Origin of the sequence: Photorhabdus akhurstii (assembly GCF_018448925.1) — a bacterium.
GTDB lineage: Bacteria > Pseudomonadota > Gammaproteobacteria > Enterobacterales > Enterobacteriaceae > Photorhabdus > Photorhabdus akhurstii.
The window spans coordinates 1-115,343 of the sequence record NZ_RCWE01000008.1 but is presented as its reverse complement, the minus strand read 5'-3'; the positions used below and the strand labels follow the sequence as shown (position 1 = coordinate 115,343).

Below are 115,343 nucleotides of genomic sequence, written 5' to 3'. Positions count from 1 at the left end.
GGCCTCCTGAACCTTCACGGCTGGCAATGGTTATTCCTGTTGGAAGGTTTTCCTTCAGTGCTATTGGGAATTGTCGTTTGGTTCTATCTTGATGATTCGCCAAAGCGTGCTAAGTGGCTGACAGATGAAGACAAAAAATGCTTACAAGAGATGATGGATAACGACCAGCTCGCTCAGATTCAACCGGCAAGTTCATCAACTCATCAGGCCATGCAAAAACGCGGCATATGGCGTGAGATTTTCGCGCCGATCATGCTGATGTATACCTTAGCCTACTTCTGCCTAACCAATACCCTGAGTGCGATTAATATCTGGACGCCACAGATTGTGCAAAGCTTCAATCAAGGCAGCAGTAACATCATGATCGGCATTCTGACCGCTATTCCTCAGTTTTGTACCATCATCGGAATGGTTTACTGGAGTCGCCGTTCAGACCGGCTACAAGAACGTAAAATGCATACGGCTCTACCCTATCTGTTCGCCGCTGTGGGCTGGATATTGACCTCATTGACCCACCACAGCGTCATTCAGCTCATTGGGATTATTATGGCTTCAACCGGCTCATTCACCGCGATGGCGGTCTTCTGGACCACGCCGGATCAAGCTATCAGCTTACGCGCAAGAGCGATCGGCATTGCGGTTATTAGCGCCACAGGTAACATAGGTTCAGCACTCAGCCCATTATTAATCGGCTGGCTGAAAGATCAGACCGGGAGCTTTAATACAGGTCTCTATTTCGTTGCCGGGTTACTGGTCATTGGCGCAGCCATTATCTGTCTGATCCCGATAAAACACGCCAGACAGAGAACAGCGCAGCAATTTCAATAAAAATAAAAAGGAAAAACCATCATGACTGAGCCTATCATTGCCAATATTGATATCAGCAAGGATTATGATGAAACCCAAGGCACTGATGATGTGCATTATCAGACCTTTGGCCGAATGGCGGCATTTTTTGGTCGTAATATGCAGGCTCATCGTCACGATGGTTTCTTCCAACTTCATTTTTTGATCACCGGCCATATTGAATTACAGTTGGATGCTCAACACTATTCTGTACAAGCACCGCTGTTTATTCTGACTCCGCCCTCCGTTCCTCACGCTTTCTTCACTCAAGATGACAGCGACGGATATGTCCTTACTGTACGGCAAGATCTGATATTACCGTTATTGGAATCACTCTATCCGGCCAATAAAGATATTCTTGATATTCCGGCTATTTGCTTATCTGTCGCCGATAAACCGGAAGAGCTGGCCGCTTTTAATCACTATTGGGCGTTAATCGCCCGCGAATCATCTAATAACTTTATCGGTCGAGAGCAATCGCTGACATTCCTGGCACAAGCTATATTCACACTGTTATTACGCAATATTCCTCTTGATGACCACCCGATTAATGGCGTGCGAGGAGAAATTAAATTGTTTCAGCGCTTTAACCAATTAATAGATAATTATTATCATCATCATCTTTCCGTACCGGAATATGCCCATAAGTTAGATATTACAGAATCGCGATTAAAAGATATGTGCCGTCGGTTTACCAACCGCCCACCGAAACGACTCATCTTCGACCGTCAACTACGTGAAGCCAAACGGCTATTATTATTCAGTGATTGCCCGGTATTTGAGGTTGCTTATCAGCTCGGATTTAAAGATCCAGCCTATTTTGCCCGCTTCTTTAATCGATTAGTTGGCTGCTCTCCTAGTCATTGGCGAGAAAGAAATATTCACGAACAATAAATATCCATGCTAATTATACCAATCCCGGCATTTTATTCTGCTTGTTCAGCAAATCTCGTGCTATTAATTCGTGCTAAACTTACTCATTTTTATTACAAAATCTCTTCCAAGAATTAAAATTCTGAATATACTGAGACTCTGTAACCCACTGGAGCTTTGTGAAGGATAAATGATGGCAACCGGAGTGCCGGTATAAATAAATTAATTTAAGAAAAGGAAACACAACATATGCAAAATCCTTACTATATGACAGGCGAATTCGGATTCCCACCTTTTGATGTCATAGACTTCATATAATCATGAGAATTCGAGAATGAGCAAATCAGCAGTTTTAAATATCACTTATGCTATCTTTTGTGCATTATTTATATATATGATGTCATACTTAGAAGAAGAGCATTATATCGGTGGTCAGGATATAGATAATCTCTGTACTGTTTACAGAGAGCTGGTAGATGATAACCGTGATGTATTTGCTCCAACATGTTTACTGATTATGTCCCCCTTAATTTATGCAACTGTAAAAAAAAGATTCAAATCACTCTCTCTTAATATCATTACATTCGCCTTGCTAGGATACTGGATATGGCGTTTTTTCATCAGATTAATAGTATGTACTTAAAATAATCTCAGATATTCAGGTAGCGGCTACTGAGTAGCTACCTGAATGTCAGCTTACGCTATTCGATTATTACAAACATGCCATCTGGATACCGGCTTTTTAATCCCCCTCTTAAATACTTTGATGCCATGTTTATAAGTATTCTGATTTTATTATTCTATTCCCCTTACAAATGTAAATTATTCCAAATTTATAAATTTTTGGTTGACTTTTATACACACCCTACAATAGAGTCGAAAAAATTTCATTTAGGAGCAACTAACATGGCAAATATTATTTATCTAACATTGAAAGGCAAAAAACAGGGGCTGATCTCCGCTGGCTGCGGCTCCTTAAACTCTATAGGAAATAATTACCAGCACGGCCATGAGAATGAGATTTTTATTTACTCGCTTCAACATTTAATGACAAAGGAACAACACGTATCCCATCATCCGGTTATGGTAGTAAAACCCATCGATAAATCTTCGCCTTTATTGGCGCGAAGCTTCGATGATAATGAAGAACTGGAATGTTTATTTGAAAACTATCGCACATCACTAACCGGAGGATTAGAAAAAAACTATTCTATCAGGCTAGGCCACGCCTTGATATCCAGCATAAAAAGCAATTATCCGCATTCCAGAGACAGTAATGCCAGCGTACCACAGGAAATCATCTGTTTTACTTACAAAGATATCACGTGGAACAATCTTGCTTGTTCAACCGGTTCTTATAGCTTCTGGGATGACAGGATTTATTGACGATGAATAATGCCGCTTATTTAACTGATACTCCTGTTGATTCAGAATCTGAGAATGGATTACGCATTGTTTTATCTCCGGTCCAGCTAGCGGCAATTTTGTCAGATAATACTATTACCGAGGAAGAGACCTGGAGTAATAGAATATTAGGTGGCGCGGGTTTAGCGGCAGGAGTCGTTGAACTCATTGGTGCCGGCGCTCTTTGTCTAGCGCCCGATCCTTCAACCCTAACCAAAGCTGCCTGCGTTATTATCGGCGCACACAGTCTTGACGTAATGAATGCTTCTGCCAGTCAAGTAATTACTGGCAGAGAAACCATGACGGAAACTTATCGTGAGGCGGTAAGATTAGCAAAAGAATTTGGTGCTGATGATTATACCGCTTCTGAAATAGGACTCACCGTTGATATTGCTGTACCGTTGTCATTTGCTTCAATGGTGGGGGCCGTTAGAGTTGCCTCTGTACGAGTAGGCCGAATTAAGTTAATTGAACATGAATCACCTACAGGCTTAAAACCCGGTGGACATACTTTGGCTAAACATGTTGGGTTATCGGAGCAGGAGTTGAGGGAGAGGCTAGAAAATAACAAGACGATATCTAGAGCAAGTACTTTTTACAATCAAGAGGTGGCAGAGCAAGTGATTTCGGAAGCTCTAAAAGCAAATAGAATACACTTAGAGAATTGGGCTAAATATGTCCCTCCAACAGTATCGGCACCTATTGAATACATTTCAAGTACCTCTATTGGTTTTGGTGTTACGAAAGGGTCGAAATATGTAGAAAAGTTATATAAAGTCAGGGTTGTTCTAAAGTATTCTGAATACAATGGTAAACCATTCTATATATTAACAGCATTTCCAAAGGCTTAATTTAATGAACGGACGATATCCATTTCTAGATATTTTAATGCATGCTTATTTTAATCAGGACTTCGATATAATATCAGGTCCTGAGCTTGATGATGTTATAAATGACTTTCTTAACGATGCATCTCAGGGAATGATAAAAGGGTTAATAGAAGAAATCAATGATCTTATTGACACATCTCAAGATGTAGAAAAAGAATTTGACTCTCTCTATTATGATGCTGACGTTCTCCCCGAAGGGTGGAATATGACAGCACTTGAGTTTTTAACGCATGTGTCAAATAAGTCACAAGATTACTTAAACGAGCATACTGAACAAGATGAATAATTAAGGCATTATGAGTTTAACGACAAATAATATTATATATTAACTAACAGCATACCCCAAATTCAATTAAAGTTGATGGAAATAAAAATGGACAGACAATATCCACTGCTAGATAATTTAATATACGCCTATTTCAATCAAGATTATGAAATAATATCTGGCCCTGAGCTTGATGATGTCATAGATGATTTTTTTAGTAACACAAACAATAGAATGAAAAGAGAAGTAATAAAAGAAATCAACACATTCATATGTAATTCCGAAGATATAGAGAAAGAATTTTACTTTATCTATTCTGATGCTGACGTTTTCCCTGACATATGGGGCCTCACAGCGTTTAAATTTTTAGAGCACGTGTCAAAAAAAGCACAAGATTACATAGATAAAGACGAGTAACTAAAAATTTTTTCACATAGCAACAAACAAGGAAGTTTAATCAATAAGAATAGTTTATATATTTCAAGCAATTCTATTGGTTTCGATTACTAGGAGATCGCAATAATATGAAAGGCCACAATTAAAATGACCGGACAATATCCATTCTTAGACATCTTAGTAGGCGCTTATTTTTGCCAAGATTATGACTTATTGTATGGAAAAACGATGGATGAAGTCATAAATTGCTTTCTTAATGTTGCAACTCAGGAAATGATAAAAGAATTAATAGAAGAGATTGATTCTTTTATTAACACTTCAGAAGATATAGAGAAAGACTTTGACGCTCTCTACTATAGTGACTTTGACCCAGATTTTTGGGACACTGCCACAGCACTTGGCTTTTTAAACTATGTATCCAAAAGAGCACAAGAATATTTGGATAAAGATGACTAATCATAGTAATTTTTAATGTGACAGTAAATAAAGAGGTTAAATATAATGGACATGAGAGAAAAATGGCTGTACATAGATAAGATGAAAAATGCTGTTGAGAAGAATGATTATGAATCATTTCAAAGAATATTCAATGAGCTACAAGGGAATTATCTTAATATTGCACCACTAATGTTATTAAAAAATATTAATAATCTTATCCTTAGTGCTAAAAATATAAGAGGATGTTTTAGAACTCATTATTATGGCTCAGCTAATCCACAGTTATGGGAAACTATTTCCGCCGTATTAGAACATCTGAATGAATCATCTAAAATAATGCAAAATTATATGAATAAACACCATGAAAAGGATAAATAAATCAACCTTGAATCCATAAGATATTCAAATAAAAAACGCTTTTGAAGGTGATTAATTATATATTATACTTCAAAGGCGTCATTTATTAACCAGATCTTAAAAACGTTAATTACAAACAAATTCATTTTATCGTCAATAAAAACAAAAATATATAATATTGTTTTCTCATGACTTCCACTATTATAAAAATTCAACTTCTATCTTTATAAATATATTCCCACAATACCCATAACATAGCAATTAGATTATTTCATTCTTAACTAAAAAATTATATAAATAATAATAAAGACATTGGAAATATCCCCATGCCATATGCAATAATTTGATTTTTATTCAGTTTTACTTTACTAATACTGGTTCGTTTGATATTTAATTTCTTAATATAAAATTGTAAATGTGAACATTATGCAAAAAATTACATTAATTACCGGTGGATCGCGTGGTATTGGTCGAGCAACCGCTTTTTATCTGGCAGAGAAAGGGCATCACATTGGTATTGGCTACCACACCAATCAAGATCAAGCGCTGGAAGTCATCGAAATTATCCGTCGGATAGGTGGTAAAGCTATCGCCATTCAGGTCGATGTCGCTGATGAAAAACAAGTTGTAGAACTCTTCCAGAGAACCGATGCCGAACTCGGATGCATCACCGGTTTGGTAAATAACGCCGGGATATTAAAACCACAAACATCGATTGAACAATTAACCGCTCATCGCTTGCATGATATTTTTGCCACCAATGTCATAGGCAGTTTTCTCTGTGCACGGGAAGCAGTTAAAAGAATGTCTTTCCGACATGGTGGTCACGGTGGATCAATTGTCAATGTTTCATCCGCAGCATCCCGACTGGGATCACCGCACGAATATATAGATTATGCCGCATCGAAAGGGGCGATCGATACTTTGACTATTGGCCTGTCTCTGGAAGTGGCAGATCAGGGAATTCGAGTTAATGCCGTTCGCCCCGGATTTATTTATACCAATATGCATAGCGATGGCGGCGAGCCAAATCGAGTTGATCGGGTGAAGAATTCCTTACCAATGAAACGCGGCGGACAACCGAAAGAAGTGGCACAGGCTATCTCCTGGTTGCTGTCGGATGAAGCTTCATATGTAACAGGAAATTTTATCGATCTGGCCGGAGGGAAATAACGTTTAAAACAAGTATAAATTAAGCTGAATTTACCAATACATAAAGTAAAGAGATCAGAAAATAAAAGGCGTTCCATATTTTCAGTCATTTTAAATCACTATTTAGCATCTATCATTAATTAGGTGAATTAGCATATCCATAGCAGTGATGATCACTGTTATCGATGTCAAAACACCTATTCAGCTTAATGCAGATAAAGCTGTGATGACAGAAATTCTTAAATATAACAAAGAGGTAAATCATGAAAAACATTGACCCAAAACTTTATCAACATACGCCCACCGTTAACGTCTACGATAACCGTGGCCTGACCATTCGTAACATCGACTTTCACCGTGACGTCGCGGGAGGCGATACAGATACTCGTATTACCCGCCACCAATATGATACCCGAGGACACTTGAGCCAAAGCATTGATCCACGGCTGTATGACGCCAAACAAACCAATAACTCGACAAACCCCAACTTCCTCTGGCAATACAATCTCACCGGCGACACTTTGCGGACAGAAAGTGTCGATGCCGGCCGTACCGTAGCCCTCAATGATATTGAAGGCCGTCAAGTGTTGATTGTAACCGCAACCGGCGCCATTCAGACCCGACAATATGAAGCCAATACCCTGCCCGGTCGTCTATTATCCGTAAGTGAACAAGCCCCCGGAGAACAGACTCCCCGCGTTACTGAGCATTTTATTTGGGCTGGTAATACACAGGCGGAGAAAGATCATAATCTTGCCGGCCAGTATGTGCGCCACTACGACACAGCAGGAGTGACGCAACTGGAAAGCCTGTCATTGACAGAAAACATCTTATCTCAATCCCGTCAGTTATTAGCCGACGGTCAGGAAGCAGACTGGACAGGTAACGATGAAACCCTCTGGCAGACCAAACTCAATAGCGAAACTTACACGACACAAAGCACCTTTGATGCTACCGGCGCTTTGCTGACCCAAACCGATGCAAAAGGCAACATGCAACGTCTGGCTTACAACGTGGCAGGACAATTACAAGGTAGCTGGCTGACATTGAAAAACCAAAGTGAGCAAGTCATTGTCAAATCCCTGACCTATTCCGCCGCAGGCCAGAAATTGCGTGAAGAACACGGTAATGGCGTTATCACTGAATACAGCTATGAACCGGAAACTCTACGATTGATCGGTACCACTACTCGCCGTCAATCAGATAGCAAGGTGTTACAAGATCTACGCTATGAACATGATCCTGTAGGGAATATTATTAGTGTCCGTAATGATGCAGAAGCCACCCGCTTCTGGCGCAATCAGAAAATAGTCCCTGAAAATACCTACACCTACGATTCCCTGTATCAGCTTATCAGTGCAACAGGACGTGAGATGGCTAACATCGGCCAGCAAAGCAACCAACTTCCTTCGCCAATCATCCCTCTTCCTACTGATGAAAACTCATATACCAACTATACTCGCAGCTATAATTACGATCGCGGCGGCAATTTGGTTCAAATCCGGCACAGTTCCCCCGCCGCCCAAAATAACTACACCACAGATATCACCGTTTCGAATCGCAGTAACCGGGCAGTGCTGAGTTCGCTAACCTCAGACCCAACACAGGTGGAGGCACTGTTTGATGCCGGCGGACATCAAACAAAATTGTTACCGGGGCAAGAGCTGAGTTGGAATACACGAGGTGAACTAAAACAGGTAACGCCAGTCAGTCGCGAGAGCGCCAGCGATCGGGAATGGTATCGTTACGGCAACGACGGCATGCGACGGTTAAAAGTCAGTGAGCAACAGACTGGCAACAGCACGCAGCAGCAACGAGTAACTTATCTTCCCGATCTGGAGCTACGTACAACACAAAATGGGACTACTACATCAGAAGACCTGCATGCTATTACCGTGGGAGCAGCAGGCCACGCACAAGTGCGAGTTCTACACTGGGAAACTACGCCACCAGCCGGTATCAATAACAATCAGCTTCGCTATAGCTATGATAATTTGATTGGTTCCAGTCAACTTGAACTGGATAACGCAGGACAAATTATCAGTCAGGAAGAGTATTATCCATTTGGCGGCACAGCATTATGGGCAGCAAGAAACCAAATAGAAGCCAGCTACAAAATCCTCCGTTACTCAGGTAAAGAACGCGATGCTACCGGGCTCTATTATTACGGCTACCGCTATTATCAGCCGTGGGTTGGTAGGTGGTTAAGCGCCGATCCGGCTGGAACAATCGATGGACTGAATCTATACCGGATGGTGAGAAATAATCCGTCAACACTGGTTGATATTTCTGGGCTTGCACCTACGAAATACAATATTCCCGGATTTGACTTTGATGTAGAAATAGATGAGCAAAAAAGATCTAAATTAAAACCAACGTTGATAAGAATCAAAGATGAATTTTTACATTATGGTCCTGTAGATAAGCTGTTAGAAGAAAAAAAACCCGGCCTCAATGTACCAGAGGAGCTATTTGATAGAGGTCCATCCGAGAATGGAGTGTCAACATTAACTTTCAAAAAAGACCTACCGATAAGTTGTATTAGCAACACAGAATATACCCTTGATATCTTATACAACAAACATGAGACTAAACCATTCCCTTACGAAAACGAAGCAACAGTTGGCGCAGATCTGGGAGTAATAATGTCCGTGGAGTTTGGAAATAAATCAATAGGTAATGCCTCTGACGAAGATTTAAAAGAAGAACATCTCCCATTAGGAAAATCCACAATGGATAAAACAGACCTGCCAGATTTAAAACAAGGGCTAATGATCGCGGAGAAGATAAAAAGTGGAAAAGGGGCATATCCTTTTCATTTTGGTGCTGCAATAGCTGTTGTATATGGTGAGGATAAAAAAGTAGCCGCTTCAATTCTGACAGATTTATCTGAACCTAAAAGAGACGAAGGCGAGTATTTGCAAAGTACGAGAAAGGTAAGCGCAATGTTTATCACAAACGTCAATGAATTTCGCGGCCATGATTACCCAAAAAGTAAATATAGTATCGGATTAGTTACAGCTGAAAAACGTCAGCCAGTAATAAGCAAAAAACGTGCAAACCCGGAAGAGGCCCCTTCATCATCCAGAAATAAAAAATTGCATGTACATTAATCTCTGTGCCTTAATCAAGGCTCCGGTACATAAACTCATATATACCCTATGGATTTCAAGATGCATCGCGACGGCAAGGGAATGAATCCCCGGGAGCATAGCAAACTATGTGACCGGGGTGAGCGAGTGCAACCAACAAAGAGGCAACTTGAAAGATAACGGGTATAACTATATATCCCACTAAAGGTGACCGTATAAACGGTCACCAAAATATCGCCCAGATCACACTTTAAATAACAAATCGTTCTTTCCAACGAAAAGTACCAGCGAACCTTCCAAAAATCTATTCAAGAAACGCCGTTCTAAAGCTTCAATTAAGAAACACAAAACAAACATTAAATTAACATTTCCGTGCCAATATTGATTATCTTATATCAAGACCGGCGCCTTTTATGACGACTGTGAGGTAGACATGAAACCAGAAGATTTTCGCGCCGACAAAAAACGTCCTTTCACCGGTGAAGAGTACCTGAAAAGCCTTCAAGATGGCCGCGAAATTTATATTTATGGCGAACGCGTAAAAGATGTCACCACACATCCCGCATTCCGTAATTCTGCTGCTTCAATCGGTCAGTTGTACGATGCCCTGCACGCCCCGGAGACTCATGATGTCCTGTGCTGGAATACCGATACCGGCAATGGCGGGTACACCCACAAGTTCTTCCGCTTTGCTACCAGTGCGGATGAGCTGCGCCAACAACGTGATGCTATAGCGGAATGGTCACGCCAAACCTATGGCTGGATGGGTCGCTCACCTGACTATAAAGCGGCTTTCGGTAACGTGCTCGGCGCATTTCCTGAATATTATGGTCAATTCGCTGATAATGCCCGTACCTGGTACAAACGTATTCAGGAAACAGGCGTTTACTTTAACCATGCTATTGTTAATCCACCAATCGATCGTCATAAACCCGCTGATGAGACACGTGATGTCTATATTAAGCTAGAAAAAGAGACTGATGCCGGTATCATTGTCAGCGGCGCAAAAGTGGTAGCAACTAACTCAGCCCTGACCCACTATAACTTTATCGGTTTTGGCTCCGCACAAGTCATGGGGGATAACCCTGATTTCGCCCTGATGTTTGTCGCGCCAATGGATGCGGAAGGCGTGAAACTGATCTCCCGCGGTTCCTATGAATTGGTAGCAGGAGCAACAGGTTCCCCATTCGATTATCCTTTATCCAGCCGTTTTGATGAAAACGATGCAATTCTGGTGATGGATAAGGTACTTATCCCTTGGGAAAATGTCCTGATTTACCGTGATTTCGACCGTGCGCGCAACTGGGCGATTCAAGCGGGTTTCACCAGTCTATTCCCATTACAGGCTTGTATACGGCTGGCGGTGAAGCTGGATTTTATTACTGCTCTGCTACAAAGGAGCCTGGAATGTACCGGCGTGATCGAATTCCGGGGAGTTCAAGCTAACCTGGGCGAAGTGGTTGCCTGGCGTAACCTGTTTTGGTCACTGAGCGACGCGATGTGGGCAGAAGCCAAACCGTGGAAAAGCGGCGCTTATATGCCGGATACTCAGGCAATACAAACTTATCGCGTTATGGCGCCAATGGCCTACACTAAGATTAAGAATATTATTGAAAGTAACGTCACCAGTGGCCTAATTTATCTACCATCTAGTGTACGTGATATGAACAACCCTGAAATTGATAAATATCTGGCCCGGTATGTTCGGGGTTCCAACGGTATCGATCACGTTGAACGTATCAAGATTTTAAAACTGATGTGGGACGCCATTGGCAGTGAATTTGGCGGCCGTCACGAGTTGTACGAAATCAACTATGCCGGTAGTCAGGATGAAATTCGGATGCAATGTCTGCGCCATGCTCATGGCTCCGGCAATATGAAAAAAATGATGGATATGGTTGATCGTTGCCTTGCTGATTATGATCAGCATGGTTGGCGTAGACCACACTTATACAATAATAGCGATATCAACCAGTTAGATAAGCTGCTGAAATAATCGGTAGCAGGAGGCCAATATGTCTGTAGAAAATGAACATCGCCTGCGTTTCAGGGATGCGATGGCGAGTCTGTCAGCAGCGGTGAATATCGTCACCACCGATGGCCGCGCGGGATGCTGTGGTATCACTGCCACAGCGGTATGCTCGATCACCGATACGCCACCCACGTTGATGGTATGCATTAACCGAAACAGTGCTATGAATACCGTTTTTCAGGAAAATGGCCGCCTGTGTGTAAATATTTTAAACCACGAACAAGAATTGATGGCACGCCACTTTGCCGGTATGACCGGAGTCAGCATGGAAGAGCGTTTTCGCTGGAATATCTGGCAGACAGGGGTGTTGGGTCAACCAGTGTTAACCGGCACCCTCGCGAGTCTTGAAGGTGAAATTGAACAGGTTCAAGAAGTGGGGACGCATAACGTGTATCTGGTTCAGATTAGACATATCACGGTAAGCGAACAAGGCCACGGCCTCATCTATTTCAAGCGTAATTTCCGTCCAGTTATGTTGGAAATTGAAGCTGCCGCAGTTTAACTGCCTCTCCTCCTGGCAGTCATCGTTCTTCCACTATTCAGGCCCTGAACGGCCTGAATAGCATTCCTTTGTCAATGCCTCTATTCAGCTCTTTTCCTGATCATTTTTAGCATTCACTTGATGAATATACTATTAAATTCAATATAAATATCTTTATGTTAGTGTGATCGGCCACCGGGAACATATTTTAACCATATAATAATCTACTGTCCTCCGACCACTTGAATAAAGTACATAAGAAAACCACTTTAGCGACAAATCATGTCACTGAACGTCACTGTACATTTACCGAGTGTATTTCAACCAATCAGAGGCAATTAACTATGAATAAACCCGTATCCATCGGTTTATTACAACAACCCAAGCCGTTCTTTATGATTTTCTTCGTCGAGCTTTGGGAACGATTCGGCTACTACGGCGTACAAGGTGTTCTCACTGTCTATTTTGTACAAAAATTGGGATTTTCCCAGGAACAAGCGTTTATTACCTTCGGTGCATTTGCCGCGTTGGTTTTTGGTTTGATCTCTATTGGCGGCTATGTAGGGGACCACTTACTGGGAACTAAACGAACCATTGTGTTGGGTGCCATTGTGCTGGCAATTGGCTACTTTATGACTGGCCTTTCTATCCTGCACCCTAATTTAATTTTCTACGCATTGGGAACGATCGCCGTTGGTAACGGCCTGTTCAAAGCCAACCCAGCCAGCCTGTTGTCTAAATGCTATCCCCCCAAAGATCCTCGTCTGGACGGGGCTTTTACGCTATTTTACATGTCAATCAACCTCGGCTCGCTGTTCTCACTCGCTCTCGCTCCCGTTATTGCGGAAAAATTTAGTTATGCCGTTACCTACAATATCTGTGGTATTGGTCTGATTATCGCGTTGTTGGTCTATATTTTCTGTCGCAATACCGTGCGTAATATTGGTTCCGAACCCGACCATCAACGAATCAACTACACAAACCTATTTCTGGTCGTGGCAGGAAGTGTTGTGATGGTTTACGTCTGTGCATGGCTGATGCACAACGTGAAAATAGCCAATATTATGCTGATTACCCTATCTGTCATCGTAGTGTTTATCTTTTTCCGGGAAGCACTCAAACAGGATAAAATTGGCCGTAACAAAATGTTTGTTGCTTTCATTTTGATGCTTCAAGCTATTGTGTTCTTTATCCTATATGCTCAGATGCCGACTTCTCTCAACTTCTTCGCCATCCACAACGTTCACCATCAGTTGCTTGGTTTTAATATCAATCCGGTCAGTTTCCAGGCCCTTAACCCATTCTGGATCGTTGTCGCCAGCCCGATACTCGCCGTGCTATACACTCACTGGGGCGCTAAAGGTAAGGACCTGACGATGCCAGCCAAATTTGCGGTTGGTATGTTCCTATGCTCTTTAGGTTTCCTGACCGCCGCTGCTGCCGGTTTGTGGTTTGCAGATGAACAAGGTTTAACTTCCGCCTGGTTTATTGTTCTGGTTTATCTCTTCCAGGGCGTCGGTGAATTGATGATCAGTGCGTTGGGCCTGGCAATGATTGCGGCTCTCGTTCCTCAGTACCTGATGGGTTTTATTCTGGGGATGTGGTATTTAACTCAAGCAACTTCCTCCTTACTCGGCGGCTATGTCGCAGCCCTTACCGCCGCACCGAAAGGTATTACGGACCCATTGCAAACATTGCCAGTCTATACCAGCGTATTCGGCAAAATCGGTATTGCCACCTTTATCGTCGCAATCATTATGGCGGCCACCGTGCCGTTGCTGAACCGTATGATGCAGGAAAAATAAAAAATATGATTTGATCTAAAATAAAAAACCTCGCCAAAGGAGGAAATACCGCTCGTTTAAACACTTTTATTCGAGCGGAGTAGACTTTTATTCCTCCGTAATTGTTTAATATTCTGACGGAGGAAATTACCGAAGAAAATGCCAAGGATCTTTACAAGAAAAACTTTAGTAATATCGAACCTGCTTCACTGGCAATGCCCGCATATCTTATAAGTTATTATAATTTAAGCAAGGGAAAACCCGTACCGACTGGTTTTATGGCTTTTTTTCCTCATTAAAAGGGCAAGAAACAGTAAATGAATGAAAAAGAGGCGCAGGAAGAAAAGGATTTACTGGAATGCCAATTTTTCAGTGAAACTCTCTCAGATCTACTTACTTTTCATCTTCGAAACTAGTCATGTGGAATCCCTCACCGGCATTTTTGTAATAAGCAAGGAATTCCATCGGTCAGATATGAAGCATCTAGTATTTAGTGGCTTTGAACATAGCGAAAGGTGGGTAACATCGTAGACCGTCAGTATCTTTTAAAACATCCTCGTCACTGTGTTCAAAAAGCTCAATAGTGTTAAACCCAGCCTCGTTCAAGATTTTGTAATATGTATCTTTATGCCAATGCGTATCTGAAATCTTAAAAATAGTTCCATTCGGCAGCTCTAAATACACTGGCTTGATTTCTCCATCATTGTATTTTTTATTTAGATCACCGCTCATAAAAGAACTGAACTTAATCCCAGCAGAATCCGGATTGGTATCCAATACGTAAAAAATGCCGCCAGGTTTTAATGTCCTATGAATTTCCTTAGCGATTTTTAAAAGATCAGACTTTTTACCAGTACTGATGAACACATAACAGCATATAGCTGCGTCGAAAGTATTATCATTGAAGTCAAGGACATCGGTTTTGATTTGATGATAAGAACTATTGCCACGATTGATGTTGCTGGAAGCTTTGTCCACCATAGTTTGTGAGATATCTACTCCCGTTACCGTCTTTATGCCTCCAGCAATTAGCCGACGTGACACTTTCCCACCACCACAACCGTAATCAAGAACCGATATGTTTTGCCCCAAACTCTCCTTAAGGTTCTCAATCAACGGCGTGTACCCAAGTCTCTCCTCCAAATAATCATCATATTGATCGAATAAGTTTGAAACCTCTTCATTCATCCAGTCAGTATTCATTTGTCATCTCATATTCATGTGTGTGTAGTAATAACCCAAAAAGGACTAGAGCCGTTATCTTTCAAGTTGCCTCTTTGTTAGCGGCACTCGCTCGCCTCAGCCACATTGCAATCAATTTTAAAGATACAAGGGCTTACGGCGATTTTTGCTAAGAAAAAACATAACTGAGTTAAATAAACCAGTCTAACAGGACTTAAAATAATAAATTGATTTTTGCAATGCCTAAATCATATTTAGCAATATTGTTTTTTCTTTAAATTGATCACACTCCTCCAAAATCCCATTATGAAAAAAATTCAACATCAACATGACACAAATACAACTATGTGTATATGAGTATTATCTATATATTGAGTCCAGTCACAATATTCTTTTTTTACAGGAAATTTATTGTATATACTTGAATCCTGCATTTTCAAATTAATTTGGTATATTATCATTCTAAAAATAATTTTAAAAAATAATAACCACATTCATTGAAAATCACTACTTTATACAGACTAATATATAGTCGAAATAATGTCTTTTCTAATTATCCTCTTCGCTCATCACAAAATATTAATCACTTTACTTTCCATAAAACACCATTCAAAACAATAGCAATTATTTCATAAACTTATCATTAATCAAATTAACTATTATTTATGTTATTATAAATTTTATTATTGCATTACTACAGACATTTAGAGAAACAATAGATAATAACGTTATGAAATAGTTAATGGCCGAATGATACCGCTTTATCTACCCGTTACTTTCAGCCTATTTCAACCCGTTATCAGACGCCATATTTGCTGCCTTATTTTAATGAATATCAATAACTTTTTTATTGTATCCATGACACGCAGGGCAGCATAACTACCTTATTTATTTAACATTTAAAAGGAATAAACATGAGCACAATCACGCCAGAACACCCTGAAATGGCACAACAGGCACAAAAAGCAAACCGACTGCATGAGGCGAGTATCCTCAAACGTGCTAACCCCCAATTACAAAATGCGGTACATCTTGCTTTAACCACACCCCATGCTGACCAGCAAGGTTATAACAGTAAATTTGGTGGCCGCGCCAGCCAGTATGTCGCTCCCGGCGCAGTTGCTTCCATGTTCTCTCCCGCCGCTTATCTGACCGAACTTTATCGTCAGGCACAGGATTTACATAAAAAAGAGTCCATTTATCATCTGGATAAACGCCGCCCTGATTTAAAATCACTGACACTCAGCCAGCAAAATATGGATGATGAAGTTTCTACACTTTCTCTATCTAATAAGGTGTTGCTGGAAGGGATCAAGACGCTGACCGGGCTGGAAGGCCATACTAACGTGATGAAAGCGCTATCAACCTTTCGCTCTTCTGGCTCTCTGCCATATCACGATGCTTACGAAAGTGTACGTAAGGTTATTCAATTACAAGCTCCGATATTCGACCAAGTTGGTCCATCCCCAGAAACAGATATCGCCAATCTGACATATCAAGCTTCCCTGCTGGGAATTAATGCTTCTGTCTTGCCTGAATTGTTTAAGACTCTGACAGAAGAGATCACCGAAGTTAATGCAAATGAGAAGTTTAAGAAAAACTTTGGGGATAGAGAGCCATCAGAACTTCTCACTCTGGATGCCTTGAAACACTATTACAATTTAACCAATGAAGAATTAGAACAGTTTTTAAATCACGTATTAATAGAAAGTAACTCTACTTACACAAATAACCAACTTATTAATATAAGCATTGATACATCAGGTAAGATACAATTGAGCCGCATAACACGAACACCTGACTTAAATTATAACAACCTCAATTACATGAATTTATATCCTATTCAAAACAGACGTTTTTATGTTGATATTAGCTATAAGAAAAAAGCTGGGCAAGTTAGTATTAGACTCAGCAAGCCCCAGTCTAAATATCTCAAAGGTATATATAAAGCGACCATAGAAAACACGAACTATTCTTCCCCAACATTTGAATTAACCGACAAAGATATTCAAAAAGAATTTACTCTTCTAAGTTATCGTTATAAAGAAAATAGTGATTCGAATATATCTGACTCATCTTATGCCAAGTTCAAAATTCAGGATTATTCACCTGCAATTTTTCTGTTAAAACTTAATAAAACCATTCGTTTGTCCCACGCAACAAAACTTCTGCCAACAGTACTGGAAAAAATTGTCTTCAATATCAATCAGAAACTAGATATCAATGCAGAAATATTAAAGAAAATATTTCGCGTTAAATACTATATGCAACGTTACGGTATTGATGCTGAGACTGCATTGGTACTGTGCAAAGTATCAACTAATATAATTAATCCTTCTAGTTCCGATCTAATCAAATTACTAGCAAATATTCATCAGTTAACTGTTAATGAGCTGAATTTACTGCTGGTTGCCATAGGTGAAGGATCAACCAATCTATCTGAGCTCAGTGATAACAATCTATCTGTTCTGATTGATAAACTTTATAGCATTACCCAGTGGTTGCGTACACGGAAATGGAATATGTACCTGCTGTTTATGATGACTACCACCGACTATAACCAAACCCTGACGCCGGAAATTCAGAACCTGCTAGATGCTGTTTACAATGGTTTGCAAAACTTTAACAGTAAAAACGAAGCAAATCTTCTGTTGAAGATCTCGCCTTACATCGCCGCCGCTCTGCAATTGCCGTCTGAAAATACCGCTTATTATATACTCAACTGGGCAGATCAACTAAAACCTGGCTCTGGTGCAATGACAGCAACAAAATTCTGGGAATGGTTGCAAGCTTCACATAATCCAGAGCAATCAACCGCTATAACAGAAGAACAAGCAGTCCAATATTGCCAATGCCTGGCACAATTGGCACTGATTTATCGTTCCACCGGCCTTAGCGAAAGCACTTTACGTCTGTTTGTCACAAAACCACAACTCTTTGGCTTTACCGAAGGAACAGCGTCAACACACAATGCATTATCACTGATAAAGCTGACACGTTTTACTGACTGGGTTAACTCTCTGGGTGAAAAAGCCTCTTCTGTACTGACCGAATTTGAGAAGGGAACATTAACAGCAGAACTATTGGCTAACGCCCTGAGTCTTGATAAAAATCTACTGGAGCAAGCCAGTAATCAAGCACAAGTTAATTTCACCGACTGGCCGTCTATCGATACCATCCAGCAATGGATTAACATTGCGCGTCAATTGAATATCTCTCCACAAGACGTTTCTGCACTAGCGCAAGTACTCACCACAGAATCCTCCGATAACTATGCCGAATGGGAAAACGTCGCGGCGACATTAACCGCCGGACTGGACACCCAAAAAGCCAACGCCCTGCACACCTTTCTGGATGAATCTCGTAGTGCTGCATTAAGCGAGTACTATATCCGTAAAGTCGCTAACGCAGGTGCAAAAGTTAAAAACCATGATGATCTGTACCAGTATTTATTGATTGATAACCAAGTTTCCGCCGCCATCAAAACCACCCCGATTGCAGAAGCTATCGCCAGCATCCAACTGTATATTAACCGGGCACTGAAAAATATGGAGGAAAACGCGGTTTCGCAGGTCGTCACTCGACCATTCTTTACCGATTGGGACAAATACAATAAACGCTACAGCACCTGGGCCAGCATTGCTAAACTCATTTACTACCCTGAGAATTACATCGATCCGACAATACGCATCGGGCGAACAAAAATGATGGATACATTGCTGCAATCCATCAGCCAGAGTCAATTAAATACCGATACGGTAGAAGACGCCTTTATGTCTTATCTGACGTCGTTCGAACAGATAGCTAATCTGGAAGTCGTCAGCGCCTATCATGACAATGCCAAAGATGATCAAAGATTAACCTATTTTATCGGGCACAGTAAAACCGAAGTTAATCAATATTACTGGCGTAACGTGGATCACAATAAATTCAGCGACGATAAATTCCCTGCCAATGCCTGGAGTGAGTGGCACAAAATTGATTGTCCAATAAATCCCTATCAGGGCACTATCCATCCGGTAATTTTCCAATCCCGACTGTATCTGATCTGGTTGGAGCAGAAGAAAATTGCTAAACAGGCAGATAATAATCAAACCGTTGAAGATTATTATTATGAACTAAAACTAGCACATATCCGTTATGACGGTACTTGGAATACACCAGTAGCCTTTAATATCAATGACAAAGTATCTGCTGTTTTAAAAATGTCAAATCCACCAGCAACTTCGGAATTATTAGAGTCACCAGAGTCATTAAAACTAGGATTCTATTGTACAAATCATCAAGACAATAAATTGCTGGTAATGTTTTATCGCAAACGAGATGAACTGGATGAATATAAGAGAACATTAAAAGAGTTAGCAGAAGCAGAAAAAAAGGTAAAAGAAATAGCAAAAAAAATTGATCGCGAAGATGGAATATCAGTATCTGATCATCAAGAAAAACAAACAGCAGAAAAGAAATTAAAAGAATTAATACAAGAGTTAATGCAAGGAGTGTATATCTCCTCCAATATGTTATTGGAAAATATAGAATCTGAACAGTACAAAAATATTTATGAACTCACCTATAGTAAATTTGATATTAACAATATCATAAAGGTGAATAGCTGGAATCCTGTTACCGATGAGGTTAACGACGATAATATCCTGACTGTTCACAATGATACAAACGGGGCGCAATATATGCAGTCGGGAGGTTATCGTACTCGCCTTAATACGCTGTTTGCCCGTAAATTAATTAGTCGCGCCACGGCCGGAATAGATACTATTTTAAATATAGAGACGCAGAAACTGCCAGAACCTCAGTTAGGGAAAGGATTTTTTACTAATCTCATTCTTCCTAAATATGACCAAAATGTACATGGCAGCGAACGTTGGTTTAAAATTCATATAAGAAATGATAATAAAATGATGAACTTATACCACAAAGGAACACTAACTGATACTGAAACTAGCGTCACTCTTTTTATCCCTTGGTCTAATACACAAGAACGCGTCGAAATAGCAGTAGAATATAATAAGAAGTTCTATAAGGATCAACAAAACTGGGAAACTGCTTTATTTCATTTTAATGAAACTAATCAGAAATTTATGTTGGTTAATGATGCTGATAATAAGCAAGTAGTAATAAACGATACTGATGCAATCGTCAATAAATATAAAGGCTTTCTTGATGTTTCCATTCTTATCGATCAGCACACGGAACCAATGGATTTCAGCGGTGCTAACAGCCTCTATTTTTGGGAACTATTCTACTATGCCCCAATGCTGATTGCTCAGCGCCTGCTACACGAACAACACTTCGATGAAGCCAACCGTTGGTTGAAATATATCTGGAATCCATCTGGTTATATTGAGCATGGTCAGATTCAGCACTACCGCTGGAATGTCCGCCCATTATTGGAAGATATCAGTTGGAACGATGATCCACTGAATTCAGTCGATCCCGATGCCATAGCACAATATGATCCAATGCACTATAAAGTCGTTACTTTTATGCGCACCCTTGATCTGTTGCTGGACCGTGGAGATTACGCCTATCGTCAGTTAGAACGGGACACGCTTAATGAAGCTAAGATGTGGTATATGCAAGCACTGCATCTGTTAGGCGATAAACCTCATCTATCTTTCAGTTCAACGTGGCGTAAACCGAGTTTAGGTGACGCTGCCAGAACGGAAAAACAGGAGGAACAAGCCCATGCAATGACTGCCCTGCGACAAGGTGATATTAGTCGGCACAACCACCCGACAGATCTTTTCTTGCCACAGGTCAATGAAGTGATGCAAAACTACTGGCAGAAACTGGAGCAACGGCTGTACAACCTGCGCCATAATCTCTCTATCGACGGCCAACTGCTACATCTGCCTATTTACGCTACACCGGCAGATCCAAAAGCGTTACTCAGTGCCGCTGTTGCCAACTCACAAGGCGGAAGCAAGTTACCAATGTCATTTATGTCACTGTGGCGTTTCCCACAGATGTTGGAAAACGCGCGCGGTATGGTAAGCCAGTTAACACAGTTCGGCTCCACGTTACAAAATATTATCGAACGTCAGGATGCGGAAGCCTTAAACACGCTATTGCAGAATCAAGCGGCAGAACTGATATTGACTAATCTCAGCATACAGGACAAAACCCTGGAAGAGCTGGATGCGGAAAAAATCGTACTGGAGAAATCCAAAGCTGGAGCGCAATCACGCTTTAACAGCTACAAAAAGCTATACGATGAAAATATCAATGCGGGTGAAAACCGGGTAATAGCATTGCATTCCTCCGTTGCTGGCCTTAGCACTGCCCTGCAAGCATCGCGTCTGGCAGGCGCCGCCCTTGATCTGGCGCCCAACATTTTCGGCTTCGCTGATGGCGGCAGCCGTTGGGGGGCAATTGCCGAAGCGACAGGTAATGTCATGGAATTCTCCGCAAATGTTATGAACACCGAAGCGGATAAAATCAGCCAGTCTGAAACCTATCGCCGTCGCCGTCAGGAGTGGGAAATCCAACGTAACAATGCCGAAGCAGAGATAAAACAAATCGATGCCCAACTTCAATCGTTGGCAGTACGCCGTGAAGCTGCGGTGTTGCAGAAAACCAGCCTGAAAACCCAACAGGAACAGACTCAGGCGCAATTGACTTTCCTACAACGTAAATTCAGTAATCAAGCGTTGTACCACTGGCTACGTGGTCGGCTAGCTGCTATCTACTTCCAATTTTACGATTTGGCCGTAACCCGTTGTCTGATGGCAGAAATGGCTTATCGTTGGGAGACTCATAATACCACAGCAAGCTTTATCAAACCCGGCGCCTGGCAGGGGACGCACGCTGGTCTGCTCGCCGGTGAAACCTTGATGCTGAATCTGGCACAAATGGAGGATGCTTATTTGAGATGGGATCAACGCGCTCTGGAAGTGGAACGTACTATTTCACTGGCGCAACTCTATGGAACACTACCAGAAAAATCATTTAATTTGGCAACACGTATTTCTGCCCTACTAACAGGTAGTACAACTGAACCCGTTGAGGAGCATCCCGTTACATTAGAAAACGGTCAACTAAGCGCCAAAATCTCTCTGTCAGGTCTGTCACTACATAATGACTACCCAGAAGGCAATGGCGTAGGCAACATTCGGCGCATTAAACAGATCAGTGTCACCCTGCCAGCTCTGTTAGGGCCATACCAAAATGTACAAGCCATTTTGGCCTACGAGGGAAGTGAAATCGGATTAGCTGAGAGCTGTAAATCACTGGCAATTTCTCATGGGGTTAATGACAGTGGTCAATTCCAGTTGGATTTCAACAATGGTAAATTCCTGCCGTTTGAAGGGATAGCGATTAACGATACCGGCACATTAACACTCAATTTCCCGAATGCGACCGGCAAACAGCAAGCCATGTTACAAGCATTGAGCGATATTATTCTGCATATTCGCTACACCATCCGCCAATAACTATCTCAATCACATAGTAAAAACAGGCTCCTAAACGGGGCCTGAACCTTTCATGAATATACAAGTCTGCCCTCTTAACCTGTCCAGCACTCGTTATAACAGAGATATTTCCTTTTCTCGTGCGTCCGATTGCCTACTATAAAACATCAACCCTCTTCTTTTTCATAGTATGCCATATGTAACAAAGGCAATTATTTCATTTGGTTATTGTCAATCAATTATATTACTTATGATGTAATTATAATTTTTGTTATTGCATTACAACAACCATTTAAATAAATAATAACGTTGTGAAATAGTTGATAGTTAAATGGTGTTTTTCATTTGACTGTTATTTTCAACCTAATTTCAAACCGCTATCAGACGTTACCTGTGTTGCCTTTATTTTGGTGGAGATAAATAACCTTATTTATCTCCACGATACTCAGGCCAGCGTAAATGTTTTATTGACTCAACATTTAAAGGGAATAAACATGAACACACTCAAATCCGAATATCAACAAGCGTTAGGAGCAGGTTTTAATAATCTAACCGATATCTGCCATCTCTCTTTTGACGAACTGCGCAAAAAAGTGAAGGATAAACTCTCATGGTCACAGACCCAGAGCTTATATCTTGAAGCACAGCAGGTGCAAAAGGATAACCTTCTGCATGAAGCCCGTATTCTGAAACGCGCAAACCCTCATTTACAAAGTGCGGTCCATCTTGCCCTGACAGCACCTCATGCAGACCAGCAAGGTTATAATAGCCGATTTGGCAATCGCGCCAGCAAATATGCAGCCCCTGGCGCAATTTCCTCCATGTTTTCTCTTGCGGCTTATCTGACTGAACTTTATCGTCAGGCACGAAATTTACATGCAGAAGGTTCCATTTATCATCTGGATACGCGTCGCCCAGATCTAAAATCATTGGTGCTCAGCCAGAAAAATATGAATACGGAGATTTCCACGCTTTCTCTGTCTAATAACATGTTGCTAAACAGTATTAAGACTCAGCCTAATCTGAACAGCCACGCTAAAGTGATGGAAAAGTTATCAACTTTCCGCACTTCTGGCTCAATGCCATATCACGATGCTTATGAAAGTGTACGTAAGATTATTCAATTACAAGCTCCTGTGTTTGAACAATCCAGTACATTAACAGATACGCCAATCACCAAACTGATGTATCAAATCTCCTTGCTGGGGATTAATGCCTCTGTCTCACCGGAGCTGTTTACTATTCTGACGCAAAAGATAAAACCAGCAACCAATGCTGATAACACTAATGAACTAAAAAAACTTTATAAGAAGAATTTTGGTGAAATTAAATCTATTCAAATGGCAAGGGCAGAATACCTGAAAAGTTATTATAATCTGACAGACAAAGAACTTAACCAGTTTAGTAAAAAGATTAAACAAATAGATAGCCTGTGGAATATAGGAGACGAGATTACCCAATACCATCTATTGAAATTCAATAAAGCTATTAATCTATCTCGATCAACCGAGCTATCACCAATAATCCTTAACAGCATTGCCATCGATATCCTTAAAAAAACACCTCCAGAGGATGACTCTGACAACCCTTTTAGGGACGACCCTGATTACCTTGAAAGCTTTCAAGACCTTGACCTTAGTGACGAACCAGATATAGACGAAGATGTATTAAGAGAAGCTTTACGTGTTAAAGACTATATGCAACGTTATGGTATTGATGCTGAGACTGCATTAATACTGTGCAAAGCACCCATTTCAGAAAATCCTTCTCATCCCGATCTATCCAAATTACTAGCAGACATCCATCAATTAACTATTGATGAATTAGGGGTACTACTGGTTGCCATAGATGAAGGAAAAACCGATTTATCTCAGATTACTCATGACAATTTAGCGGTTCTAATTAGCAAACTCTATTCCGTTACCAATTGGCTGCGTACACGGAAATGGAGTGTATATCAGTTATTTGTAATGACGACCGATAAATATAACAAAACCTTAACCCCGGAAATAAACAACCTTCTGGATACCGTCTACAATGGCTTGCAGAACTTTTACAAGGATAATTTGCTAAAAATAAAAGATAATCTATTGAAAGCCAAAGAAAGTTTACCAGAAGACAAAGATAATTTGCCGAAAGCCGAGCAATATCTGTTGGAAGCCGAGAAATATCTGCTAGCAGCCGAGAAATATCTGCTAGCAGCCGAGAAATATCTATTGGAAGCCAATAAAAATCCGCTAGAAGCCAAAAAGGCTCTGAAAGAATACGAGAAAAATCAGGAGGCATACGAGAAAAATCTGAAAGAACACGAGAAATATCTGTTGAAAGCCGGAGAAAATCTGCCAGCAATCAAAGAGAATTTGCTAAAAATCAAGGAAAATCTGCCAAAAGCCATATCTCCTTATATCGCCGCCGCTCTGCAATTGCCATCTGAGAATGTTGCTCTCTCCGTGCTGGCTTGGGCAGATAAACTAAACTCTGGCAAAGAAAACAAAATGACGGCAGATTCATTCTGGAACTGGTTACGGAAAAAACCCATTGAAACTCAATCGAAAACAACTGAAGCAACTGAAGCAACTGAAGCAACTGAAGCAACTGAAGCAACTGAAGCAACTGAAAAAACTACACTAATTCAACAAGCTGTCCAATATTGCCAGTGCCTAGCACAACTGGCGCTGATTTATCGCTCTACCGGTCTTAGCGAAAGCACTTTACGTCTGTTTGTGACAAATCCACAAATCTTTGGTCTTACCGCGAAAACAACGTCAACACACAATGTATTATCACTGATTATGCTGACGCGTTTTACTGACTGGGTTAACTCACTAGGTGAAAACGCCTCTTCTGTACTGACCGAGTTTGAAAAAGGAACATTAACGGCAGAACTATTGGCTAACGCCATGAATCTTGATAAAAATCTACTAGAGCAAGCCAGTACTCAAGCACAAGCTGATTTCTCCAATTGGCCATCTATCGACAACCTATTGCAGTGGATTAACATCTCGCGTCAATTGAACATCTCGCCACAAGGCGTTTCTGAACTGGCGAAAATATTAGACATAGAATCTTCTACTAATTATGCCCAATGGGAAAATGTCGCTTCAATATTAACCGCCGGACTAGATACCCAAAAAGCCAATACCCTACATGCATTTCTGGGTGAGTCTCGCAGTACTGCGTTAAGTACATACTATATTTATTCTCATAACCAAAAAGATCGAGAAGAAAGAAAACATACGGTAATTAAAGACCGTGATGATCTATATCAATACCTGTTGATCGATAACCAAGTCTCCGCCGCCATCAAAACCACGGAGATTGCTGAAGCTATCGCTAGTATCCAACTGTATATTAACCGCGCATTGAAAAATATGGAGGGAGATACCGACACAAGTGTCACTAGCCGTTTATTCTTCACTAACTGGGATAAATACAACAAACGCTACAGCACCTGGGCTGGTATTACTAAGCTCCTTTACTACCCTGAAAACTATATCGATCCGACACTGCGGATCGGCCAGACAAAAATGATGGATACGCTACTGCAATCCATCAGCCAAAGTCAATTGAATACCGATACCGTAGAAGATGCCTTTAAATCTTATCTAACGTCATTCGAACAAGTGGCTAATCTGGAAGTCATCAGCGCCTATCATGACAATATTAATAATGACCAAGGATTGACCTATTTTATCGGACGCAGTAAAACAGAAGTGAATCAATATTATTGGCGCAGTGTAGATCACAATAAATTCAGCGAAGGTAAATTCCCCGCTAATGCCTGGAGCGAGTGGCACAAAATTGACTGCCCAATTAATCCCTACGAAGATACTATCCGCCCGGTAGTCTACCAATCCCGCCTGTATATTATCTGGCTGGAACAGAAGAAGGTAACTAATCGAGCAGAAGGAGAAGCTATCAAACAAGGAAGCAAAACGACCACAAGCTATCATTATGAACTGAAATTGGCACATATTCGTTATGACGGCACCTGGAATACACCAATTACCTTTGATGTAGATGAAAAAATATCTGGTCTAAATTTAGAACTGAATAAAGCGTTAGGGCTCTATTGTGCAAGTTATCAAGGCAAAGATAAATTGCTGGTTATGTTTTATAAAAAACAGGAGCAATTAAATAATTACACAGAAAAAACAGGAAACACATACACAGCACCAATAAAAGGGCTATATATCACTTCCAATATGTCTCCTGAGGAAATGACACCCGAAAGTTACAGACTTAATGCTCATAAACAGTTTGATACCAACAATGTCGTAAGAGTCAATAACCGCTATGCAGAAAGCTACGAAATCCCTTCATCAGTAAACAGTAATAATGGTTATGATTGGGGAGAGGGCTATCTGAGTATGGTATACGGCGGGAGCATTCTGATTACCCGTGACCCAAGCGATAACTCAAAAATCCAAATCTCACCAAAGTTAAGAATTATTCATAATGGATATGAAGGTCGACAACGTAATCAATGCAATTTGATGAAGAAATACGGCAAGCTCGGTGATAAATTCATTATTTATACTACGCTAGGTATTAACCCCAATAATTTATCAAATAAAAAACTTATCTACCCTGTTTATCAATATGAAGGAAATGAAAGTAAGCTTAGTCAAGGAAGACTTCTGTTTTATCGGGATAGCACCACTAACTTTACAAGAGCCTGGTTCCCTAACCTTTCTTCTGACTCAAAAGAAATGTCCATAACCACTGGCGGTAACATTAGTGGTAATTATGGTTATATTGATAACAAACATAGTGACAACAAACCATTCGAAGAATATTTCTATATGGACGACCACGGCGGTATTGACACTGACGTTTCGGAGCCAATATTTATTAATACAAAAATTCAGCCTTCAAATGTTAAAATCATAGTGAAAACAGTGAAGGATGATGGAAAATTAGACAGTAAACCATATATAGCAGAAGACAAAGTTTCAGTTAAACCGACACCAAACTTTGAAGAAATGTGTTATCAGTTTAATAATCTCGATCAAATAGATGTCTCCACTCTAGTATTTAAAAATAATGAAGCAAGTATTGATATCACCTTTACAGCATCTGCTGACGCATTTGAAAGTGGTAAAGAACAACGTAATCTAGGTGAAGAACATTTCAGTATTCGTATTATCAAAAAAGCGAATGTTAATGATGTCCTGACCCTTCACCACGATCCAAGTGGGGCACAATATATGCAATGGGGAGCCTATCGTACTCGCCTTAATACCCTGTTTGCCCGTAAATTAATTAGCCGCGCCAATGCGGGGATCGACACTATTTTGAGTATGGAAACTCAGAATATTCAAGAGCCACAATTAGGCAAAGGCTTTTATGTTAATTTCACTCTTCCTAAATATGATCAAAACACACATGGTAATGAACGCCAGTTTAAAATTCATATAGGGAATATTGCTGGTGATAATACAATGCGGCCATATTACCAAGGAATATTGGCTGACACCGAAACCAGTGTCGTTCTTTTTGTCCCTTATGAGAAACAATCTTATACCAATGAAGGTGTTAGATTAGGAGTTGAATACAAAAAAGTATCTTACCTAGGCGTCTGGGAACCCGCTTTCTTCTATTTCAATGAAATTCAACAGAAGTTTATTCTGATTAATGATGCCGATCATAACTCAGCAATGACTCAATCTGGTGAAAAAACAGGAATTAAAAAATACAAAGGCTTTCTTGACGTTTCTATTCTTATCGATCATCAGCACACAGAACCAATGGACTTCAACGGCGCCAACAGCCTCTACTTCTGGGAACTGTTCTACTATACCCCGATGCTGATCGCTCAACGTTTGCTACACGAGCAAAATTTCGATGAAGCTAACCGTTGGCTGAAATATGTCTGGAATCCATCTGGTCATATTGCCAATGGTCAAAAACAGCACCCCCACAACTGGAATGTCCGCCCATTACAAGAGGACACCAGTTGGAACGATGATCCATTGGATACATTTGATCCCGATGCCATCGCTCAACATGATCCGATGCACTACAAAGTCGCCACCTTTATGTGCGCCCTTGATCTATTGATCGAACAGGGAGATTACGCCTATCGCCAGTTGGAACGGGACACACTCGCCGAAGCCAAAATGTGGTATATGCAGGCACTGCATCTATTAGGCGATAAACCTCATTTATTACTCAGTTCAACATGGAGTGATCCAGAGCTAAAAGAAGCCGCAGATCTTGAAAAACAACAGGCACATGCCAAAGCAATAGCAGATTTACGACAAGGCCAGCCTAAAGATGGAAGCAACACAGATCTTTTCCTGCCACAGGTCAACGAAGTGATGTTGAGCTATTGGCAGAAACTGGAACAACGGTTATATAACCTGCGCCATAACCTCTCTATTGATGGTCAACCTTTACATTTGCCTATTTTCGCGACACCGGCAGATCCAAAAGCGCTGCTCAGCGCCGCTGTCGCCAGTTCACAAGGTGGAAGCAATCTTCCGTCAGAGTTTATATCAGTTTGGCGTTTCCCACATATGCTGGAAAACGCCCGCAGTATGGTCAGTCAACTCACCCAATTCGGCTCCACATTACAAAATATTATCGAACGTCAGGATGCGGAAGCATTAAACACGCTGTTACAGAATCAAGCGGCGGAACTGATATTGACCAATCTCAGCATACAGGACAAAACCATTGAAGAGCTGGATGTTGAAAAAACTGTGCTAGAAAAAACCCGCGCCGGAGCTAAATCGCGTTTTGATAGCTACAGCAAATTCTACGATGAAGATATCAACGCAGGTGAAAAACAGGCGATGGCGTTGCGAGCCTCCGTCGCAGGCATCTCTACTGCACTTCAAGCATCACATCTGGCAGGCGCAGCGCTTGATTTGGCTCCCAACATCTTTGGCTTCGCTGATGGCGGTAGCCATTGGGGAGCAATTGCCCAAGCCACAAGTAATGTCATGGAATTCTCCGCCAGTGTCATGAGCACCGAAGCGGATAAAATCAGCCAGTCTGAAGCCTACCGTCGGCGTCGACAGGAGTGGAAAATCCAGCGTAACAACGCTGATGCAGAGTTGAAACAAATCGATGCTCAACTTCAATCATTAGTCGTACGCCGTGAAGCCGCCGTGTTGCAGAAAACCAGCCTGAAAACCCAACAAGAGCAGACGCACGCACAACTGACCTTCCTGCAACATAAGTTCAGCAATCAGGCATTATACAACTGGCTGCGTGGTCGGCTGTCCGCCATTTACTTCCAGTTCTATGATTTAGCGGTAGCCCGTTGCCTGATGGCTGAAATGGCCTATCGTTGGGAGACTAACGATGCCGCAGCACGCTTTATCAAGCCCGGCGCCTGGCAGGGAACCCATGCCGGTCTGCTGGCGGGTGAAACCTTAATGCTGAATCTAGCACAGATGGAAGATGCCCACCTGAAACAGGAGCAACGCGTACTGGAGGTAGAACGTACCGTTTCACTAGCAGAAGTTTATAAAGAGAAAGGTCAATTTTCTCTGACCAAGAAAATTGCAGAACTGGTGAATAAGAAACCAGACACTACCAGTAGCAGAAATAACACACTGAATTTTGGTGAAGGAAATGCCAAAACTTCTCTACAAGCGTCTATTTCGTTAGCTGACTTACAAATTCGTCACGATTACCCAGAAAACAGTGGAGCCGGTAACGTCCGCCGGATTAAACAGATCAGTGTCACCCTGCCGGCACTGTTAGGACCTTATCAGGATGTGCAAGCGATTCTGTCTTATGGCGGAGATGCCACCGGGTTAGCCAAAGGTTGTAAAGCGCTGGCAGTTTCTCACGGAATGAATGACAGCGGTCAGTTCCAATTGGATTTCAACGATGGCAAATTCCTGCCATTTGAAGGAATCGAAATCGATAAAGGTACGCTGACATTAAGCTTCCCGAATGCAACCGAAAAACAAAAAACCATGCTGGAGAGTCTAAGCGACATCATTCTGCATATTCGCTACACCATTCGCCAATAACGATTTCAACTAAGTGCTAAAACAGGCCCCTAAGCGGGGCCTGCAAGGAGTCTTTCATGCAAAATTCACAAGATTTTAGTATTACGGAACTGTCACTGCCCAAAGGGGGGGGCGCTATCACGGGAATGGGTGAAGCATTAACCCCCACTGGACCGGATGGTATGGCCGCGCTATCTCTACCATTGCCTATTTCTGCCGGGCGCGGTTATGCTCCCGCATTCACTCTGAATTACAACAGCGGCGCCGGTAACAGTCCATTTGGTCTGGGTTGGGATTGCAACGTTATGACTATCCGCCGCCGCACCCATTTTGGCGTCCCCCATTATGACGAAACCGATACCTTTTTGGGGCCAGAAGGCGAAGTGCTGGTGGTAGCGGATCAACCTCGCGACGAATCCACATTACAGGGTATCAATTTAGGCGCCACCTTTACCGTTACCGGCTACCGTTCCCGTCTGGAAAGCCATTTCAGCCGATTGGAATATTGGCAACCCAAAACAACAGGTAAAACAGATTTTTGGTTGATATATAGCCCAGATGGGCAGGTGCATCTACTGGGTAAATCACCGCAAGCGCGGATCAGCAACCCATCCCAAACGACACAAACAGCACAATGGCTGCTGGAAGCCTCTGTATCATCACGTGGCGAACAAATTTATTATCAATATCGCGCCGAAGATGACACAGGTTGCGAAGCAGATGAAATTACGCACCATTTACAGGCTACAGCGCAACGTTATTTACACATCGTGTATTACGGCAACCGTACAGCCAGCGAAACATTACCCGGTCTGGATGGCAGCGCCCCATCACAAGCAGACTGGTTGTTCTATCTGGTATTTGATTACGGCGAACGCAGTAACAACCTGAAAACGCCACCAGCATTTTCGACTACAGGTAGCTGGCTTTGCCGTCAGGACCGTTTTTCCCGTTATGAATATGGCTTTGAGATTCGTACCCGCCGCTTATGCCGTCAGGTATTGATGTACCATCACCTGCAAGCACTGGATAGTAAGATAACAGAACACAACGGACCAACGCTGGTTTCACGCCTGATACTCAATTACGACGAAAGCGCGATAGCCAGCACGCTAGTATTCGTTCGCCGAGTGGGACACGAGCAAGATGGTAATGTCGTCACCCTGCCGCCATTAGAATTGGCATATCAGGATTTTTCACCGCGACATCACGCTCACTGGCAACCAATGGATGTACTGGCAAACTTCAATGCCATTCAGCGCTGGCAGCTAGTCGATCTAAAAGGCGAAGGATTACCCGGCCTGTTATATCAGGATAAAGGCGCTTGGTGGTACCGCTCCGCACAGCGTCTGGGCGAAATTGGCTCAGATGCCGTCACTTGGGAAAAGATGCAACCTTTATCGGTTATTCCTTCTTTGCAAAGTAATGCCTCGTTGGTGGATATCAATGGAGACGGCCAACTTGACTGGGTTATCACCGGACCGGGATTACGGGGATATCATAGTCAACGCCCGGATGGCAGTTGGACACGTTTTACCCCACTCAACGCTCTGCCGGTGGAATACACCCATCCACGCGCGCAACTCGCAGATTTAATGGGAGCCGGGCTATCCGATTTGGTGCTGATCGGCCCTAAGAGCGTGCGTTTATATGCCAATACCCGCGACGGCTTTGCCAAAGGAAAAGATGTGGTGCAATCCGGTGATATCACACTGCCGGTGCCGGGCGCCGATCCACGTAAGTTGGTGGCGTTTAGTGATGTATTGGGTTCAGGTCAAGCCCATCTGGTTGAAGTAAGCGCGACTAAAGTCACCTGCTGGCCTAATCTGGGGCGCGGACGTTTTGGTCAACCCATTACCTTACCGGGATTCAGCCAGCCAGCAACCGAGTTTAACCCGGCTCAAGTTTATCTGGCCGATCTGGATGGCAGCGGTCCAACGGATCTGATTTATGTTCATACAAACCGTCTGGATATCTTCCTGAACAAAAGTGGCAATGGCTTTGCTGAACCAGTGACATTACGCTTCCCGGAAGGTCTGCGTTTTGATCATACCTGTCAGTTACAAATGGCCGATGTACAAGGATTAGGCGTCGCCAGCCTGATACTGAGCGTGCCGCATATGTCTCCCCATCACTGGCGCTGCGATCTGACCAACATGAAGCCGTGGTTACTCAATGAAATGAACAACAATATGGGGGTCCATCACACCTTGCGTTACCGCAGTTCCTCCCAATTCTGGCTGGATGAAAAAGCCGCGGCGCTGACTACCGGACAAACACCGGTTTGCTATCTCCCCTTCCCGATCCACACCCTATGGCAAACGGAAACAGAAGATGAAATCAGCGGCAACAAATTAGTCACAACACTTCGTTATGCTCGTGGCGCATGGGACGGACGCGAGCGGGAATTTCGCGGATTTGGTTATGTAGAGCAGACAGACAGCCATCAACTGGCTCAAGGCAACGCGCCAGAACGTACGCCACCGGCGCTGACCAAAAACTGGTATGCCACCGGACTGCCGGTGATAGATAACGCATTATCAACCGAGTATTGGCGTGATGATCAGGCTTTTGCCGGTTTCTCACCGCGCTTTACGACTTGGCAAGATAACAAAGATGTCCCGTTAACACCGGAAGATGATAACAGTCGTTACTGGTTCAACCGCGCGTTGAAAGGTCAACTGCTACGTAGTGAACTGTACGGATTGGACGATAGTACAAATAAACACGTTCCCTATACTGTCACTGAATTTCGTTCACAGGTACGTCGATTACAGCATACCGACAGCCGATACCCTGTACTTTGGTCATCTGTAGTTGAAAGCCGCAACTATCACTACGAACGTATCGCCAGCGACCCGCAATGCAGTCAAAATATTACGCTATCCAGTGATCGATTTGGTCAGCCGCTAAAACAGCTTTCGGTACAGTACCCGCGCCGCCAGCAGCCAGCAATCAATCTGTATCCTGATACATTGCCTGATAAGTTGTTAGCCAACAGCTATGATGACCAACAACGCCAATTACGGCTCACCTATCAACAATCCAGTTGGCATCACCTGACCAACAATACCGTTCGAGTATTGGGATTACCGGATAGTACCCGCAGTGATATCTTTACTTATGGCGCTGAAAATGTGCCTGCTGGTGGTTTAAATCTGGAACTTCTGAGTGATAAAAATAGCCTGATCGCGGACGATAAACCACGTGAATACCTCGGTCAGCAAAAAACCGCTTATACCGATGGACAAAATACAACGCCGTTGCAAACACCAACACGGCAAGCCCTGATTGCCTTTACCGAAACAACGGTATTCAACCAGTCCACATTATCAGCGTTTAACGGAAGCATCCCGTCCGATAAATTATCAACGACGCTGGAGCAAGCTGGATATCAGCAAACAAATTATCTATTCCCTCGCACTGGAGAAGATAAAGTTTGGGTAGCCCATCACGGCTATACCGATTATGGTACAGCGGCACAGTTCTGGCGCCCGCAAAAACAGAGCAACACCCAACTCACCGGTAAAATCACCCTCATCTGGGATGCAAACTATTGCGTTGTGGTACAAACCCGGGATGCTGCTGGACTGACAACCTCAGCCAAATATGACTGGCGTTTTCTGACCCCGGTGCAACTCACCGATATCAATGACAATCAGCACCTTATCACACTGGATGCATTGGGCCGACCAATCACATTGCGCTTTTGGGGAACTGAAAACGGCAAGATGACAGGTTATTCCTCACCGGAAAAAGCATCATTTTCTCCACCATCCGATGTTAATGCCGCTATTGAGTTAAAAAAACCGCTCCCTGTAGCACAGTGTCAGGTCTACGCACCAGAAAGCTGGATGCCAGTATTAAGTCAGAAAACCTTCAATCGACTGGCAGAACAAGATTGGCAAAAGTTATATAACGCCCGAATCATCACCGAAGATGGACGTATCTGCACACTGGCTTATCGCCGCTGGGTACAAAGCCAAAAGGCAATCCCTCAACTCATTAGCCTGTTAAACAACGGACCCCGTTTACCTCCTCACAGCCTGACATTGACGACGGATCGTTATGATCACGATCCTGAGCAACAGATCCGTCAACAGGTGGTATTCAGTGATGGCTTTGGCCGCTTGCTGCAAGCCGCTGCCCGACATGAGGCAGGCATGGCCCGGCAACGCAATGAAGACGGCTCTTTGATTATAAATGTCCAGCATACTGAGAACCGTTGGGCAGTGACTGGACGAACGGAATATGACAATAAGGGGCAACCGATACGTACCTATCAGCCCTATTTCCTCAATGACTGGCGATACGTCAGCAATGATAGTGCCCGGCAGGAAAAAGAAGCTTATGCAGATACCCATGTCTATGATCCCATAGGTCGAGAAATCAAGGTTATCACCGCAAAAGGTTGGTTCCGTCGAACCTTGTTCACTCCCTGGTTTACTGTCAATGAAGATGAAAATGACACAGCCGCTGAGGTGAAGAAGGTAAAGATGTAACGTGATCAATCCCGCCTGGCTGACAGGCGGGAAACATAGATAGAGGTGAAAGGTGTTGCTCATAATACCGTCAGACACTCAACTTATTATCTGGTTGATCATTGGTTTTATTGCGGCCTGGGGCGGACTCGTAAGGTACCTCATTGATATGCAAAACAAACAATATAAATGGAGTTGGATCAACGTATTCTGTCAACTCATCATCTCCTGTTTTACCGGTGTACTGGGAGGATTGCTGAGTTTTGAAAGTGGCGGCAGCATCTATATGACTTTTGCGATTGCAGGTCTATTCGGCACAACAGGCAGTACCGGATTGAACTGGCTTTGGCGCCGCCTCATTACGCATCATCAAGATCATGGAGGAAAGCAATAAAGCATTCCCATTGCTACAACAAACCATCTGTCTCCAGTTAAACTGGGAAATTATCCACTACACTATCGTAAGAAAACTAATATGCAGACAAAAATTGTGATTGCAGAAAGGATTACACACAACAACCCAACAACGAGGTAACTCATGAAAAACATTGATCCCAAACTTTATCAAAAAACCCCTACTGTCAGCGTTTACGATAACCGTGGTCTGATAATCCGTAACATCGATTTTCATCGTACTACCGCAAATGGTGATCCCGATACCCGTATTACCCGCCATCAATACGATATTCACGGACACCTAAATCAAAGCATCGATCCGCGCCTATATGAAGCCAAGCAAACCAACAATACGATCAAACCCAATTTTCTTTGGCAGTATGATTTGACCGGTAATCCCCTATGTACAGAGAGCATTGATGCAGGTCGCACTGTCACCTTGAATGATATTGAAGGCCGTCCGCTACTAACGGTGACTGCAACAGGGGTTATACAAACTCGACAATATGAAACTTCTTCCCTGCCCGGTCGTCTGTTATCTGTTGCCGAACAAACACCCGAGGAAAAAACATCCCGTATCACCGAACGCCTGATTTGGGCTGGCAATACCGAAGCAGAGAAAGACCATAACCTTGCCGGCCAGTGCGTGCGTCACTATGACACGGCGGGAGTTACCCGGTTAGAGAGTTTATCACTGACCGGTACTGTTTTATCTCAATCCAGCCAACTATTGATCGACACTCAAGAGGCAAACTGGACAGGTGATAACGAAACCGTCTGGCAAAACATGCTGGCTGATGACATCTACACAACCCTGAGCACCTTCGATGCCACCGGTGCTTTACTGACTCAGACCGATGCGAAAGGGAACATTCAGAGACTGGCTTATGATGTGGCCGGGCAGCTAAACGGGAGCTGGCTAACACTCAAAGGCCAGACGGAACAAGTGATTATCAAATCCCTGACCTACTCCGCCGCCGGACAAAAATTACGTGAGGAACACGGCAATGATGTTATCACCGAATACAGTTATGAACCGGAAACCCAACGGCTGATCGGTATCAAAACCCGCCGTCCGTCAGACACTAAAGTGCTACAAGACCTGCGCTATGAATATGACCCGGTAGGCAATGTCATCAGCATCCGTAATGACGCGGAAGCCACCCGCTTTTGGCACAATCAGAAAGTGATGCCGGAAAACACTTATACCTACGATTCCCTGTATCAGCTTATCAGCGCCACCGGGCGCGAAATGGCGAATATAGGTCAACAAAGTCACCAATTTCCCTCACCCGCTCTACCTTCTGATAACAACACCTATACCAACTATACCCGTACTTATACTTATGACCGTGGCGGCAATCTGACCAAAATCCAGCACAGTTCACCGGCGACGCAAAACAACTACACCACCAATATCACGGTTTCAAATCGCAGCAACCGCGCAGTACTCAGCACATTGACCGAAGATCCGGCGCAAGTAGATGCTTTGTTTGATGCAGGCGGACATCAGAACACCTTGATATCAGGACAAAACCTGAACTGGAATACTCGTGGTGAACTGCAACAAGTAACACTGGTTAAACGGGACAAGGGCGCCAATGATGATCGGGAATGGTATCGTTATAGCGGTGACGGAAGAAGGATGTTAAAAATCAATGAACAGCAGGCCAGCAACAACGCTCAAACACAACGTGTGACTTATTTGCCGAACTTAGAACTTCGTCTAACACAAAACAGCACGGCCACAACCGAAGATTTGCAAGTTATCACCGTAGGCGAAGCGGGCCGGGCACAGGTACGAGTATTACATTGGGAGAGCGGTAAACCGGAAGATATCGACAATAATCAGTTGCGTTATAGTTACGATAATCTTATCGGTTCCAGTCAACTTGAATTAGATAGCGAAGGACAAATTATCAGTGAAGAAGAATATTATCCCTATGGTGGAACAGCATTATGGGCCGCCAGGAATCAGACAGAAGCCAGTTATAAAACTATCCGTTATTCAGGCAAAGAGCGGGATGCCACCGGGCTATATTACTACGGCTATCGGTATTACCAACCGTGGATAGGACGGTGGTTAAGCTCCGATCCGGCAGGAACAATCGATGGGCTGAATTTATATCGGATGGTGAGGAATAATCCAGTTACCCTCCTTGATCCTGATGGATTAATGCCAACAATTGCAGAACGCATAGCAGCACTAAAAAAAAATAAAGTAACAGACTCAGCGCCTTCGCCAGCAAATGCCACAAACGTAGCGATAAACATCCGCCCGCCTGTAGCACCAAAACCTAGCTTACCGAAAGCATCAACGAGTAGCCAACCAACCACACACCCTATCGGAGCTGCAAACATAAAACCAACGACGTCTGGGTCATCTATTGTTGCTCCATTGAGTCCAGTAGGAAATAAATCTACTTCTGAAATCTCTCTGCCAGAAAGCGCTCAAAGCAGTTCTTCAAGCACTACCTCGACAAATCTACAGAAAAAATCATTTACTTTATATAGAGCAGATAACAGATCCTTTGAAGAAATGCAAAGTAAATTCCCTGAAGGATTTAAAGCCTGGACTCCTCTAGACACTAAGATGGCAAGGCAATTTGCTAGTATCTTTATTGGTCAGAAAGATACATCTAATTTACCTAAAGAAACAGTCAAGAACATAAGCACATGGGGAGCAAAGCCAAAACTAAAAGATCTCTCAAATTACATAAAATATACCAAGGACAAATCTACAGTATGGGTTTCTACTGCAATTAATACTGAAGCAGGTGGACAAAGCTCAGGGGCTCCACTCCATAAAATTGATATGGATCTCTACGAGTTTGCCATTGATGGACAAAAACTAAATCCACTACCGGAGGGTAGAACTAAAAACATGGTACCTTCCCTTTTACTCGACACCCCACAAATAGAGACATCATCCATCATTGCACTTAATCATGGACCGGTAAATGATGCAGAAATTTCATTTCTGACAACAATTCCGCTTAAAAATGTAAAACCTCATAAGAGATAACGAAAATTTAATATTCTTTATCTATTTTTAATCTCCCCCCTTGAATTTACATTCAAGGGGGAAAACTAATAAGAAACCATCTTTAATAATAAGCCATAAGAAAATATTTATCTCATGGCTTATTTATTTTTTATATCACATTTGAAAATATTAAGACATTTTAATTTTAGTGTTAATGTAAAACAATCAAGATCATATTTTATCAAAAACATATAACCCATTAATTTACATCCAACTCTAAAATATCAAATCAGAAATTAATGAATTTAATGGCTCTTTATATTTATTTCTGAGCGCATAAGCACAATACCTTACCGATGGTGCTGGACGTGATTCAAAATTCAGAAACGCTATACTTTTATCAATATGGGTAGAATAGCGCATTTCATTAGGAGTCATTAAACTTATCGCGACACCCGCTTTTACCAGATCTAATCTATTAGTAAAATCAGGCACCGTCAATAACGCTAGATTCTGGTATTCAGGCAGATAATTCAATGGCATGAAATTATCGCACTGTTTTAAAAAGGCACTATTATGCTGAACCAAAGGAAAACTATATATTACTTCATCCGCATGACTTTCTGCTTCCAAAATATCATTGGATACGGCAAGAGACAGCTTTTGATAAGCACCATCTATCCTGATAATATCATCATTATCTGGATAACATTCCGTAGTCACATAAACCGTTATATCCCCTTTTATTAAGGAAGAAAATACCGCGTCTTGCCTTATTAAATCATCAATGAGAAAATTGTTGATTATACAAATATCGCGGTAATGATAGCGTTGCACCGCTCTTTTTACGACTGTAGATATCTTATTAACATATTCTCCACTTGTGCCAATAACCAGTTTGTCTCTGTTTGATAATTTATAATTTCGACGACAATTCCAGTTATCTTCAACTTTCTGAATCCTTTCATAACATGGCAACAACTCCTGATATAATGCCTTACCCTCTTCTGTGAGCTTGGTTTTTCCCGGTAATCGCTCAAATAATTGGCAACCTACACGCTGTTCCAGTTGATATACAAGCCTGCTAAGTGGAGAGGGGGTAATGCAAAGCGTATCCGCTGCTAACGTGAATGACTCTTTCTTAGCTGATTCCATAAAATACTTTAGTTGCTTTGAACAAAATATCATCACATACCCTCTTGTTTTCATTCCAGAAATAGAATATTAACCATAGAACATGACAACTATGTTTCTACTTTGCATTCTTTTACATTATGGTATGCATTAATTGACATTGGATTTCACCACTTTAATTCTTAATATTTATTTAATAATTACATTATATTTATAAAATAAATATAATTTACCACTATGTTGGAATAATGATTTTAATGAAAACCCAGATCATTTCATTGAATATAAATATATCTCATTATCATTCATATTTTATATTTCAATTTATTACAAAAACATTTACATTAAATCAACCTCAATATAACATTAAATAAATTATATAATTTACATCAACCACAATTGATTAATATTTCACAAGAAGAAACTAACCGCATTTCTTCTTGTTTAAAATCGCCATAATGATAGGTTTATAAATTCGTAAAATATTGACTATTACTCGCTAATTAATGCCCGTATATTGTTCATCGAGCGTCTGTAAATAATCCGCACTGGTCAGGTGACTAATATTACATCCACTTTCTAAACGCGATTTCAGCCAATCAATAATCCGCTCCTGTAATTTCCCTGCTGGCTCATCCAGCTTATCAGCCAATTCACCGTGGTTTTCCCATAAATCGCTAATAAGTGCGAATACCTGACCTTGAAAAGCATAATCAGAATGTAACCAAGCCTCAATTAAATGGTCGCCCAAGACAAAGGTTTGTTCACTCCCACCGTGACCACAATTTTCAGGCCGATAATAAATCTGCGGCTCGGGCATATCGATCATGAGTTCACTTACCGGTGTCAAAAATGCCGACCAATCGCTGACGATCATTGCCGGTAATAACTGACCGAGGATACGCGCATCCATACTGCGTAAGAGCACCTGTTTCTCCTGTAATATCACCTGCTGACGTGAACGCCAATGATTAAGCTGTCGCGCCCATAAATCCTCACTGCGATAAGCCCAACCCCAACTGTTATCGCTCAGGGTATGGCTATCAAGCAGATGACCGATTACTGACAGACAGCCTGACTTAGGCTGAACCAGCCAAGGGCTTTGCGCCAGCAGGTGATCCATTGGTGTATTGCTGTATAGCGGAAAAGCCTGCTCTACCCAGTCATTACGATAAAAGAGCGCCACCGGGTTAGGTTCCGCCAGTGAATTGAGCATAAAGAAAACAGGTGGCTTATTAGGCGTAGTCAGCCATTGTTTCCAGTTCATAGAAGTGTTCATACATCCTCCAGGTTATCGATAATCAAGTTAGCTTCCAATTGAACCTGCACAGCACAAAGCGGTCTGGCAGGATACTTAAGGCGCGACGCCTTACCGTGATCAACTATTTCTCCTCGTCAGGTGAAAAAGGAAAAAGCCAGTTAAAAAAAGTGTCACCAAACGCCCAGTAAATAAAATAGAGAAATAATAAGGACAGCGTTATTTTCAATATTTTCATACGGACAGTTCCTGTTTATCACAGTAATGCTGTAAGGCCAGTTCCCCTTGTTCTTCCTACTGGCTCACGGTCAGTGATTTTTACTGGAAACGCTGTTAGCACTACTTTATTTTCCAGTAATCAATAGAATCTCTGTTTAAATCAATTCTGCCATCAGGGTATTCAACTCTTGAAGGTTCTTTACCCGGTGGGATAATAATTTTCGGCATTTTGGTTTCATCCAACTTAGGCTTAAAGATGATTTTCCATTCCGCTCCTGACGTTAATTTCAACCGAAAAGGATACGTATCCACCACCCCCTGCAAGAAAATTCTATTTGGACGCCCATCAACTATCTTTAATACAGGGTAAATAACCGGGCTGAAATCTATAGTATTCAATGCTGCAATTTCGCTAATATTTGTTCTGGCCGCGTCGTTGATAAATGCAGTTAATCCTGTCCCTGCATAGGGAATAGCATCTTTCATCAGATGGCTAACATCAGTATAACCCACCGCCACAGAGGCTTGGTCAATTTTCCATTTACACCAACCTCCGCCATTAAAGGGTAATTTTTCCTGAAAATAACCGGTCTCTGGATTAACCTTTACATCTAGACTCAATCCGTTATAAGTCGGTACCTTATGAGGCGTCATCGTCGCACTAAACTCATACTCAAGACAAGATTTTGAGATATATTCTGCCGACACATACGGTTTTGTGTATTTCGGCGCTATGCCTTCCACAGTAATCAACGGCCCCTTTCCGAGAGATGAAAAGGGAAACAACCAGTTAAAAAAGGTATCACCAAATGCCCAGTAAATAAAATAGAGAAATAATAAGGACAGCGTTATTTTTAATATCCTCATGCTGAAAGTTCCTTACCATCGCAGTAGTACTGTAAGGCCAGTTTCCCTTTTTCTTCCTGCTGACTGACGGTCAATGATTTTATTAACTGTTTATCCATTTCCAGAAAACAGAGATTACGGTAGTAAACAGCATCGGGTATGAACCTCTTATAAACATCCATTTTCTCCTTAAATTGACGCTGACTGTCCTGGTAAACCGTTATTTTATCTGGTTCGCATAACTCTTTAAGACGTGCATCAATATAACCGGCATATTTAGATGAGAAGTGATTAAGAATACTTATTCTGTCTTTTAACTCAGGATTTTTATTTTCATCAAACAGTTTATCCTGTTCTTGCGGGCTTAGTTGATTAAACAAAGCATTTTGCTGTTCACCGGCCTGAGAGAAGAAGTGCTCTGTTTCTTTATTCAGTTCAGGAATTAAATACAGTTTTGTTATATTACTTAATATTTCCTCTGCACTCAATCTGGTTATCAGCGATACATTACTGGCGGCAATCAGCCATTCCGGGCAGGCACTGGCCTTTAAAAAATGAACCACTTTGCCATGATGCAGGTAAATTTCCTTACTGGCTGTCGCCTGCTTAATTGCCTGAATAATCGGTGAGGGAGACAATAATTTCATGATTTCCCAGTCATATCCCGCCGGCGTCCAATAATTGAAGAAAACATTATCCATATCCTGTTCAAAAGGCACCAAAGGAATGGGGTCATTTTCATTAACATGACGATAATGGATAATAGCAGATAATTCTTGTACTGCACTGCGGGTTAATGTTCGCGGCATCCCGTAACTGTAGAGACAAGGATTGTGCTCTTTCAGTTGTGCACTATGTAGTAATGCTAACGCCCCTCCCAGACTGTGCCCACAAATAAATAACTTCCTTTTTTTAGCCAAATCCAAGATATCGCTGAATACTGTTGTAACTTTAGTTTTTTCACTGGGAACTTTTAACTTCCCAACCAAACTGAATGCCTCCCAAAACCCTTTATGCGCTTTGCCACGTTGAATAAACCCGCTGCACAGGGCTTTCTCATCATCGCAACTCAAACTTAATGGCTGGAAGGTAATATCAGTCAGGTCATTCTCCAGACTGGCTGTGCCCCGCCAACTAACAAGAACATCACTGTTGCTGGCAATATAAAACAGTCGAGTATCACCCTGTTTATTGTCTGCCGTTTTTGAATCAATAAACTCTATCCGGGTATAACGTTTACTAAACGGCACATCATAAACCACAGGCGTTGCAGAAACATCGTTCATCCGATAAGGCAGTTTTGAGACATCCACCATTTGTCGGTTAAAAAAGTGAAGTACAGAGCCTTCAACATCAACATCCTTACCGGCATAAGCCAGCACACTCATTAAACACTGGTTATAGGCATTAACAATTGAGTATTCCTTCTGGTGATGTAGTTGCAAAACCCAAGCTCGAAAAGGACATATTTCTAGCACATACCGGCGATTTAACGGATGAACCTGATAACCTTTTGGTTCCGAATTAGGAAAATGATAGGGAGGAAGGAGATTGTTAGGATCATTCCAATCCTCAAGCGCCGGCAACCCATCACTAATCTGCCCGATAGTCACATAGCGATATTGATGGCCTTCGGCTTCTGCTTTTGGTTTCACCACTGAAAATTCTTCTCCCCGTTTTTCCCGCAACGGGCGCTGCTCCATTTCGTCGGCCAGTGGTTGGGCGCCGATATACAAAGTTACCGGATGAGGCAACAGATCCTCTTCTCTGAGCACACCGAAACCGTCGGTTGTCCCCTGGCGTACATAACCTGGGGTTCCGCGACTGATCAGGCGATAAGGCATGTTGACCAGCGGTTTTCCCTGTTCATCCACCAGCTGAAATTCCACCCAGTTTTTCAAAAACCGTTTACAATCAAGACACAAGCGTGGATCTGATATACCCATTAGTTTTACTTCCTTCTTTTAACGTTACATATGTAAGCACGCAGACCCCACGTCATGCGTTGAAAGTCTCACAAGATTTCCCCGCCCGGCTATCAATCACCTTCATCAGCATCAATATCCTGTCAGGAATAGCCGTGATTGATTGCGTCACCAAAGAAACAAGATAGTAAAAATCCTATTACCACAGATAAGAAACACCGCTTATACCGTGAGTAATAGCAAGTTGAACGACAGGAAGACGAAATGTATCCCCATCGATTAATCCCTTTGAATAAGGGAACAGGAGTTGAAAGTTCCGTCATATTGTCCATATGACGGAACTCAAGTTATGATTATTAAATCATCACCAAATAGCAAGAAAAATTTTCATTTTTTTAATTTACAAAAAGTAGATTTTGTAACAAAGTGTTACAAATTCAATAAAAGATTAAGTTATTGTAAATATAATGGCGAATGCAATGACCAAAATACCCCATTGCCAAAAGAAGCAGTCCACGATATATAAAAAAATCTAGCCTTTACTGATTTTCCACATCCAGTTTTGAGCAAAAAACAATTGCAAATTTTGCGTCTGCTTTTTTTGCAACAGCTATTTCAAGAAAACAGTGACATAGTGATTACCCTCATCTTCCTGTAGAACGGAATCACTCTCTTATTGTATTGATGATACAGAGATCACACGGATGTTTCATTTACCTTATGATTTAAAAGGAATAAACATGAACTCATACGTGAAAGAGATACCTGATGTATTACAAAGCCAATATGGTATTAATTGTCTGACAGATATTTGCCACTATTCTTTTAATGAATTTCGTCAGCAAGTCTCTGATCATCTCTCCTGGTCAGAGACCAACCGCTTATATCGTGATGCACAACAGGAACAAAAAGAGAATCAATTATATGAAGCTCGTATTCTTAAACGCGCTAACCCGCAGTTGCAAAATGCAGTGCACCTCGGTATTACCCTCCCTCATGCTGAATTACGAGGCTATAATAGTGAATTCGGTGGCCGAGCCAGCCAATATGTGGCGCCGGGTTCGGTTTCCTCTATGTTCTCCCCCGCAGCTTATTTAACTGAACTCTATCGTGAAGCACGTAATTTACATGCCAGCGACTCCGTTTATCATCTGGATGAACGCCGCCCAGACCTCCAATCAATGACGCTCAGCCAGCAAAATATGGATACCGAACTTTCCACTCTTTCTCTGTCTAATGAAATTTTGTTGAAAGGAATTAAAGCTAATCAGTCTAATCTGGACAGCGATACTAAGGTGATGGAAATGTTATCCACTTTCCGTCCTTCCGGCACGATACCTTATCATGATGCTTACGAAAATGTACGTAAAGCTATCCAATTACAAGATCCGAAACTTGAACAATTTCAGAAATCACCGGCGGTCGCCGGATTAATGCATCAAGCTTCATTATTAGGAATTAATAACTCTATCTCACCAGAACTGTTTAATATTCTGACAGAAGAGATTACCGAAGCTAACGCAGAGGCAATTTATAAACAGAATTTTGGCGATATTGACCCTGCCTGCCTGGCAATGCCGGAATATCTGAAAAGTTATTATAATTTTAGTGATGAAGAACTCAGTCAATTTATTCGCAAATATCCAGATAATGAACTAAATACTCAGAAAATACATTTACTAAAAATCAATAAAATTATTTTATTATCGCAAGCCGTGAATCTGCCGTTTTTAAAGTTAGATGAAATTATTCCAGAACAGAACATTACCCCGACAGTATTAGGGAAAATCTTTCTAGTTAAATATTATATGCAGAAATACAATATTGGTACGGAAACTGCCTTAATATTATGTAATGATTCCATTTCACAATACTCCTATAGTAATCAACCTAGCCAATTTGATCGCCTATTTAATACCTCGCCACTCAATGGACAATATTTCGTTATCGAAGACACTAATATTGACCTAAGTCTGAACAGTACCGATAACTGGCACAAAGCAGTACTTAAACGTGCTTTTAATGTCGATGATATTTCCCTCTATCGTTTACTCCATATTGCCAATCATAACAATACCGATGGAAAAATTGCTAATAATATAAAAAATCTTTCCAATCTTTATATGACTAAACTACTGGCAGATATTCATCAATTAACGATTGATGAACTGTATTTACTACTGATAACTATTGGTGAAGATAAAATAAATTTATATGATATTGATGATAAAGAGCTGGAGAAACTCATAAACAGACTCGATACCCTAAGCAATTGGCTGCATACACAAAAGTGGAGTATCTATCAGTTATTTTTGATGACCACCACCAACTATGACAAAACACTAACGCCTGAAATTCAAAACTTACTCGATACGGTCTACAATGGCTTACAGAACTTCGATAAAAATAAAACCAAACTTCTGGCAGCCATCGCGCCTTATATTGCTGCAACACTACAATTACCATCTGAAAATGTCGCACATTCTATTCTTCTCTGGGCTGATAAGATAAAACCAAGCGAAAATAAAATAACGGCAGAAAAATTTTGGATCTGGTTACAAAATAGAGATACTACAGAATTGTCAAAACCGCCAGAAATGCAGGAACAAATTATTCAGTACTGCCACTGTCTGGCACAATTGACAATGATTTATCGTTCTTCCGGCATTAATGAAAACGCTTTCCGTCTATTTATCGAAAAGCCAACTATTTTTGGCATCCCTGATGAACCGAATAAAGCGACACCAGCCCATAATGCACCAACATTAATCATCCTAACCCGCTTTGCCAATTGGGTTAATTCTCTAGGTGAAAAAGCCTCCCCTATTCTAACGGCTTTTGAAAATAAAACCTTAACTGCGGAAAAATTAGCTAACGCCATGAATCTTGATGCTAATTTACTGGAACAAGCCAGTATTCAAGCACAAAATTATAAGCAGGTTACTAAAGAAAATACATTCTCCAATTGGCAATCCATCGACATTATTCTGCAATGGACTAATATAGCCAGTAATTTAAATATCTCCCCACAAGGTATTTCCCCTCTAATAGCATTGGATTATATAAAACCGGCTCAAAAAACACCGACTTATGCCCAATGGGAAAATGCAGCTATAGCATTAACTGCCGGGTTAGACACTCAACAAACTCATACTCTACACGTATTTCTGGACGAATCTCGCAGTACCGCATTAAGCAACTATTATATTGGCAAGGTTGCTAATCGGGCAGCATCAATTAAAAGCCGTGACGATTTATACCAATACTTACTGATTGATAATCAAGTTTCCGCTGAAATAAAAACTACACGTATTGCCGAAGCCATTGCCAGTATCCAATTGTATGTCAACCGAGCGCTGGAAAATATAGAAATCCATGCCGTTTCTGATGTTATTACCCGTCAATTTTTTATCGATTGGGATAAATATAATAAACGTTACAGTACTTGGGCTGGCGTTTCACAATTAGTTTACTATCCCGAAAATTATATCGACCCGACGATGCGTATCGGACAAACGAAAATGATGGATACGTTATTGCAATCCGTCAGCCAGAGCCAATTAAATGCCGATACGGTAGAAGATGCATTTAAATCTTACCTGACCTCGTTTGAACAAGTCGCTAATTTGGAAGTCATTAGTGCTTATCATGATAACGTTAATAATGACCAAGGACTGACCTATTTTATCGGGAACAGCAAAACAGAAGTTAATCAATATTACTGGCGCAGCGTCGATCACAGTAAATTCAACGACGGTAAATTCGCTGCTAATGCCTGGAGTGAATGGCACAAAATTGACTGCGCAATTAATCCCTACCAAAGCACCATTCGCCCAGTTATCTATAAATCCCGATTATATCTGATTTGGCTGGAACAAAAAGAAACAGCTAAACAAAAGGAGGATAATAAAGTCACTACAGACTATCACTATGAATTAAAATTGGCTCATATTCGTTATGATGGTACCTGGAATGTGCCAATCACCTTTGATGTAGATGAAAAAATACTAGCTTTAGAACTGACAAAATCTCAAGCACCTGGACTCTATTGCGCAGGTTATCAAGGGGAAGATACACTATTAATCATGTTTTATAGAAAAAAAGAGAAATTGGATGATTATAAAACTGCACCAATGCAAGGATTTTATATTTTCTCCGATATGTCTTCCAAAGATATGACCAATGAACAATGCAATTCTTATCGAGATAACGGTTATACACATTTCGATACTAATTCTGATACTAATAGCGTCATAAGAATAAATAATCGCTATGCAGAGGATTATGAAATTCCTTCATTGATCAATCATAGCAATAGCCATGATTGGGGGGAATATAATCTTAGCCAGGTATATGGCGGAAATATAGTTATCAATTACAAAGTTACATCAAATGATTTGAAAATCTATATTTCACCAAAATTAAGAATAATCCATGATGGAAAAGAAGGTCGAGAGCGCATTCAGTCTAATCTAATAAAGAAATACGGCAAATTGGGTGATAAATTCATTATTTATACTAGTTTGGGAATCAATCCGAATAATTCATCAAATAGATTCATGTTTTACCCAGTCTATCAATATAATGGAAACACTAGCGGCCTTGCTCAAGGGAGACTATTATTCCATCGAGACACGAGTTATTCATCTAAAGTAGCGGCTTGGATTCCTGGGGCAGGACGTTCTTTAATCAATGAAAATGCTAACATCGGTGATGATTGTGCTGAAGATTCTGTGAATAAACCGGATGATCTTAAGCAATACATCTATATGACTGACAGTAAAGGGACTGCTACTGATGTTTCCGGGCCAGTAGATATCAACACAGCAATTTCTTCTGAAAAGGTTCAAATCACAATTAAAGCTGGCAAAGAATACTCTCTTACAGCGAATAAAGATGTCTCCGTTCAGCCATCACCTAGCTTTGAAGAAATGTGTTACCAATTTAATGCTCTCGAAATAGATGGCTCTAATCTGAATTTTACTAACAATTCAGCCAGTATTGATGTCACTTTTACCGCACTGGCAGATGATGGACGCAAATTGGGTTATGAAATTTTCAATATCCCTGTTATTCAAAAGGTTAAAACCGATAATGCTCTAACTCTTTTTCATGACGAGAATGGCGCTCAATATATGCAATGGGGAGCCTATCGCATTCGCCTTAATACGCTATTTGCTCGCCAATTAGTTGAACGAGCTAATACTGGTATTGATACAATTCTAAGTATGGAAACTCAGAATATTCAGGAACCGATGATGGGAATAGGCGCTTATATAGAACTCATTTTGGATAAATATAATCCTGATATCCACGGCACTAATAAATCATTTAAGATTATATATGGTGATATTTTTAAAGCAGGTGATCATTTTCCTATTTATCAGGGAGCATTAAGCGATATTACACAAACAACAGTAAAATTATTCTTACCTCGCGTTGATAACGCTTATGGAAATAAAAACAATCTCTATGTTTACGCGGCCTATCAAAAAGTGGAAACAAATTTCATTCGATTCGTTAAAGAGGATAATAATAAACCCGCTACATTCGACACTACCTATAAGAATGGGACCTTCCCAGGGCTTGCATCAGCCAGAGTAATACAAACTGTCTCGGAACCAATGGATTTCAGCGGCGCTAATAGTCTCTACTTCTGGGAACTGTTCTACTATACCCCGATGATGGTTGCTCAACGTTTGCTACATGAACAAAACTTTGATGAAGCCAACCGTTGGCTAAAATATGTCTGGAGCCCATCCGGTTATATTGTTCGAGGTCAAATTAAAAACTACCACTGGAATGTGCGCCCATTACTGGAAAACACCAGTTGGAACAGTGATCCTTTGGATTCCGTCGATCCTGACGCAGTGGCACAGCACGATCCAATGCACTATAAAGTAGCCACCTTTATGCGTACTCTCGATCTACTGATGGCACGCGGCGATCACGCCTATCGCCAACTTGAGCGGGATACGCTGAACGAAGCCAAAATGTGGTATATGCAAGCACTGCACCTGTTGGGCAATAAACCCTATCTGCCTCTGAGTTCTGTATGGAATGATCCACGTCTGGACAATGCCGCAGCCACTACCACACAAAAAGCACACGCCTACGCAATAACCTCTCTACGGCAAGGCACGCAAACACCAGCATTATTATTGCGCTCCGCTAATACCCTGACCGATCTTTTCCTGCCACAAATCAACGACGTTATGTTGAGCTACTGGAACAAACTGGAACTGCGTCTGTATAACTTACGTCATAATCTCTCTATCGATGGTCAGCCTCTCCACCTACCGATTTACGCCACACCGGCCGATCCGAAAGCGTTACTCAGCGCCGCCGTTGCTACTTCTCAAGGCGGCGGCAAACTACCAGAGTCATTTATATCACTGTGGCGCTTCCCGCATATGTTGGAAAATGCCCGTAGTATGGTCACTCAGCTAATACAGTTCGGCTCCACGTTGCAAAATATTATTGAACGCCAAGATGCTGAATCCTTAAATGCTCTGCTGCAAAATCAAGCCAAAGAGTTGATTTTGACAACGCTCAGCATTCAAGACAAAACCATCGAAGAAATAGATGCTGAAAAAACTGTGCTGGAAAAATCCAAAGCCGGAGCAAAATCGCGCTTTGACAACTACAGCAAATTATATGACGAAGATGTCAACGCCGGTGAGCGTCAAGCTCTGGATATGCGAATAGCTTCCCAAAGTATTACCTCAGGATTGAAAGGCTTGCACATGGCTGCCGCCGCACTGGAGATGGTGCCCAATATCTACGGCTTTGCAGTCGGGGGGACGCGCTATGGAGCAATTGCCAATGCCATTGCGATTGGTGGCGGTATCGCCGCAGAAGGTTTGTTAATTGAAGCAGAGAAAGTCTCGCAATCTGAAATATGGCGCCGTCGCCGTCAAGAGTGGGAAATCCAGCGTAATAATGCCGAAGCAGAGATGAAACAAATCGATGCTCAACTTAAATCACTAACGGTACGCCGTGAAGCGGCGGTATTACAGAAAACCGGCCTAAAAACCCAACAGGAACAAACTCAAGCGCAACTAGCTTTCCTGCAACGAAAATTCAGCAATCAAGCGCTGTATAATTGGTTACGTGGTCGGTTAGCAGCCATTTATTTCCAATTTTACGATTTAGTCGTCGCCCGTTGTTTGATGGCAGAACAAGCTTACCGTTGGGAAACTAATGATAGCTCTGCACGCTTTATTAAACCGGGAGCCTGGCAGGGAACCTATGCCGGCCTGCTCGCCGGAGAAACCCTAATGTTGAACCTGGCGCAAATGGAAGACGCGCACCTGAAACAAGAGCAACGCGCACTGGAAGTGGAACGCACGGTTTCTCTGGCGCAGGTGTACCAATCCTTAGGGGAGAAAAGCTTTGCATTAAAAGATAAAATTGAAGCGTTGCTACAAGGAGATAAAGAGACTTCCGCCGGTAACGACGGCAATCAATTGAAATTAACCAACAATACGCTATCCGCGACGCTAACCCTGCAAGATCTGAAACTCAAAGATGACTACCCGGAAGAGATGCAGTTAGGTAAAACACGCCGCATTAAACAAATTAGCGTCTCCTTACCGGCATTATTGGGACCGTATCAAGATGTTCAGGCTGTCCTGTCTTATGGTGGCGATGCCACCGGGCTAGCTAAAGGTTGTAAAGCCTTGGCGGTCTCCCACGGCCTGAATGACAACGGTCAGTTTCAGCTCGATTTTAACGATGGCAAATTCCTGCCGTTTGAAGGGATCGATATTAATGACAAAGGGACATTCACGCTAAGTTTCCCCAATGCCGCCAGTAAACAAAAAAATATATTACAGATGCTGACCGATATTATTCTGCACATTCGTTACACTATTCTCGAATAACTATCACCCGTAACAGGTCCTAATCAGGGCCTGTTATTAAAATTCATCTTACATGCCACTGTTATTTCAAGTACCTGAATAGAAAAATTATCCCTATTATGTAAAAGGACTGAATGCAATTAACATAACAAAGGAAGTAAATATGGAAAACATTGACCCAAAACTTTATCACCATACGCCTACCGTCAGTGTTCACGATAACCGTGGACTAGCTATCCGTAATATTAGTTTTCACCGCACTACCGCAGAAGCAAATACCGATACCCGTATTACCCGCCATCAATATAATGCCGGCGGATATTTGAACCAAAGCATTGATCCTCGCCTGTATGACGCCAAACAGACTAACAACGCTGTACAACCGAATTTTATCTGGCGACATAATTTGACCGGCAATATCCTGCGAACAGAGAGCGTCGATGCCGGTCGGACGATTACCCTCAACGATATTGAAGGCCGCCCGGTGTTGACCATCAATGCAGCCGGTGTCCGGCAAAACCATCGCTACGAAGATAACACCCTGCCCGGTCGCCTGCTCGCTATCAGCGAACAAGGACAGGCAGAAGAGAAAACGACCGAGCGCCTTATCTGGGCCGGCAATACGCCGCAAGAAAAAGACCACAACCTTGCCGGTCAGTGCGTCCGCCATTACGATACCGCAGGACTCACTCAACTCAACAGCCTTGCCCTGACCGGCGCCGTTCTATCACAATCTCAACAACTGCTTACCGATAACCAGGATGCCGACTGGACAGGTGAAGACCAGAGCCTCTGGCAACAAAAACTGAGTAGTGATGTCTATATCACCCAAAGTAACACTGATGCCACCGGGGCTTTACTGACCCAGACCGATGCCAAAGGCAACATTCAGCGGCTGGCCTATGATGTGGCCGGGCAGCTAAAAGGGAGTTGGTTAACACTCAAAGGTCAGGCGGAACAGGTGATTATCAAATCGCTAACCTACTCCGCCGCCGGGCAAAAATTACGTGAAGAGCACGGTAACGGGATTGTCACTGAATACAGCTACGAACCGGAAACCCAACGGCTTATCGGCATTACCACTCGCCGTCCATCAGACGCCAAGGTGTTGCAAGACCTACGCTATCAATATGACCCAGTAGGCAATGTCATTAGTATCCGTAATGATGCGGAAGCCACTCGCTTTTGGCGCAATCAGAAAGTAGCCCCGGAGAATAGCTATACCTACGATTCCCTGTATCAGCTTATCAGCGCCACCGGGCGCGAGATGGCCAATATCGGTCAGCAAAGCAACCAACTTCCCTCTCCGGCGCTACCTTCTGATAACAATACCTACACCAACTATACTCGCACTTATACTTATGACCGTGGCGGCAATTTGACGAAAATTCAGCATAGTTCACCAGCCGCGCAAAATAACTACACGACGGATATAACGGTTTCAAATCGCAGCAACCGCGCGGTACTCAGCACATTGACCGCAGATCCAACTCAAGTCGATGCCTTATTTGATGCGGGAGGCCATCAAACCAGCTTGTTATCCGGCCAAGTTCTAACTTGGACACCGCGAGGCGAATTGAAACAAGCCAACAATAGCGCAGGAAATGAGTGGTATCGCTACGATAGCAACGGCATACGCCAGCTAAAAGTGAATGAACAACAAACTCAGAATATCCCGCAACAACAAAGGGTAACTTATCTACCGGGGCTGGAAATACGTACAACCCAGAACAACGCCACAACAACAGAAGAGTTACACGTTATCACACTCGGTAAAGCCGGCCGCGCGCAAGTCCGAGTATTGCATTGGGAGAGCGGTAAACCAGAAGATATTAATAACAATCAGCTTCGTTACAGCTACGATAATCTTATTGGCTCCAGCCAACTTCAATTAGATAGCGACGGACAAATTATCAGTGAAGAAGAATATTATCCATTTGGTGGTACAGCGCTGTGGGCGGCAAGGAATCAAACCGAAGCCAGCTATAAAACCATTCGTTATTCTGGTAAAGAGCGGGATGTTACCGGGCTGTATTATTATGGCTACCGTTATTACCAACCGTGGGCGGGCAGATGGTTAAGTGCAGACCCGGCAGGAACCATTGATGGACTGAATTTATATCGCATGGTGAGAAATAACCCGGTGACGCAATTTGATGTTCAGGGATTATCACCGGCCAACAGAACAGAAGAAGCGATAATAAAACAGGGTTCCTTTACGGGAATGGAAGAAGCTGTTTATAAAAAAATGGCTAAACCTCAAACTTTCAAACGCCAAAGAGCTATCGCTGCCCAAACAGAGCAAGAAGCCCATGAATCATTGACCAACAACCCTAGTGTAGATATTAGCCCAATTAAAAACTACACCACAGATAGCTCACAAATTAATGCCGCGATAAGGGAAAATCGTATTACGCCAGCAGTGGAAAGTTTAGACGCCACATTATCTTCCCTACAAGATAGACAAATGAGGGTAACTTATCGGGTGATGACCTATGTAGATAATTCCACGCCATCGCCTTGGCACTCGCCACAGGAAGGAAATAGTATTAATGTTGGTGATATCGTTTCGGATAACGCTTATTTATCAACATCGGCCCATCGTGGTTTTCTGAATTTTGTTCACAAAAAAGAAACCAGTGAAACTCGATACGTCAAGATGGCATTTTTAACGAATGCGGGTGTCAATGTCTCAGCAGCATCTATGTATAATAATGCTGGCGAGGAGCAAGTATTTAAAATGGATTTAAACGATTCAAGAAAAAGCCTTGCTGAAAAATTAAAACTAAGAGTCAGTGGACCACAATCGGGACAAGCGGAAATATTACTACCTAGGGAAACACAGTTCGAAGTTGTTTCAATGAAACATCAAGGCAGAGATACCTATGTATTATTGCAAGATATTAACCAATCCGCAGCCACTCATAGAAATGTACGTAACACTTACACCGGTAATTTCAAATCATCCAGTGCAAATTAAATTGGGAAAATAGTGATTAATTAATATAACAACAAACAATCCCCTGAACGCCTATTCAGGGGATTTAACAATCCACCATCTTTAAGTATTTAACCTCGAACCATAAGAAGAAATTTATTTCATCACTTTCTCATTTCTCCCGTTGCATTAAATACCATTAACATTTCATTAATTCAGACCTGTCATTTCATTAACCTGTTATAAATTTAAAAAACATAACATAACCATACTGATGAAAATAAAACAGACAAATCTCTATCGCCTTATTAAAATAAAAACAATGTTTTTTTGTAAAAAAACGAAATGGAATAGGGTAACAGTTAACTGTTTTCGTTAACGGAATAGTTGTTAGGATAGATATCACCACAGATATTCCGATGAAAATGTTTGGTTATATGGGTAAAAAACCTGATGAGATTTTTTTCAGTTGCGCATGATAGGAATGAGAATCATTCTTTTTATAGTGATGGAGTGAATGAAGTTTAAAAATGAGTGATAAGATTAAAACAGAGATAATCTATTGGATAAAATGAAAATAAGAATTGTTCTCATGAAAGACTAATTATAACAGCGTATTCAGGTTGCCTTCATTTTATGGCAATTAATGCCAGTTTACTTTTGTCAATAAATGTCATGTTATTGTCATGAAGTTTAAATATTTTTTCCGACATGCTGTTATATCTGCGGTGAAAAGGGGTGTGCATTAAAAATCGTATTTTTTTGAAAAAAAAGAGTTGATTTTTATAAGCACCCGCCGAGAAGATAGGAAAATTCAGAAATCGCTCATTCTGTTCATGCATTGATGTATTGAGAAAAGATGGATGGCCTATGTAAATATCTTTGATCCGAACGGATGATCATATATACAGAATGGAGATAGCCCCTTGCCAAAGCAAGTTGAGGTGGAAATTAGTCAATTGAAAATAAAAAATGAGGAGTAAATGATGAGTGAGCCGAAGGAAAATGAGATTTTTATTCACCCTGAATATGATGAACTGGGCCTCCCTTATTACAACGTGCCGAATGCCAGAATTGAAGAAAATCTGGTGGCGACGTGTTTGAAATACGCGACTAAAGTGATCCCGGTAATTTTTCTGCCGGGGGTGATGGGGAGTAATTTAAAATCAAAAGAGGGTAAGTCGGTCTGGCGGCTAAATGAGATATGGAGTTTTGATGTTTTAGTTTGGATGTGCAGAGGAGCCTCTTATAGGAAAGATACACTAGATCCTAGTAATACAGAAGTTGATGATTCAGGGGATATTACGCCTGATCACACTGAGAAGAATAAATTCCAGACTTGCCAGCAGCGCGGTTGGGGGGAAATAGCTCATATGAGCTATGGCACTTTCCTGCCCTGGCTTCAAGCGGTGTTGGATGATGAGCGTCTGGCCTTTGAGTATGTCTGGCAGGGAAGGGGGGAAAAACCCTTCGGCAACGTATGATTGATATGAGCCTGAATGCGGAGTGGGGGGAAGAGCCGCTGACCGAGGCCGAGGTTGACCATAGTTATGATTTTCTCTACCCGGTTCATGTGATGGGCTATAACTGGCTGCAATCCAATGAAGATTCTGCCAAGAGGCTGGCGCAATATGTGGATAAGGTTTTAGCTTTCTATGGTAAACGGTGTGCAACTAAAAAGGTGATTTTAGTCACTCACTCAATGGGAGGGCTGGTTGCTCGTTATTATTCAGAATTGCTGAATGGCAGAGATAAAATTTTAGGCATTGTGCATGGGGTGATGCCCGCTACGGGGGCGCCGACCACTTATAAAAGGATGAAAACCGGTGAAGATGGCGTGACCGGGCTGGTTGTGGGTTACGATGGTGAAGACATGACGCCGGTGCTGGCGCAGTCTCCCGGCCCATTACAGCTTCTGCCGGGAAAGGAGTATGGTCGAGGCTGGTTACATATCGCCGATGGTAAAATGACGCATAAACTACCGAAATCAGATCCGTATGAGGAGATTTATCTGGAAAAGGATCGCTGGTGGGGGTTATGTGAAACCCGGTTTTTAAACCCGGATAAAAAGGATAAGTGGAAAGATGGAGCAAGCTGGAATAGTTATCGGAAGTTGATAAGAAACATAGTCAAACCATTTATTGAAGAGTTAACCAGTAAGTACCATCCGAATACTTATGCCTTTTATGGCGCCAGCGAGAAACATTTATCCTATGGAGTTGTCTCCTGGCAAGAAGCCAGTAAGGATTATTACAATAAAACGGAAGATTATTCCGGCCTGACATTTGATCGGCCGATATACGATCCTTATAACCTGGAGACGGGCGCAACCCGTATAGTGCAGTTTTCTGTTGGACCTTCTTTTCAGGATATTGCGGCGAAAACTTTTAAGCTGGCGCCACCCAAAGAGCCGGGAGATGGGACGGTGCCGGTAAAATCTGGCCGTATTACCACCGAATATTTACGCGGCTTGCTGGCAACAGAAGTTGACCATGAAGGTGCATATAAAGGAAATAGCGAGACGGAAGAGACGTTTGCCCGGTTATTCACTTTGCGTTCAATTGTGAAGATGGTGCAGGCGGTGAAAATTGAATAGGAAAACGACCTTACTGACTTTAGCGGTTATTTGTACCTTATGGTGGTATATGCCCGTATTTTATTACCCGATTTTAACTGAAAAGGAAAAGAAAGTGACAACTGAAATGTTAGCGAATATGCAGCCTCGTTGTGTGGGCCGTTATTTGATAGATCTTCCTGCTGGATTTGAAAATGTTGCCAATCGAGGGATATTTATTGGTGATGCGCAAATAGAAACCGAGCGTTTATATCCACCTGCATTTGAACAGCGGATACGGCTAAGAGAGCAGGAATTAAAGACTATGCAATCTGTTGAACCGAAAGATATGCCTTTTTTAAAGAAAGCCTATCACCTCCAGGATAATATGGAGGGTGTGATCTTCGACAGGAATGAAAGTTTTGGTATTCCCGGTTTTGCCCGAGTATTAGAAGCGCATTTGTATAGTCATGGTGTCGCTTTTACCGTAACAATGAAATTTATGGAGTTATCAGATGATAAGTATAAGGAAGATAGAGATTTTTATATAAGGCAAGGGTTTTCTGAAAGGCAATACAATGAGTTGTATCAAACTCTGGAGAAGATGAAAAGATTGCTATCCAGAATCAGCGGCCGAAAAGATACAGAAATACCTACAGAGGCAGGTACCTGTATTCCTGATGGTTTTATTACTGGCAGTCATGATGAGAAAGAGAGGATAACTTTTGTCTATAAGCGAAATGAAAGTGATCATTTTACTTTCAGTGTTGAAATATTAAATTATATTCAAGAAAAAGACCATCTGTTAGAGCGTTTGAGGGGAATGGAAGGTATATTTTTAGCTGTGCATGCTAAGATAATAAGGAAAGGGAAACGGGAAACGGGAAACGGGAAATTAATAGTACTTATACGGAGGAAGTTTTAACAACTGCGCCGACAGAAAAAATTATGGAGCCAGAAACTAAAATTCCTGGATATGCATTTAGTTTAATTGCCAATGAAACAGCCGGGGATTATAAAAACCCTTTTGTTGCTATTGATCTAGGGAATGATCGGTTATCTGCAACGCCGTACAGTGAAAATGAACTGATAACGTTTTGGGATGCGGTAACGAGTACTTTTCGTAAAAGGCCCGGTGCTTTTAAAGAGCGATAAAAGTACGTTTTAAATTGAACTTCTTATAGAGATATAAGGTCTAAGAACCAAGGTTAGTAAGTGATGGTGATAAACACAAAAATATACTGTGGGTTCAGTTATCAAGATAGTATAGGTGATGAAAGTTAGGTAAAAAAAGAAGATAATTGGTTTTATTCACTATCGTAGCAATTTATATCCTGTGGCAGTGATATTTCCATGCCCATTATTATCCCGTTTTAACCTAAGAAGGAAAATTAAATGAAAACTGAAATGTTAGCCAATATGCAGACTCGTTGAGAGAACAGGAATCAAAGACACCTAAGTATAAGGCTGACAGCGCCCTGAATTTACAAACTTTTCTCACTGGATGTATTTGTCTGCCAAGTTCTAGGTCTGATAAGTAAAGGGAGGTTACTTGTCTATTTACATTTTAATTACCAATTATCTAATGATCCCTATGATCATTAGATAATTTTGCAAAGTTATTTAGTCATCATAAATTGAATAACGTGGTGGATTAATATAATAAATAGCTATTCAAGATAACTTTCAAACAATCAAATCGGAAATCAATAAATTCAATGGCTCTTTATATTTACGTCTGAGAGTATAAGCACAATATCTCACTGACGGCGTTGGACACGATTTAAAATTCAAAAAGGTAATACCTTGATGAAGGTGAGCAGAACAGAGCATTTCGTTCGGTGTCATTAAACTTATCGCCACCCCCGATCTCACTAAATCCAACCGATGAGTAAAATCAGGGACAGTTAGCAAAGTTAAATTCTGGTACTCAGGTAGATAATTCAGCGAAATAAAATTGTCACATTGTTTAAAGAAAGCACTATTATGTTGAGCTAAAGGCAGTGTATATATAATATCATCAGCATGACTATCCGCTGCTAAAATATCATTCGCGATAGCAAGACGCAGAATCTGATAAGCTCCGTCTATTCTGATAATGTCATCGTTATCAGGATAATGTTCAGTGGTTACATAGATGGTTATCTCGCCTTTCATTAAAGCAGAAAATATTGTCTCTTTTCTTGCCGAATCATCAATAATGAAATGATTTTTTATGTAAATATCGCGATAATGATAACGTTGAACCGCTCTTTTTATCACTTCCGGGATTTTATTAATATATTCTCCACTGGTCCCAATAACCAGTTTTCCTGCGGTTGCTAATTGCTCACTTCTACGATAATGCCAATTATCCTCAACTCGTTGAATTCTCTCATAACACGGCAATAGCTCCTGATATAAGGCCATCCCTTCCTCAGTCAATTTGGTCCTTCCCGGCAATCTTTCAAACAGTTGACAGCCCACACGTTGTTCCAGTTGATATATGATCCTACTTAGAGGGGAAGGAGTAATACAAAGCGTATCCGCTGCTAAAGTGAATGACTCTTTTTTCGCCGATTCCATAAAATACTTCAAGTGCTTTGAACAAAATAGCATCATATATCCTTCTATTCTAATTAATTGTTCCATCCGAAATAGAATGGAATATTAACAATGAAACATTACAGCAACTTTTCTTCTTTGCATTATTTAACATTGAAGTGTGTATTTACTGGGATTGAGTTTTATCATCTTTATTCTTAGCAGTTATCAAACATTTTTTATTATTGTTGCCAAATAAACGTAATCCACCCTTAAATCACAATAGTAATTCTAAATAAATGTCACATGTTATTATTAAGAAAAGACAGGCAACATTAACCATTTAATTAAATATTTCAATTGGTTGACAAAACATCTATAATGTTCAATATAAAATAATCACAGATTTAACATCAAGTAAATTATACAATCTATATTCACCATCACTGAACTTCACCCTTCTCGCACAGTTCATTATGTGAACAATAAAGTGTTATTTCCATTCAACGCTTATTAGAAAGTCAGTTGCAAATTTTGCATCTGCTTTTTTTGCAACAGCTATTTAAACAAAACAATGAGATAGTGATTCTCTGAGAGATCAAGATTAGGTTTATCTGTTACTCGCAAACTATTTCTATACGTACCCTTAGCGATTTCTCAAAACCTATCCTTGATTATCCCTTCTTCCGATGGAACGGAATCACTCTCTTATTGATCCATGATGTAAAAGCAACAAGGCTGTTTCATTTACTTTATGATTTAAAAGGAATAAATATGAACGAGTCTGTAAAAGAGATACCTGATGTATTAAAAAGCCAGTGTGGTTTTAATTGTCTGACAGATATTAGCCACAGCTCTTTTAATGAATTTCGCCAGCAAGTATCTGAGCACCTCTCCTGGTCCGAAACACACGACTTATATCATGATGCACAACAGGCACAAAAGGATAATCGCCTGTATGAAGCGCGTATTCTCAAACGCGCCAATCCCCAATTACAAAATGCGGTGCATCTTGCCATTCTCGCTCCCAATGCTGAACTGATAGGCTATAACAATCAATTTAGCGGTAGAGCCAGTCAATATGTTGCGCCGGGTACCGTTTCTTCCATGTTCTCCCCCGCCGCTTATTTGACTGAACTTTATCGTGAAGCACGCAATTTACACGCAAGTGACTCCGTTTATTATCTGGATACCCGCCGCCCAGATCTCAAATCAATGGCGCTCAGTCAGCAAAATATGGATATAGAATTATCCACACTCTCTTTGTCCAATGAGCTGTTATTGGAAAGCATTAAAACTGAATCTAAACTGGAAAACTATACTAAAGTGATGGAAATGCTCTCCACTTTCCGTCCTTCCGGCGCAACGCCTTATCATGATGCTTATGAAAATGTGCGTGAAGTTATCCAGCTACAAGATCCTGGACTTGAGCAACTCAATGCATCACCGGCAATTGCCGGGTTGATGCATCAAGCCTCCCTATTGGGTATTAACGCTTCAATCTCGCCTGAGCTATTTAATATTCTGACGGAGGAGATTACCGAAGGTAATGCTGAGGAACTTTATAAGAAAAATTTTGGTAATATCGAACCGGCCTCATTGGCTATGCCGGAATACCTTAAACGTTATTATAATTTAAGCGATGAAGAACTTAGTCAGTTTATTGGTAAAGCCAGCAATTTTGGTCAACAGGAATATAGTAATAACCAACTTATTACTCCGGTAGTCAACAGCAGTGATGGCACGGTTAAGGTATATCGGATCACCCGCGAATATACAACCAATGCTTATCAAATGGATGTGGAGCTATTTCCCTTCGGTGGTGAGAATTATCGGTTAGATTATAAATTCAAAAATTTTTATAATGCCTCTTATTTATCCATCAAGTTAAATGATAAAAGAGAACTTGTTCGAACTGAAGGCGCTCCTCAAGTCAATATAGAATACTCCGCAAATATCACATTAAATACCGCTGATATCAGTCAACCTTTTGAAATTGGCCTGACACGAGTACTTCCTTCCGGTTCTTGGGCATATGCCGCCGCAAAATTTACCGTTGAAGAGTATAACCAATACTCTTTTCTGCTAAAACTTAACAAGGCTATTCGTCTATCACGTGCGACAGAATTGTCACCCACGATTCTGGAAGGCATTGTGCGCAGTGTTAATCTACAACTGGATATCAACACAGACGTATTAGGTAAAGTTTTTCTGACTAAATATTATATGCAGCGTTATGCTATTCATGCTGAAACTGCCCTGATACTATGCAACGCGCCTATTTCACAACGTTCATATGATAATCAACCTAGCCAATTTGATCGCCTGTTTAATACGCCATTACTGAACGGACAATATTTTTCTACCGGCGATGAGGAGATTGATTTAAATTCAGGTAGCACCGGCGATTGGCGAAAAACCATACTTAAGCGTGCATTTAATATTGATGATGTCTCGCTCTTCCGCCTGCTTAAAATTACCGACCATGATAATAAAGATGGAAAAATTAAAAATAACCTAAAGAATCTTTCCAATTTATATATTGGAAAATTACTGGCAGATATTCATCAATTAACCATTGATGAACTGGATTTATTACTGATTGCCGTAGGTGAAGGAAAAACTAATTTATCCGCTATCAGTGATAAGCAATTGGCTACCCTGATCAGAAAACTCAATACTATTACCAGCTGGCTACATACACAGAAGTGGAGTGTATTCCAGCTATTTATCATGACCTCCACCAGCTATAACAAAACGCTAACGCCTGAAATTAAGAATTTGCTGGATACCGTCTACCACGGTTTACAAGGTTTTGATAAAGACAAAGCAGATTTGCTACATGTCATGGCGCCCTATATTGCGGCCACCTTGCAATTATCATCGGAAAATGTCGCCCACTCGGTACTCCTTTGGGCAGATAAGTTACAGCCCGGCGACGGCGCAATGACAGCAGAAAAATTCTGGGACTGGTTGAATACTAAGTATACGCCGGGTTCATCGGAAGCCGTAGAAACGCAGGAACATATCGTTCAGTATTGTCAGGCTCTGGCACAATTGGAAATGGTTTACCATTCCACCGGCATCAACGAAAACGCCTTCCGTCTATTTGTGACAAAACCAGAGATGTTTGGCGCTGCAACTGGAGCAGCGCCCGCGCATGATGCCCTTTCACTGATTATGCTGACACGTTTTGCGGATTGGGTGAACGCACTAGGCGAAAAAGCGTCCTCGGTGCTAGCGGCATTTGAAGCTAACTCGTTAACGGCAGAACAACTGGCTGATGCCATGAATCTTGATGCTAATTTGCTGTTGCAAGCCAGTATTCAAGCACAAAATCATCAACATCTTCCCCCAGTAACTCCAGAAAATGCGTTCTCCTGTTGGACATCTATCAATACTATCCTGCAATGGGTTAATGTCGCACAACAATTGAATGTCGCCCCACAGGGCGTTTCCGCTTTGGTCGGGCTGGATTATATTCAATCAATGAAAGAGACACCGACCTATGCCCAGTGGGAAAACGCGGCAGGCGTATTAACCGCCGGGTTGAATTCACAACAGGCTAATACATTACACGCTTTTCTGGATGAATCTCGCAGTGCCGCATTAAGCACCTACTATATCCGTCAAGTCGCCAAGGCAGCGGCGGCTATTAAAAGCCGTGATGACTTGTATCAATACTTACTGATTGATAATCAGGTTTCTGCGGCAATAAAAACCACCCGGATCGCCGAAGCCATTGCCAGTATTCAACTGTACGTCAACCGGGCATTGGAAAATGTGGAAGAAAATGCCAATTCGGGGGTTATCAGCCGCCAATTCTTTATCGACTGGGACAAATACAATAAACGCTACAGCACTTGGGCGGGTGTTTCTCAATTAGTTTACTACCCGGAAAACTATATTGATCCGACCATGCGTATCGGACAAACCAAAATGATGGACGCATTACTGCAATCCGTCAGCCAAAGCCAATTAAACGCCGATACCGTCGAAGATGCCTTTATGTCTTATCTGACATCGTTTGAACAAGTGGCTAATCTTAAAGTTATTAGCGCATATCACGATAATATTAATAACGATCAAGGGCTGACCTATTTTATCGGACTCAGTGAAACTGATGCCGGTGAATATTATTGGCGCAGTGTCGATCACAGTAAATTCAACGACGGTAAATTCGCGGCTAATGCCTGGAGTGAATGGCATAAAATTGATTGTCCAATTAACCCTTATAAAAGCACTATCCGTCCAGTGATATATAAATCCCGCCTGTATCTGCTCTGGTTGGAACAAAAGGAGATCACCAAACAGACAGGAAATAGTAAAGATGGCTATCAAACTGAAACGGATTATCGTTATGAACTAAAATTGGCGCATATCCGCTATGATGGCACTTGGAATACGCCAATCACCTTTGATGTCAATAAAAAAATATCCGAGCTAAAACTGGAAAAAAATAGAGCGCCCGGACTCTATTGTGCCGGTTATCAAGGTGAAGATACGTTGCTGGTGATGTTTTATAACCAACAAGACACACTAGATAGTTATAAAAACGCTTCAATGCAAGGACTATATATCTTTGCTGATATGGCATCCAAAGATATGACCCCAGAACAGAGCAATGTTTATCGGGATAATAGCTATCAACAATTTGATACCAATAATGTCAGAAGAGTGAATAACCGCTATGCAGAGGATTATGAGATTCCTTCCTCGGTAAGTAGCCGTAAAGACTATGGTTGGGGAGATTATTACCTCAGCATGGTATATAACGGAGATATTCCAACTATCAATTACAAAGCCGCATCAAGTGATTTAAAAATCTATATCTCACCAAAATTAAGAATTATTCATAATGGATATGAAGGACAGAAGCGCAATCAATGCAATCTGATGAATAAATATGGCAAACTAGGTGATAAATTTATTGTTTATACTAGCTTGGGGGTCAATCCAAATAACTCGTCAAATAAGCTCATGTTTTACCCCGTCTATCAATATAGCGGAAACACCAGTGGACTCAATCAAGGGAGACTACTATTCCACCGTGACACCACTTATCCATCTAAAGTAGAAGCTTGGATTCCTGGAGCAAAACGTTCTCTAACCAACCAAAATGCCGCCATTGGTGATGATTATGCTACAGACTCTCTGAATAAACCGGATGATCTTAAGCAATATATCTTTATGACTGACAGTAAAGGGACTGCTACTGATGTCTCAGGCCCAGTAGAGATTAATACTGCAATTTCTCCAGCAAAAGTTCAGATAATAGTCAAAGCGGGTGGCAAGGAGCAAACTTTTACCGCAGATAAAGATGTCTCCATTCAGCCATCACCTAGCTTTGATGAAATGAATTATCAATTTAATGCCCTTGAAATAGACGGTTCTGGTCTGAATTTTATTAACAACTCAGCCAGTATTGATGTTACTTTTACCGCATTTGCGGAGGATGGCCGCAAACTGGGTTATGAAAGTTTCAGTATTCCTGTTACCCTCAAGGTAAGTACCGATAATGCCCTGACCCTGCACCATAATGAAAATGGTGCGCAATATATGCAATGGCAATCCTATCGTACCCGCCTGAATACTCTATTTGCCCGCCAGTTGGTTGCACGCGCCACCACCGGAATCGATACAATTCTGAGTATGGAAACTCAGAATATTCAGGAACCGCAGTTAGGCAAAGGTTTCTATGCTACGTTCGTGATACCTCCCTATAACCTATCAACTCATGGTGATGAACGTTGGTTTAAGCTTTATATCAAACATGTTGTTGATAATAATTCACATATTATCTATTCAGGCCAGCTAACAGATACAAATATAAACATCACATTATTTATTCCTCTTGATGATGTCCCATTGAATCAAGATTATCACGCCAAGGTTTATATGACCTTCAAGAAATCACCATCAGATGGTACCTGGTGGGGCCCTCACTTTGTTAGAGATGATAAAGGAATAGTAACAATAAACCCTAAATCCATTTTGACCCATTTTGAGAGCGTCAATGTCCTGAATAATATTAGTAGCGAACCAATGGATTTCAGCGGCGCTAACAGCCTCTATTTCTGGGAACTGTTCTACTATACCCCGATGCTGGTTGCTCAACGTTTGCTGCATGAACAGAACTTCGATGAAGCCAACCGTTGGCTGAAATATGTCTGGAGTCCATCCGGTTATATTGTCCACGGCCAGATTCAGAACTACCAGTGGAACGTCCGCCCGTTACTGGAAGACACCAGTTGGAACAGTGATCCTTTGGATTCCGTCGATCCTGACGCGGTAGCACAGCACGATCCAATGCACTACAAAGTTTCAACTTTTATGCGTACCTTGGATCTATTGATAGCACGCGGCGACCATGCTTATCGCCAACTGGAACGAGATACACTCAACGAAGCGAAGATGTGGTATATGCAAGCGCTGCATCTATTAGGTGACAAACCTTATCTACCGCTGAGTACGACATGGAGTGATCCACGACTAGACAGAGCCGCGGATATCACTACCCAAAATGCTCACGACAGCGCAATAGTCGCTCTGCGGCAGAATATACCTACACCGGCACCTTTATCATTGCGCAGCGCTAATACCCTGACTGATCTCTTCCTGCCGCAAATCAATGAAGTGATGATGAATTACTGGCAGACATTAGCTCAGAGAGTATACAATCTGCGTCATAACCTCTCTATCGACGGCCAGCCGTTATATCTGCCAATCTATGCCACACCGGCCGATCCGAAAGCGTTACTCAGCGCCGCCGTTGCCACTTCTCAAGGTGGAGGCAAGCTACCGGAATCATTTATGTCCCTGTGGCGTTTCCCGCACATGCTGGAAAATGCGCGCGGCATGGTTAGCCAGCTCACCCAGTTCGGCTCCACGTTACAAAATATTATCGAACGTCAGGACGCGGAAGCGCTCAATGCGTTATTACAAAATCAGGCCGCCGAGCTGATATTGACTAACCTGAGCATTCAGGACAAAACCATTGAAGAATTGGATGCCGAGAAAACGGTGTTGGAAAAATCCAAAGCGGGAGCACAATCGCGCTTTGATAGCTACGGCAAACTGTACGATGAGAATATCAACGCCGGTGAAAACCAAGCCATGACGCTACGAGCGTCCGCCGCCGGGCTTACCACGGCAGTTCAGGCATCCCGTCTGGCCGGTGCGGCGGCTGATCTGGTGCCTAACATCTTCGGCTTTGCCGGTGGCGGCAGCCGTTGGGGGGCTATCGCTGAGGCGACAGGTTATGTGATGGAATTCTCCGCGAATGTTATGAACACCGAAGCGGATAAAATTAGCCAATCTGAAACCTACCGTCGTCGCCGTCAGGAGTGGGAGATCCAGCGGAATAATGCCGAAGCGGAATTGAAGCAAATCGATGCTCAGCTCAAATCACTCGCTGTACGCCGCGAAGCCGCCGTATTGCAGAAAACCAGTCTGAAAACCCAACAAGAACAGACCCAATCTCAATTGGCCTTCCTGCAACGTAAGTTCAGCAATCAGGCGTTATACAACTGGCTGCGTGGTCGACTGGCGGCGATTTACTTCCAGTTCTACGATTTGGCCGTCGCGCGTTGCCTGATGGCAGAACAAGCTTACCGTTGGGAACTCAATGATGACTCTGCCCGCTTCATTAAACCGGGCGCCTGGCAGGGAACCTATGCCGGTCTGCTTGCAGGTGAAACCTTGATGCTGAGTCTGGCACAAATGGAAGACGCTCATCTGAAACGCGATAAACGCGCATTAGAGGTTGAACGCACAGTATCGCTGGCCGAAGTTTATGCAGGATTACCAAAAGATAACGGTCCATTTTCCCTGGCTCAGGAAATTGACAAGCTGGTGAGTCAAGGTTCAGGCAGTGCCGGCAGTGGTAATAATAATTTGGCGTTCGGCGCCGGCACGGACACTAAAACCTCTTTGCAGGCATCAGTTTCATTCGCTGATTTGAAAATTCGTGAAGATTACCCGGCATCGCTTGGCAAAATTCGACGTATCAAACAGATCAGCGTCACTTTGCCCGCGCTACTGGGACCGTATCAGGATGTACAGGCAATATTGTCTTACGGCGATAAAGCCGGATTAGCTAACGGCTGTGAAGCGCTGGCAGTTTCTCACGGTATGAATGACAGCGGCCAATTCCAGCTCGATTTCAACGATGGCAAATTCCTGCCATTCGAAGGCATCGCCATTGATCAAGGCACGCTGACACTGAGCTTCCCAAATGCATCTATGCCGGAGAAAGGTAAACAAGCCACTATGTTAAAAACCCTGAACGATATCATTTTGCATATTCGCTACACCATTAAATAACCGTCCCAACGTACTAAAACAGGCTCCGAATCGGGGCCTGTAAGGAGTTTTTATGCAGAATTCACAAACATTCAGTGTTACCGAGCTGTCATTACCCAAAGGCGGCGGCGCTATTACCGGTATGGGTGAAGCATTAACACCAGCCGGGCCGGATGGTATGGCCGCCTTATCCCTGCCATTACCCATTTCCGCCGGGCGTGGTTACGCACCCTCGCTCACTCTGAATTACAACAGTGGAACCGGTAACAGCCCATTTGGTCTCGGTTGGGACTGCGGCGTCATGGCAATTCGTCGTCGCACCAGTACCGGCGTACCGAATTACGATGAAACCGATACTTTTCTGGGGCCGGAAGGTGAAGTGTTGGTCGTAGCATTAAATGAGGCAGGTCAAGCTGATATCCGCAGTGAATCCTCATTGCAGGGCATCAATTTGGGTGCGACCTTCACCGTTACCTGTTATCGCTCCCGCCTAGAAAGCCACTTTAACCGGTTGGAATACTGGCAACCCCAAACAACCGGCGCAACCGATTTCTGGCTGATATACAGCCCCGACGGACAGGTCCATTTACTGGGCAAAAATCCTCAGGCACGTATCAGCAATCCACTCAATGTTAACCAAACAGCGCAATGGCTGTTGGAAGCCTCGATATCATCCCACAGCGAACAGATTTATTATCAATATCGCGCTGAAGATGAAGCAGGTTGTGAAACCGACGAGCTAGCAGCCCACCCCAGCGCAACCGTTCAGCGCTACCTGCAAACAGTACATTACGGGAACCTGACCGCCAGCGACGTTTTTCCTACACTAAACGGAGATGACCCACTTAAATCTGGCTGGATGTTCTGTTTAGTATTTGACTACGGTGAGCGCAAAAACAGCTTATCTGAAATGCCGCTGTTTAAAGCCACAGGCAATTGGCTTTGCCGAAAAGACCGTTTTTCCCGTTATGAGTACGGTTTTGAATTGCGTACTCGCCGCTTATGCCGCCAAATACTGATGTTTCACCGTCTACAAACCCTATCTGGTCAGGCAAAGGGGGATGATGAACCTGCGCTAGTGTCGCGTCTGATACTGGATTATGACGAAAACGCGATGGTCAGTACGCTCGTTTCTGTCCGCCGGGTAGGCCATGAGGACAACAACACGGTTACCGCGCTGCCACCACTGGAACTGGCCTATCAGCCTTTTGAGCCAGAACAAACCGCACTCTGGCAATCAATGGATGTACTGGCAAATTTCAACACCATTCAGCGCTGGCAACTGCTTGACCTGAAAGGAGAAGGCGTGCCCGGCATTCTCTATCAGGATAGAAATGGCTGGTGGTATCGATCTGCCCAACGTCAGGCCGGGGAAGAGATGAATGCGGTCACCTGGGGGAAAATGCAACTCCTTCCCATCACACCAGCTGTGCAGGATAACGCCTCACTGATGGATATTAACGGTGACGGGCAACTGGACTGGGTGATTACCGGGCCGGGGCTAAGGGGCTATCACAGCCAACACCCGGATGGCAGTTGGACGCGTTTTACGCCATTACATGCCCTGCCGATAGAATATTCTCATCCTCGCGCTCAACTTGCCGATTTAATGGGAGCCGGGCTGTCCGATTTAGTGCTAATTGGTCCCAAAAGTGTGCGCTTATATGTCAATAACCGTGATGGTTTTACCGAAGGGCGGGATGTGGTGCAATCCGGTGATATCACCCTGCCGCTACCGGGCGCCGATGCCCGTAAGTTAGTGGCATTTAGTGACGTACTGGGTTCAGGCCAAGCACATCTGGTTGAAGTTAGTGCAACTCAAGTCACCTGCTGGCCGAATCTGGGGCATGGCCGTTTTGGTCAGCCAATCGTATTGCCGGGATTCAGCCAATCTGCCGCCAGTTTTAATCCTGATCGAGTTCATCTGGCCGATTTGGATGGGAGCGGCCCTGCCGATTTGATTTATGTTCATGCTGACCGTCTGGATATTTTCAGCAATGAAAGTGGCAACGGTTTTGCAAAACCATTCACACTCTCTTTTCCTGACGGCCTGCGTTTTGATGATACCTGCCAGTTGCAAGTAGCCGATGTACAAGGGTTAGGCGTTGTCAGCCTGATCCTAAGCGTACCGCATATGGCGCCACATCATTGGCGCTGCGATCTGACCAACGCGAAACCGTGGTTACTCAGTGAAACGAACAACAATATGGGGGCCAATCACACCTTGCATTACCGTAGCTCTGTCCAGTTCTGGCTGGATGAAAAAGCTGCGGCATTGGCTACCGGACAAACACCGGTCTGTTACCTGCCCTTCCCGGTCCATACCCTTTGGCAAACAGAAACCGAGGATGAAATCAGCGGCAATAAGTTAGTGACCACGTTACGTTATGCTCACGGCGCTTGGGATGGACGTGAACGGGAATTTCGTGGCTTTGGTTATGTTGAGCAGACAGACAGCCATCAACTCGCTCAAGGCAATGCGCCGGAACGTACACCACCGGCACTCACCAAAAGCTGGTATGCCACCGGATTACCTGCGGTAGATAATGCGTTATCCGCCGGGTATTGGCGTGGCGATAAGCAAGCTTTCGCCGGTTTTACGCCACGTTTTACTCTCTGGAAAGAGGGCAAAGATGTTCCACTGACACCGGAAGATGACCATAATCTATACTGGTTAAACCGGGCGCTAAAAGGTCAGCCACTGCGTAGTGAACTCTACGGGCTGGATGGCAGCGCACAGCAACAGATCCCCTATACAGTGACTGAATCCCGTCCACAGGTGCGCCAATTACAAGATGGCGCCACCGTTTCCCCGGTGCTCTGGGCCTCAGTCGTGGAAAGCCGTAGTTATCACTACGAACGTATTATCAGTGATCCCCAGTGCAATCAGGATATCACGTTGTCCAGTGACCTATTCGGGCAACCACTGAAACAGGTTTCCGTACAATATCCCCGCCGCAACAAACCAACAACCAATCCGTATCCCGATACCCTACCGGATACGCTGTTTGCCAGCAGTTATGACGATCAACAACAGCTATTGCGATTAACCTGCCGACAATCCAGTTGGCACCATCTTATTGGTAATGAGCTAAGAGTGTTGGGATTACCGGATGGCACACGCAGTGATGCCTTTACTTACGATGCCAAACAGGTACCTGTCGATGGCTTAAATCTGGAAACCCTGTGTGCTGAAAATAGCCTGATTGCCGATGATAAACCTCGCGAATACCTCAATCAGCAACGAACGTTCTATACCGACGGGAAAAACCAAACACCGCTGAAAACACCGACACGACAAGCGTTAATCGCCTTTACCGAAACGGCGGTATTAACGGAATCTCTGTTATCCGCGTTTGATGGCGGTATTACGCCAGACGAATTACCGGGAATACTGACACAGGCCGGATACCAACAAGAGCCTTATCTGTTTCCACGCACCGGCGAAAACAAAGTTTGGGTAGCGCGTCAAGGCTATACCGATTACGGGACGGAAGCACAATTTTGGCGTCCTGTCGCACAACGTAACAGCCTGTTAACCGGGAAAATGACGTTAAAATGGGATACTCACTATTGTGTCATCACCCAAACCCAAGATGCTGCCGGCCTCACCGTCTCAGCCAATTATGACTGGCGTTTTCTCACACCAACGCAACTGACTGACATCAACGATAATGTGCATCTCATCACCTTGGATGCTCTGGGACGCCCTGTCACGCAACGTTTCTGGGGGATCGAAAGCGGTGTGGCAACAGGTTACTCTTCATCAGAAGAAAAACCATTCTCTCCACCAAACGATATCGATACCGCTATTAATCTAACCGGACCACTCCCTGTCGCACAGTGTCTGGTCTATGCACCGGACAGTTGGATGCCACTATTCAGTCAAGAAACCTTCAACACATTAACGCAGGAAGAGCAGGAGACGCTGCGTGATTCACGTATTATCACGGAAGATTGGCGTATTTGCGCACTGACTCGCCGCCGTTGGCTACAAAGTCAAAAGATCAGTACACCATTAGTTAAACTGTTAACCAACAGCATTGGTTTACCTCCCCATAACCTTACGCTGACCACAGACCGTTATGACCGCGACTCTGAGCAGCAAATTCGCCAACAAGTCGCATTTAGTGATGGTTTTGGCCGTCTGCTACAAGCGTCTGTACGACATGAGGCAGGCGAAGCCTGGCAACGTAACCAAGACGGTTCTCTGGTGACAAAAGTGGAGAATACCAAAACGCGTTGGGCGGTCACGGGACGCACCGAATATGATAATAAAGGGCAAACGATACGCACTTATCAGCCCTATTTCCTCAACGACTGGCGATATGTCAGTGATGACAGCGCCAGAAAAGAAGCCTATGCGGATACTCATATTTATGATCCAATTGGGCGAGAAATCCGGGTTATTACTGCAAAAGGCTGGCTGCGCCAAAGCCAATATTTCCCGTGGTTTACCGTGAGTGAGGATGAGAATGATACGGCCGCTGATGCGCTGGTGTAATTGAATCAATATTCGCTCGTTTAATGTTAACGAGCGGATATAATAAATAAATTTAATCTGGCACAATCAGAACAAAGTTCAATTGCGACATTTATGATACTTGACCAAAGCACTTTATCATTTTCGAGGATGTGTTAAAGTGGCTTAGAAAATACTAAATCATTCGCTATATCTTTGTTTATCAGAAGACTTGGTTATAGATTCTGATGTTTTGGATCCTATCCCAATCCAGATTCAAAATAGCAAATGACGCAACCTGATAAGATAGATCCTAAAGAAGGAGACGCAATATGCTAATTAACATTCTTACTGATAATTTAATAAGTACACGGAATTTATTTGTCAACCTCTTGAATTTTAATATTGAATACGAGTCTAACTGGTTTATTTCAATGTCTTCTAAAAAACATGGACAAGTTTCCGCTTTTTTAAGAACGAGTGAGTTTATCCCAGAAATATATCAGAATTCTTGCCAGGGACTTATTATTACTTGTATTGTAGAAGATGTTGAGCCTTATTACTTGAAAGCACAGAAATTTGGATTCAATATCGTTGAACCACCACGTGATTTGCCCTATGGCCAACGCCGCCTTCTGATTAAAGATGAATTTACTGGAAACTCTGTTAGCACTACTTTATTTTCCAGTAGTCTATCGTTTGGCGATTAAGGTCGATTCGCCCGTCAGGATATTCAACCCATTCCTTTCCCTTAGTTATAGTAATTTTTGGCATCTTGGTTTCATCCAGTTTGGGCTTGAAGGTGATTTTCCATTCCTCTCCTGGAATTAATTTCAGTCTAAACGGAAACGAATTTACCTTGCCTTGTAAGGAAATGCTGTTTGGATATCCCTCAACCACGTTCAAAACAGGGTAAATAACCGGGCTGAAATTTATCGTATTCAATGCACGAGTCTCAGAGGCTTCAGAATAATTTGTTCGTGCGGCGTCGTTGATAAAGGCGGTTAATCCTGTTCCCGAAGAGAGTTCGGCATCTTTCACCAGATGGCTAACATCGGTATACCCCACCGCCACAAAAGCTCGATTGATTTTCCATTTACACCATCCTCCACCATTGAAAGGTAATTTTGCCTGAAAGTAACCCGTTTGTGGATCTGACTTCACATCCAGACGTAATTTATAATAAGTCGGCACTTGATAAGGCGACATACCTGCATCAAGCTGATATCTAAGGCAGTCTTTTGAGATATATTGCGCAGACACATACGGTTTTGTGTATTTCGGCACGACACCTTCCACCGTAATCAACTGTTTCTTCTCGTCAGGTGAAAAAGGAAAAAGCCTGTCAAAAAAGGTGTCGCCAAACGCCCAGTACATAAAATAGAGAAATAATAAGGACAGCGTGATTTTCAATATTTTCATACGGACAGTTCCTTTTAATAACAGTATTCTCATGTTGGCATTTAGATAAACTGGTGACACAACCTTATAGAACGTTACTTTATGTAACGGGTATCCACCATTTGGGTATTGATTTCAATGTGCCCGCCAGGGTATTCAACCCATTCTCCCCTTCCGTTAGTGACAGTAATTTTCGGCATCTTGGTTTCATCCAGTTTAGGCTTGAAGGTGATTTTCCATTCCTCTCCTGGCATTAATTTCAACCGAAAAGGAAACGAATCTACCTTACCCTGTAAGGAAACTCTGTTTGGACGTCCCTCAACCATTTTCAAAACAGGGTAAATAACCGGGCTGAAATTTATCGTATTCAATGCACGAGTCTCAGAGGCTTCAGAATAATTTGTTCGTGCGGCATCATTGATAAAGGCGGCTAATCCTGTTCCCGAAGAGAGTTCGGCATCTTTCACCAGATGACTAACATCGGTATAACCCACCGCCACAAACGCTCGATTGATTTTCCATTTACACCATCCTCCACCATTGAAAGGCAATTTCGCCTGAAAGTAACCGGTTTGCGGATCAGCTTTTACATCCAAATCCAATCCATAATAAGTCGGCACTTGATAAGGCGACATACCTGCATCAAGCTGATATCTAAGGCAGTATTTTGAGATATACTGCGCGGACACATACGGTTTTGTGTATTTCGGCACGACACCTTCCACCGTAATCAACTGTTTCTTCCCGTCAGGTGAAAAAGGAAAAAGCCGGTCAAAAAGGGTGTCACCAAACGCCCAGTAAATAAAATAGAGAAATAATAAGGACAGCGTTACCTTCAATATTTTCATACAGACAGTTCCTGTTTATCACAGTAATGCTGTAAGGCCAGTTCCCCTTGTTCTTCCTGCTGGCTGACCGTCAGTGATTTTATTAACTGCTTATCCATATCCAAAAAATAGAGATTTCGGTAGTAAACATTGTCAGGGATAAGCATCTTATAACTGTCCATTTTCGCCTTAAATTGACGCTGACTGTCCTGATAGACCGTAATCTTATCCGGCTCACATAACTCTCTGAGGCGTTTATCAATATAACCCGCATATTTATACGAGCTATGGTTAGAGAAACCGAATCCGCCTTTCAAATCAGCACTTCTGTTTTCAACAAACAGTTTGTCTTTTTCTTGTTGACTGAGCTGATTAAACAACGCATTCTGCCGCTCACCGGCCAGCGAAAAATCCTTTTCTGTTTCCTGATTTAACTCAGGAATTAAGTAGAGTTTTGTGGTGTTATCCAATATTCTTTCAGCAACACCCGTTATAAGAGAGGCATTCCGGGCGGAAATCAGCCATTCCGGGCAACTGTTGGCTTGAAAAAAATGAACCACTTTACCATGATGCAAATAGATTTCTTTACTGGCTGTCGCCTGTTTAATTGCCTGAATAATCGGTGACGGCGATAACAACTTCATCACTGCCCAGTCGTACCCCGCCGGCGCCCAATAATTGAAAAACACATTATCCATATCCTGCTCAAATGGCACAGCAGGGATGACATCATCTTCATTAACATGACGATAGTGGATAATAGAAGACAATTCTTCTACCGCACTGCGAGTTAATGTTCGCGGCATCCCATAACTGTAGAGACAAGGATTATGTTCTTTCAATTGTGCGCTATGCAATAATGCCAGCGCGCCTCCGAGACTATGACCACAAATAAATAACAGTTTGTTTTTAACTAAATCTGAGATATCGCTGAATACTGTTGTAACTTTAGTTTCTTCACTCGGAACTGTTAGTTTCCCAACTAGACTGAATGCCTCCCAAAACCCTTTATGCACTTTACCATGATGAATAAACTCGCTGCACAACGCTTTTTCATCAGCGCAACTTAAAGCCAATGGCTGGAAAGTGGCATCAGTCAGGTAATTATCCAGGCTAACGGTTCCCCGCCAACTAATAATCATATCTTTCTTACTGGCAGCATAAAACAGTTTGGTATCACCCTGCTTATTGTTCCCTGCTTGTGAATCAATAAACTCTACCCGGGTATAACGTTTACTAAACGGCACATCGTAAACGACAGGTGTTGCCGACAATGCTTCCACTTTATAGGGTAATTTTGAAACATCCACCATTTGCCGATTAAAAAAGTGAAGTACAGAACCTTCAACATCGACATCCCCGCCAGCATAGGCCAGCACGCTCATCAAACACTGATTATAAGCATTCACAATGGAATACTCTTTTTGATGATGTAGCAGCAGAATCCAAGCCCGGAATGGACATACCTCCAGAACATACCGTCGATTCACCGGATGGACCTGATAGCCTTTTGGCTCCGGGTCCGGGAAATGATAGGGAGGTGGAATTTTTTTGGGATCATTCCAATCATCTAGCGCTGGCAACCCATCACTGATCTGCCCGATAGTCACATAACGATATTGATAGCCTTCGGCTTCCGCTTTTGGCTTCACCACAGAGGCCCCTTCGCCACGTATTTCCCGCAACGGGCGCTGTTCCATTTCATCGGCCAGTGGTTGGGCGCCGATATACAGAGTTACCGGATGGGGCGGCATATCTTCTTCCCGTAATAATCCGTTGCCATCAGTGACGCCTTTACGTCCCAGCAAAGGATTTCCACGGATTTTCAAACGATAAGGCATATTGACCAGAGGTTTCCCCTGTTCATCCACCAACTGAAATTCTATCCAGTGTTTCAGCATGTTTTTACAGTCAAGACAATCGAGTGGGCTTAATTTGCTCATTGATACTCTTTCCTTACAATTAAATTACAAATAGGCACGCAGCCCAAACATCATGTGGTGAAAATTCCACAAGATTTCCCCGCCCGGCTATCAATCACTTTCATCAGCATCAATATCCTGTCAGGAATAGCCGTGATTGATTGCGTCACTAAGGAAACAAGATAGTAAAAATCCTATTACCACAGATAAGAAACACCGCTTATGCCGTGAGTAATAGCAAGCTGAACGACAGGAAGACGAAATGTATCCCTATCGATTAATCCCTTTGAATATAGGGAACAGGAGTTGGAAGGTCCTTCATATTGTCCATATGACAGAACTCAAGTTATGATTATTAAATCATCACCAAATAGCAAGAAAAAATTTCCACTTTTTTCATTTACAAAAAGTAAACTTTGTAACAAAGTGTTACAAATTCAATAATGATTAAGTTATTGTAAATATAATGGCGGATGCAATGACAAAAATAACTCATCCCCAAAATAGCAGTCTACGATGTATGAAACTATTTGGCCTTTACTGATTTTCCACTCAATGATCATGACTCTAAACATTCAACATATTAATTTTTAATTAAAAATACCTTTATTACCATTTATCAAGCGACCAATAACATCATCTATTTGAAGGATTAGCCTCATCTGTGTTACATCACAGCCCGTTAGGTGTCTTATACCCAACAGGTGCAGAACCATGATAGAAGCGGTATGTTCTTATTATCATCTCCTGACTTCGCTGTATCGAATGTAGAACTCATAACATCCTCTGTTTTTAAAGTATTGTTTTTAAGGTATTGTTTTTAAGGCATTGTTTTTAAAGTATTGTTTTTAAAGTATTGTGACTATCGCGGTTTAATAAATTTCTTTTATCTTTAACTATGATATACAAGTGATTCGTTATTAAGCATCATCGATATATCAAATCTGCCAACCACTTGTTTTTCTGATGGTTGATCAATCACACTCACTATCTGAAACTTTAATTCCTATTTATACAATCTCAAAAATTACCAAAGCGTTTGCATTAATAACATCACGATAAATCGCTTTCCTTGCCTGTTTAGTGATAAGGTCTTTTGGTTGTTGCCATAACTTAAATTTTCTTAACGATTAACACCATCTAAGGAGTTAAAATATGAGCAGTTACAATTCTGCAATTGACCAAAAGACCCCCTCGATTAAGGTATTAGATAACAGGAAATTAAATGTACGTACTTTAGAATATCTACGCACTCAAGCTGACGAAAACAGTGATGAATTAATTACGTTCTATGAGTTCAATATTCCGGGATTTCAGGTAAAAAGCACCGATCCTCGTAAAAATAAAAACCAGAGCGGCCCAAATTTCATTCGTGTCTTTAATCTTGCCGGTCAAGTTTTACGTGAAGAAAGTGTTGATGCCGGTCGGACTATTACCCTCAATGATATTGAAAGTCGCCCGGTGTTGATCATCAATGCAACCGGTGTCCGCCAAAACCATCGTTATGAAGATAACACCCTTCCCGGTCGTCTGCTCGCTATCACCGAACAAGTACAGGCAGGAGAGAAAACGACCGAACGTCTTATCTGGGCCGGCAATACGCCGCAAGAAAAAGATTACAACCTCGCCGGTCAGTGTGTCCGCCATTACGATACCGCGGGACTTACTCAACTCAATAGCCTTTCTCTGGCTGGCGTCGTGCTATCACAATCTCAGCAACTACTCGTCGATGATAAAAATGCTGACTGGACAGGTGAAGACCAAAGCCTCTGGCAGCAAAAACTGAGCAGTGATGTCTATACCACCCAAAATAAAGCCGATGCCACCGGGGCTTTATTGACCCAGACCGATGCCAAAGGCAACATCCAGCGTCTGGCCTACGACGTAGCCGGGCAGCTAAAAGGCTGTTGGTTGACACTCAAAGGTCAGGCCGAGCAAGTGATTATCAAATCGCTGACCTACTCCGCCGCCGGACAAAAATTACGCGAAGAGCACGGTAACGGGGTTATCACTGAATACAGCTATGAACCAGAAACCCAACGGCTTATCGGTATTGCCACCCGCCGTCCGTCAGACGCCAAAGTGTTGCAAGACTTACGCTATCAATATGACCCGGTAGGCAATGTGATCAATATCCGTAATGATGCGGAAGCCACCCGCTTTTGGCGCAATCAGAAAGTGGTCCCGGAGAATAGCTATACCTACGACTCCCTGTATCAGCTTATCAGTGCCACCGGGCGGGAAATGGCTAATATAGGTCAGCAAAATAACCAACTGCCCTCCCCTGCGCTACCTTCTGACAACAATACCTACACTAACTATACTCGCAGCTACAGCTATGATCACAGTGGTAATCTGACGCAAATTCGGCACAGCTCGCCAGCTACCCAGAACAACTACACCGTGGCTATCACCCTCTCAAACCGCAGCAATCGGGGTGTTCTCAGTACGCTAACCACCGATCCAAATCAAGTGGATACGTTGTTTGATGCCGGTGGTCACCAAACCAGTTTATTACCCGGACAGACACTTATCTGGACACCACGAGGAGAGTTAAAGCAGGTTAATAATGGCCCGGGAAATGAGTGGTACCGCTACGACAGCAACGGCATGAGACAACTGAAAGTGAGTGAACAGCCAACCCAGAATACTACGCAGCAACAACGGGTAATCTATTTGCCGGGACTGGAGCTACGCACAACCCAGAGCAACGCCACAACAACGGAAGAGTTACACGTTATCACACTCGGTGAAGCCGGTCGCGCACAGGTACGGGTGTTGCACTGGGAGAGCGGTAAGCCAGAAGATGTCAACAATAATCAACTACGTTACAGCTACGATAATCTGATCGGCTCCAGCCAGCTTGAACTGGACAACCAAGGACAAATTATCAGCGAGGAAGAGTATTATCCATTTGGCGGGACAGCGCTGTGGGCAGCAAACAGCCAAACAGAAGCCAGCTATAAAACGATTCGCTATTCCGGCAAAGAACGAGATGCCACCGGGTTGTATTATTACGGTTATCGTTATTACCAACCGTGGGCGGGCAGATGGTTAAGCGCGGACCCGGCAGGAACCATTGATGGGCTGAATCTATACCGAATGGTAAGAAATAATCCTGTGAGTTTACAAGATGAAAATGGATTAGCGCCAGAAAAAGGGAAATATACCAAAGAGGTAAATTTCTTTGATGAATTAAAATTCAAATTGGCAGCCAAAAGTTCACATGTTGTCAAATGGAACGAGAAAGAGAGCAGTTATACAAAAAATAAATCATTGAAAGTGGTTCGTGTCGGTGATTCCGATCCGTCGGGTTATTTGCTAAGCCACGAAGAGTTACTAAAAGGTATAGAAAAAAGTCAAATCATATATAGCCGACTTGAAGAAAACAGCTCCCTTTCAGAAAAATCAAAAACGAATCTTTCTTTAGGATCTGAAATATCCGGTTATATGGCAAGAACCATACAAGATACGATATCAGAATATGCCGAAGAGCATAAATATAGAAGTAATCACCCTGATTTTTATTCAGAAACCGATTTCTTTGCGTTAATGGATAAAAGTGAAAAAAATGATTATTCCGGTGAAAGAAAAATTTATGCGGCAATGGAGGTTAAGGTTTATCATGATTTAAAAAATAAACAATCAGAATTACATGTCAACTATGCATTGGCCCATCCCTATACGCAATTGAGTAATGAAGAAAGAGCGCTGTTGCAAGAAACAGAACCCGCTATTGCAATAGATAGAGAATATAATTTCAAAGGTGTTGGCAAATTCCTGACAATGAAAGCAATTAAAAAATCATTGAAAGGACATAAAATTAATAGGATATCAACAGAGGCTATTAATATTCGCTCTGCGGCTATCGCTGAGAATTTAGGAATGCGGAGAACTTCATAAATTTGGTCACATACCCTATGGATTTCAAGATGCATCGCGACGGCAAGGGAGTGAATCCCCGGGAGCATAGCAAACTCTGTTACCGGGGTGAGCGAGTGCAGCCAACAAAGAGGCAACTTGAAAGATGACGGGTATAGAACTTTAAATAGAAACTAACTGTACTAGCTCAGACTAGAGCTAGTACAACTCAGGTGACTGCTTCCCGCCGTAAAGAGGGTTTACTGCGGTTTTTGCTAACAACTCTGCATACTCGGATTCACTTGCGTCCGAATTTTGATGATTTTTGTTCTATCTGACTATGGCTTGTTTAGCCTCACAACATGGTGTCACTTTGGCACATCCATTGAATTTTGTTAAAAAAAATGTTAGACTAACCAATGAAACAAACTTAGCGTTTCACCAAATAATATGTTCCGCTAGCTCCAAATAAATAATGTAAACGAGTAGTGGATATCTATAGTGAACTAAAGAACTAATAACCGCAATGCGGTAGGAGTAAGACTTATGGCCACATTAGCAAATGAAAGAATCACCACAAGGGTGAGTTCAGAGATCAAGGAGTTACTTGAAAGAGCGTTATCACTATCAGGGTATGCCAGTCTGAATAGCTTTATTGCCAATGCTGCTGTAGCAGAGGCAAAAAGACTCATTGAACAAAATATGCGTATTCAATTGTGTCAAGAAGATGCATTGGCGTTTGTTCATGCATTGGAAAAACCAATCAAGGTAAACGAACGTTTCCTTCGTGCTGCTCGTAGACATAAAGAAACAATAAAAAATGAAGATAGAACGTCTAGATAAAAACAAACACGATAGAAATAATTTTAACTGTGGTGAACCCGCACTAAACAACTACTTGAAGGCAGTATCGGGACAACATGATAAAAAGGACTTATCAAGAACATTCGTCCTTACAAGTAGTCAAAATGGATCTCAAATAAAGGGATACTATTCCCTAGCACTATGCACGGTAGAGCTAGACGAACTACCAGAGAAAATATCGAAACAGTACCCTTCTACACTACATTGCGCACTTATTGGTCGCCTAGCTATAAGTAAGTCATTTCAACGCCAAGGGTTTGGTGAAATCTTGCTTATAGATGCAATTCGAAAAGCTATAGAGTCGTCACAATCTATTCCTACCCCGATGATTATCGTCGATGCAAAGAACGACATAGCCAAAAAACTGTATATGAACGTAGGGTTTGAGGAGTTTCCTCAGACAAAGAGCAAACTGTTCATGTCTATGGCTGTTGCAATGGAAATGATAAAAAGAGTAGATGCGATGTAACATCTCATTTACTGAATGCGGCTAACGTTCCCTCTGCATGAAAATTCAGAGGGAACTCTTTCACCAATTACAACACATCAATCGCGTTCAATTCTTTGAACGCTTGTTCCAGACGGGCAATCATAGAAACCTGACCGGCACGCAGCCATACCCGTGGATCGTAGAATTTCTTATTAGGTTTATCTGCGCCTTCTGGATTGCCTAACTGGCCTTGCAGATAGCCTTCGTTCTTTTTGTAATAATTCAGGATACCTTCCCAAGTCGCCCATTGGGTGTCAGTATCGATATTCATTTTAACAACGCCATAGCTGACTGCTTCTTTGATCTCTTCCGCGGTAGAACCAGAACCGCCGTGGAAAACAAAATCCAGGCTGTTATGCGGCAGATTGAATTTCTCAGAAACATAGTCTTGAGAGTTACGCAAAATTTTTGGCGTCAGTTTAACGTTACCCGGCTTATAAACACCATGAACATTACCGAAAGAAGCCGCAATAGTGAAACGTGGGCTGATAGCATTCAGTTTCTCATAAGCATAAGCCACATCTTCCGGTTGCGTGTACAACGCGGAGCTATCCATATGGCTGTTATCAACACCATCTTCTTCCCCACCAGTACAGCCCAACTCGATTTCCAGCGTCATATCGATTTTTGCCATGCGAGCCAAATACTTGCCGCAAATCTCAATATTCTCTTCCAGAGACTCTTCTGACAGGTCGATCATATGAGAAGAGAATAACGGTTTACCCGTCGCTGCGTAATGCTTTTCTCCCGCATCTAACAAGCCATCAATCCACGGCAGCAATTTACGTGCGCAGTGGTCAGTATGCAGGATCACAGGAACACCATAATGTTCAGCCATCTGATGAACATGGCGAGCACCAGAAATTGAACCCAGAATAGCCGCTTGTTGACCTTCAACTTTCAAACCTTTACCAGCAATAAAAGCAGCACCGCCGTTAGAGAACTGAATGATCACAGGAGAACGAACTTTGGCAGCGGTTTCCAGTACGGCATTGATTGAATCAGTACCTACACAGTTGACCGCCGGCAAAGCAAAGTTGTTTTCTTTGGCTATAGCGAACACTTTTTGAACATCATCACCAGTGATGACACCCGGTTTTACGAAATCAAAAATTTTAGACATGTTACGTGGGTCCTGTTTAGAGCGGGTAGCTAACCAATCAGCCGCTACCCGTCATGACTTAATTACTGTTTTGCTCGTTCTTCCAACATCACAACCGCAGGCAGTTTTTTCCCTTCCACGAACTCGAGGAAAGCGCCACCACCCGTAGAGATATAAGAAATTTTGTCAGCAATACCGAACAGGTCGATCGCTGCCAGCGTATCGCCGCCGCCGGCGATAGAGAAGGCATCACTATTAGCAATAGCGCGCGCGACAATTTCAGTCCCTTGACGGAAATTAGGGAATTCAAATACACCAACCGGGCCATTCCATAGGATCGTTTTAGCGTTTTTCAGGATATCAGCCAGCCGTTGAGCGGATTCATCTCCCAAATCGAGGATCTGCTCATCATCTTTAATATCACTGGAGGATTTCAAGGTTGCTTCGGCCGTTTCAGAGAATTCTGTTGCTACACGAACATCGGTTGGCACCGGAATATCACAGCTTATCAGCAATTTTTTCGCTTCCGGGATCAAATCATCTTCATAGAGAGAACGGCCAACATTGTGACCTTCCGCGGCAACAAACGTATTCGCAATACCACCACCGACAATCAGTTGGTCGGCAATTTTAGACAGCGTATCCAGAACGGTCAGCTTGGTTGAAACTTTAGAACCACCGACAATAGCCACCATTGGGCGAGCCGGATTATCCAACGCTTTGCCTAATGCTTCTAATTCCGCAGACAGCAAAGGACCGGCACAAGCAACAGGAGCAAACTTAGCCACGCCGTGAGTCGAAGCCTGAGCACGATGAGCGGTACCGAATGCATCCATGACATAAATATCACACAGGGAAGCATATTTTTTAGCCAAGGTTTCGTCGTCTTTCTTTTCACCTTTATTAAAGCGAACGTTCTCCAGCACGACCAGTTCACCTTCTGAAACTTCCACGCCTTCCAGATACTCTTTTTCCAGTCGAACGGAGGAGGATAATTTCTCTTTTAGATAGTCTACTACTGGTTTCAGCGAGAATTCTTCGTTGTATTCGCCTTCATTCGGGCGGCCAAGGTGAGAAGTGATCATGACCTTGGCGCCCTGTTTCAATGCTGCTTCGATGGTTGGCAAGGAGGCACGGATACGCGCATCAGAGGTGACTTTGCCATCTTTTACCGGAACGTTCAGGTCAGCGCGGATCAAAACACGCTTACCCGCCAGATCTAAATCGGTCATCTTAATTACAGACATGGTGAATCCTCTTATTGATTCTCTAAATTATTTAATCTTGCGCCGTGTGCAAATCTATTATGGCCGTCTATCAACAACAGATCATTTGAAACCCGTAGCAGCCATTGCTAACGTTGTATCTAACATTCGGTTAGCAAATCCCCACTCATTATCACACCAAACTAATGTCTTAATCAGGTGTTGCCCACTAACCCGCGTTTGTGTGCCATCAACAATCGCGCTGTGGGGATCGTGGTTAAAATCCGTTGAGACTAACGGCAATTCGGTATAATCAACTATACCACGAAATGAAGTAGCTGCTGATTTTTGCATTAATTCGTTGATTTTTTTAACAGTTACTGAAGATTTTACCGTAACGCTCAAATCGATAGCCGTAACATTGATCGTTGGTACGCGCACGGAGATAGCTTCAAAACGGTCACAGAACTTTGGAAAAATCCGGGTTATCCCTGCGGCCAACTTGGTATCCACCGGAATGATAGATTGACTGGCTGCCCGAGTACGCCGTAAATCTTTGTGATAAGCATCAATCACCGGTTGGTCATTCATTGAGGCATGAATGGTTGTCACTGTGCCCGATTCAATCTCAAATTCATCATCCAATAATTTAATGACGGGAATAATGCAATTAGTGGTACAGGAAGCATTGGACACAATACGATCTTTTGCTGTCAATAAATGCTGATTTACACCATAGACCACCGTCGCATCTAAATCATTACCCCCCGGATGAGCAAACAGCACTTTCTTGGCGCCACTGGCAAGATGTGCCTCGCCATCAGCTCTGCTGCCATAAATCCCACTGCAATCAAGAACAATATCAACCCCCAGTTCTTGCCAAGGCAACGTCGATATATCAGGTTGATGAAACAGGCGAATATTATCATCACCAACTTGCAACAGATCATTATTCAGACGCACATCCCAGGCAAAACGACCGTGACTTGAGTCATATTTCAGCAAGTGAGCAATTCCTTCGGCATCTGCCAGCTCATTAACAGCAATAACCGCAATTTCAGCCCGGCGTCCAGATTCATAAAGAGCACGTAAAATACTGCGTCCTATTCTGCCAAAACCGTTTATTGCCACCTTGATTGTCATGTTACTCCCTGAATATAGTTATTACCACCCAACCGCTTAGAATAACCGACTCAATCACGGATGTACTGATTGCTTATCACAAAACTGTCAAAACCGTGCATAGAAAACCGCTTTAGATAACAAAATGAAACGATTCAGCTACAAATAACGAGATTACGGGAAAAGGAGATTGATAGCAAGCAATAGTAAAAAGTGGTCAACCTTCGAATTAAAGACTGTTGCTCATATTCATCGACCCCAAGCAAGCAGAAAGAAACAATCCCACCGTTATTTACTCACAACTGCGACATGGATCATCAATACCATTTGTTGGAATATTGACATTTAATCTCAATAAATGGAAACTGGTTGTCGTTTTTTGAGGAGCTAAGGAAAAGGAAGTAAATCGTGTCAACCGAGGAAACTTCGGCGTTTGAGGTATTCACTGAGATCACATTGGCGGTATTTCGGCTCAATGCCCTACTGCTCTCTAAAGGGGATCAGCTCGTTGCTCCGTTGGGAATCACGAGTGCGAGATGGCAAGTACTCGGTGCGATTGCGCATGCGCCACATCCACCTACCGCGCCTCAGATTGCCGCCGCAATGGGTATCACGCGCCAAGGCGTGCAAAAACAATTGAATCTCGGGCTAAGTTCAGGGATGGTGAGAACCCTCACTAATCCTCGCCATGAACGCTCACCACTCTATCAACTGACCGAGCTTGGTTGGCGTACTTTTGATGCGGCGATATCGCTGGAAGCTGAATGGGTCGAATCACTGATGCAATCCTCCGATCCTAACGAGCTAAAAGTGACATTAAACACCTTGATCAGCCTGGAGACGGAGCTGGGAGAGTCACCTGTGCCAAATACAAGACATAGCGCTCTGGATTCGTTCGTTAATAACGATAAAGAATTACCAAACAGTTAAACGAAATACAACGTGGAAACAGCATGTAATTGGTGGAACGCATTTGTCTCTACGTTGACATATTATTGCCGTCAAAAGCCGCGTAAATCACGCGACTCGCCTCGGCAGGATAGCAATACAAACATAAATATAAACACATAATTTTCAGGAGATAGAAATGGTCAAACTAGAAGAAATGGACACCCACGTAACCCTGCGGGAACAGTTATTTTCGAACACCGATGGCTCCATCGTGCTAGTGAACATATTTCATGTTGATCCTTCAATGGCTGACACCCTAATAGAAACTTGGAAGGAAGATGCAGAATATTTCCGGTCTAAGGTGGGCCTGATTTCCGCACAATTACATCGCGGAATCGCTGGCAGCGGCACATTCATGAACTATGCTGTTTGGGAGAGTCTGGAGCATTTCCGCGCTGCGTTCACAGATCCTGAATTCAAGGAAAAACTCGCCAAATATCCTGATGGGATTGTCGGTTCGCCTCACGTGTTCCAAAAAGTAGCCGTTCCCGGAATTTGCGTGGCATAAACCGAGGAAAGCTGCCACGATCCATCTTCAATAACGATATCGTGCGGAAAAAGAGCGCACCCGCTCAACGTTTACCTCAGGTGCGCTCATTTATGAAGTGACTAATTATTTCAGCAGAGCTTTAGCCTTAGCGACCACATTCTCTACAGTGAAACCAAACGCTTTAAACAGTTGATCAGCAGGCGCTGACTCACCAAATGTATCCATACCAACGATAGCGCCATTTATACCGACATATTTAAACCAGTAATCGACGATACCCGCTTCGATTGCAACACGTGCCGAAACCACAGCAGGCAGAACCGCTTCTCGGTATGCAGCATCTTGCTTATCAAAAGCATCAGTAGACGGCATTGAGACTACGCGTACCTGGCGACCTTCCTCAGTCAATTGGTTGTAAGCACTCACCGCCAATTCAATTTCTGAACCGGTTGCGATCAGAATCAGTTCTGGCTGCCCCTGACAATCTTTCAGGATGTAAGCCCCTTTCTCAATATTAGCCAACTGCTCGGCAGTGCGTTCTTGTTGTGCCAGATTCTGGCGAGAGAAAATCAGCGCTGATGGACCTGTTTTACGTTCGATAGCATATTTCCACGCCACCGCAGACTCAACCTGGTCACATGGACGCCATGTACTCAGATTTGGCGTCACACGCAAACTGGCAAGCTGTTCTACCGGCTGATGAGTCGGGCCATCTTCACCCAAACCGATTGAGTCATGGGTGTAAACAAAGATGCTGCGAATTTTCATCAATGCCGCCATACGCACTGCGTTACGGGCATATTCAACGAACATCAGGAAAGTTGCGCCATAAGGCACAAAACCACCATGCAGAGCGATACCGTTCATAATGGCTGACATGCCAAACTCACGAACGCCGTAATGGATGTAGTTACCAGCCAGATCTTCGTTCAATGGCTTAGAACCTGACCACATCGTAAGGTTACTTGGCGCCAAATCAGCAGATCCGCCCATAAATTCAGGCAACACCTTGCCAAACGCTTCCAAGGCATTCTGGGATGCTTTGCGGCTGGCAATATTGGCCGGATTTTTTTGCAACTGTTCGATAAATGCTTTGGATTCAGCTTCCCAGTCTGCCGGTAATTCGCCACTGGTACGACGTTTGAATTCAGCAGCTAATTCAGGATAAGCTTTTTCATAGGCAGCGAATTTTTCATTCCAAGCGGCTTGTTTCACATTGCCAGCTTCTTTTGCATCCCACTCAGCATAGATGTCCGCTGGAATCTCAAATGCCGGATAATTCCAATCCAGTGCTTCACGAGTCGCGGCAATTTCCGCATCACCCAATGGCGCGCCATGAGAATCATGGGTACCCGCTTTGGTTGGCGCGCCAAAACCGATAACTGTTTTGCACATTAACAGAGAAGGTTTATCAGCAACTTTACGTGCTTCTTCAATAGCAGCTTTAACTGAAGCTGCATTATGGCCATCAATACCGCGAATCACATGCCAGCCATAAGCTTCAAAACGGCTTGCCGTATCATCCGTAAACCAGCCTTCAACATGACCATCAATGGAAATGCCATTGTCATCATAGAAAGCAATCAATTTGCCTAGCTTTAAAGTACCCGCCAGAGAGCAAACTTCATGAGAAATGCCCTCCATCATACAACCATCACCCATAAAGGCATAAGTATTATGGTTAACGATCTCATGACCAGGACGGTTAAATTGCGCGGCCAGAGTGCGTTCAGCAATCGCAAAACCTACTGCGTTGGCAATTCCCTGCCCTAAAGGACCTGTCGTAGTTTCTACGCCTGGAGTATAACCATACTCAGGATGGCCTGGGGTTTTAGAGTGTAACTGACGGAAATTTTTCAGATCATCAACGGAAACATCATAACCGGTGAGATGCAACAGGCTATAAATCAGCATAGAACCATGACCGTTAGATAATACAAAGCGGTCACGATCAACCCAATGTGGATCAGTTGGGTTATGATTCAAATAATCACGCCATAAAACTTCAGCGATATCAGCCATTCCCATAGGCGCGCCAGGGTGCCCTGATTTTGCTTTCTGCACAGCATCCATGCTCAGGAAGCGAATAGCATTAGCAAGGGTTTTACGAGTGGTCATTTTCTACTCCAAGTGGGATAAAAACGTTTAGGGGGATAATTTTCTCAGCACAGCGTACAAACCGCAATCTTTAAAGCCAAATACCAGGAAACTATCTTAATTTCATCTGAACGACAATTCTTTGATTTGCCTTATGGCTCTATATAAATTTCAGCATTATCAGAGTAATAAACAAACTCATTGCGCATATAAATGGGTAAATGAATTAAACACAGCTATTAGTTGCCAATCAAGAGATAAAATAACCCATTAAACAGAGACATATTCTTGATTTATGACAATTTTCAGCGACTAGATTGATTGTTTATATTTATCCTAATTATATGCTAATGATCTCTTAATAATTTCATTTATCAATAGTGAATAGATAGAAAAAACACCAATCAAAAATCAATGTTATTTCATCATCAATAACCAAATAAATAATTTAAAACAAAATAATACTTATAGTTATATTTTCTTATATAATGACATTTTTACCTAAAATAATAAGTAATTTGATTAACAGATATAGATAAAATAAAAAATATTATTTTTTAACGAATTAATTATTGCAATCCATTATATAATCGGGTTATTTTAAATAGAACCTATAAAATAGACACGCAGATGACTACTTAATTAACAACTAGGACATTCTCATGTCAAATATCAAAAACAGACCAAGTAATATCACTCCGCAATTAATTTACATGTGGGAAAAAAGTAATGAGCCTTGGGGCGCAAAAGATCGCCAATCAAGATTTATATATGCAAATCCTGCTTTTTACCAACTGCTTAATTTGCCCGAAGATTTCGAGATTACAGGGCTTTCAACCGGGGAATTGCCCTCACCTATTGCAGAGTATACAGAAGAGTATTGTCGTCAAGATCAAAAAGTGATGCAAACCATGAAAACAGTCACTTCACTTGAGACTCATCTATTTGGGAAAAATAAAGTCAAGCAAACCTATCGCTGTAATAAATATCCGCTTTGTGATGAAAATGGGGACTGTATCGGTATCACTTTTCATATGTCCAAAGTTCAAAATTTTTCCATTGCTTACTATCATAAAAAAATATCGCCAACAGCTCTGGAATTTACCCCTCCTAATGACATACTGACTCAAACTGAATGGGAAGTTCTTTTTTTGGCTCTTCGCTCACTGGACGAAGAGAGTATCAGCGAAGAATTAATGATAAGTACAGAAGAGGCCATTAATCATATTCAGTCAATTTACCAAAAATTTAATCTACCGCTGCATATAGAATTAGAGGATTTCTGCAAAGCAAATAAGTTTGATCTATACATTCCAGAAAGGTTCGTCGCTATTGGCAGCCAAGAGTTGTAAATTCCCATTAATTCAGATCTAAAACCCAGATATTTTTTCAATAACAATAGGAATTATGTTGTGAGCTATAAAAAATTAACCGTATCGCCTCAAATTATTAATCTAATGGAAACCAGTCATGAACCCTGGGGCATAAAAGATCAAAATTCCCGTTTTGTCTATGAAAACAAGGCAATGGCTATGTTGCGCGATCTTCCTCGCGGTTTTAATGTAGAAGGACGCCTAGACAATGATCTGCCTTGGGAAGGCGCCGCTTTTGCAGAACAATTTCAGATCCATGACAGAGCGGTAATGCAAGCGGAACAAAGAATATGCTCATTAGAAACCCATTTATATGGTAAAGAAAAATTACTTTCCTCCTATTTCTTCGAAAAGTTCCCATTTTATAATGAAGATAATCAATGTGTCGGCGTCATTTTCCATGCATGGAAAGCCGAAGCCTATTCTCTGACACGCTTTTTTTATGGCAAGCTTCCCGGCTCTATCATGTTCCAGCCCCCTTCTGGGCTATTTACTCAACGGGAATGGGATGTCATTTTTCTATTTTTACAGAAATACACCAGTAAACAGATCGGGCGAATACTGAATATTTCTTATCGTACGGTAGAAACGCACATGTTACGGATATACAAGAAAATTGGTATTAATTCTGGTCAACAACTGGATGAATACTGCCGCCTTAATGATTTTGATCTCTATGTCCCTGAGAGATTTTTAAAACCTGGTAGTAAAATGTTTATATAATGTGGTAAATAAAACAGATGAAAACGACGAGTAATATATCAGCACAGATAATAAACACCATAAAACATAGCCATGATCCTTGGGGCATTAAAGATAAAAGCACTTGCTTTATTTATGAAAATAAAGCAATGGCTATGCTACAAGATATTCCGCTTAATTTGAACGTCGAAGGACGTTTTGATTGTGAATTACCTTGGGCAGGAGCAATCTTTGAAGAACAATTTCAACGACATGACAGAACAGTCATGCGTTTAGAAAAAAATATATGCTCATTAGAAACACATAGATTTGGCAAAGAAAAACGCCTTTGTTCCTATTTCTTCGAGAAATCTCCATTTTATAGTGAAGATAATGAATGTATTGGCATTATTTTTCATGGGCGGAAAGCGGAAGCGCTTTCTTTGAAGGAGTTTTTCAATGGAAAATTGCCACCTTCCGTTATGTTTTGTTCTCCCTCAGAACAATTTTCCCAACAAGAGTGGGAAATTATTTTCCTATTTCTAGCAAAACATAGCAGAAAGGAGATCAGTGAGAGACTTAATATTTCTTACCAATCGGTGAAAGATCAGATAGAAAAAACATACCAGAAACTAAAAGTGAGCTCTGACTCTCAATTTGAGGAGTATTGCCGTATCAATAATTTTAACCTTTATATACCAGAGCGATTTTTATTTCCTTATTTATAAATCTCACCTTTATATCCAAGTTATTATAAAAGGAAGCAATATTATAAAAACAAAATATAAAACTATTAAACTGATTCTACCACGACTCAACCAGATGATATATGGAATAAAATCCCAGAGTCGTGGTTTGCAAAAAATAGGGAATTTCTCTGCATATATGTAAATGTAATAATCATTACCGTTAATAAATTGCCTGAAAAATAGCAAGAAAGTATTCATAAGAAACTATTAGTTATTTCGGTTATTAAACTAAGAATATTTTTCACAGATAATAATAATGCTATTTACATTAAGAAAAAACACCCGCAATATATAGGGAATACTTTGCCATAAAACAATCGATACTATTATTCAGTATTCTCTCCGATAGCCAATTCAATTAACCTTGATTGATAATCTGTGCCTAATTACTACCAATCAGCAAAACATTGATAATTTATCTATTATCAATGTTTTTCTCACAATTAAAACTTGGAGATTATTTATGGATATTCGAGACTGGCATCCAGCAGATATTATTGCAGCACTGAGAAAACAAGGAACAAATCTTTCAGCCGTTTCTCGCAAAGCTGGTTTAGCATCATCGACACTGAGTAATGCATTACATCGCCCGTGGCCAAAAGGAGAAGCATTAATCGCTACTGAATTAGGTTTACATCCATCGGATATTTGGCCATCACGCTATAGACCTGGTAAAGAGAACAAATTCTTAATAAAAGTTGCAGAAACAAGCTGTGTAGAAATCTGGTAGCACCTGTATGTCTTATGTTAATGCAATTTCATTATCATTTATATTGTCTATCGAGAGATTACAACATGGTATAAGTACAAACAAAAAAGATATAGATACGAACGAAAAAGCCCCGGGCAACTACCCAGGGCTTCGAAATCTTTGGCGGTGCGGACGGGACTCGAACCCGCGACCCCCGGCGTGACAGGCCGGTATTCTAACCGACTGAACTACCGCACCGCGCAGCGTTCTGGTTGAGAACGAGGTGAATATTACGAATCCAAGATCATTCCGTCAATATTTTTTATAACAAAGTGACGAGTTTGATCAACTTTTCACCCCAAAAGGTGATTTATTCGCAATTTTATGTTAACTCTGTTCAGAACTTATACGCCATAAACAGCTCCCGCCCTTCTTCTCAACTAAATCCAATCTGGATTCGTGAGCCGCGAGTTCTTCATCCGTTGCATAAACAACTTTCAATGCCGTTTGAGACCGGGTAACACGCTGTATTTCAGAAACATTCGCACCACCAGCAATTTCCCCTTCCATTGAAAAAGCAAGAGAAGTCTGACCGCCTGTCATTATCAAATAGACATCAGCCAATATCTCGGCATCGAGCAACGCGCCATGCAAGGTTCGTTTAGAATTGTCTATATCATAACGATCACATAGCGCATCAAGGTTATTTCTTTTCCCCGGAAATAACCCTCTTGCAAGTTGTAAGCTATCAGTAATCTTGCAGAAATCCGCAGTTGGCGGAATATCACGATCCAGCTTGCCAAACTCATAATCGATAAAGCCGATATCGAAGGGAGCGTTATGGATGATCAATTCAGCGCCGCGAATAAATTCAACAAACTCATCTGCAACATCAGCAAACAGCGGTTTATCCTGCAAAAATTCATCACTGATCCCATGCACTTCAAATGCTTCAGGATCGACCAATCTATCCGGCTGAATATAGACATGAAAATGGCGGCCGGTTAAACGACGGTTAACAACCTCCACAGCCCCAATTTCAATAATTTTGTGCCCTTCATAGTGAACACCTAATTTATTCATACCGGTAGTTTCGGTATCAAGAACAACTTGTCGTGTAATTGCCGTGCTCATAATGCCTTTTTATGTCAGACTTAGGGTTTTGAATTGAATAAGCAGAGTCTACCAGATATGGGCAAGCAGGTAGAAATTTTCACCGATGGATCTTGTCTCGGCAATCCGGGGCCTGGGGGCTACGGTGTGTTATTACGCTATCAACAACACGAAAAAACCCTTAGCGAAGGTTTTTATCGTACAACAAACAACAGAATGGAACTCATGGCGGCAATTATTGGCCTGGAAACGCTGACTCGCCCTTGTAAAATTGTCTTAACCACCGACAGCCAATATGTGCGTCAAGGCATTACACAATGGATTCATAACTGGAAAAAACGCGGCTGGCGTAAAGCAGATAAATCTCCGGTCAGTAATGTCGACTTATGGCAACGTCTTGATCAAGCCATTAGCCGCCATGACATTGATTGGCAATGGGTCAAAGGCCACTCCGGGCATAATGAAAATGAACATTGTGATGAATTAGCCCGTGCCGCAGCAAACTCACCAACAGAAACCGACACTGGATATCTTGAGAATAGAGATTAACTGCGCTTTCGGTAACATTTTGTTACGCCAACAGCACTGCCCAATTTAGGTTTTAATAACGTCACTTTCATCTGGTTTAACGTTAATGGCAGTGTGCGTTTGCGGGCAATAATCAGACTGACACAACCCAATACAGACAGGCGCCGATTAACAAAACCCGTTTCATTTCGCCAAGGCAATATTTGAAAACTATCACGGTACATCACTTCATAATTAAGCAAGCTCAACCAATCAAGTTGGCGCATTAGGGAGAACATCCGACTGCAATAGGGTTGATGACGCCATAATCCCGGCACTAATTTTCCCAAACCAAGCAAACTCAATGAATTAAAACCGCTGATAATGAGCCAACCATCATCAATCATCACTCGATCAACTTCCCGTAAAAGACGATGGGGATCAGCGCTGTAAGCCAGCATATGACTCAGTAAACAAGCATCAACGGACTTTTCTTCAAACGGTAGATGGTAAGGATCAGTAATCACCTGCATATTCTTGCCTTCCTTACCCACATTAATCTGATTAAAAATCGGACACTCCTTGCTGTCAATTTCGGCACTCAAATTACCGACTTTCAACAGATGGAAACCAAATATTTTCGGCCACCAAGGTTGTAATTGACGCTCCAAAGCGGCACGGTAATACTCCCCCCAAGGTAAATCAACCCAAGAAGCCGGGGGATTTATATTCTGTATTGTATGTGCAGATTTCATGGCTTCTTCCTTATAACCCGCTGTTAATAAGAGGTATACAATGGAGCTTATCAGCATTCCGGTCCTTTCGGATAATTACATTTGGTTACTTTGTGATGAAAACAGACATGTTGTCATCGTTGATCCGACAGAATCACAGCCTGTTCTTGATACCTTAAAATCCCACGGCTGGATACCCGATGCAATTCTACTTACCCATCATCATCACGATCATGTTGGCGGCGTCCCTGGAATTATTGATCGATTCCCTGAGCTACCAGTATACGGCCCAAAAGAAACCGAGAGCAAAGGTGCGACGATGATAGTCTGTGGCGGTGATAGCATCCATTTCGGTCATTTTTCTTTCCAGATCATCGACGTTCCCGGCCATACTCTGGGGCATATCGCTTTTTATCAAGCGCCTTACCTCTTTTGTGGGGATACTTTGTTCTCTGGCGGTTGCGGACGCCTCTTTGAAGGAACCGCTGAACAGATGTATGCATCTCTAAGTAAAATAGCTGAACTGCCCGATGACACACTGATCTGTTGCGCCCATGAATATACCGTTTCTAATATGAAATTTGCTCATGCTGTTTTACCCAATCAGACTATCAGCGAATATCAGCAAAAAGTAACCCAAATGAGGGAAAGCAATCAACCAACAGTACCAACCACATTACAAACCGAGAAAAAAATTAATATTTTCTTAAAATGTGATGATGTTGATTTACAAAGAAATATTGGAATTGTCCCCAACTCTCAACCGCTTTCCGCCGTTTTCTGTCAACTAAGAAGACGAAAAGATCAATTCTGATTGAGAGAGTTGCTATATCGAGCCAAGATAAGTATTATTGGTCGTCTTTTAAGCAACCATAAAAATTAATTATGAAGACAAAAGCGATTCTGTTCGCATCTGTCTTGCTGGTTGGCTGTCAATCTGGACCAGATTGGTCGACGACAGCCGGACAACGGGCACAGAATTCGTCTTCAACGAGTCTAAAGACAGGCAAGATAGCAGCAACTAATGATACCGATCAGCTTGCTGCCTACTGGGGAGAGGATGGTTCTGGCGCTCAGCGTGAGCTGTGGGGATACATCCGAGATGAGTTGAAGATGAAAATCCCTGATAATTACAGGGTTCGTGAACAACGAAATTATTACCTGAAAAACAAGAGCTATCTCCACGATGTAACTTTACGGGCTGAACCGTATATGTACTGGATAGTCAGGCAGATCAAGCAACGCGATATGCCAATGGAACTGGTACTGGTACCCATAGTGGAGAGTGCTTTTAACCCGCATGCTACCTCACGCGCCAAGGCCGCGGGTCTGTGGCAGATTGTCCCGGATACGGGCCGCAATTACGGTCTTACTCAGGATAAATGGTACGACGCACGCCGGGACGTCGCCGCATCAACAACTGCCGCCCTGAATCTGTTACAACGCCTGAATAAAATGTTCAATGGTGACTGGTTATTGACTATTGCTGCTTATAACAGCGGCGAAGGCCGTGTTATGCGCGCAATAAAAGAAAACCAGATAAAAGGTAGACCAACGGATTTCTGGTCATTATCACTACCACGGGAGACTACGCTCTATGTGCCTAAAGTTCTGGCACTCAGTGATGTCATCCGCAACAGCGATAAATATGGCATTACGCTGCCAAAATCCAATAATCAACGGGCGCTCGCTCAAGTTGATGTTGGCCAACAAATCACGCTGTCTCAGGCCGCAGAACTGGCTGGCATGTCCCTGACATCGATTAAAGCCTATAACCCCGGATATAAGCGAGGAGTAACATCGCCTAACGGTCCACATTACATCATGTTGCCAAAGGCAAAAGTTGATCAATTTAAACACTCGCTGGCAAATAAAACCGTTTTAAGCAATATTCGTCAGGAAGTTGCTAACAACAACCGCCGATTGAGTAAACAAAGCCAATATAAAGTTCGCTCAGGTGATACATTATCCGCTATTGCCAAGCGGTTTAACGTTTCCACCCGTGAATTACAACGCATGAATAATCTGAGAACCGCCAGATTGTTAAAAATTGGGCAAGTATTAAGGGTAAATAATGACAACGCCATTATTTACCGTGTACGCCAAGGCGACTCAATTGCCAGTATTGCTAAACATCACGGTATCAACATTAAGGATTTAATGAACTGGAACGATGGCATAAAAACAACAGATATCAAACCAGGAATTGAGTTAATGCTCTATGTCGATGAATTCTCTGATGAAGCTTAAAATCTTTTCCAGTAGGTATTTTATTGTTGAAGTAAGATAATAGATGGCCCTCTCTTAGGGCCATTTCTTCATATTTAGTGAAATAAAATTTAGCTTATTCTCTTCGAAATCAAACGAATTGATAAACAATGCAAGGAAATTATATAATCAATTGATAACTACAACACTCAATCATTAAAATCAGACTAATTATCAACATATTAACGTGTTAAATATGCTATTTAAGAAATCGCATTTAAATAACATAACAATATAATCAAGATAAAACATTAATTACTAAACTTAATGGAAATCATAAAAATATCATTGCTAAACTATCACATTTAACAATAAATAAAAAAATAAAACATCACCAAGTAATTTATAAAACATTCATATTAACAACAAATTAAAAAAATATAACTCTACTGTCGCCATTTATATTTCTATTATTTTTCATATATAAACCATCAAATTCTTGTAATATTCAAAAAGTCAGCTAGGATAGTTAGTGATCAATATTAATTACTTTGCTGAATAGTTACTTTGCGTTTTAACAAATAAACTTGTTAATATAATTATCCAAGCATTAATATAACGAAAAAAAAGATTAATACACTATAAGAAAACAATATAAGAATAAGCACCACATGTAATATTGGCAACATACATTTCCGAGATAAAAAAGAATAAGCAAAAGTTCTTTTACCACATCTAAGGACTATCACTATGACAACATCATCAACAATGCGAACTCCAGTCAAACTACCACCAATGCCATCGGAAAGCGAAGCCTCAAAAACATATAAATCAGCAGATATGGCACGCTCCTATTTAGAGGGAGACGATCTTGTTTTTACTGACAGCAACGGCTTTGATCGAGCGCTCCAGGACGGTTTTTTTCTACTGAAAGCGCCATCCTACATGGATTTTGAATATGGCGATCGATTTGCATACCATTTCTTTGAACCCGCCACAGAAGGTGACCTTCGCCCCTATACGGGATTCAAATCATATACTACTTTTTCCAATAGCTACGAAGGTTATTTCGACAGAGAACATGATCAATGGGAACATTTTCGCCTCGAACGGGAACATTGGCGCCTCATGCCATCAGAGGTTGCAACACTAGGTCGCCATATGGCACACATCGGTATATGTGTACTACGCTCCGTGTTAACTTATGTTGGCATTCCTCGTCGTGACTGGGAACTCATTACCAATGGTATTTCAGAAGGGTTAGGAAACCAGATGTTATCGTTTAACCACTTCCGATCAGAGAAAGCCACCCGAGGCTCTAAATTTCACCGGGATTCAGGATGGGTGACAGTTCTAAGATCAACTGAACGTGGCCTTCTTGCCTATATAAATGATGAACTTTTAGCTATTGATCCTGTTCCAGGACACCTAATCATTAACTTTGGTAGTTCGATCGAAGTGCTGACAGAGAATTTAACCCCAAATGTTCGGGCCAATATACATGGCGTTGCTCGCACAGAAAGAAATGGGCAGCGCGATAGAATGTCATATGTCATGTTTTTAGTTAGCAATCTGGCTGGTAATGTCTACAAATATGGCCCCAACGGCCCCATCAAAGTTCAATCCGTTAAAGAATTTACTATCCAGGAAGCGAGTCGAACATACGATGATGATAATGACGCTTTATAGATATTTTCTGCACAATAAATCGGGGTTATAACGCAGATTTGAACTGACAGATACCTTTATACCGGTGCCTGTCAGGTTAAATCGGTATGTGAACCTCGATCCCTCTCGAGCTCACCAAATCGTCAGACATATGAGAATGGATTTTTAATAACCAAGCTGTCTTCCAACATCTGCCCGTGATTCATGTCTTCACTATAGAGCGCCCGACAACCTGCGATGACCGCAGCCGCCACAATACAAGAATCGTAGAATGACAAGTGATAACGCTCTGCAATAAACCTAGCTCGGTCATGAACTTCAACCGTAAGAGGCACGATTTTGCAAAAACTACGTACAATATCGAGGAACTCCGCTATCTCTTCCCAACTCATCTTAAGTTTACGCACACACACGTGCGCCACTTCGTTGAGCACCTGTACACTAATGACCGGATTCGCCTTCAGCAGCGCTTCGGCACTATCGGCCTTGGCCACGTCTTGGGACAGCAGGTACAGCACCACATTGCTGTCGATGAAACCGCAAGACTTAGCCCCTGTCATTCGCTTCATCTCTACTGAACTTGAAATCTGCCGGCAACTTACCGCGGAATGTCCGAAGACGCTCCAACAACACCTCAGATCCAGGCTTCTTGCGTACCGCGAAGGTACGCGGATCATCCACTACAATCTCAATATCATCACCTTCACGCAATTCCAGAATTTCAACTAAACTAGCCGGCAAACGTATGGCAAGGCTGTTACCCCATTTTGCTACTTGCATGATATTACCTCCTTAGATATACATTTTTATTGTATATCCATTCTTGCAAAATACAAGCTTAACCAAATGCATCTCCCCCGAATACGGGGAAGATTTTTACCAAACTTCCTGTAGCTGAAAAATGTATACAAGGGATAATCGCCGTTCTTATATCCGGTATCCGACATATCTAGTCCGATAAATTAATTCCTTGCTCGTTTTCTTTATCGGGTATATTACTAATCAGCTTCCTCCCTTCCTTTACAATACCTAATACTTTCACATCAGCCTAATCTGGTCTGCCCTCCTTATATGTATTTCACAACAGCTTTTCTACACCATGACTCATCACGCTTTACCACAAGAAATATACGAACATTTATCTACATATGGAGTTAAATCGATCTTATGAACAAAAAAGCACAATATTCATCCACTTTGGAACAGAGTACAAAATACACGTTTTTATTTATCCTTTCAGTCACTGTATTCTTCGTTGGCGCAACCGAATTCATGTTGTCATCCATGCTTACCCCTCTTGCAGTCGCCTTCGGGACAACGGCGGTCGGAGCATCCTGGCTGGTATCCAGCTATGCATTTTCCTACGCTCTGGCAGCACCTATATTTGGGTATTTTGCAGATCGTATTAACAGAAGCAGATTACTTCTGATTTCTCTGCTGTTTTTCGCCGCAGATGGTCTGGCTATCATTCTTGCTCCCACTCTTAATATCGCAATCACGCTGCGAATTTTTGGCGGTATAGCATCAGCGGTAATCATCCCCACCGTATTTGCCTTGATCGCCGATATCATTCCTTATAATCGCCAAGCCGGAGCAATGGGCGTCGTTATGCTCGGTATGACTTTTGGCATTGCATTTGGTCCAGCTTTAGCCGGGATACTGACAGATTTAATAAATTGGCAGGCGCCATTTTTATTTAGCTCACTCGGCTGTGTCGTTACATTCATCATTGGGATCTACTGCCTTCCATCAAAAACTGTGCCCCTAAAGCCAACAAACCAGCGCTTAGTCTGGTTTCGACAATGGCCGGTTGTCAGGCCGCTCATTGCAAAAGGGGCCTGGAATAGTGCTGGCGTCTCTGCTTTTCTTTTGTCTGGAGAAGTCTTGCGTCAACGGTACGGATTTGGCCCCACTGAAATCGGTTTGACTGTCGCTGCCTTTGGTGTTGGCTTAGGGTTAGGTAATCTATCTGCTGGTTGGCTCCGCAAACTTTGCGGTCGCGGAGAAGTGACTTTGGTCTTAGTCAGTTTGCTACTGACTGGAGTGATCTCTATTTTTATGCTGGTTCCGCTTACGCTCTTCGGTTCTCTAGGATGTTTGATATTCTGGGGTGCCGCACTGGGCGTTGGAGCGCCTGCAAGTACCGTCGTTTTGGCAACACGAGCAGGCCCTAACAAAGGTATGGTTCTGGCCTTTGCAGAAACATTCAATAATCTGGGAATTTTGTGCTTAGTGCCACTAGCCACTATTGGGTTAATCGCAGGAGGTTCAAGCACAGCAATGGTCGTGCTATCCGTCGGATTGGTCATTGGTCTGACATTGACAACATTAGATTTCTGGCTGACGCGCTCGGCAAATCCTTCTTGAATCTTCGCCCTCTGGCTTTATTTCCCCACCATACATTTGTGGGGATATTGAATAGTTATTGTGTCCAGAGGGACATGAGTAAATTTTCAGTTATAACCAGAATAACCAAGCAAACAGAGAGATAATAACGATGCAGGCAATATTCAGCACCATGCCCACTCTGACCATTTCAGTCTGTTTAATATGACCGGAGCTGAAAACAATCGCGTTAGGTGGGGTGGCAACCGGCAGCATAAAGGCACAGGACGCCCCGAATCCGATAATGAGTGTCAGCGTCATTATCGGCATACCCAACGCTTCCGCGACGGTTGCGAATATCGGTACTAGCAAAGCTGCGCTAGCTGTATTACTGGTAAATTCAGTCAGGAAGATAATAAATGCAGCTACCGCAATAATAATCACAAACCAGTGGCTTGCGCCAAAAGTAGCAGCCATACCATTCGCCATGATTTCACTAGCACCTGAGTTTTTCAAAATAGCGCTTAAAGTCAGACCACCGCCAAACAGCATCAACACACCCCACTCGGTGTTATTTTGAATCTGGGACCAACTCGCCACCCCCGTTATACCAATCAGAACGGCAGCACTGACAGCAATAATGGTATCCAGATCTTTCACGCCCCCTAAGGCAGAACTGATAACCGTACTAAAGATCCAACAAAATACGGTTAATAGAAAGATCAGCATGGTCATTAGACGCTTACCAGTCCAATCCAGTTTTTCCAGCTTCATATCGAATTTATGATTCAAATTCGGGCGCAGCATCAAATACATAACACCAACCATCATTGGCATCAGAATAACCACCAACGGAACCCCAAATTTCATCCAATTGAAGAAATCGATGCCCAGTTGAGCCGCTGCAATCGCGTTTGGCGGGCTACCAACCAACGTACCTAAACCACCAATACTTGCGCTATAAGCCACCCCCAACAGCACAAATACAAATGTATGGCGCTCAGAACGCGCATCCAGATTGGACAAAATACCCAAGACTAATGGCAGCATCATCGCGGCAGTCGCGGTGTTACTGATCCACATGGAAAGGCCAGCCGTCACACCAAACAACAACATCACCGCTACAGACAAACGTCCGCGGGCAATCATCAGCAAACGGTTCGCAATCAGTCTGTCCAGTCCTTGGATGTGAAGCGCGGTTGCCAGAGCAAAACCACCAAAAAACAGGAAGATGATGGGATTAGCAAAAGATTTCAGCGCATCTCCCGTATTCATCAATCCCATACCAACTGCCAGAATGGGAATACATAATGCAGTAATAGTGACGTGAATAGCTTCGGTAAGCCACAGTACGCCAACAAATACCATTAGTGCTAAACCCGCATTAGCTTTTTCACTAAACGGCAATGTATTAAGTAGAATAAATAGTAATACAACATCAGCAGCCAGAATAATTAAGCCTTTTTTATTAGAAAAATTTAGCTTCATGGCTGGTGTTAAAGATTCAGAAGCATCCATTGGTGACTCCATTAGCGCCGGTGATATCTGATCCACCATTGCTACAATTGTTAAAAAAATACAAGGCGTGTGAATATAAGGAGTCTTCAGTAAGAAGCAAATGCAGTTCTTTGAATTTTGGGATCTAAAGCGCAAGAACCAACCAATTAAATCATAAAAGACGGTATTTTATACAAATTTTCGTTGTTATATCACATTATTACACCTTTATAGGTATAGGAAACCGTTATGTTTTATGCCGTTTTTTGGCACAAAAGCAGGTGAGTTTTACTTCTCCTAAAATTGCTAATAAACCCATTTAAAAAACGAGAGAGTGTTTTAGCATCAACGATGATTAAAAATCTGGCGAATGAATTTACCGGCAAGGTTATAGGTTCGACGGGTATTTAAACATCAATAAGACCATTTTTTCATTTTTCACCGATAGCTTTTTGATGGTAGGTTTTAAACTGTTATTAAAAGCCACTATTTAAGCTTATGATTTTAATCGTAAAAAATTTTAACCGTTTTTTTAAACTTAATGGTTTTTTTCGTTTCCTGAACCCTATTTAACTTAACCGTTTTCATTAAACTGACACCTAGTTTTTCCTTCTGCTATATTTTATTTTTTAGATTTAAAACCAGAGAGGGTAACAGGTATGCTAATGATATTAAGACAATCCTCATTCCTTTAATCATTTTTAATGTGATTAAATAAATTTTTTATTCCTTTTTTCACAGCTAATCCCGGTTAACTTAAAAGCTTATCAGCTTTCTTTAATGATTGTTCCTGATTTCCGGTAAACCTCTTGCAACCATACAAAATCTCTTATTTGAGAAAATTTTCTTAATCGGTTTAATCCTGTTAAATGTTTTAATATAACCTTATACTCCTGGTATTGGATTAATGCAGTCTATTTGGTCACTTTATTAATCAAATTAAAACCTGTTTTCTCTTCCAATGTCTGTATAGCATCGAATTTTCACCTACTTTGAAAAATCCTTAATCACCTTTTTTATCTTTAATGATTAAAGTTTTTACCTGTTTTTTCACAATACGCTTGTCTTTTTCCCAGATTTTAAAACCATTCTGATAGATAAAAAACAGCTTTTCTTAATCCTATTTAATCACTTTCAGATAAAACATAATTACTCTTACTTGAATAAGTGAAAATTTCTATAATCCTTTGCTTTTAAATAGCACGAAAAGCGATAATCCATATGATTTAACCTGAGTGAATAGGGCCACGAGCTATAAAATTATTTTATAGCTCAGTTATAATCAAGATCGAAAATCAATGCAAAATGATCATTTTGACAATTCATAAAACCGATTACATGAACAGCTAACTTTTTTCTCATTTCATCCAAAGGATTTCACATTGTAATTCTTCATTAAAAACATAATTAGCACCAAAGAGGTTCTCCTTTTGAATCCCCTAAACATAATTACTCATTGCATCGTAAAAGTGATAACCTTACATGGAGTTTTTTACTGTTTTACTGTTTTACTGTTTTACTGTTTTACTGTTTTACTGTTTAATTATGATAGGTGAAATTATGAAAGATAAAACTATGAGTTTCTCTGTAAACAAAGATCTGGATGTTCATTCAAAAAGCTTTGATGCTTTCATTTCATATATGGAAAGCAGCAACGATTTTTGGATCATAAAAGACAGCGAATCTCGATTCGTTTACGCTAATGATATTATGCTTTATTACAGCGGCCTCCCTAAGGGTTTTAACATAGAAGGCAAGCTTGATAGTGAATGTCCAGCTCCGTGGTCTGAGTTTGAGGATGTTATACAAGCTAATGATAAAAACGTAATGACCAGTCAAAAAACCATTCCAGTACTAAACACTTTCACTTATGGCGGAAGAGAAAAAATAATCCAACCATTTATGCTCAATGTTGCCCCCCTAATGAAGGATGGGAAATGCATTGGAGTTGTTGGTCACGGTAAAAAACTTGAAATTTATTCCATGTATCATTTTGAAAACAACATTCATCCAGAGTCATTAACTTTTGGCAAACCAACTGATTTATTTACTGATAGAGAGTTCGATATAGTATTTTTTGCTTTGCAATCACTAAGCGCTAAAGATATAGCTAAAAAACTAAGTATTACCTATAGAACGGTACAAAGCAGATTACAATTTATTTATCAAAAAATAGGGGTAAATTCATTAAGCCAGTTAAAAGAATATTGTAGAGGTAAGGGATATGATAACTATGCTCCTACCCGATTTATTAACCCTAATCCCTATATTCCTCTGGCATAACAATGCACAACATTCCTGCCGTCACTATGCCATTAGGGTTCTGTCTAAACAGAACCCTATGCTCCGACCAAAACTCGCTTAATAATGCAAAAAGCAGTTATGTGAGACACCTCACATGGAAGTTCTTACAGTTTAATTATGATAGGCGAAATTATGAATGATAAAACTATGAGTTTCTCTGTAAACAAAGATCTGGATGTTCATTCAAAAAGCTTTGATGCTTTCATTTCATATATGGAAAACAGCAACGATTTTTGGATTATAAAAGACAGCGAATCTCGATTCGTTTATGCTAATGATGTTACTCATTATTATTGCAACCTACCTAAAGGTTTTAATATGGAAGGCAGGCTTGATATTGAATGTCCAGGACCGTGGGTTGATTTTGTAGATGTTATACAAGCCAATGATAGAAACGTAATGACGAGTCAAAAAACCATTCCGGTACTAAATACCTTCATTTATGGCGGGAGACAAAAAATAATCCAACCACTTCTAGTCAATATTACCCCTCTAATGAAGGACGGAAAATGCATTGGGGTTGTTGGTCACGGTAAAAAACTTGAAATTTATTCCATGTACCATTTCGAAAACAATAGGCATCCTGACTCATTAACTTTTGGAACACCAACTGATTTATTTACTGATAGAGAGTTCGATATAGTGTTTTTTGCGTTGCAATCACTAAGCGCTAAAGATATAGCTAAAAAATTAGGTATTTCATATAGAACAGTACAAAGCAGGCTACATGTCATTTATCAGAAAATAGGGATAAATTCATTAAGCCAGTTAAAAGAATATTGTAGAGGTAAAGGGTATGATAACTATGCTCCTACCCGATGTATTAACCCCAATCCCTATATACCTCTGGCATAACAATGCGTAGCATCACCGTCGTTACTATGTCATTAGGGTTCTTCCTAAAAAGCCATATTCTCCTCCAAAACCCTCTTAACAGCAAAAAAGGCAGTTTTGTGAGCTACCCCATATGGAAGTTATTACAGTTTTACTGCCTAATTATGATGGATAAGATTATGAAAGATAAAACTATGAGTTTCTCTGTAAACAAAGATCTGGATGTTCATTCAAAAAGCTTCGACGCCTTTATTTCATACATGGAGAACTGTAATGAGTTCTGGTATATAAAAGATAAAGAGTCGAGATTTATCTATATGAATGATTATGGACTTCATCATAGCGGACTACCCAAAGGGTTTAATGTTGAAGGTAAACTGGATAGTGAATGTCCGGTTTATTGGTCTGAGGTTGCTGACATTATTCAATCTAATGATCATAGAGTGATGGAGGAAAAAAAAGTCATTCCTACTTTGATTACATTTATGTATGGCGGTAGGGATAAAATTATTCAACCATTTATGGCGGATGTCACGCCTTTGATAAAAGATGGAGAGTCGATTGGCGTAGTAGGCAGAGCTAAGAAGCTAGAGTTTTTTTCAATGTATCATATGGAAATTAATAAACCTCCTGAATCATTATCATTTGGCAACCCAACTGAGATTTTTACAGATAGAGAGTTCGATATAATATTTTTTGCGTTGCAATCACTCAGTGCTAAAGATATAGCGAGAAAATTAGGTATTTCATATAGAACGGTACAAAGTAGGTTACAATTTATTTACCAAAAAATAGGGATAAATTCATTAAGCCAGTTAAAAGAATATTGCAGGGGTAAGGGATATGATAATTACGCTCCTACCCGATTTATTAACCCGAATCCCTATATACCTCTAGTATAACAATGAACCGCACCGTTATCGTCATTACGCAATTAGGGTTCTGCCTGGCAGAGCCTTACACCTTGGTTTCTCTCACATTCCATCCAGCATATTTCATTTTGCAATTATTTATTAAAAAAATGATTAATAATAAAAATTTTACACAATATAGAATATTAGCATATTGAAGGTGATTACAGGAAACTGCTCCTCTGTAAAATCATCCGCACCAAATAGGTGCCCAAAAACTCATAAATATAATTATCCATTGTGTTGTAAAAGTGATAATTTTACATGGGAGTTTTTACAATTTAATCATATAGGTGAAATTATGAAAGATAACACGATGAGTTTCTCTGTAAACAAGGATCTGGATGTTCATTCAAAAAGCTTTGACGCCTTTATATCATATATGGAAAACAGCAATGATATTTGGGCTATAAAAGACAACGAACATCGATTCATCTATGCCAACGATGCAATGATTTATTACAGCGGTCTTCCTAAAGGTTTTAATATAGAAGGGAGGCTTGATGGTGAGTGTCCAGCACCGTGGTCTGAGTTTGAAAATATTATACAAGCTAGTTGTGATGTTGTAATGACGAGTCAAAAAAACATTCCAGTATTAAACACCTTGACTTATGGTGGGAAACAAAAAATGATCCAACCATTTATGCTCAATGTTACCCCCCTAATGAAGGATGGGAAATGCATTGGGGTTGTTGGTCACGGTACAAAACTTGAAATTTATTCCATGTATCATTTTGAAAACAACATTCAGCCTGACTCATTAACTTTTGGCAAACCAACTGATTTATTTACTGATAGAGAGTTCGATATAGTATTTTTTGCATTACAATCGCTAAGCGCTAAAGACATAGCGAGAAAATTAGATATTACCTATAGAACGGTACAAAGCAGGCTACATATCATTTATCAGAAAATAGGAATAAATTCATTAAGCCAGTTAAAAGAATATTGCAGGGGTAAGGGATATGATAACTATGCTCCTACTCGATTTATTAACACGAATCCCTATATACCTCTAGTATAACAATGAACTACACATTCTATTAGGGTTCTGCTTGGCAGAACCTTAAGCCTTATTTCTCTCACATTCTATCCAGCATATTTCACATTGCAATTATTCATTAAAAACATAATTAATAATAAAAATTTTACACAATATAGAATATTAGTATATTGAAGATGATTACAGGAAACTGCTCCTCTGTAAAATCATCCGCACCAAATAGGTGCCCAGAAACTCATAAATATAATTATCCATTGTGTCGTAAAAGTGATAATTTTACATGGAAGTTTTTACAGTTTAATCATGATAGGTGAAATTATGAAAGATAACACTATGAGTTTCTCTGTAAACAAAGATCTGGATGTTCATTCAAAAAGCTTTGACGCCTTCATTTCATATATGGAAAACAGCAACGATTTTTGGGCTATAAAAGACAGGGAACATCGATTCGTCTATGCCAATGATACTATGATTTATTACAGCGGCCTTCCTAAGGGTTTTAACATAGAAGGGAGGCTTGTTAGTGAGTGTCCAGCTTCGTGGTCTGAGCTTGAAGATATTGTACATGCTAATGATGGCAATGTAATGACGAGTCAAAAGACCATTCCGGTACTAAACACCTTCATTTACGGCGGGAGAGAAAAAATAATCCAACCATTTTTGGTCAATGTTACACCACTAATGAAGGATGGAGAATGTATTGGGGTTGTGGGGCACGGTAAAAAACTTGAAATTTATTCCATGTATCATTTTGAAAACAACAGGCATCCTGAATCATTATCATTTGGCAATCCAACTGAGATTTTTACAGATAGAGAGTTCGATATAGTATTTTTCGCTTTGCAATCACTCAGTGCTAAAGATATAGCTAAAAAATTAGGTATTTCATATAGAACAGTACAAAGCAGGCTACATGTCATTTACCAGAAAATAGGGATAAATTCATTAAACCAGTTAAAAGAATATTGCAGGGGTAAAGGATATAATAACTATGCTCCTACCCGATTTATTAACCCTAATCCCTTTATACCTCTGGCATAACAATGCACAACATTTCTGCCGTCACTATGCCATTAGGGTTCTGTCTAAACAGAATCCTATGCGCCGACCAAAACTCGCTTAACAACGCGAAAAAGTTTTATGGGATACCTCACATGGACGTTATCACGGTTTTACAGTTCAATCATGATGGGTGAAATTATGAAAGATAACACGATGAGTTTCTCTATAAACAAAGATCTGGATGTTCATTCAGAAAACTTTGATGCTTTCATTTCGTACATGGAAAACAGCAACGATGTTTGGGTTATAAAAGACAACGAATCTCGATTCATCTATACCAATGATACTATGATTTATTACAGCGGTCTTCCTAAAGGTTTTAATATAGAAGGGAGGCTTGATGGTGAGTGTCCAGCGCCGTGGTCTGAGTTTGAAAGTATTATACAAGCTAATGATAACAATGTAATGATGAGTCAAAAGACCATTCCGGTACTACACACCTTCACTTATGTCGGAAAAGAAAAAATAATCCAACCATTTCTGGTCAATGTTACACCTCTCATGAAGGATGGAGAATGCATTGGGATTGTGTCGCACGGCAAAAAACTTGAAATTTATTCCATGTATCATTTTGAAAACAACATTCACCCTGACTCATTAAATTTTGGCAAACCAACTGATTTATTTACTGATAGAGAGTTCGATATAGTATTTTTTGCGTTGCAATCGCTAAGCGCTAAAGATATAGCTAGAAAATTAGGCATCACATATAGAACGGTACAAAGCAGGCTACATATCATTTATCAGAAAATAGGGATAAATTCATTAAGCCAGTTAAAAGAATATTGCAGGGGTAAGGGGTATGATAACTATGCTCCTACCCGATTTATTAACCCGAATCCCTATATACCTTTAGCATAACAATTACAGCATCGCTGTCGTTACTATGTCGTTAGGGTTCTGCCAAACAGAATCCTACTCCCCTCCCAAAAAGTTTTGTTTCATCCGCTTATGTAATACTACGCCTATCTGGTGATCCGTGAAATCAACAGCGATATAAAGAGGAATGCCCACATAATAAAATATTAAATAATTGATGCCGAAAAAATTAATTATGGCAAACATTAAGGCGTGACGTTAATAACTCTATTTTAATCTTATGATCATACCTGAAACTTTCCACAAAACACCAGAAAAGTTTCAGGTATTTAATCTCTTCTCATTGATTTTTTTTCGAGAAGTTTATTTTAATTCATTTTGAATATCTGCTTGGCCATATTTCGAAAGGCTCACAATCTAAAGCAGTAGCAATGAGCTGCTCACCTTTAGGCCACGGACGGTGCAAAGCATTTGATAAAGTGGATGATGCAAGCCCCGCTTCTCTTGAAATAGCAGATAACGACGTTCCCCGCTTTTTAAGCCCTGCAATAATATCAGCCGGGTGCCAGTCGTTTTTTACAATCATTCCTGATTCTCCTCTCAGTTTGGTTATTCAAGGTGCTATATTCATACTCTCTTTAAATTAATATTTTTATATTGTTACAGCTTTTTCCCTGAGTCCGCACTGGTGCGGAATATTAAAAAATAACTGAACTAAAACGTTAAACCCCGCTAAGTACAGCCAAATATTCTCCGAATAGGAAAATGTTATATCTAACGTTCAAAAGTCATAAATGAACTTTAATTGTTAATAAATTCTCTTTTATAGATACTAGAATGTTTAAAAAGTTTAGTTATTTTGGGAAATGTTGGAAGAGCATTAAATACATTAATGAATGTCCTAAAAAACTCTTCAATTACGAGGAATAACGCTAAGTGACTGTCCCAGCTCAATCGATAATGTCGAAGCACGGGACTACAGAGATTCTGAATTTAACTACTTCATGGTCATCGAAAAATTGCTTGCGCAACAACAAATCAGCCAGTCGATAATTATCGACTGGCTGAATAACCGTTAACATGCTTAATTCTGTGCCATCAGCCTGCTTTTAATGCGACAAAACCACCGTCCTCCCAATATTGCCACCATAAGTTCAAGAGACGCTATTGCGGCTAAAGTTAGGATAAATAAGGTTTTGCCCGCGCCAACTAATATCCATCCACCGATTGCCGGAAATCCAAATATCCCCACAAAGTAGGCGACAACGAACCAAGTGAGAGCAGCATGACGATTCTCAAGCGCAGAGTCGTTTACTGCCCATGTTTGAATAACGGGATACACCAATCCATAGCCTATCCCCGTTAACATGGCCGCCACAACCTGGAACATAGGGTGAACCGGTACGCCTAGCAGGGCCAGAATGCCCATAATCAAGAATAACATCAGCGCGATGACTAATGGGGTACGGGGCATCGTCGATAAACGGCGAGCTAATAAAAGCCGCGACACAACCACGGTCGCCGCATGTACAGCAAAGAATGTACTTGCATTTGCTCGAGTCCCTTCAACCAGCGAACTCTGGAACGACATCATTCCAGAAAATACGCCGCCTCCCAGCCCTACCATGATAATGGGACGGATCGCACTACTTGCAGCAATCTTGGTTATTTTTCTCACCCAAGGTCTCAGTGATAACTCCCGTTGACCATGCGGCTCCTTGATCCCAAAGGTCGCCAGAAGTAACGAGGCGAGGATGCCAATGACGCCAACAAAGAGAAACGTTGTTTGTATGGGCACTCCTGCCTGTTCAACCGCCGCAGCAAGGAGGATGGGACTACCGCAAATCCCAGCCATTTGAAACGCGCTGAAGCGAGTAAACCAGTGCCCCCTGTCAGCGTCAGTAACACGTTCCGACAATGCCATAGGCCCACTGATATAGAACATTCCCCAACCGAGTCCAATCAAGAACGCTGCGATACGCGGGATATAACTCAGTTCACCGCTGAAACCGCCTAAAAGAAAATATCCGCAAGACATCGCCAGCGCCGCGAGGGCTGCAAGGCGCGATGCTTCCAGTCGCCCGGCAAACCATCCAACCAAAGGAACGCCAATCAAGGTGCCGATCAAGGCCGCGCTAAGGGTCGTTCCAGTATCAATGTCACTCCCCCCTTGTGACCGAAAATACGCGGAAATAAGAAAGGTGGCGCCATATCCCCCCGCAGTGAACAGGGTTCCGAACAGGAGAAAAAGTGCCGACATTGTTCGCATGAGTCAAACTCCATCTTAATTATTACAGGACGCCGAATGGCTTTGGCGCCATCGACCTCAATTTATTCACCGCTTTTTGTAGACGTAGACAAACATACCGTATCTCGTCCTCGTCATTAAATCTGCCCAGTCCGAAGCGCACACTGGCTTGAGCCTGAGCATCGTTGAGTCCTATTGCTTTCAATACATGTGATGGTGCCCTGTTAGCGGATGTACATGCAGACCCAGAGGACAACGCGACTTCGGAAAGCTCCAGCAAAAGCGAATCAGCATCCAAGCCGTTGAAGGAGACATTTAACAGGCCGGGAAGGCATTCGATGAGATGACCATTTATCCGAACGTCAGCCACATTATCGATAATATACGACCGAAGCAAATCCCTTAAATAACGTAACCTCATCGACTCATCAGGCAAGTTTTTAACAGACAGCTCGACGGCACGCCCGAAGCCTACTATACCCGGGACGTTAAGGGTTCCAGAGCGTAAGCCTCGCTCATGTCCCCCGCCAACAATGAGAGGCGCGAGTGCTATATTCTTATTGCGTGAATCGATATAAAGTGCGCCGACCCCCTTTGGCCCATATATTTTGTGCGCGGAAAATGAAGCAAGGCTTATATTCATGCGCTGTACATCAAATTTTATTTTGCCAAGCGCTTGCGTGGCATCTGTATGAAAAGGAATGTCACGTTCCTTACAGATCGCGCCTATCTCCTCAATTTTTTGTATTGAACCAATCTCATTGTTAGCGGCCATAATCGAAACGAGATAGGTATCATCTCTTATTGCACGAGATATTAAGTCTGGGGATACAATGCCGTCGCTTTGCGGCGGTAAATAGGTCACCTCCGTTCCCATTGATTCGAGCCTACTGCAACAATCAAGAACAGCCTTATGCTCAATTGTCGATGTGATGACATGCCCCTTTTTGCCCCGATGTTGAAAGCCCGCGATTGCAAGATTGTTCGACTCGGTGGAGCCAGACGTGAATATAATATCGGAATGACTCGTCGCATTTATCGATGTTGATATCACTTTTCTTGCATTATCAACAGCCTCCATCGCTTTCCACCCAAATGCATGGTTATTGCTGGCAGCATTCCCATAAGCGCAGGTGAAATAGGGCATCATAGTTTGAAGCACATCGGGATCTAATGGCGTTGTAGCATTGTTATCCAAATATATCGGCCGAGTTAAGTTGTACATAATGTTCCCCCTTAACAAACAAAGATGAAATTATTTTTTTATTATCTTGACTATATTTACTAAGCAGTAACTACATCTCCTTTACTCACCTCCCCCTCTTCATTAACAAGATTAAGACGAATGGCAGTTGAAACTCCGAGCATGTGGCTGAGTTGCAGCCCACGCACATATGCCAAAGCTCTCGACCAAGCGCAGTCCTCAAAGAATACCTCCAGAATAGCGTCTGAGCCTTTGTGATCACCTGCGGCTTTCTCAAAATATTCCTTCGTAATTGCCGCACAGGTGAGTTTCTGAGTTGGCTCTTCGTAAGAAGTATCTGATGTCGACGGTTTGCCGTCAGCAAGGTTTTTGGACACCATCCGTCGAGTGATAATTTCGGGTATTTCCCCAGAGGCTAGGATGTGGACAAGGTGTTGCCTGGCTGAATCTTCGTGAATAACACGTATTTCACTGAGCGGAATCTGATATTTTTCTGCTACAGGTAAGAAGATATTCCTGATCGAAGCGTGGAGATGACTCAGGCGGGGGTTCCGTTTTTGAGAATTAGCAAAATCCGCCGTAAACCCTCGCCCAATGCGGGCGGTGATATAAGGCGAAAAGCCCGTAGGGCTTTCAGACCGCTGACAAACCTCGTTGAAAATAACGGGGTTTGTTCTTTTCATTATGAATCATAATGCCTCCATTTTCCTTATTAAGCCGGTCTAATCGCCCGACAAGGCGTTATTTTCACTTCTCCTGCAATGAAATGTTCGCTCTCCAGAGATAAAAACAACAAAGCATCGCGACCAGCAATGCTATCTTCTTGATATTTTGGGCTGTTGCCGCCAGCAGACACTGTATCTGAACTTTCACTAACCCTCGGAAACGGGCATAGCGGTGCCCATGATGCTGCTTCGCATCTGCAAAACTGCGTTCTATCGTCTCCTTTCGCCGCTTGTAGGTCTTTTTACCCCACTCCGTTAGCCGGTTTTCCCTGGCCCGCTCCTTACTGTCCTCCCAGACATGACGGGTTATCTTTTTGCCTCCTTTGGCCTGCGTACAAGACGCGCGTTTCGGGCAATACTGGCAGATAGCCGCCGCGGCCTGATAATGTCGGTATCCCTCTCGGCTGGTCGTTTTATAAATCAACTTTTCGCCCTGAGGGCACACATAACAGTCCTCCTGCTTATCATAGGTAAAATGTTTCTTCTGGAAGACGTTCGGCCCCTTATTTGGACGGCGGTAACCGATTATCGGCATGACGCCTAACTGTTCCGTTAAGTAACAAGCCGGGGCCGTAAAATAGCCTGCATCCAGCCCAACCGCGAGGGGAGCCAGGGAGAATCGCTTGAGTTGACGCGTCAGGCGCCCAATAAAAGGCTGGCTGTCGTGGACATTGCCCGGGGTGGCGTAGGTATCGGTGATGATGCCGACTTTCCCATCCACGCTACGATGGTCAAGATAAAAGAACCCCCTGGGTTTATTGGTTCGGTGCATAAATCCGCTGTCCGGATCAGTGATACTGACCTTCGTCTTTCTCTGCCGCTCCTTCATGGCTGGCTTTAGGCTTTTTTTCCCGACGCGGCCCGGTCTTCATTGACGGCCTTTTCCAATGCCTCAAGATAGGCACTGGGGGGCACAGAACGCAGTTCGTTCTTTGATTTATGCGGATTGGCACTGGCTTTCAGGTGGGTGCTGTCAGTATAGAGTACCCGTCCCCCTACCAACCCTCTGGCGATGGCCTGCTCAACAATATTATCAAAAATCTGCTGGAAGACTTCGCTGTGATTGAAACGGCGGCGACGGTTTTGGCTCAGGGTCGAAGCATCAGGCACTTTCTCGGTTAAGCCGAGACGGAGGAACCAGCGGTAAGCCACATTGACCTGGATTTCCTGAGCCAGGCGGCGTTCGCTGGGGATGCCAAACAAGTAGCCGAGCAACATCATTTTAATCAGCATGACCGGATCAATGGCAGGCCGACCATTATTGTGGCAATACAAAGGCGCAACTAATTCGCGGATGAATTCAAAATCAATGGCGGCATCCACTTGGCGGACCAGGTGATTTTTGGGCACCAGCTCGTCAAGTGAAAGGGTTTCTGGTGGAAAAGTTTGGGGAGGGGGTGTTCTTAACATGGCGGCAATCTCCGTCGGGTGAACGGAACTTAATTAAAGCAAAGCGCCGGATAAAAAACCAGCACTTTGTCAATAACCTGAAAGCCCGTAGGGCTTTCAGGTTATTAACCATCACGCTCATTGCCAGCCCGGGGGGGACACGGCCAAAAAAAGCGGTTAAAATACATCAACTATACCGATGAGCGCTGATGATGTTAAGAGCCACCAAAGTCCGCATTTACCCGACACCCGAACAGGCTGATCATCTCAATGCTCAGTTCGGTGCGGTTCGTTTCGCGTACAACAAGGCGCTCCATATCAAGAAGCACGCTTATCAACGCCACGGGGTGAACCTTAGCCCGCGTAAAGACCTCAAGCCCTTACTGTCAGTGGCGAAAAAATCCCGCCGGTATGCCTGGCTCAAAGCGTATGACGCCATCGCCTTGCAGCAGGCGGTGATTAACCTCGATATGGCGTTTTCCC

73 protein-coding genes and 1 tRNA gene (1 of these 74 running past the window's edge) are annotated in these 115,343 nt (G+C 42.1%); 49 read left to right on the top strand and 25 right to left on the bottom strand.

All coding sequences use genetic code 11. The features are described 5' to 3' along the window. From hpaX to dtpB, 14 genes are all read left to right on the top strand, one after another. Positions 1-828, top strand: partial view of a 4-hydroxyphenylacetate permease gene (gene hpaX / locus EAE93_RS11505; protein WP_214039696.1) — the 3' portion only. It extends 558 nt beyond the left edge of the window; 828 of the gene's 1,386 nt are visible here — the last part of the coding sequence; its start codon lies beyond the left edge, outside the window; its stop codon occupies positions 826-828. Between the two features lie 21 nt (positions 829-849). Next, positions 850-1,740 (top strand): 4-hydroxyphenylacetate catabolism regulatory protein HpaA, encoded by an 891-nt coding sequence (gene hpaA / locus EAE93_RS11500; protein ID WP_036807998.1) that lies wholly within the window; start codon positions 850-852, stop codon positions 1,738-1,740. A gap of 313 nt (positions 1,741-2,053) precedes the next feature. Further along, positions 2,054-2,362: a YjeO family protein gene (locus tag EAE93_RS11495; protein ID WP_036808001.1), complete on the top strand. Its 309-nt coding sequence runs from the start codon at positions 2,054-2,056 to the stop codon at positions 2,360-2,362. Positions 2,363-2,625: 263 nt separating this feature from the next. After that, on the top strand, positions 2,626-3,105 hold the full coding sequence (locus EAE93_RS11490) for an Hcp family type VI secretion system effector (protein WP_036808004.1): 480 nt from the start codon (positions 2,626-2,628) through the stop codon (positions 3,103-3,105). A gap of 2 nt (positions 3,106-3,107) precedes the next feature. After that, a complete protein-coding gene (locus EAE93_RS11485; protein WP_214039695.1) occupies positions 3,108-3,974 on the top strand; it encodes an RNase A-like domain-containing protein in 867 nt (288 codons plus the stop codon). A gap of 4 nt (positions 3,975-3,978) precedes the next feature. Beyond that, complete coding sequence (locus EAE93_RS11480) at positions 3,979-4,299, top strand: contact-dependent growth inhibition system immunity protein (RefSeq protein ID WP_036808007.1); 321 nt, start codon at positions 3,979-3,981, stop codon at positions 4,297-4,299. An 87-nt stretch (positions 4,300-4,386) separates the two neighbouring features. Continuing rightward, positions 4,387-4,695, top strand: coding sequence for a contact-dependent growth inhibition system immunity protein (locus tag EAE93_RS11475; RefSeq protein WP_214039694.1), 309 nt, complete (start codon positions 4,387-4,389; stop codon positions 4,693-4,695). Between the two features lie 126 nt (positions 4,696-4,821). Then, positions 4,822-5,130 (top strand): contact-dependent growth inhibition system immunity protein, encoded by a 309-nt coding sequence (locus tag EAE93_RS11470; RefSeq protein ID WP_214039693.1) that lies wholly within the window; start codon positions 4,822-4,824, stop codon positions 5,128-5,130. Between the two features lie 45 nt (positions 5,131-5,175). Beyond that, positions 5,176-5,490, top strand: a complete 315-nt coding sequence (locus tag EAE93_RS11465; protein ID WP_036808016.1) for a hypothetical protein — start codon at positions 5,176-5,178, stop codon at positions 5,488-5,490. 405 nt (positions 5,491-5,895) lie between these two features. Continuing rightward, a complete protein-coding gene (locus tag EAE93_RS11460; RefSeq protein ID WP_110086146.1) occupies positions 5,896-6,642 on the top strand; it encodes an SDR family oxidoreductase in 747 nt (248 codons plus the stop codon). A gap of 242 nt (positions 6,643-6,884) precedes the next feature. After that, positions 6,885-9,734, top strand: a complete 2,850-nt coding sequence (locus EAE93_RS11455; RefSeq protein ID WP_250150989.1) for an RHS repeat domain-containing protein — start codon at positions 6,885-6,887, stop codon at positions 9,732-9,734. Positions 9,735-10,146: 412 nt separating this feature from the next. Continuing rightward, positions 10,147-11,709, top strand: a complete 1,563-nt coding sequence (gene hpaB / locus EAE93_RS11450) for a 4-hydroxyphenylacetate 3-monooxygenase, oxygenase component (protein WP_214039692.1) — start codon at positions 10,147-10,149, stop codon at positions 11,707-11,709. A gap of 19 nt (positions 11,710-11,728) precedes the next feature. Beyond that, positions 11,729-12,247: a 4-hydroxyphenylacetate 3-monooxygenase, reductase component gene (gene hpaC / locus EAE93_RS11445; protein ID WP_036808028.1), complete on the top strand. Its 519-nt coding sequence runs from the start codon at positions 11,729-11,731 to the stop codon at positions 12,245-12,247. A 323-nt stretch (positions 12,248-12,570) separates the two neighbouring features. Next, positions 12,571-14,031: a dipeptide/tripeptide permease DtpB gene (gene dtpB / locus EAE93_RS11440; protein ID WP_036808031.1), complete on the top strand. Its 1,461-nt coding sequence runs from the start codon at positions 12,571-12,573 to the stop codon at positions 14,029-14,031. Between the two features lie 462 nt (positions 14,032-14,493). On the opposite strand, the gene EAE93_RS11435 is transcribed toward dtpB, so the two are convergent. Next, complete coding sequence (locus tag EAE93_RS11435; protein ID WP_036808035.1) at positions 14,494-15,213, bottom strand: class I SAM-dependent methyltransferase; 720 nt, start codon at positions 15,211-15,213, stop codon at positions 14,494-14,496. An 893-nt stretch (positions 15,214-16,106) separates the two neighbouring features. On the opposite strand from EAE93_RS11435, the gene EAE93_RS11430 reads away from it, so the two are divergent. From EAE93_RS11430 to EAE93_RS11410, 5 genes are all read left to right on the top strand, one after another. Beyond that, positions 16,107-22,640, top strand: coding sequence for a Tc toxin subunit A-related protein (locus EAE93_RS11430; protein WP_214039691.1), 6,534 nt, complete (start codon positions 16,107-16,109; stop codon positions 22,638-22,640). Between the two features lie 473 nt (positions 22,641-23,113). Further along, positions 23,114-30,613 carry a Tc toxin subunit A-related protein gene (locus EAE93_RS11425; RefSeq protein WP_214039690.1) on the top strand — a complete coding sequence of 2,500 codons (7,500 nt, stop codon included), beginning with the start codon at positions 23,114-23,116 and terminating at the stop codon, positions 30,611-30,613. 56 nt (positions 30,614-30,669) lie between these two features. Then, positions 30,670-35,094: a SpvB/TcaC N-terminal domain-containing protein gene (locus tag EAE93_RS11420; protein WP_214039689.1), complete on the top strand. Its 4,425-nt coding sequence runs from the start codon at positions 30,670-30,672 to the stop codon at positions 35,092-35,094. Between the two features lie 52 nt (positions 35,095-35,146). Beyond that, entirely contained in the window at positions 35,147-35,467 is a 321-nt protein-coding gene (locus EAE93_RS11415; RefSeq protein ID WP_036780739.1) for a phage holin family protein, read from the top strand. Positions 35,468-35,611: 144 nt separating this feature from the next. Further along, a complete protein-coding gene (locus tag EAE93_RS11410) occupies positions 35,612-38,494 on the top strand; it encodes an RHS repeat protein (RefSeq protein ID WP_235319385.1) in 2,883 nt (960 codons plus the stop codon). 237 nt (positions 38,495-38,731) lie between these two features. On the opposite strand, the gene EAE93_RS11405 is transcribed toward EAE93_RS11410, so the two are convergent. From EAE93_RS11405 to EAE93_RS11390, 4 genes are all read right to left on the bottom strand, one after another. Further along, the gene (locus tag EAE93_RS11405; protein ID WP_040150254.1) at positions 38,732-39,643 is read right to left on the bottom strand and encodes a LysR family transcriptional regulator; all 912 of its coding nucleotides are present in this window, start codon (positions 39,641-39,643) and stop codon (positions 38,732-38,734) included. Between the two features lie 445 nt (positions 39,644-40,088). Then, positions 40,089-40,868 carry a DUF4123 domain-containing protein gene (locus EAE93_RS11400; protein WP_214039688.1) on the bottom strand — a complete coding sequence of 260 codons (780 nt, stop codon included), beginning with the start codon at positions 40,866-40,868 and terminating at the stop codon, positions 40,089-40,091. Between the two features lie 318 nt (positions 40,869-41,186). Then, positions 41,187-41,933, bottom strand: a complete 747-nt coding sequence (locus EAE93_RS11395) for a hypothetical protein (protein WP_214039687.1) — start codon at positions 41,931-41,933, stop codon at positions 41,187-41,189. Next, positions 41,930-43,858 carry a lipase family protein gene (locus EAE93_RS11390; RefSeq protein WP_214039686.1) on the bottom strand — a complete coding sequence of 643 codons (1,929 nt, stop codon included), beginning with the start codon at positions 43,856-43,858 and terminating at the stop codon, positions 41,930-41,932. Before EAE93_RS11390 ends, EAE93_RS11395 begins: the two co-directional genes overlap by 4 nt. A 719-nt stretch (positions 43,859-44,577) precedes the next feature. On the opposite strand from EAE93_RS11390, the gene EAE93_RS11385 reads away from it, so the two are divergent. From EAE93_RS11385 to EAE93_RS24505, 6 genes are all read left to right on the top strand, one after another. Further along, the gene (locus EAE93_RS11385) at positions 44,578-51,723 is read left to right on the top strand and encodes a Tc toxin subunit A-related protein (RefSeq protein ID WP_214039685.1); all 7,146 of its coding nucleotides are present in this window, start codon (positions 44,578-44,580) and stop codon (positions 51,721-51,723) included. A 142-nt stretch (positions 51,724-51,865) separates the two neighbouring features. Next, positions 51,866-54,682: an RHS repeat domain-containing protein gene (locus EAE93_RS11380; protein WP_214039684.1), complete on the top strand. Its 2,817-nt coding sequence runs from the start codon at positions 51,866-51,868 to the stop codon at positions 54,680-54,682. Positions 54,683-55,626: 944 nt separating this feature from the next. After that, complete coding sequence (locus tag EAE93_RS24510) at positions 55,627-56,124, top strand: hypothetical protein (protein ID WP_250150987.1); 498 nt, start codon at positions 55,627-55,629, stop codon at positions 56,122-56,124. Continuing rightward, positions 56,121-57,236 (top strand): esterase/lipase family protein, encoded by a 1,116-nt coding sequence (locus EAE93_RS11375; RefSeq protein ID WP_250150986.1) that lies wholly within the window; start codon positions 56,121-56,123, stop codon positions 57,234-57,236. The genes EAE93_RS24510 and EAE93_RS11375 overlap by 4 nt, the downstream gene beginning before the upstream one ends. A gap of 94 nt (positions 57,237-57,330) precedes the next feature. Beyond that, on the top strand, positions 57,331-58,119 hold the full coding sequence (locus tag EAE93_RS11370) for a T6SS immunity protein Tli4 family protein (RefSeq protein ID WP_332008849.1): 789 nt from the start codon (positions 57,331-57,333) through the stop codon (positions 58,117-58,119). 23 nt (positions 58,120-58,142) lie between these two features. Then, on the top strand, positions 58,143-58,349 hold the full coding sequence (locus EAE93_RS24505; RefSeq protein ID WP_415186284.1) for a T6SS immunity protein Tli4 family protein: 207 nt from the start codon (positions 58,143-58,145) through the stop codon (positions 58,347-58,349). 531 nt (positions 58,350-58,880) lie between these two features. Here the strand turns inward: EAE93_RS24505 and EAE93_RS11365 are convergent. Further along, a complete protein-coding gene (locus EAE93_RS11365) occupies positions 58,881-59,792 on the bottom strand; it encodes a LysR family transcriptional regulator (protein WP_036808054.1) in 912 nt (303 codons plus the stop codon). 699 nt (positions 59,793-60,491) lie between these two features. On the opposite strand from EAE93_RS11365, the gene EAE93_RS11360 reads away from it, so the two are divergent. The 3 genes from EAE93_RS11360 to EAE93_RS11350 all read left to right on the top strand — a co-directional run bounded on the left by EAE93_RS11360 (position 60,492) and on the right by EAE93_RS11350 (position 73,193). Next, positions 60,492-68,042 carry a Tc toxin subunit A-related protein gene (locus tag EAE93_RS11360; protein ID WP_214039683.1) on the top strand — a complete coding sequence of 2,517 codons (7,551 nt, stop codon included), beginning with the start codon at positions 60,492-60,494 and terminating at the stop codon, positions 68,040-68,042. A gap of 52 nt (positions 68,043-68,094) precedes the next feature. Then, complete coding sequence (locus EAE93_RS11355) at positions 68,095-72,525, top strand: SpvB/TcaC N-terminal domain-containing protein (protein WP_214039682.1); 4,431 nt, start codon at positions 68,095-68,097, stop codon at positions 72,523-72,525. A 290-nt stretch (positions 72,526-72,815) separates the two neighbouring features. Further along, entirely contained in the window at positions 72,816-73,193 is a 378-nt protein-coding gene (locus tag EAE93_RS11350) for a VOC family protein (protein ID WP_214039681.1), read from the top strand. Here EAE93_RS11350 and EAE93_RS11345 read toward each other — a convergent pair. From EAE93_RS11345 to EAE93_RS11335, 3 genes are all read right to left on the bottom strand, one after another. Continuing rightward, positions 73,156-73,905: a hypothetical protein gene (locus EAE93_RS11345; protein ID WP_036808066.1), complete on the bottom strand. Its 750-nt coding sequence runs from the start codon at positions 73,903-73,905 to the stop codon at positions 73,156-73,158. The two genes, EAE93_RS11350 and EAE93_RS11345, sit on opposite strands and share 38 nt — an antisense overlap. Positions 73,906-73,979: 74 nt before the next feature. Next, positions 73,980-74,732: a hypothetical protein gene (locus EAE93_RS11340; RefSeq protein ID WP_036808069.1), complete on the bottom strand. Its 753-nt coding sequence runs from the start codon at positions 74,730-74,732 to the stop codon at positions 73,980-73,982. Continuing rightward, a complete protein-coding gene (locus tag EAE93_RS11335; protein WP_214039680.1) occupies positions 74,729-76,654 on the bottom strand; it encodes a lipase family protein in 1,926 nt (641 codons plus the stop codon). Before EAE93_RS11335 ends, EAE93_RS11340 begins: the two co-directional genes overlap by 4 nt. Positions 76,655-77,788: 1,134 nt before the next feature. Between EAE93_RS11335 and EAE93_RS11330 the strand changes: the two genes are divergently transcribed. From EAE93_RS11330 to EAE93_RS11320, 3 genes are all read left to right on the top strand, one after another. After that, the gene (locus EAE93_RS11330) at positions 77,789-80,536 is read left to right on the top strand and encodes an RHS repeat protein (RefSeq protein WP_214039679.1); all 2,748 of its coding nucleotides are present in this window, start codon (positions 77,789-77,791) and stop codon (positions 80,534-80,536) included. A gap of 504 nt (positions 80,537-81,040) precedes the next feature. Next, on the top strand, positions 81,041-81,337 hold the full coding sequence (locus tag EAE93_RS11325; RefSeq protein WP_036808074.1) for a type II toxin-antitoxin system TacA family antitoxin: 297 nt from the start codon (positions 81,041-81,043) through the stop codon (positions 81,335-81,337). Next, complete coding sequence (locus EAE93_RS11320) at positions 81,315-81,827, top strand: GNAT family N-acetyltransferase (protein ID WP_040153417.1); 513 nt, start codon at positions 81,315-81,317, stop codon at positions 81,825-81,827. Before EAE93_RS11325 ends, EAE93_RS11320 begins: the two co-directional genes overlap by 23 nt. Positions 81,828-81,894: 67 nt before the next feature. On the opposite strand, the gene fbaA is transcribed toward EAE93_RS11320, so the two are convergent. The 3 genes from fbaA to epd form a co-directional block, all read right to left on the bottom strand. Beyond that, entirely contained in the window at positions 81,895-82,971 is a 1,077-nt protein-coding gene (gene fbaA / locus EAE93_RS11315; RefSeq protein ID WP_036808081.1) for a class II fructose-bisphosphate aldolase, read from the bottom strand. A 62-nt stretch (positions 82,972-83,033) separates the two neighbouring features. Continuing rightward, on the bottom strand, positions 83,034-84,197 hold the full coding sequence (gene pgk, locus EAE93_RS11310; RefSeq protein WP_040153420.1) for a phosphoglycerate kinase: 1,164 nt from the start codon (positions 84,195-84,197) through the stop codon (positions 83,034-83,036). A gap of 81 nt (positions 84,198-84,278) precedes the next feature. Then, positions 84,279-85,298, bottom strand: a complete 1,020-nt coding sequence (gene epd, locus EAE93_RS11305) for an erythrose-4-phosphate dehydrogenase (protein WP_040153422.1) — start codon at positions 85,296-85,298, stop codon at positions 84,279-84,281. Between the two features lie 387 nt (positions 85,299-85,685). Between epd and EAE93_RS11300 the strand changes: the two genes are divergently transcribed. Beyond that, positions 85,686-86,207 (top strand): MarR family winged helix-turn-helix transcriptional regulator, encoded by a 522-nt coding sequence (locus tag EAE93_RS11300; protein WP_052105751.1) that lies wholly within the window; start codon positions 85,686-85,688, stop codon positions 86,205-86,207. A 157-nt stretch (positions 86,208-86,364) separates the two neighbouring features. Then, positions 86,365-86,736 carry an antibiotic biosynthesis monooxygenase family protein gene (locus tag EAE93_RS11295; RefSeq protein WP_036780450.1) on the top strand — a complete coding sequence of 124 codons (372 nt, stop codon included), beginning with the start codon at positions 86,365-86,367 and terminating at the stop codon, positions 86,734-86,736. A 105-nt stretch (positions 86,737-86,841) separates the two neighbouring features. Here EAE93_RS11295 and tkt read toward each other — a convergent pair whose 3' ends face one another. After that, positions 86,842-88,836, bottom strand: a complete 1,995-nt coding sequence (gene tkt, locus EAE93_RS11290; protein ID WP_214039678.1) for a transketolase — start codon at positions 88,834-88,836, stop codon at positions 86,842-86,844. Positions 88,837-89,477: 641 nt separating this feature from the next. On the opposite strand from tkt, the gene EAE93_RS11285 reads away from it, so the two are divergent. From EAE93_RS11285 to EAE93_RS11270, 4 genes are all read left to right on the top strand, one after another. Further along, the gene (locus EAE93_RS11285; RefSeq protein WP_040153429.1) at positions 89,478-90,167 is read left to right on the top strand and encodes a PAS domain-containing protein; all 690 of its coding nucleotides are present in this window, start codon (positions 89,478-89,480) and stop codon (positions 90,165-90,167) included. Between the two features lie 60 nt (positions 90,168-90,227). Then, complete coding sequence (locus EAE93_RS11280; protein WP_036808103.1) at positions 90,228-90,911, top strand: helix-turn-helix transcriptional regulator; 684 nt, start codon at positions 90,228-90,230, stop codon at positions 90,909-90,911. Between the two features lie 17 nt (positions 90,912-90,928). After that, the gene (locus EAE93_RS11275; RefSeq protein ID WP_036808107.1) at positions 90,929-91,597 is read left to right on the top strand and encodes a helix-turn-helix transcriptional regulator; all 669 of its coding nucleotides are present in this window, start codon (positions 90,929-90,931) and stop codon (positions 91,595-91,597) included. Positions 91,598-92,081: 484 nt separating this feature from the next. Beyond that, positions 92,082-92,348: a helix-turn-helix domain-containing protein gene (locus tag EAE93_RS11270; RefSeq protein WP_036780460.1), complete on the top strand. Its 267-nt coding sequence runs from the start codon at positions 92,082-92,084 to the stop codon at positions 92,346-92,348. 142 nt (positions 92,349-92,490) lie between these two features. Here EAE93_RS11270 and EAE93_RS11265 read toward each other — a convergent pair. Together EAE93_RS11265 and dnaQ are read right to left on the bottom strand one after the other, a co-directional pair. Continuing rightward, positions 92,491-92,567 (bottom strand) — tRNA-Asp (locus EAE93_RS11265). A gap of 129 nt (positions 92,568-92,696) precedes the next feature. Beyond that, entirely contained in the window at positions 92,697-93,443 is a 747-nt protein-coding gene (gene dnaQ / locus EAE93_RS11260; protein WP_036808110.1) for a DNA polymerase III subunit epsilon, read from the bottom strand. A 57-nt stretch (positions 93,444-93,500) separates the two neighbouring features. On the opposite strand from dnaQ, the gene rnhA reads away from it, so the two are divergent. Continuing rightward, on the top strand, positions 93,501-93,971 hold the full coding sequence (rnhA, locus tag EAE93_RS11255) for a ribonuclease HI (protein WP_036780463.1): 471 nt from the start codon (positions 93,501-93,503) through the stop codon (positions 93,969-93,971). Here rnhA and EAE93_RS11250 read toward each other — a convergent pair. Next, complete coding sequence (locus tag EAE93_RS11250; protein ID WP_214039677.1) at positions 93,968-94,684, bottom strand: class I SAM-dependent methyltransferase; 717 nt, start codon at positions 94,682-94,684, stop codon at positions 93,968-93,970. The genes rnhA and EAE93_RS11250 overlap by 4 nt on opposite strands. A 40-nt stretch (positions 94,685-94,724) precedes the next feature. On the opposite strand from EAE93_RS11250, the gene gloB reads away from it, so the two are divergent. The 3 genes from gloB to EAE93_RS11235 all read left to right on the top strand — a co-directional run bounded on the left by gloB (position 94,725) and on the right by EAE93_RS11235 (position 98,560). Next, positions 94,725-95,477: a hydroxyacylglutathione hydrolase gene (gene gloB / locus EAE93_RS11245; RefSeq protein WP_036780465.1), complete on the top strand. Its 753-nt coding sequence runs from the start codon at positions 94,725-94,727 to the stop codon at positions 95,475-95,477. Between the two features lie 71 nt (positions 95,478-95,548). After that, positions 95,549-96,913 (top strand): murein transglycosylase D, encoded by a 1,365-nt coding sequence (gene mltD / locus EAE93_RS11240; RefSeq protein ID WP_214039676.1) that lies wholly within the window; start codon positions 95,549-95,551, stop codon positions 96,911-96,913. Positions 96,914-97,621: 708 nt separating this feature from the next. Then, the gene (locus EAE93_RS11235; RefSeq protein WP_214039675.1) at positions 97,622-98,560 is read left to right on the top strand and encodes a 2OG-Fe(II) oxygenase family protein; all 939 of its coding nucleotides are present in this window, start codon (positions 97,622-97,624) and stop codon (positions 98,558-98,560) included. Positions 98,561-98,682: 122 nt separating this feature from the next. Here the strand turns inward: EAE93_RS11235 and EAE93_RS11230 are convergent, their stop codons facing one another. Both EAE93_RS11230 and EAE93_RS11225 read right to left on the bottom strand, forming a co-directional pair. Further along, positions 98,683-99,099: a PIN domain-containing protein gene (locus EAE93_RS11230; protein WP_040153440.1), complete on the bottom strand. Its 417-nt coding sequence runs from the start codon at positions 99,097-99,099 to the stop codon at positions 98,683-98,685. Continuing rightward, on the bottom strand, positions 99,086-99,319 hold the full coding sequence (locus tag EAE93_RS11225) for an AbrB/MazE/SpoVT family DNA-binding domain-containing protein (protein ID WP_036808122.1): 234 nt from the start codon (positions 99,317-99,319) through the stop codon (positions 99,086-99,088). The genes EAE93_RS11230 and EAE93_RS11225 overlap by 14 nt, the downstream gene beginning before the upstream one ends. A gap of 387 nt (positions 99,320-99,706) precedes the next feature. Here EAE93_RS11225 and EAE93_RS11220 point away from each other — a divergent pair, with 387 nt between their 5' ends. Then, positions 99,707-100,906: an MFS transporter gene (locus EAE93_RS11220; protein WP_214039674.1), complete on the top strand. Its 1,200-nt coding sequence runs from the start codon at positions 99,707-99,709 to the stop codon at positions 100,904-100,906. Between the two features lie 90 nt (positions 100,907-100,996). On the opposite strand, the gene EAE93_RS11215 is transcribed toward EAE93_RS11220, so the two are convergent. Next, a complete protein-coding gene (locus EAE93_RS11215) occupies positions 100,997-102,382 on the bottom strand; it encodes a DASS family sodium-coupled anion symporter (protein WP_040153441.1) in 1,386 nt (461 codons plus the stop codon). A 1,539-nt stretch (positions 102,383-103,921) separates the two neighbouring features. On the opposite strand from EAE93_RS11215, the gene EAE93_RS11210 reads away from it, so the two are divergent. The 6 genes from EAE93_RS11210 to EAE93_RS11185 all read left to right on the top strand — a co-directional run bounded on the left by EAE93_RS11210 (position 103,922) and on the right by EAE93_RS11185 (position 109,336). Beyond that, the gene (locus EAE93_RS11210) at positions 103,922-104,644 is read left to right on the top strand and encodes a helix-turn-helix transcriptional regulator (protein ID WP_214039673.1); all 723 of its coding nucleotides are present in this window, start codon (positions 103,922-103,924) and stop codon (positions 104,642-104,644) included. Positions 104,645-104,797: 153 nt separating this feature from the next. After that, positions 104,798-105,520: a helix-turn-helix transcriptional regulator gene (locus EAE93_RS11205; RefSeq protein WP_214039672.1), complete on the top strand. Its 723-nt coding sequence runs from the start codon at positions 104,798-104,800 to the stop codon at positions 105,518-105,520. A 158-nt stretch (positions 105,521-105,678) separates the two neighbouring features. After that, the gene (locus EAE93_RS11200) at positions 105,679-106,401 is read left to right on the top strand and encodes a helix-turn-helix transcriptional regulator (RefSeq protein ID WP_214039671.1); all 723 of its coding nucleotides are present in this window, start codon (positions 105,679-105,681) and stop codon (positions 106,399-106,401) included. 310 nt (positions 106,402-106,711) lie between these two features. After that, entirely contained in the window at positions 106,712-107,434 is a 723-nt protein-coding gene (locus EAE93_RS11195) for a helix-turn-helix transcriptional regulator (RefSeq protein ID WP_036808134.1), read from the top strand. 297 nt (positions 107,435-107,731) lie between these two features. Then, on the top strand, positions 107,732-108,454 hold the full coding sequence (locus tag EAE93_RS11190) for a helix-turn-helix transcriptional regulator (protein WP_036808136.1): 723 nt from the start codon (positions 107,732-107,734) through the stop codon (positions 108,452-108,454). A 159-nt stretch (positions 108,455-108,613) separates the two neighbouring features. After that, positions 108,614-109,336, top strand: a complete 723-nt coding sequence (locus EAE93_RS11185) for a helix-turn-helix transcriptional regulator (protein ID WP_214039670.1) — start codon at positions 108,614-108,616, stop codon at positions 109,334-109,336. Positions 109,337-109,667: 331 nt separating this feature from the next. Here the strand turns inward: EAE93_RS11185 and EAE93_RS11180 are convergent, their stop codons facing one another. The 6 genes from EAE93_RS11180 to EAE93_RS11160 all read right to left on the bottom strand — a co-directional run bounded on the left by EAE93_RS11180 (position 109,668) and on the right by EAE93_RS11160 (position 114,881). Continuing rightward, positions 109,668-109,877, bottom strand: coding sequence for a helix-turn-helix domain-containing protein (locus EAE93_RS11180; RefSeq protein WP_046396916.1), 210 nt, complete (start codon positions 109,875-109,877; stop codon positions 109,668-109,670). A gap of 367 nt (positions 109,878-110,244) precedes the next feature. Beyond that, positions 110,245-110,376 carry a hypothetical protein gene (locus EAE93_RS25070; RefSeq protein WP_269468836.1) on the bottom strand — a complete coding sequence of 44 codons (132 nt, stop codon included), beginning with the start codon at positions 110,374-110,376 and terminating at the stop codon, positions 110,245-110,247. A gap of 2 nt (positions 110,377-110,378) precedes the next feature. Next, positions 110,379-111,563, bottom strand: a complete 1,185-nt coding sequence (locus EAE93_RS11175; RefSeq protein ID WP_105398464.1) for an MFS transporter — start codon at positions 111,561-111,563, stop codon at positions 110,379-110,381. Positions 111,564-111,585: 22 nt separating this feature from the next. Then, on the bottom strand, positions 111,586-112,767 hold the full coding sequence (locus EAE93_RS11170) for a cysteine desulfurase family protein (RefSeq protein WP_040154300.1): 1,182 nt from the start codon (positions 112,765-112,767) through the stop codon (positions 111,586-111,588). A 59-nt stretch (positions 112,768-112,826) separates the two neighbouring features. Further along, a complete protein-coding gene (locus EAE93_RS11165; RefSeq protein ID WP_250150985.1) occupies positions 112,827-113,429 on the bottom strand; it encodes a hypothetical protein in 603 nt (200 codons plus the stop codon). Positions 113,430-113,493: 64 nt separating this feature from the next. Then, positions 113,494-114,881, bottom strand: a protein-coding gene (locus EAE93_RS11160) for an IS1182 family transposase (RefSeq protein ID WP_214039669.1) whose coding sequence is annotated in 2 segments (ribosomal slippage) — positions 113,494-114,326 and positions 114,326-114,881 — 1,389 coding nt in all. Because the reading frame shifts where the segments join, the coding sequence is not laid out codon by codon here. Between the two features lie 191 nt (positions 114,882-115,072). Between EAE93_RS11160 and EAE93_RS11155 the strand changes: the two genes are divergently transcribed. Then, positions 115,073-115,343: helix-turn-helix domain-containing protein (locus EAE93_RS11155; protein ID WP_214039668.1), on the top strand; the 271-nt coding region annotated here is incomplete at its 3' end.

What these genes read in the sequence shown, in the direction of transcription:
- hpaA (WP_036807998.1), top strand. Translation starts at nt 850, where the DNA reads ATGACTGAGCCTATCATTGCCAATATTGATATCAGCAAGGATTATGAT.
- EAE93_RS11495 (WP_036808001.1), top strand. Translation starts at nt 2,054, where the DNA reads ATGAGCAAATCAGCAGTTTTAAATATCACTTATGCTATCTTTTGTGCA.
- EAE93_RS11490 (WP_036808004.1), top strand. Translation starts at nt 2,626, where the DNA reads ATGGCAAATATTATTTATCTAACATTGAAAGGCAAAAAACAGGGGCTG.
- EAE93_RS11485 (WP_214039695.1), top strand. Translation starts at nt 3,108, where the DNA reads ATGAATAATGCCGCTTATTTAACTGATACTCCTGTTGATTCAGAATCT.
- EAE93_RS11480 (WP_036808007.1), top strand. Translation starts at nt 3,979, where the DNA reads ATGAACGGACGATATCCATTTCTAGATATTTTAATGCATGCTTATTTT.
- EAE93_RS11475 (WP_214039694.1), top strand. Translation starts at nt 4,387, where the DNA reads ATGGACAGACAATATCCACTGCTAGATAATTTAATATACGCCTATTTC.
- EAE93_RS11470 (WP_214039693.1), top strand. Translation starts at nt 4,822, where the DNA reads ATGACCGGACAATATCCATTCTTAGACATCTTAGTAGGCGCTTATTTT.
- EAE93_RS11465 (WP_036808016.1), top strand. Translation starts at nt 5,176, where the DNA reads ATGGACATGAGAGAAAAATGGCTGTACATAGATAAGATGAAAAATGCT.
- EAE93_RS11460 (WP_110086146.1), top strand. Translation starts at nt 5,896, where the DNA reads ATGCAAAAAATTACATTAATTACCGGTGGATCGCGTGGTATTGGTCGA.
- EAE93_RS11455 (WP_250150989.1), top strand. Translation starts at nt 6,885, where the DNA reads ATGAAAAACATTGACCCAAAACTTTATCAACATACGCCCACCGTTAAC.
- hpaB (WP_214039692.1), top strand. Translation starts at nt 10,147, where the DNA reads ATGAAACCAGAAGATTTTCGCGCCGACAAAAAACGTCCTTTCACCGGT.
- hpaC (WP_036808028.1), top strand. Translation starts at nt 11,729, where the DNA reads ATGTCTGTAGAAAATGAACATCGCCTGCGTTTCAGGGATGCGATGGCG.
- dtpB (WP_036808031.1), top strand. Translation starts at nt 12,571, where the DNA reads ATGAATAAACCCGTATCCATCGGTTTATTACAACAACCCAAGCCGTTC.
- EAE93_RS11435 (WP_036808035.1), bottom strand. Translation starts at nt 15,213, where the DNA reads ATGAATACTGACTGGATGAATGAAGAGGTTTCAAACTTATTCGATCAA.
- EAE93_RS11430 (WP_214039691.1), top strand. Translation starts at nt 16,107, where the DNA reads ATGAGCACAATCACGCCAGAACACCCTGAAATGGCACAACAGGCACAA.
- EAE93_RS11425 (WP_214039690.1), top strand. Translation starts at nt 23,114, where the DNA reads ATGAACACACTCAAATCCGAATATCAACAAGCGTTAGGAGCAGGTTTT.
- EAE93_RS11420 (WP_214039689.1), top strand. Translation starts at nt 30,670, where the DNA reads ATGCAAAATTCACAAGATTTTAGTATTACGGAACTGTCACTGCCCAAA.
- EAE93_RS11410 (WP_235319385.1), top strand. Translation starts at nt 35,612, where the DNA reads ATGAAAAACATTGATCCCAAACTTTATCAAAAAACCCCTACTGTCAGC.
- EAE93_RS11405 (WP_040150254.1), bottom strand. Translation starts at nt 39,643, where the DNA reads ATGATATTTTGTTCAAAGCAACTAAAGTATTTTATGGAATCAGCTAAG.
- EAE93_RS11400 (WP_214039688.1), bottom strand. Translation starts at nt 40,868, where the DNA reads ATGAACACTTCTATGAACTGGAAACAATGGCTGACTACGCCTAATAAG.
- EAE93_RS11395 (WP_214039687.1), bottom strand. Translation starts at nt 41,933, where the DNA reads ATGAGGATATTAAAAATAACGCTGTCCTTATTATTTCTCTATTTTATT.
- EAE93_RS11390 (WP_214039686.1), bottom strand. Translation starts at nt 43,858, where the DNA reads ATGGGTATATCAGATCCACGCTTGTGTCTTGATTGTAAACGGTTTTTG.
- EAE93_RS11385 (WP_214039685.1), top strand. Translation starts at nt 44,578, where the DNA reads ATGAACTCATACGTGAAAGAGATACCTGATGTATTACAAAGCCAATAT.
- EAE93_RS11380 (WP_214039684.1), top strand. Translation starts at nt 51,866, where the DNA reads ATGGAAAACATTGACCCAAAACTTTATCACCATACGCCTACCGTCAGT.
- EAE93_RS24510 (WP_250150987.1), top strand. Translation starts at nt 55,627, where the DNA reads ATGAGTGAGCCGAAGGAAAATGAGATTTTTATTCACCCTGAATATGAT.
- EAE93_RS11375 (WP_250150986.1), top strand. Translation starts at nt 56,121, where the DNA reads ATGATTGATATGAGCCTGAATGCGGAGTGGGGGGAAGAGCCGCTGACC.
- EAE93_RS24505 (WP_415186284.1), top strand. Translation starts at nt 58,143, where the DNA reads ATGGAGCCAGAAACTAAAATTCCTGGATATGCATTTAGTTTAATTGCC.
- EAE93_RS11365 (WP_036808054.1), bottom strand. Translation starts at nt 59,792, where the DNA reads ATGCTATTTTGTTCAAAGCACTTGAAGTATTTTATGGAATCGGCGAAA.
- EAE93_RS11360 (WP_214039683.1), top strand. Translation starts at nt 60,492, where the DNA reads ATGAACGAGTCTGTAAAAGAGATACCTGATGTATTAAAAAGCCAGTGT.
- EAE93_RS11355 (WP_214039682.1), top strand. Translation starts at nt 68,095, where the DNA reads ATGCAGAATTCACAAACATTCAGTGTTACCGAGCTGTCATTACCCAAA.
- EAE93_RS11350 (WP_214039681.1), top strand. Translation starts at nt 72,816, where the DNA reads ATGCTAATTAACATTCTTACTGATAATTTAATAAGTACACGGAATTTA.
- EAE93_RS11345 (WP_036808066.1), bottom strand. Translation starts at nt 73,905, where the DNA reads ATGAAAATATTGAAAATCACGCTGTCCTTATTATTTCTCTATTTTATG.
- EAE93_RS11340 (WP_036808069.1), bottom strand. Translation starts at nt 74,732, where the DNA reads ATGAAAATATTGAAGGTAACGCTGTCCTTATTATTTCTCTATTTTATT.
- EAE93_RS11335 (WP_214039680.1), bottom strand. Translation starts at nt 76,654, where the DNA reads ATGAGCAAATTAAGCCCACTCGATTGTCTTGACTGTAAAAACATGCTG.
- EAE93_RS11330 (WP_214039679.1), top strand. Translation starts at nt 77,789, where the DNA reads ATGAGCAGTTACAATTCTGCAATTGACCAAAAGACCCCCTCGATTAAG.
- EAE93_RS11325 (WP_036808074.1), top strand. Translation starts at nt 81,041, where the DNA reads ATGGCCACATTAGCAAATGAAAGAATCACCACAAGGGTGAGTTCAGAG.
- EAE93_RS11320 (WP_040153417.1), top strand. Translation starts at nt 81,315, where the DNA reads ATGAAGATAGAACGTCTAGATAAAAACAAACACGATAGAAATAATTTT.
- fbaA (WP_036808081.1), bottom strand. Translation starts at nt 82,971, where the DNA reads ATGTCTAAAATTTTTGATTTCGTAAAACCGGGTGTCATCACTGGTGAT.
- pgk (WP_040153420.1), bottom strand. Translation starts at nt 84,197, where the DNA reads ATGTCTGTAATTAAGATGACCGATTTAGATCTGGCGGGTAAGCGTGTT.
- epd (WP_040153422.1), bottom strand. Translation starts at nt 85,298, where the DNA reads ATGACAATCAAGGTGGCAATAAACGGTTTTGGCAGAATAGGACGCAGT.
- EAE93_RS11295 (WP_036780450.1), top strand. Translation starts at nt 86,365, where the DNA reads ATGGTCAAACTAGAAGAAATGGACACCCACGTAACCCTGCGGGAACAG.
- tkt (WP_214039678.1), bottom strand. Translation starts at nt 88,836, where the DNA reads ATGACCACTCGTAAAACCCTTGCTAATGCTATTCGCTTCCTGAGCATG.
- EAE93_RS11285 (WP_040153429.1), top strand. Translation starts at nt 89,478, where the DNA reads ATGTCAAATATCAAAAACAGACCAAGTAATATCACTCCGCAATTAATT.
- EAE93_RS11275 (WP_036808107.1), top strand. Translation starts at nt 90,929, where the DNA reads ATGAAAACGACGAGTAATATATCAGCACAGATAATAAACACCATAAAA.
- EAE93_RS11270 (WP_036780460.1), top strand. Translation starts at nt 92,082, where the DNA reads ATGGATATTCGAGACTGGCATCCAGCAGATATTATTGCAGCACTGAGA.
- dnaQ (WP_036808110.1), bottom strand. Translation starts at nt 93,443, where the DNA reads ATGAGCACGGCAATTACACGACAAGTTGTTCTTGATACCGAAACTACC.
- rnhA (WP_036780463.1), top strand. Translation starts at nt 93,501, where the DNA reads ATGGGCAAGCAGGTAGAAATTTTCACCGATGGATCTTGTCTCGGCAAT.
- EAE93_RS11250 (WP_214039677.1), bottom strand. Translation starts at nt 94,684, where the DNA reads ATGAAATCTGCACATACAATACAGAATATAAATCCCCCGGCTTCTTGG.
- gloB (WP_036780465.1), top strand. Translation starts at nt 94,725, where the DNA reads ATGGAGCTTATCAGCATTCCGGTCCTTTCGGATAATTACATTTGGTTA.
- mltD (WP_214039676.1), top strand. Translation starts at nt 95,549, where the DNA reads ATGAAGACAAAAGCGATTCTGTTCGCATCTGTCTTGCTGGTTGGCTGT.
- EAE93_RS11235 (WP_214039675.1), top strand. Translation starts at nt 97,622, where the DNA reads ATGACAACATCATCAACAATGCGAACTCCAGTCAAACTACCACCAATG.
- EAE93_RS11230 (WP_040153440.1), bottom strand. Translation starts at nt 99,099, where the DNA reads ATGACAGGGGCTAAGTCTTGCGGTTTCATCGACAGCAATGTGGTGCTG.
- EAE93_RS11225 (WP_036808122.1), bottom strand. Translation starts at nt 99,319, where the DNA reads ATGCAAGTAGCAAAATGGGGTAACAGCCTTGCCATACGTTTGCCGGCT.
- EAE93_RS11220 (WP_214039674.1), top strand. Translation starts at nt 99,707, where the DNA reads ATGAACAAAAAAGCACAATATTCATCCACTTTGGAACAGAGTACAAAA.
- EAE93_RS11215 (WP_040153441.1), bottom strand. Translation starts at nt 102,382, where the DNA reads ATGGATGCTTCTGAATCTTTAACACCAGCCATGAAGCTAAATTTTTCT.
- EAE93_RS11210 (WP_214039673.1), top strand. Translation starts at nt 103,922, where the DNA reads ATGAAAGATAAAACTATGAGTTTCTCTGTAAACAAAGATCTGGATGTT.
- EAE93_RS11205 (WP_214039672.1), top strand. Translation starts at nt 104,798, where the DNA reads ATGAATGATAAAACTATGAGTTTCTCTGTAAACAAAGATCTGGATGTT.
- EAE93_RS11200 (WP_214039671.1), top strand. Translation starts at nt 105,679, where the DNA reads ATGAAAGATAAAACTATGAGTTTCTCTGTAAACAAAGATCTGGATGTT.
- EAE93_RS11195 (WP_036808134.1), top strand. Translation starts at nt 106,712, where the DNA reads ATGAAAGATAACACGATGAGTTTCTCTGTAAACAAGGATCTGGATGTT.
- EAE93_RS11190 (WP_036808136.1), top strand. Translation starts at nt 107,732, where the DNA reads ATGAAAGATAACACTATGAGTTTCTCTGTAAACAAAGATCTGGATGTT.
- EAE93_RS11185 (WP_214039670.1), top strand. Translation starts at nt 108,614, where the DNA reads ATGAAAGATAACACGATGAGTTTCTCTATAAACAAAGATCTGGATGTT.
- EAE93_RS25070 (WP_269468836.1), bottom strand. Translation starts at nt 110,376, where the DNA reads ATGTTAACGGTTATTCAGCCAGTCGATAATTATCGACTGGCTGATTTG.
- EAE93_RS11175 (WP_105398464.1), bottom strand. Translation starts at nt 111,563, where the DNA reads ATGCGAACAATGTCGGCACTTTTTCTCCTGTTCGGAACCCTGTTCACT.
- EAE93_RS11170 (WP_040154300.1), bottom strand. Translation starts at nt 112,767, where the DNA reads ATGTACAACTTAACTCGGCCGATATATTTGGATAACAATGCTACAACG.
- EAE93_RS11165 (WP_250150985.1), bottom strand. Translation starts at nt 113,429, where the DNA reads ATGAAAAGAACAAACCCCGTTATTTTCAACGAGGTTTGTCAGCGGTCT.